The following is a 115,343-nucleotide window of genomic DNA, read 5'->3' as shown; positions in this document are numbered from 1 at the left end:
TCGCCCGCCGCCTCCGCGTCGTCCCCCTCCGGACGGCCACAGACACCGTCCCGCCCGGCATCCGCCGCATCGCCCGACAGGAACACCGCCATGAACATCCAGGTCACCATCGACGGCCAACCCGTCGACGCCACCCTGAACGACCACGCCGTAGCCCGCGACCTCGCCTCCCTGCTCCCGCTCAGCCTCGATCTGGAGGACTTCCACCGGACGGAGCGGATCGCCTATCCGCCGCGCAGGCTGGGCGTCTCCGGCGCCCCGGCCCCGGCCGCGCCGAAGGCCGGCGACCTCGCCTACTACGCGCCCTGGGGCAACCTGGCCCTGTTCTACCGCGACGGCGACTCCGCCTCCGCCGACCTGATCATCCTCGGCCACATCGACGACCGCGACAACGAACGGCTCGCCAACGCCGAACGCATCACCATCGAAGCAGCCCCCTGACCCCGCCGGCGGCCCACCGGAAGCAGCCACCGCTCGAGGAGAGACCACACATATGCCTTCCACATCCGGGACCACCCCCGGCAAGCTCCCCTTCGTCGTCCGGGTGCTCGCCGCCGGCACGTTCCTGATGGGCACCACCGAGTTCGTCATAGCCGGCCTGTTGCCCGAACTGTCCACCGGCCTCGGGGTGAGCACCTCCCAGGCAGGGCTGCTGATCACCGCCTTCGCCGTCGGAATGATCATCGGGGCGCCGACCATGGCGATGGCCACCCTGCACCTGCCGCAGCGCCGGACGTTGATTCTGGCTCTGTCCGTCTTCAGCCTCGGCCATGTGGTGGCGGCCCTCAGCACCTCCTTCACCGTCGTTCTCGCCGCCCGCGTCGTCACCGCGCTGGCCACCGGGGCGTTCTGGTCCGTCGGTTTCGTCGTCGCCACCGCCGCTGCGGGCCCGCAGCAGGCCACCCGCGCCACCGGCGTCATGATCGGCGGGTTGACGCTGGCCAACGTCGTCGGCGTGCCCATCGGGTCCTTCGCCGGTCAGTTCATCGGCTGGCGCGGCCCGTTCTGGGCGCTGGCCGCCCTCTCCGCGCTCGCCGCCGTCTTCATCGGCCGCTTCATCCCCACCCAGGAACAGCGCGCGACCGTCTCGCTGCGCGCCGAGTTCGGCGCCCTGCGCCAGGGCCGGCTGTGGCTGGCGCTGAGCGCCGCCATGCTGATCATGGGCGGTGTCCTGGCGACCTACAGCTACGTCACCCCGCTGCTGACCGATCACGCCGGGATCCCGCCGGGTGCCGTCCCGTTCGTCCTCGTCGCCTTCGGCGTGGGTGCCCTGGGCGGCACCACCACCGGCGGCCGTCTGGGCGAGCGCCGTCCGATGGGCACCACCATCACTGCCGCCGCGGCCACCGCCCTGGTCCTTTTCCTGATGATCCCGCTGTCCACCAACGCGGTCACGGCCACTGTCCTGGTCTTCCTCATGGGCCTGACCGGTTTCGCGGTGAACCCCGTCGTCACGGCGCTCGCCATGCGCTTCGCCGGCGACGCTCCCACTCTCACGTCCGCGCTGACCACCTCCGCCTTCAACGTCGGCGTGGCCGGCGGCTCCTTCCTCGCGGGTGCGGCCCTGGGCTCCTCCCTCGGCGTGACCGGCCCGCCCCTGGTCGGCACCGTCATCGCCGCCCTCACCCTGCTCCCGCTCATCGCCCTCGCCGTCCGCGGCACCTCCGCCAGGAGCCGAATCGTGGCCCCGCGCACTGCCCCCGCCCGCGCACTGGATGACGTACCCGTGCGGACACCGTCGCATCGCTGAGCCCGGCCGGCCTCCGCCACGAGTCAAAACGATGTCCGCGCCGCAGCGAACGAGAGGATCGACCATGAATCCCACCTACGACTTCACCGGCCAGGTGGCCCTTGTCACCGGAGCCGGCGCCGGTATGGGTCTGGCGGCCGCCCGCGCCTTCGCCGAGTCCGGGGCCGCCGTCGCCCTCACCGACATCGACGAAGCCGCCCTCGACGCGGCCGCGAAGGAACTCACCGACGCCGGCCACCACGTCCTCGCCCTGACGTGCGACGTCAGCGACGAGGACCAGGTCGCCGCCGCGGTCGACCGCACGGTGGAGACCTTCGGCCGCCTCGACATGGCCTACAACAACGCGGGCATCCAGATCCCGCCCAGCGACGCCGCCGAGGAGCCGGCCGAACACTTCGACCGCGTCAGCGCCATCAACCTCCGCGGCGTGTGGGCCTGTATGAAGCACGAGCTACGGCACATGCGTGCCCAGGGCAGCGGCGCCATCGTCAACTGCTCCTCCCTCGGCGGCCTGGTCGGTCTCCCCCGCCGCGCCTCCTACCACGCCTCCAAACATGGAGTCATCGGCCTGACCTCCAGCGCGGCCCTGGAGTACGCCCCGCGCGGCATCCGCATCAACGCCGTATGCCCCGGCACCATCGACACCCCGATGGTCAGCGAGATGATCGCCAGGGGGGAGCTCGATCGCGCCGAGGCCGAGGCCAACCAGCCCATCAACCGGCTCGGGACCGCCGAGGAGATCGCCCAGGCCGTCATGTGGCTGTGCAGCCCCGGTGCCGGCTTCGTCGTCGGCGTCGCCCTCCCCGTCGACGGCGGCTACGTCGCCCGATAGCAAGGATGTGTGAAGCGCCATGAAGTTCGTCGAGCAGCAGCCCAGCAGCAAGGCCCCGTCGGACTGGTTCACCGGTGACGTGTGGTGGGACGTCATCCACGCCGGCCAGGAACCGTCCCGGATGCGCGTCAACATGGTCCGCTTCTCACCGGGCGCGCGCACCGACTGGCACTCCCATGTGCTGGGCCAGACCCTGCACGTCGTCTCCGGCGTCGCCCTGATCGGCACCCGCGACGGCACGATATTCGAGGCCCGCCCGGGCGAGACGGTCACCTGCCCGCCGGGCGAGGAGCACTGGCACGGCGCGGCCCCCGACCGGTTCATGGAGCACCTCGCCCTGTGGGAGGCCAAGGGCGACGGCAGCACCGAAACCACCTGGTCCGAGCCGGTCACCGACCAGCAGTACAACGGGCCGCGCACCCGCGAACTGCCGCACGCCACCCCTTGATTCCGCCCGTGACCCGCTGAGGACGATCGTGCCATGAAGCCCCACATCGATGCCGCAACCGAAAGACTCATCCATCTCCGGGCGGCAGGCGTGAGCCTGGTGCTGGACCTGCGGGGCAACGGCCTGCCCACCGTGGTCCACTGGGGCGCCGATCCAGGCGACCTCACCGACGAGGAGCTGTCACAGCTGGCCGACGCCGTCACCATGCCGAACATGCGGGGATTCGACGACGTCGTACCACGGGTCGCGTTGCTGCCCGAGCACGGCACCGGATGGCCCGGACAGCCCGGTCTGACCGGGCACCGCCAAGGCGCCGACTGGTCCCCCCTGTTCACCCTCGACTCGGTGGAGGCCGAGGGCGCCTCGGTACGGATCCGGGCCACCGACCGGACCGCCCGCCTCGGTCTCGTCCTGGAAGCCGGGCTCACCGCCTCCGGGCTGGTGCGGATGCGAGCCGCCGTACGCAACGACGACTCCGTACTGCCGTACACGCTCGACGGTTTGATGCTCGCGCTGCCGGTCCCCGATGCCGCCACCGAACTGCTCGACCTCACCGGCCGCTGGTGTCGTGAACGCGCCCCGCAGCGCCATCCGTTCCATGCCGGCACCTGGCTGCGCGAGACCCGCAGCGGGCGCACCGGCCCCGACGCCGCCCTGGTCCTGACGGCCGGCACACCGGGCTTCGGCTTCGGCAGCGGCGAGGTGTGGGGACTGCACATCGCCTGGAGCGGCAACCACAGGATCCTGGCCGAACGGCTGCCCACCGGCCGCCCGGCCCTCGCCGCCGGCGAACTGCTGCTTCCGGGCGAGGTGATCCTCGGCCCCGGCGAGGAGTACACCGGCCCGTGGCTCTACGGCTGCCACAGCGACCAGGGACTGGACGGACTGTCCGCCCGCTTCCACGACCACCTCCGCGCCCGCCCCGGACATCCGTCCCGGCCCCGCCCGGTGGTGCTCAACACCTGGGAAGCCGTCTACTTCGACCACGACCTCGACAAGCTCACCCACCTCGCCGACCTCGGCGCGGAGGTCGGTGCGGAACGCTTCGTCCTGGACGACGGCTGGTTCCGCCACCGCCGCGACGACCGTGCCGGGCTCGGCGACTGGTACGTCGATGAAGCCGTCTGGCCCAGCGGCCTGGGCCCGCTGATCGACCATGTCCGCGCGCTCGGGATGGAGTTCGGCCTGTGGGTCGAACCGGAAATGGTCAACCCCGACTCCGACCTGGCCCGCGCCCACCCCGAATGGATCCTGGCCACCGGCGGCCGCACCCCAGCCGACCGCCGCTCCCAGCAGGTCCTGGACCTCACCCACACCGAGGCGTACACGTACATCCTGGAGCGGCTCGACGACCTGCTCACCGAGTACGACATCGCCTACCTCAAGTGGGACCACAACCGTGAGCTGGTCGACGCCGGCCACTCGCCCGACGGCGAACCCGCCGTCCACGCACAGACCCTCGCCGTCTACGCCCTGCTCGACGAACTGCGCGCACGCCACCCGCGCCTGGAGATCGAATCCTGCTCCAGCGGCGGCGGACGGGTCGACCTCGCCATCCTGGAGCGCACCGACCGCGTCTGGGCCAGCGACTGCAACGACGCCCTGGAACGCCAGTCGATCAACCGCTGGACCGGTCTGCTGCTACCGCCCGAACTCGTCGGCTCCCACATCGGTGCCGCCCGCTCCCACACCACCGGCCGCACCCACGACCTCGCCTTCCGGGCCGGCACCGCGCTCTTCGGTCACCTCGGCATCGAATGGGACCTGACCCGCGCGAAGGAGAGCGAACGCGCCGAACTCACCCGCTGGGTCTCCCTCCACAAGCAGCTCCGCGACCTGCTGCACACCGGCCGCGTCGTCCGCGTCGACCATCCCGACCCGGCCCTGTCGGCCCACGGTGTCGTCTCCCGCGACCGGACCGAAGCCGTCTTCGCCCTCACCGCCCTGGCCACCCCGGTCGCCGCCCACCCCGGCACGCTACGGCTGCCCGGCCTCGACCCGAACGCCACCTACCACCTGCGCCCGCTGCCCCCCGGCGACCAAGCCCCCGGCATGGAACGCGGATCCCCCGTCTGGTGCACCGAGGACGGCATCACCCTGCCCGGCAAGGTCCTGGAACGCGTAGGCATCCAGATCCCCGGCCTCCACCCCGAACAGCTCATCCTGCTCCACCTCACGATGTGCGACGCAGGGCCGGTGCGCCGCAACTGAAACCGCGCCAGAGACAGCGGCAGACCACCCGAACCCGCAGGTCAGGCGCCCTTCGCCACAGGTTCCAGCACCGCCACGCACTCCACGTGATGCGTCATCGGAAAGAGGTCGAACACCCGGAGCGTCCGCACCCGGTACCCCCCGTCCCGGAAGTACCCCAAGTCCCGCGCCAGCGCGGCCGGATCGCAGGCGACGTAAGCGATGCGGCGGGCGTCCAGGGACGACAGGTGCTCGACGGTCTTGCGGCCGGCCCCCGCGCGCGGCGGGTCCAGCACGATCAGGTCGACCTCCGTGATCCCGGTGCGCGGCAGCACGGCCTCCACCTTGCCCTGCTCGATCCGCACCCGGTCGAAGGCGGCGAGGTTGTGCCGGGCGTCCTCGACCGCGCGCTTGCCCGACTCGATGCCGAGGACCGCGCCCTTGTCGCCGAGGCGGTCGGCCAACGCCCCCGCGAACAGCCCCACACCGCAGTACAGGTCGAGCGCCATCTCGCCCTTGCGCGGCAGCAGGCCCTGCATGACCGCCTTCACCAGCGTGTCGGCAGCCTGCGGGTGGACCTGCCAGAAGCCGCCGCTGCCCACCCGGTGGGTGCGGCCGTCGGCCCGCTCGCGCACGAAGGCGCGGCCGTGGACGCGGTGGATGCCGCCGTCGTGCTCCTCGACGCGCATGACGGAGACGGGCTTGTCGAGTTCCACGAGGGGCAGGCGGGCGCCCGGCCGGGGCTCCAGGATGACCATGCGGTCCTGGGAACCGGTCGCCGCGATCGCCTCCACGGACGCCATCCCGGACCAGTCCCGGTCCTCGATGCCCAGCTCGCTCACGCCCGGCGCGGCGATCATGCAGTGCTCGATCGGCTCCACCTCGTGCGAACGGTGGCGGCGCAGACCGGCGTTGCCGTCGGCGTCCACCGCGTACTGCACGCGGGTGCGCCAGGCAGGCACCTCGCCCGCCGGCAGCTTGTCGCCCTCGGCCGGCATCACCGTGCCGTCCCAGCCGGCCTCCTCCGGGGTGAGACCCGCGAGCCGCTTCAGCTGCTCGGCGACGACCTCACCCTTGAGACGCCGCTGGGCGCCGGGCTTGGCGTGCTGCCAGTCACAGCCTCCACAGCGGCCGGGACCGGCATAGGGGCAGGGCGCCTCGATGCGGTCCTTGGACGCCTCCAGAACCGACACCGCGTCCGCACGCAGGAAACGCGCCCCCTCCTCGCCCTCCGTCACCCGGGCCACGACCCGCTCCCCGGGAAGTGTGTGCCGGACGAACAGCACCTGGCCGTCCTCCGTGCGGGCGATGCAGTGCCCGCCGTGCGCGACGGGGCCGACCTCGACTTCGAACTCCAGCCCCACCAGCGATTTCTTCGGTTCTGCCTGCATGGCGGGGTGACTCCACAACGTCAAGGGGAAAGGGGAACGCGGCCGGCCACGAGACGACCGGACACGAATCGGCCGGACACAAAAGCAAAGCGGCCGAGACGACAGCCAACCAGTCTACTTCGGCGCCGGCGTCTCCTTCGCCCGCTGCTCGGCCGGACCGCGCCGCACCGAGCCGGGCGCGTTCCACTCCTGCCGCCTGCGAGCACGGTTCTTCGCCGCCTCCGAGGACTGGAGCTGGTAGGGCACCGAGGTCACCATGACCCCCGGCGTGAACAGCAGCCGCCCCTTGAGCCGGAGCGCGCTCTGGTTGTGCAGCAGATGCTCGTACCAGTGGCCGACCACGTACTCGGGGATGATCACGGACACCGCGTCACGCGGCGACTCCTTTCGCAGCCCCTTCACGTAGTCGATGATCGGCCGCGTGATCTCGCGGTACGGCGAGTCCAGGACCTTCAGCGGTACGTCGATCCCGCGCCGTTCCCACTCGGCGCGCAGTGCCTTGGTCTCGGCCGGGTCGACGTTGACGCTCAACGCCTCCAGCGAGTCCGAGCGCATCAACTTGGCGTACGCGAGCGCCCGCAGCGCCGGGCGGTGGATCTTGGAGATCAGGACGACGGAGTGGACGCGGGACGGCCGCAGGCTGTCGTCGCTCGGGCCCTCGGGCGCCGCGAGTTCCTCGGAGACCCGGTCGTAGTGCTTCCGGATCGCCGTCATCGTCGCGTAGAAGATGCACATCCCGAGCAGCGCCACCCAGGCGCCGTGAGTGAACTTGGTGACCAGGACGACGACCAGGACGAGTCCGGTGAAGAAGGCGCCGAAGGCGTTGATCGCGCGGGAGCGAATCATGTGGCTGCGCTTCGCGGCGTCCTTCTCGGTGGCCAGGTGGCGGTTCCAGTGCCGGACCATGCCGGTCTGGCTGAGCGTGAAGGACACGAACACGCCGACGATGTAGAGCTGGATCAGCCGGGTCGAGTCGGCGCCGTAGATCCACACCAGGAGTCCGGCCGCTCCGGCCAGCAGCACGATGCCGTTGGAGAAGGCGAGGCGGTCGCCGCGGGTGTGCAGTTGGCGGGGCAGGTAGCGGTCCTGGGCGAGGATCGAACCGAGCAGCGGGAAGCCGTTGTAGGCGGTGTTCGCGGCGAGGAACAGCACCAGTGCGGTGGCCGCGGCCAGCACGATGAACAGGAAGCTGCCCTTGCCGAAGACGGCCTCGGCGACCTGGGAGATCACCGGGTTCTGCACGTAGTCGGAGCCGAGCGCGACGCCGTTGTGGATCAGGTCGACGGCCGGGTTCTCGGCCATGCGGACCTTGGTGACCATGGCGAGCGCGATGATCCCGCAGAACATGGTGACGGCGAGCAGGCCCATCATCGCGAGCGTGGTCGCCGCGTTCTTCGACTTGGGCTTGCGGAAGGCCGGTACGCCGTTGGAGATGGCTTCGACGCCGGTGAGCGCGGCGCAGCCGGAGGAGAAGGCGCGCAGCAACAGGAAGACAAGGGCGAATCCGGCCAGGCCCTGGTGCTCGGCCTTGATGTGGTAGTCCGCCGTCGGTGCCCGCATGGTGTCGCCCAGAACCAGACCGCGGAACGCGCCCCACGCGATCATGATGAAGACGCCCGTGACGAAGACGTACGTCGGAATCGCGAAGAGCGAGCCGGACTCCTTCATGCCGCGCAGGTTCATCAGCGTCAGCAGGATGATCACGGCGATCGCGCAGAGCACCTTGTGCTCGACCACGAAGGGGACCGCGGAGCCGAGGTTCTCGATGCCGGAGGCGATGGAGACGGCGACCGTGAGGACGTAGTCGACGAGCAGGGCGCTGGCGACCGTGAGGCCCGCCTTGGGACCGAGGTTGGTGTTGGCCACCTCGTAGTCGCCGCCGCCGCTCGGGTACGCGTGCACGTTCTGCCGGTAGGAGGCGACCACGGTGAACATCAGCACGACGACCGCGAGCGCGATCCAGGGGCTGAAGTGGTAGGCCGACACGCCCGCGATGGACAGGACCAGCAGCACCTCGCCGGGCGCGTACGCCACTGAGGACAGCGGGTCGGAGGCGAAGACAGGGAGGGCGATGCGCTTCGGCAGGAGCGTTTCGCCGAGCCGATCACTGCGCAGTGCGCGCCCGATCAGGATCCGCTTGGGCACGTCGGTCAGTTTGGACACAACAGTGAAGCGTAAGCGTTCGAACGGGCGAGCAACCACCCGGCACCCCGCATCTGCTCTCCGGGTGAAATCCGGACCCGCTCCGGCTACGGATTCCGCAGGTGAGCGGAGCGGCATGCCTATATGACAAGACCTCGCCCCCTTACTGTCCCCGGAGGTTCCATGGACACGACCGCAGAGCTGATCGGCGCCGCGGCCACCCTCATCGGCCTCGGCATCCTGACGCTCGCGAGCGTCCGCAGCATCAGCCGCCGCTGACGGACACGAAGTCAGGGCAACCGTGCACAGGGGTGCCGTCGTCCTACCGCCCGTGTGTAGCTTGGGCGTCGGTCTGAGACCCTGATGTGGCTGAGCAGTACTTATTGACACCGGAAGGACGGTCGTGCACATCGTCATCATGGGCTGCGGGAGAGTGGGTTCCGCTCTCGCCCAGACCCTGGAGCAACAGGGGCACACGGTCGCCGTGATCGACCAGGACCCCACCGCCTTCCGACGACTGGGCTCCGGTTTCGGCGGTCGCCGTGTCACCGGGGTCGGCTTCGATCAGGACACCCTGCGTGAGGCGGGCATCGAGGAGGCCGGCGCCTTCGCAGCGGTCTCCAGCGGCGACAACTCCAACATCATCGCCGCGCGCGTGGCCCGCGAGATGTTCGGCATCGAGAACGTCGCGGCCCGGATCTACGACCCCCGGCGCGCCGAGGTCTACCAGCGCCTGGGCATCCCGACGGTGGCGACGGTCCGCTGGACCGCGGACCAGATGCTGCGCCGGCTGCTGCCGTCGGGCGCGGAGCCGCTGTGGCGTGATCCCACCGGCGGGGTCCAGCTGGCCGAGGTGCACGCCTCGACCGCCTGGGTGGGCCACAAGATCAGCAAGATGCAGGAGGAGACGGGCGTCCGGGTGGCGTTCCTGACCCGCCTCGGCGAGGCGATCCTGCCCACCTCGCAGACGGTGCTGCAGGAGGGCGACCTGGTGCACGTGATGATGCGCACGGACGACATGGAGAAGGTCGAGGCGTCCTTCGCCGAGGGCCCCGAAGAGGAGAGCGGTCACTGATGAGGGTCGCCATTGCCGGCGCCGGTGCGGTCGGCCGCTCGATCGCGGGCGAACTGCTGGAGAACGGCCACGAGGTCCTTCTCATCGACAAGGCGCCGACCGCCATCTCGGTCGAGCGCGTCCCGCAGGCGGAGTGGCTGCTCGCCGACGCCTGCGAGATCACTTCCCTGGACGAGGCCGCGCTCCAGCGCTGCAACGTGGTGATCGCCGCGACGGGCGACGACAAGGTCAACCTGGTCGTCTCTCTGCTGGCGAAGACGGAGTACGGCGTCCCGCGGGTCGTCGCCCGGGTGAACAACCCGAAGAACGAGTGGCTGTTCAACGAGTCCTGGGGCGTGGACGTCGCCGTCTCCACCCCGCGCCTGATGTCCGCCCTGGTCGAGGAGGCGGTGAGCGTCGGCGACCTGGTCCGCCTGCTCCGCTTCAGCCACGGCGACGCGAACCTGGTCGAGCTGACCCTGCCGGAGGAGTCGGCCCTGGCCGGCACGACGGTCGGCGACGTGGAGTGGCCCGAGGACACCTCCCTGGTCACCATCATCCGCGGCACCCGCGTCCTCACCCCGTCGCGGGAGGACTCCCTCGAGGCGGGCGACGAACTCCTGTTCGTGGCCGCCCAGGCCCGCGAGGAGCAACTCGAGGACCTGCTGTCGGTGCGCCGCGAGGACGCGACGGGCTGAGGTCTTCGAGGGATACGACGACGGAAGTACCGGGTACTAGGCCTCGCGCCGGTGCCGCCCGGCCGCGGCCTCCGTGTCCCCACGCTCCGCGGCCTGCGCCGCCTTGCGCTCCTCCTCGGCCTTCTCCTCCGCCTCCATCTCCGCGAACACGTCGATCGGAGCCGGCGCCTTCGCGAGGAAGACCCAGGTCAGCCATACGGCCAGCAGGAAGGGCGGGATCTTGAGGGCGACCAGCACCCAGCCGAGCTGCGCGGTGTCGGCCCACCAGTACAGCGGGAAGAGAATCGCGCACTTGGCGAGCAGGATCCCGCCCCAGGCGTAACTGGCCTTGGAGTACGCCTTCTTGCGGCCCGGGTTGCGGGTCCGCCAGGAGAGGTTCTCCTTGAAGACCGGGCCGAGGATGAGCCCCATCAGCGGCACACCCGCGAGCGTCGTGATGACGTACGCCAGGCCGAGGCCCAGCGTGTACAGCATGCCCGGCAGATAGAAGTTCTTGGCGTTGCCCGTCATCATCGCGAAGACGACACCGAAGGCGACGCCGAAGACACCGCTGAAGGCGTGCTTGACGGTGTCCCGCATCACCAGGCGGACCACGACCAGCAGCAGCGACACCGCGAGCGCGGCGATCGCCGACAGGTGCAGATCCTTGTTGATCGTGAAGATCGTGACGAAGAGCAGGCCCGGCAGAACCGTCTCGACCATGCCCCGGACGCCGCCGAACGCCTCGAACAGGGCCGCCTCGGTCACCGCCCGCGCGTCATCGGTCTGAGTGTCTTCGGTCGGCTTGTCGAGAGACGTCACCGGCTACTCCCGTCCCACGGGTCGGAGTTCGTATTTCGGATTGAACAGCACCCGGCGTCCCCGGCTCATCGAGATCCGCCCGGATGCGATCAGCTTGCGCCCCGGCTCTATCCCGACGATGGAGCGCCTGCCGAGCCACACCACGTCCAGGGCGGCGGACCCGTCGAACAGCTCGGCCTCCAGGGCCGGGACGCCCGCGCGCGGTCGCAGGGTGACCGTGCGCAAGGTACCAGTAACGGTCACGATCTGGCGGTCGTGACAGTCGCCTATACGGGTGCAGCCGGCGGTCTCGGTGTCCTCCCGCAGCTCCTCGGACTCCAGGTCCTCCTGCGACGAGGAGAGCCTGTCGAGCATGCGCCGGAACCGGCCCACCGGCTTCTCGGAACGCGGAACAGCACTCATATCCGAAAGCCTACCGGGGTGCGCCGACAGCGTTGTACCCGCAGCACTAGCGTTCGAACCGGTATCCCATGCCCGGCTCCGTGACGAAGTGCTTGGGGTGCGAGGGGTCCGCCTCCAGCTTCCGTCTCAGCTGGGCCATGTACACCCGCAGGTAGTTCGTCTCCGTCCCGTAGGACGGCCCCCAGACCTCCTGGAGGAGCTGCTTCTGGCCGACCAGCCGGCCGGTGTTGCGGACCAGTACCTCGAGCAGGTGCCACTCGGTGGGGGTGAGACGTACGTCTCTGCCGTGCTTTTGGACCTTCTTCGCGGCCAGGTCGACGGTGAACTCGTCGGTCTCCACCAGGACGTCCTCCTCGTCGCCCCCGGTGGGCTCCGCGCGGCGCACGGCGGCCCGGAGGCGGGCCAGCAGCTCGTCCATGCCGAAGGGCTTGGTGACGTAGTCGTCGGCGCCCGCGTCCAGCGCCTCGACCTTCTCGTCGGAGGAGTGCCGGGCGGACAGCACGAGAATCGGCACCCGGGTCCAGCCGCGCAGCCCCTTGATCACCTCGACGCCGTCCATGTCGGGCAGGCCCAGGTCGAGGACGACCACGTCGGGGTGGCGGGCGGCGGCGAGCCGGAGCGCGGTGGCGCCGTCGTGCGCCGCGTCGACCTCGTACTTGCGCGCCTTGAGGTTGATCACGAGGGCGCGCACGATCTGCGGCTCGTCGTCGATGACCAACACTCTGGTCATGTGGCCTGCCTTTCGGGTTCTGCTTCTGCTTCTACTTCTGCGAAGGGTGTTTCGAGGAGCTCCGCGTGCGCGTCCGCCGCGCACAGCGTCAGCACCATGGTGAGGCCTCCGCCGGGCGTGTCCTCGGCGTTGAGGGTGCCGTTCATGGCCTCCGCGAAGCCCCGGGCCACCGCGAGCCCGAGTCCCACCCCCGCACCGCGCGGGGCGTCACCGTAGCGCTGGAAGGGCTCGAAGATGCGCTCTTTGGCCGCGTCCGGCACTCCGGGACCGCGGTCGACGACCCGTACCTCGACGCGGTCGGCGATGGCGCTGGCGGACACCCGGACGGGGGTGCCGGGCGGGCTGTACTTGACGGCGTTCTCGACCAGGTTGGCCACCGCCCGCTCCAGGAGCCCGGGATCGACGGCGACCATCGGCAGGGTCTCCGGGACGTCCAGCTCCACGCTTGTGTCGGGCACCCCGCCGAGGGCCATCGGCACCACCTCGTCGACGTCGATCTCCCGGATGATCGCGGTGACCGTGCCGGTCTGGAGGCGGGACATGTCGAGCAGGTTGCCCACGAGATGGTCGAGCCGGTCGGCGCCCTCCTCGATGCCCTCCAGGAGCTCGGCCCGGTCCTCCTCGGACCACGCCACGTCGTCGGACCTGAGCGACGAGACGGCCGCCTTGATGCCGGCCAGGGGCGTGCGCAGATCATGCGACACGGCGGCCAGGAGCGCCGTACGGATGCGATTGCCCTCGGCGAGCGTGCGGGCCCGGTCAGCCTCCTCCTGGAGTCTGCGACGGTCCAGGGCGACGGCGGCCTGGGCGGCGAAGGCGGCCAGCACCCGGCGGTCCTCGGCGGGCAGCACCCGGCCGGTGAGCGCGAGTGCCATGTGGTCCCCCACCGGCATGTCGACGTCGGCGTCCTCGGGCCGCTCCACGGGCGGTCCGAGCCCCGCCCGCCCCGCGCAGGTCCACGGCTCGACGTCGCTCGCCCGTTCCAGCAGGGCCGCCGACTCCATGCCGAAGGTCTCCCGGACGCGCTCCAGGAGCTCCTCCAGACGGGTCTCGCCGCGCAGCACGTTCCCGGCGAGGAAGGACAGGATCTCCGACTCGGCGCGCAGCCGGGCGGCCTGGTGGGTGCGGCGGGCGGCGAGGTCGACCACGGAGGCCACCGAGATGCCGACGCCCACGAAGATCACGATGGCGACGATGTTCTTCGGGTCGGCGATGGTCCAGCGGTGCAGGGGCGGTGTGTAGAAGTAGTTCAGCAGCAGCGAGCCGACCGCGGCCGAGGCGAGTGCCGGGAAGAGTCCGCCCAGCAGGGCCGCGGCCACCACGACCGCCAGGAACAGCAGCATGTCGTTGGCGAGGCCGAGGTCGACGGTGGTGAGGAGGATCGTCAGGAGCGCGGGGCCCGCCAGGCCGACCAGCCAGCCCCACAGGATCCGGGCCCGTCCGAGCCGCGCGCCCCGGGCCACGGGCAGTCCACGCCCCTTGGCGACCTCGTCGTGGGTGACGATGTGCACGTCCAGGTCGGGCCCGGACTCCCGCGCCACGGTCGCGCCGACACCGGGTCCGAAGACGTACTGCCAGGTCTTGCGGCGGGAGGAGCCGAGGACGATCTGGGTGGCGTTGACGCCTCGGGCGAAGTCGAGCAGCGCGGCCGGTATGTCGTCGCCGACGACATGGTGAAAGGTTCCTCCAAGGTCTTCGACGAGGGTCCTCTGAACGGCGAGTTCCTTGGGCGAGGCGGAGGTCAGCCCGTCGCTGCGGGCTATGTAGACGGCGAGGACCTCGCCGCCGGCGCCCTTCTCGGCCAGCCGCGCGGCCCGCCGGATCAGCGTCCGGCCCTCCGGTCCGCCGGTCAGCCCGACCACGATCCGTTCCCTGGAACCCCAGATCTTCGAGACCCGGTGCTCGCTGCGGTACTGCTTGAGGTACTCGTCGACCCGGTCGGCCACCCACAGCAGCGCGAGCTCCCGCAGGGCGGTGAGGTTGCCGGGGCGGAAGTAGTTCGACAGGGCCGCGTCGACCTTGTCCGGCTGGTAGATGTTGCCGTGTGCCATCCGCCGCCGCAGTGCCTGCGGCGACATGTCGACAAGCTCGATCTGTTCGGCCCGCCGTACGAACTCGTCGGGCACCGTCTCCTGCTGCCGCACGCCGGTGATCGACTCGACGACGTCGCCGAGCGACTCCAGATGCTGGATGTTCACGGTCGAGACCACGTCGATCCCGGCCGCCAGCAGTTCCTCGACGTCCTGCCAGCGCTTGGCGTTGCGCGAGCCCGGAATGTTGGTGTGGGCGAGTTCGTCCACCAGGGCGACGGCGGGGGCCCGGCGCAGGACGGCGTCGACGTCCATCTCGGTGAAGACGGCGTCCCGGTACTCCAGCTCCCTGCGCGGGATCTCTTCAAGGCCGTGCAGCATCACCTCGGTGCGCGGCCGCTCATGATGCTCCACGAAGCCCACGGCACAGTCGGTCCCCCGCTCGACCCTGCGGTGCGCCTCGGACAGCATCGCGTACGTCTTGCCGACGCCCGGTGCCGCACCGAGATAGATCCGAAGCCTGCCGCGTCCCATGGGGCCCATTGTCTTCCGCTCACTACTGCCTACGCAGCGCCGACCTTACGGCCAACAATCCCGACAAAGGGGACCGGAACCGACGTGGGGGCCCGCCTTTGACGCAACTCTGACGCGGCCCGCAGCCAGAAGCCCGGCCGACCGGCACCGGAGCCTGCATCCACCGGCCTGCCGCAGCCGCACCTTCTCCGCTGCGGGCCTGCCCGGGTCCCCGATCAGTTCGGCCAGCCACATCACGGCGTCTTCGCTCGCGCCAGCCGCCTGGAGGCCCAGCAGCAGCTACGGCTCACCGCTGCGCGGAGGGTGCAGGCAGCCAGGACGTGACGCCAGAGCGTCAGCGCGCCCGCCCTGGCCCGCGAGCTCCCGGGCCAGGAAGCGCCGCTCGTTCCAGTACAACCGGCGGTGCGTCATGGCTGTCTCCAGCACCCACGGCACCACGGTGGCCCTGCCGCCCCAGGAGCAACAAGAGTCCGCGCAGCACGTCGGAGACCCCCGCCGCGGGGAGAGCGACGAGCTTGCCGTCAGTGCGGGATGGGTCTCCACGGCGCAGCCGTTGCCCTACACGCCCCGGCGCTCCTCCCCACCGAACGCTCCACCGAGTGCCGGGCTCCGCCCCCCGGCACGACGCGCGCGCTCAGTGCCCCACGATCTCCCCGTCCCCCAGCTCCAGCACCCGGTCCGCCAGGTCCAGCAGGGTCGCGTCGTGGGTGGCGACCAGCGCGGTGACGTTCTCGCTGCGTACGACGGCTCGCAGCAGCTCCATGACGGCGTGCCCGGTCTCCGCGTCCAGTTGGCCGGTCGGCTCGTCGGCGACGAGGAGCGAGGGGTTGTTGGCGAGGGCGCGGGCGATGGCGACGCGCTGCTGCTGGCCGCCGGAGAGTTCACCGGGGCGCTGCTTCGCGTGCTCCGCGAGGCCGACCAGGGCCAGCAGCAGCTCGACGCGCTCCTCACGCGCGCGTGCGTCCACCCGGCGCAGTCGCATCGGGACGCCGACGTTCTCCGCGGCGGTGAGGATCGGGATGAGCCCGAAGGACTGGAAGACGAAGCCGATACGGTCCCGGCGCAGCGCCAGCAGCCCGTCCTCGTCCAGCCCGGCGATGTCGACCCCGTCGAGCTCGACCCGCCCCCGGTCGGGCCGGTCGAGCCCCCCGACGATGTTGAGGAGCGTGGTCTTCCCGGATCCCGAACGCCCCTTGAGGGCGACGAGTTCACCGCGCGGCACCTCGAAGGAGACCCCGCGCAGCGCGTGCACCGCGGCGGCCCCCTCGCCGAACGACCTGTGGATGTCCTCGACCCGCACCATGGTCTCCGTGACCACCTGAGTCATTGCGCTCTCCCCCGTGAAACCCGTAAAACCCGCGAACCCCGTGAACTCGTGGAACCGGGCGCCAGTATCACCGCCCGGCGCCCGGCCTTCAACGGTTCAGCTCGGGTTGTCCCCGTGCGTGAGGGTCTCCCAGGCCACGAAGAGGTTGTTGCTGCCGGCCGGCCGGTTCCGCTCGGTCAGCGTCTGCGTATTGGTCATGCCCATGCCAAGCCTGTGGTGCAACGCGTTGTACCCGACCTCGGTGACCGGCCCGAGCCCGAGTTTCAGCGACCCGCCGCACAGCCAGCCCGGCACAGCTGTCCCCAACTCGTACCTGGCCTGGAACCCCAGCGCCTGCCGCAGCCGCTCGCCCACATCCGTGCCGTACAGGTCCTGGCCCTGGACACGGCTCGTCTCGGCGACGTGCGAGATCGCGGAGATGCCGTACCCGGTGTGCGTGAGGTCCCGGCAGGTCTCCTGGGTGAGCCCGGTGACGAAGGTGGACTGCCCCTGCCAGTAGTTGACGATCTTGTCCCGGGTGTCGAGGTTCTGACTCGGCACGGTCTTCGGCAGCTCTCCGTCGGAGTCCAGGTAGACGTAGGCCGCGGTGCGGGTGCGGAACTTCGCCATGGCTTTGTCGTACGACGACCTGTCCTCGAGGAAGACGGAGATGCCGACGGCCGCCTCCATCATCGACAGCTCCCAGTTCCCGTTGGACTTCGAGCCGTTGATGATCTCCGGCAGATAGACGTTGCGGAGCATGGTCGCGAAGCGTCCGGAGTTCGCCCAACTCCCGGTGTACGTGTACTTGATGATCTCGGCCGCCCTGGGCCACGAGGAGCCGGCCCAGCCGGTCTGCAGGGGCGCGTTGCTGTTGGTGTGATCCGTGATCACCGCAGACCAGGCGTCCATGAGCTGGATGGCCTTCTTGGCGTACCGCTCGTCCCGGGTGATGTACCAGGCGAGGGCATCGGTGTAGGCGGCGATCGCGTCCTCGCGCTCGTCGGTGCAGCCGTGGTTGGGGTTCGAGTACGACCCGCACTCGACGACCGCCCGCGGCTTGGGCGTGCGGTTCAGATCGGCGTACTTGCTCGCCAGCATCGCGTCGAAGGCGCCCTTCCAGGGCTGGGCGCCGGCGTTGACCTTGCTGCGGGCGAAGTCCAACTGCCCTTGGGAGACCGTGACTCCGGGATGGGCGAAAGCGGCGGGGGCGGCGTCGGCGGGTCGTGCGAGGACACCCAGCGCGAACGCGGCGACGACCATCAGCCGTACGGAATGACGCATAGCGGCTCCGTTCTCGTATGTGAACGTGAAGCGCCCCTATGAACATAGGCGTTGGCGGATGACCGTAGGTACAGACCAATACGGCGTCAAGGTCCCGCGCACGGAAAAGGGCCGCACCCCTCACGGGGTACGGCCCTCGACGTCGTACGACTAGCGGACCTCGGTGATCTCCGGTCCGCGCTGCAGCTGGCCCATCCCGCCGGAGAAGCGGGAGCCCTCGTCCTGCTGCTGGACGCCCTCGGGGACCATCTGGGCGTCGTTGGGCAGCTTCAGGACGATCGGGTCGCGGGGCGCCATCGGGCCCTCGCCGCGGACCACGACCGTGTCCCGGAAGATCTGCTCGAGCAGCCCGGCCGCCTGCGGCTGCACCGCGCCCTGGCCCGAGATCACCCCGCGCAGGAACCAGCGCGGACCGTCCACACCCACGAACCGCACGACCTGGAAGCCGCCCGTGCCGTCGGGCAGCTGCACCGGCACCTGGGCACGCAGCTCCCAGCCCAGCGGACCCTCGACCTCGTCGACGATGCCGCCCTGCTGGGTGATACCGGAGCCGATCTCCTCACGCACCTCGCCCCAGATGCCCTCGCGCTTGGGAGCCGCGAAGGCCTGCAGCTGGATGGCGCTGTCGCGCAGCACGACGGTGGCCGCGACGATGGCGTCGCCCGCGACCTCGACCCGCAGCTCCATGCCGTCGACACCCGGCACGAACAGACCGCCCAGGTCCACGCGCCCCTCGGCGGGATCACGTACCTCGGTGTCGTCCCAGGGCCCGTCGGGGCGCGGCTCCGGCTCCAGCCGCACGCGCTCGCGCTCTACGTCGTCCGCCTCAGTGTCGACGCTGTCGACGACCTGCTCGGCCTCGCCGGCCGCGTCCTCGGCGGCACCCTTCTTCTTGCGACGTCCGAACACGTCACTGTCCTTCCCGGTCGGATACGACCGATGCGTATCGATTCCCACCCGTTGTGCCGCCCACGGCGGCCTCAGCGCTTGTATCGCCCCCGTCGCCCACGGCGGCGTGACCGCCGGTGGACCCGAAGCCCCCCTCGGCCCGCGCCGAGTCGGGAAGCTCCGCGACCTCCTGGAAGCGGACCCTCTCGACCTGCTGGACGACGAGTTGGGCAATCCGGTCGAAGCGCTCGAACCGCACCGACTCGTGCGGATCGAGATTCACCACGATCACCTTGATCTCCCCACGGTACCCGGCATCAACCGTCCCCGGGGCATTCACGAGAGCGACACCGCAGCGGGCGGCGAGACCGGATCGAGGGTGCACGAAGGCCGCGTACCCCTCCGGCAGCGCCACAGACACCCCGGTGGACAGCACGGCCCGCTCTCCGGGCTTCAGTTCACGGCTCTCGGTGGTCCGCAGATCGGCTCCCGCGTCTCCGGGGTGCGCGTACGCCGGAAGTGGTACGTCGGGGTCGACGCGCCGGATCAGCACGTTCAGGGGGTCACGGCTCACGGGTTCACCTCGAAGGCACGGGCACGCCGTACCTGGTCCGGGTCGTCCATGGCGGCCCGGATCTCCTCCGGGCGGCCGTTGTCGATGAAGTGGTCGACCTTGACCTCGACGAACAGGGCGTCGGCACGGACCGCCACGGGCCCGTCGGGTCCGCCGATCCGGCCGGTCGCGGTCGAGTAGATCTTCCGCCCGGCCACCGCCGTCACCTCGGCCTCCAGATACAGCACCGTGTCCACGGGCACCGGCCGCACGAAGTCGGTCTCCAGACGCCCGGTCACGGCGATGGTGCGCAGTAGCCAGTTGAGCGAGCCCAGGGTCTCGTCGAGGGCGGTCGCGAGCACCCCGCCGTGCGCGAGCCCGGGAGCGCCCTGATGGGCGGGGCGCACCGTGAACTCGGCGGTGACCGAGACCCCTTCGCCGGCCCGTGCCTCCAGGTGCAGCCCGTGGGACTGCTCGCCGCCACAGCCGAAACACTGGCCGTAGTGCGCACCGAGCAGCTCACCGGGCGCGGGAGCATCCTGGTGTCGCACAGGTTGCGCCGCGTCGGCGGGAGGCTTGAGAGCCGGGGAAATACCACTCACAGGCGCAGACCTTACCCGCCCGCCCGTCTCCCACCTCCACCCTGCCTGACAGCGCTTCGCGCCGACTCCCCCTGACATCGGACCTGTCAGGACACCGTGCCAAGCTTGGTTCCATGCAGCCCTCCGCCGCCCCGTACGACGAACGTCTCACCGCCCCCCGCTCCTGGTGGCTGATCTCCTTCCTGGTCGGGGTCGCCTTTGCGCTGATCCTGCTTCCCTTCGGGACGCTTCCGCTGCTCGGCGGCCTGGTAGGCGGCACCGCCGTGGCGGCGATCCTCGCGAGCTCCTACGGCTCGCTGCGCATCCGCGTCGTCGGTGACTCCCTCATCGCGGGCGAGGCGAAGATCCCGGTGGCGGCGCTGGGCGAGGCGGAGATCCTGGACCCGGAGGAGGCCCGGGCCTGGCGGACCCACAAGGCCGACACCCGTGCCTTCCTGCTGCTGCGCTCCTACATTCCCAGGGCGTTGAAGGTGGAGGTCACCGACCCGGACGACCCGACGCCGTATCTGTATCTGTCGACGCGGGAGCCGGAGCGGCTGGCCGAGGCGCTGAAGGCCGCCCGGACGGCCGCCGCCTAGAACATTCGTGCAGGGCTTCACCTCGTCCGTACGGACGGCGGAGCCCGAAGTCTCACGGAAGTCTTACGTCTCCAGCTGAAGCGGATTCGCAGGCGTCTCCAGGGCCGGGAGCTGGGGCAGTTCGCCCCACGGCACCTGCATCTTGCGCAGATCCTTCCGGATCCGCTCGGCGAGCTTTCTGGTGTCCCGGCGGTTCATGACCGCCCCGACGGCCGCGCCGACCAGGAACGGCATCAGGTTCGGCAGGTCGCGGATCGTCCGCTTCATGATCTGCTGCCGCAGCTGCTGTTTCATCTGGCTGTTGAGCGCGCCGCTCACGGTCGACGGCTTCTTGGCGTCGATCCCGCGCTCCCCTGACCAGGAGTTCAGATACGCGGTGCTGCGCTCCTTGAGGTTCCCGGGCGGCCGTACGCCGTAGACCTCGTGGAGTTCGGCGATCAGCTTCAGCTCGATCGCGGCCACTCCGGTGATCTCGGCGGCCAGTTCGGTCGGCATCGCCGGCGGCACGGGAAGCATCGCCGCCGCTCCGACCCCGGCTCCGACCGTCGCCGTGGCGCTCGCGGCACCCGTGACAAGCTTGTCCGCGAGTTCTTCGGGGCCGAGGCCGGGGAACTGGCGGCGGAGGGTCGCGAGGTCCCGTACGGGTACACGCGGGGCGATCTCGATGATCCGGTCGGCCAGGTACGCCAGACCCGCCCTGGCCCGGCTACCGCCCTTGCGGACCCCTTCCCGGGCCTTGTCCCGGACCGCCGCCGCCCGTCGTCTGGCGACGGGCGCGGGCGTCCTGGTCATATCGGTCGGCGCCGGGAGGTCAGCCCGGTCGGCCACCGGTTCGAGCGAGGCCCCCGTTTCGGGAGAGCCCCGCTCGTCGTCACGCGCGCGGTGAGGGCCGTCGGACGGCCCCTGGTCCGCTCCCCGCCTGAGAGAGCGGCGCTTCCAAGGAGGGGTCGAGCCAGTCATGCCCGACCCGCCCTCAGTCGCAGTCGCGGCAGATCGGCTGGCCGTTCTTCTCTCGGGCCAGCTGGCTGCGGTGGTGCACCAGGAAGCAGCTCATGCAGGTGAACTCGTCCTGCTGCTTGGGCAGTACCCGGACGGCCAGCTCTTCGTTCGAAAGGTCCGCGCCGGGCAGTTCCAGGCCTTCGGCGGCCTCGAACTCGTCGACGTCCACTGCGGAGGTCGACTTGTCGTTCCTGCGCGCCTTGAGCTCTTCAAGGCTGTCCGAGTCGACGTCGTCGTCGGTCTTGCGTGGGGTGTCGTAATCCGTAGCCATGTCGCTCTCCCCCTCTGGGTGTCTGCGGTGTCTCCAGCGCACGTAACGCGTGAGAGGCCGGACTTGTGCCCGACCCGAGGCGGAGATTTTGCCTCACATCAAGGTCTGTTACTCAATCGACACCCAACCGGACTCCTCTTGAGTGATCGGGTTGGATGGCGATCGGGACCGTACACGGTCCGAATCCCGCACTTCAAAGGCGTCTCACCGTGTACTTCCCGTGATCAGGACCCCTGAAAACCCGGATTATCCCGGCTTTCCGACAGGGTGCATGATCACGGAGAGTAGATGGCCGGAAAATCTCCCTTGTGATCGATCACACATGGGGTGGTCCATCAGGTGCGCAGAAAATTCCGCGCAAAGCGAACATCCCTGTGTATCGATCTCAGTGCGGGGGCCATGGTCTCAGACCGGAAGGGTGACTCGCATCACGAGCCCACCCCCTTCACGCGGCTGAGCGGTGATGTGCCCGCCGTGCGCCCGCGCCACGGACCGCACGATGGACAGACCGAGCCCGACGCCCTTGTCGCTGCCGGTGCGGTCGGCGCCCCGCAGCCGCTTGAACGGCTCGAAGAGATTGTCGACCTCGTACGCCGGCACGACGGGGCCCGTGTTGGACACCGTGAGCACCGCGTGGCCGTGCTGGACCTCCGTGGTCACCTCGACCCAGCCGTCCTCGGGCACGTTGTAGCGCACGGCGTTCTGCACCAGGTTCAGGGCGATCCGCTCCAGGAGGACGCCGTTGCCCTGGACGACCGCCGTCTTCCGGTCACCGCGGATCGCCACGCCCTTGGCCTCCGCCTCGCCGTACACCTGGTCGACCGCCTGCTCGGCGACCTCGGCGAGGTCCACGGGCTTGCGCTCGACGATCTGGTTGTCGCTGCGGGCGAGCAGCAGCAGGCCCTCCACGAGCTGTTCACTGCGCTCATTGGTGGCCAGCAGCGTCTTGCCCAGCTGTTGCAGCTCCACGGGTGCCCCCGGATCGGACAGATGCACTTCCAGGAGCGTGCGGTTGATCGCCAGCGGGGTTCTCAGCTCGTGCGAGGCGTTGCCGACGAAGCGCTGCTGGGCCGTGAAGGCCCGCTCCAGGCGCTCCAGCATGTCGTCGAAGGTGTCGGCCAGTTCCTTGATCTCGTCGTCCGGGCCGTCCAGCTCGATACGGCGGGAGAGGTCCGAACCCGCCACCGAGCGCGCGGTGCGCAGGATCCGGCCGAGCGGCGACAGGACGCGGCCCGCCATCGCGTAGCCGAAGGCGAAGGCGATGATCGCGAGGCCCAGGAGGGCCAGCAGTGAGCGGCTGAGGAGGTTGTCCAGGGCGTGCTGGCGCTGGTCGTTGACGCACTGGTTCAGCGCGTGGTTGAGCTCGTCCGCGGGCAGCTCACTGCCCGACAGCTTGCAGACGTCGCTGGTCACCCCGCCAGAGACGATCTTGAAGGGCAGGTTGCTCCCCACGTTCAACGCGTTCGCGGCGAGCAGGTAGATGATCGACAGCAGCAGAATGCCGGCGATCAGGAACATGCCGCCGTACAGCAGCGTGAGCCTTATGCGGATGGTCGGACGCAGCCACGGCAGCGGCGGCGCCGGCCGCCTGGGGTCCCAGGTGGGCTTCGGGGGGGCCTGGGGAGGAGCGGGAGTCGAGGCCACGGGTTATCAGATCCGGTAGCCGGAGCCGGGGACGGTGACGATCACCGCGGGCTCGCCCAGCTTGCGGCGCAGGGTCATGACGGTCACCCGCACCACGTTGGTGAAGGGGTCGGTGTTCTCGTCCCACGCCTTCTCCAGGAGCTGCTCCGCGGAGACGACGGCGCCCTCGGAGCGCATCAGCACCTCCAGGACGGCGAACTCCTTCGGGGCGAGCTGGACCTCCTTGCCGTCGCGGAAGACCTCGCGGCGGTTGGGGTCGAGCTTGATCCCGGCGCGCTCCAGGACCGGCGGCAGCGGCACGCTGGTGCGCCGGCCGAGGGCACGCACGCGTGCCGTCAGCTCGCTGAACGCGAAGGGCTTGGGCAGATAGTCGTCGGCGCCGATCTCCAGGCCCTCGACGCGGTCGCTGACGTCGCCGGACGCCGTGAGCATCAGCACGCGCGTGGGCATGCCGAGTTCCACGATCTTGCGGCAGACGTCGTCGCCGTGGACGAGGGGGAGGTCGCGGTCGAGGACCACCACGTCGTAGTCGTTGACTCCGATGCGTTCCAGGGCGGCCGCACCGTCGTACACGACGTCGACGGCCATGGCCTCCCGGCGCAGTCCGGTGGCCACCGCATCGGCGAGCAGTTGCTCGTCCTCGACGACGAGTACGCGCACGTCGCTTGTCCTTCCTGTGTCCACCCGCGTAGCGCGTTTCGGGAACGCGCGGGCAGGGGTCCGGGTGAGTGTTGGCCTCCATCCTGCCCTTTTCGGCCATAAGTCGGCTGTAAGCCGGGTGAGCGGCAGCTGAAAGACGGGTGTGAGAGCGGGAATGCGGGATTTTCTCGCGAGGTTGAGGTTTCCGTCGGAAGGAGCGGGGGGAGGACGGCTTTACACCCCGCGATCACGCTCTGCATGTGCCGTACCACCATGCGGCACGACGCGATCCGCTTCCGCAGAGCGGGCGTGGGTGTCCGGCACCGTCGCCGCCCGGCAGGGCAGCGCTGGGCACCTACAGGAGACGTGATCGCCCCTTCCGAACGGCACACCCCCGTGCCACCGACCCACGACCCAGGACGAGGGGGCGCAGCATGGACGCATTCACCGCAGGACTTCTGCAGCGCATAAGGGCGACCGAGACCGATCTGACACGGGCTCGCAACGAGGGCGACGACTTCCTCGTCGAGGTGGAGCAGGGCGAGCTCGACGACCTGCGCCGCCTCGCCGCCGAACACGGTGTGGAGGTCAGCGCCTAGCGTCTGATCGGCTTCGCGGCACGACAGCGGACCCCCGGCGAATCCAGCGCCGGGGGTCCGCTGCGTCCGGGTCCGGAGGCGTTCACCTCGTGTTCGTCCGGAGTCGGTCCGTCAGTCGTGCCAGGCGCCGAAGCCCTCCAGGAGCTCCTGGAGGGGCTCGAAGACCCCGGGGGTACCGGCGACGGTGAGGCCGGGGTTCGGGCGTTCTCCGGGGCGGCCACCGGTCAGGGCGCCCGCTTCCCGGGCGACGAGGTCGCCCGCACCGTAGTCCCAGGCGTTCAGGCCTCGCTCGTAGTAGCCGTCCAGGCGGCCTGCGGCCAGGTCGCACAGGTCGACCGCCGCCGAGCCGCCGCGGCGGATGTCGCGGAGCAGGGGGATCAGCTTCTGGGCCACCTCGGCCTGGTGGGTGCGGACCTTGGTGACGTAGTTGAAGCCCGTCGACACCAGGGCCTGGTCCAGGGGCGGCGCCGGGCGGCACGTCAGCCTGCGCTCACCCTCCCACGCGCCGGTGGCCCAGGCGCCCTCGCCCCGGACCGCGTGGTACGTCTCGCCGCGCATCGGCGCCGCGACGACTCCCACGACGGTCTCGCCGTCCTGCTCGGCCGCGATGGAGACGGACCAAGTCGGCAGCCCGTAAAGGTAGTTGACCGTGCCGTCGAGGGGGTCGATCACCCAGCGGATCCCGCTCGTGCCCTCGGTGGAGGCGCCCTCCTCGCCGAGGAAGCCGTCGTCCGGGCGGTGCTCGGAGATCAGGTCCGTGATCAGCTTCTCCGCCGCGATGTCCATCTCGGTCACCACGTCGATGGGACTGGACTTGGTCCTGGCGACCGCGAGGTCGGCCGGGCGGCCGTCCCGCAGCAGGGCGCCGGCGCGACGGGCCGCCTCCTGGGCGAGCCGGAGCAGTTGCGCGTGCAGGGGGTCGGTCACGGGGCTCCTCACGCGTACGGGCTGTCGACGCCCGCGGCTGCGGGCTTGGCGGCACGGGCCGGGCAGCAGCCGACCGGACAGACGTTGTGGTCGGCCCCGAGCGCGCCGAGGGCGCAGGGCGTGACCTTCTGCCCGCGCTCCACCCCGGCCCGCTCCAGGACCAGGTCGCGGATGGCGGCGGCGAACCGCGGGTCGGCGCCGACGGTCGCCGAGCGGCGCATCGGCAGGCCCAGCTCCTCGGCCTTGGCCTTCGCCTCCGTGTCGAGGTCGTAGAGGACCTCCATGTGGTCGGAGACGAAGCCGATGGGGGCGATCACCACGGCCGGGACGCCGGATCCGTGGCGCTCCTCCAGGTGGTCGCAGATGTCGGGCTCCAGCCACGGGATGTGCGGGGCGCCGGAGCGCGACTGGTAGACGAGCTGCCAGGGGTGGTCGACGCCGGTGCGCTCACGGACGGCGTCCGCGATCAGCCGGGCGACCTCCAGGTGCTGCGCGACGTACGCGCCGCCCTCGCCATGGCCCTCGACCGGACCGGAGGTGTCCGCGGACGCGTTCGGGATCGAATGGGTCGAGAAGGCGATGTGGGCGCCGTCGCGGACGCCCTCGGGGAGCTCGGCGAGGGACTCGATCACCCCGTCGACCATGGGCTCCACGAAACCCGGGTGGTTGAAGTAGTGCCGCAGCTTGTCGATCTTCGGCAGCTCCAGGCCCTCGGCCTCAAGGGCCGCCAGCGACTCGGCGAGGTTCTCGCGGTACTGGCGGCAGCCCGAGTAGGAGGCGTAGGCACTGGTGGCGAGGACCAGGATGCGGCGGTGGCCGTCGGCGATCATCTCGCGCAGGGTGTCGGTGAGGTAGGGCGCCCAGTTGCGGTTGCCCCAGTAGATCGGCAGGCCCAGGCCGTGGTCCGCGAAGTCCTTGCGCAGGGCGTCCAGCAGGGCGCGGTTCTGGTCGTTGATGGGGCTGACCCCGCCGAACAGGAAGTAGTGCCGGCCGACTTCCTTCAGGCGTTCCTTGGGGATGCCACGCCCGCGCGTCACGTTCTCCAGGAACGGGACCACGTCGTCGGGGCCCTCGGGGCCTCCGAACGAGAGCAGGAGCAGGGCGTCGTAGGGGGTGGCATCGAGCGCGTCTCGCATGGGTCGATCCTGTCATCCGGTGCTGACAGCCGGGAAACGGCGGGGTGACCACGCGGGTTCCCGGCCCGTCCGACGGGGTGCGTTAGGGTCACCTCACTCGTAAGCTGTATGAGGCGTATTCGCGCCTTACCGCTGCCCGAGCCGCTGCTCACCGGCCGACCGGAGAACCCCTGTGCCCAGCCCCTACCGCGCCCTGTTCGCCGCTCCCGGCTCCAAGGGTTTCGCCGCCGCTGGCTTCGTCGGCCGGATGCCGCTGTCGATGATGGGCATCGGCGTGGTCACGATGATCTCCCAGCTCACCGGCAGGTACGGCCTCGCGGGCACGCTGTCGGCCACTATCGCGCTGGCCGCCGCGGCGATCGGCCCGCAGGTCTCCCGGCTGGTGGACCTGCACGGCCAGCGGCGGGTGCTGCGCCCGGCGACGCTCGTGGCGCTGGTGGCGTCCGCCGGGATGCTGCTCGCCGCGCACTTCCGCTGGCCGGACTGGGTGCTGTTCGTGTGCGCCGTCGGCATCGGCTCGGTGCCGAGTCTCGGCGCGATGATCCGCGCGCGGTGGGCGGCCCTGTACCGCGGCACCCCGCAGCTGCACACCGCGTACTCCTTCGAGTCCGTCGTCGACGAGGTCTGCTTCATCTTCGGGCCGATCATCTCCATCGGGCTGTCCACGGCCTGGTTCCCGGAGGCGGGTCCGCTGCTCGCCGCCTGCTTCCTGGCGGTCGGCGTCTTCTGGCTGACCGCGCAGCGGGCCACCGAACCGGCCCCGCACCCCCGCGAGCACGACGGCGGCCGTACGGCACTGCGCGCGCCGGGCCTGCAGGTCCTGGTGGCCACCTTCGTGGCGACCGGGGCGATCTTCGGGGCGGTGGACGTGGTCACCGTGGCCTTCGCCGACGAGCAGGGCCACAAGGGCGCCGCGAGCCTCGTGCTCGCCCTCTACGCGGCGGGATCCTGCGTCGCGGGCCTCGTGTTCGGGCTGCTGCACTTCGGGGGACGGCCCGAACCTCGCTGGCTGCTGGGCATATGCGCGATGGCCGTGAGTATGATCCCCCTCCTACTGGTCGGAAACTTGCCGTTTCTGGCCGTGGCGTTGTTCGTTTCGGGCCTGTCCATCGCTCCCACGATGATCACGACGATGTCCCTGATCGAGCAGCACGTACCACGCGCGCAACTGACCGAGGGCATGACCTGGATCAGTACCGGGCTCGCGGTCGGGGTCGCGCTCGGCTCCTCCGTGGCCGGCTGGGTGATCGACGCGGCCGGTGCGCGCGCCGGGTACGGGGTTCCGGCGGTGTCCGGGGCCGTCGCGGTCGCGGTCGGTTTCCTGGGGTACCGCCGGCTCAGCAGGCCGGCTCCACGTCGGGGAGGCAGCGTTGAGCACGGCAGCGAGCGCGAAGAACGGCACGTGGCGTAACTGGGGCGGCAATGTGGCCGCGCGTCCCGCCCGGGAGGTCACGCCCGCCTCGGTCGACGAGCTGGCGGCTGCCGTACGGAAGGCCGCCGAGGACGGTCTCAAGGTGAAGGCGGTCGGCACCGGGCACTCCTTCACCTCGATAGCCGCGACCGACGGTGTGTTGATCCGCCCTCAACTCTTGACCGGCATCCGCAACATTGACCGGGACGCCATGACCGTCACGGTGGAGGCCGGTACGCCGCTCAAGAGGCTCAACATGGCTCTCGCACGCGAGGGCCTGTCGCTGACCAACATGGGCGACATCATGGAGCAGACGGTCTCCGGGGCCACCAGCACCGGCACGCACGGCACGGGCCGCGATTCGGGCTCGATCGCCGCCCAGATCAGGGGACTTGAGCTGGTCACGGCCGACGGCTCGGTCCTCAGCTGCTCCGAGAAGGAGAATCCCGAGGTCTTCGCGGCCGCCCGGATCGGCCTGGGCGCGCTCGGCATCGTCACCGCGATCACGTTCGCCGTCGAGCCGGTCTTCCTGCTCACGGCCCGCGAGGAGCCCATGAGCTTCGACAAGGTCACCAGCACCTTCGACGAACTCTGGGCCGAGAACGAGCACTTCGAGTTCTACTGGTTCCCGCACACCGGCAGCACCAACACCAAGCGCAACAATCGCAGCGCGGGCCCCGAGAAACCGGTGCCGCAGCTCCAGGGCTGGATCGAGGACGAGTTCCTCTCCAACGGTGTGTTCCAGGTGGCCCAGTGGGTCGGCCGCGCGGTGCCGGGCACGATCCCCTCGATCGCGCGGATCTCCAGTAAGGCGCTGTCCGCCCGGACGTACACCGACATCCCGTACAAGGTCTTCACATCGCCCCGCCGGGTGCGGTTCGTGGAGATGGAGTACGCCGTCCCGCGCGAGGCCGTCGTCGAGACACTGCGCGAACTGAGGACGATGGTGGAGCGTTCCGGGCTGAAGGTCAGCTTCCCCGTGGAGGTGCGCACCGCGCCCGCCGACGACATCACGCTGTCCACCGCCTCGGGCCGCGACAGCGCGTACATCGCGGTCCACATGGTCAAGGGGACGCCGTACCAGGCGTACTTCACGGCTGCCGAGCGGATCTTCACGGCGCACGAGGGGCGCCCGCACTGGGGCAAGGTGCACACGCGCGACGCGGAGTACTTCGCCGGGGTCTACCCGCGCTTCGGCGAGTTCACCGCGCTCCGGGACCGGCTCGACCCCGACCGTCGCTTTCAGAACGACTACTTGCGGCGGGTGTTGGGCTCCTAGCGGGACGGTCGGGGGACGCACACGGGAAGCCAATAGTTCCGTTTCAGGCGATTCCGTGAATTACGCCACGTCCAAGATCCCGAAGACCGCTCAACGAACGGCCGGGCGCCGTTTCTTGAACGAAGTTGAGTGGCGCGCCAATCCACGCAGGTGGCCCAAATGGAGTACTGTGGCGAGCCCTGGGTACGGTCTCCCGCCAGGGCGTCCGTGAATCTCAAAGGGCGCCGGGAGGGGGCTAGTTGCACAGGGTGACGGAGTTGGTCACTCAGCGTTGCGAATAAGTAACCGTGCCATAACGGCGATCCAGGGCTGGTGCCCGACACGCCGGGCAACTCGGCAAGGTTGTGGCAGGCTGCACCCGGGCAGGTCACACTCGACTAGCGGAAGCAGCGACGCACGTGACGTCGGCAGGCACCACCCGGGAGGTCCCCATGCCCGAACTGCGTGTCGTGGCCGTCTCGAATGACGGCACACGGCTGGTGCTGAAGGCTGCCGACTCAACGGAGTACACGCTTCCGATCGACGAGCGGCTGCGCGCAGCGGTGCGCGGCGACCGTCCGCGCCTCGGTCAGATCGAGATCGAGGTCGAAAGCCATCTCCGTCCCCGCGACATCCAGGCGCGTATACGCGCAGGTGCCACCGCGGAAGAGGTAGCCCAGCTCGCAGGTATCCCCGTAGACCGTGTACGGCGCTTCGAGGGCCCTGTGCTCGCCGAGCGCGCCTTCATGGCCGAACGAGCCCGCAAGACTCCGGTCCGCCGGCCCGGCGAGAACGCCGGACCGCAGCTCGGCGAGGCCGTCCAGGAGCGGCTGTTGCTGCGCGGCGCAGAGAAGGACACCGTCCAGTGGGACTCGTGGCGTCGTGACGACGGCACCTGGGAGGTTCTGCTGGTCTACTGCGTCGCGGGCGAACCCCACTCGGCGAGCTGGACATACGATCCGCCCCGGCGGCTCGTCCAGGCCGTCGACGAGGAGGCACGCTCGCTGATCGGCGAGTCCGAGGACCTCGGCGCGCCGGAGCCCAGCTTTCCGTTCGTGCCGCGTATCGCACGGCTGCCGCGCGACCGTCCGCTGGACCGCGCCCTCGACCGGCCGAGCCTGCCCCCGGCCGAGCCCGTCGAGGAGACCGTCGCTGAACGGGACTCGCTGACCAGCCTGTTGGAGGCCGTACCGAGTTTCCGGGGCGACATGGTCGTACCGGAGCGGCCGTCCGAGACGGCGACCGCCGAGGAAACGCCCGATCCGGAGCCCGAGGTGGAGGAGCCGCCCGCTCCCGCGGCCTCGGCCGGTTCCGCCTACGCGGATGTCCTCATGCCGCGTTCGGTGGCCAGCCACCGCGACCGCCTCATCGGCGCGACCGACCGCCAGGCCGAGGCGGACGGCGTCCGTCCGGGTCGCAGAGCGGCGGTCCCGAGCTGGGACGAGATCGTGTTCGGGACGCGGAGGAAGAAGCAGGAGTAGTCGGTCGTACGAGGAAGAGGGCCGCGCTCACCGAGTGCGGCCCTTTCTCGCGTCCGGACAGGGGCGTCTACTGGGGATCCGGTCCCACGGCGACCGGGCGCTCCGGGTCCGAGGACCACTCCGACCAGGAACCGACGTACAGCGCCGCCGGGATGCCCGCGACCGCCAGGGCCAGGACCTCGTGGGCGCCGGACACGCCCGAGCCGCAGTAGACGCCGACCTCGGTGTCGTCGCCGGCGCCGAGGGCCTTGAAGCGGGCGTTCAGCTCCTCCGCGGGCAGGAAACGGCCGTCCGGGCCGACGTTGTCCGTGGTGGGCGCGGACCGGGCGCCCGGGATGTGGCCGCCGACACGGTCGATCGGCTCCACCTCACCGCGGTACCGCTCCCCCGCGCGCGCGTCCAGCAGCACCCCCGCGCGGGCCAGCGCCGCGGCCGCGTCGGCGTCGAGGAGACCGGCCGCCGCGGGCACCGGCTCGAAGTCGCCCTCGGCAAGCGCCGGACCCGGCACGGAGGACTGCAGCGGCCCCTGCCAGGACGGCAACCCGCCGTCGAGGACTCGCACGTCCGGGTGACCCGTCCAGCGCAGCAGCCACCACGCGCGGGCGGCCGCCCAGCCCTGTCCGCCGTCGTACACGACCACCGGCGTGCCCGAGGAGACACCCGCCCGGCGCATCGCGGCGCCGAACTCGGCGAGCTCGGGCAGCGGGTGCCGCCCGCCGGTGCCGGCCGGGCCGGCCAACTCCCGGTCCAGGTCAACGTAGACCGCGCCCGGGATGTGCCCGGCCGCGTACTCGGTCCGGCCGTCGAAGGGCGGTTCACCGGCCGCCTTGGCCACGCTCAGCTGCCAGCGGACGTCGAGCAGGACGGGCGGGTTCGGGCCCACCAGGTCGCTCGCGAGTTCGGATGCGGAGATGATGGCGTTCATGGCCACCATCCTTGCGCACAGGGTGGCCGCGTCGTCCATGTCCGGCTACTGTGCTCCGCCGGACAGGCCCGATCACGAGGCGTACGGGACCGGGCACATGCTGTACAGCCGATCGACACCCGTCGGCCATCGCGTGGCAACGGTCAGGCAGCCGCGCGGCAGGCACCCTCCTGGCACAGGAGGCCTCGCGGCGGCGTGCCCGGAGCGCGCGGCACCGCGGGTGGTGCGAGCATCGGCACGGAGGTCCGGACCACGGACACGACACGGCCACCGCGAGGGGCCGAGGAGAGAGTGACGATGACCGAGGCAAGGGGGTCGGCCGCCCCGCCCGCTCGGCACACGCCCGGTACGCCCTGCTGGGTGAGTCTGATGGTGCACGGGATGGCCGCGACCCAGGAGTTCTACGGATCGCTGTTCGGCTGGGAGTTCGTGCCGGGCCCGCAGCAGCTCGGGCCCTATGTCCGGGCCCTCCTGGACGGCCAGGAGGTCGCCGGGATCGGCCAGCTGCCGCCCGACCGCCACCTTCCGGTGGCCTGGACGCCCTACCTCGCCTCGGACGACATCGACCTGACAGCCGAAACGGTACGGCTGTGCGGCGGCACGGTGGGAGTGGGACCGCTGGACGCCGGGGACGCCGGGCGGCTGGTGATCGGCTCCGACCCTGCCGGCGCCGTCTTCGGGGTGTGGCAGGCGGCGGCGCACCTCGGCACGTCCGTCGCGGGCGTACCGGGCACTCCCGCCTGGCACGAGCTGCTCACCTTCGAGACGGTGAGCGTCGCCAAGTTCTACGAGACGGTCTTCGGCTACGAGGAGGAGCCGGTGGTCTCCGCCGACTTCGACTACGTCACCCTCCACGCCGGCGGCCGTCCGGTCGCCGGCCTTCACGGCGTCGGCCACACCCTTCCCCGCGACCGGGGGCCGCACTGGATGACCTACTTCGAGGTGGCCGACGCGACCGCTTCCACCCGCCTCCTCACCGACCTCGGCGGCCACGTCCTGCGCCCACCGCACGACAGCCCGCACGGCCGTGTGGCCACGGTGGCGGACCCGGAGGGGGCGCGGTTCGCGCTGATCGAGGACCCGCACTGAAACAAGACGTGACCAGGTCGGCCCCGAGGACGTCAGGTCAGAAGCGCGCCCCGGCCGACGGGACCGGCAGCACGTCCGGGGAAAGCGCGGCCGCGCGGGCCGTTCCCGCGGTCATACGGCGGCGGTGGTGGCGGCGGCACAGGACCTCGTAGCCGATGTCGTCGGCCTGGTTGACGTCCCCTACGACGACCTGGGCACCCTCGACGACCATCTCGCCGTTGACCGTACGGGCGTTGTGCGTGGCCCGGGCGCCGCACCAGCACAGCGCCTCCACCTGGAGGACCTCGACCCGGTCGGCCAGCTCCACCAGGCGCTGGGAGCCCGGGAACAGCTTGGAGCGGAAGTCGGTCGTGATGCCGAAGGCGTAGACGTCGAGGTCCAGGTCGTCGACCACGCGGGCCAGTTGGTCGATCTGCTCCGGCGTGAGGAACTGCGCCTCGTCCGCGATCACGTAGTCCGCGCGGCCGCCCTGGGAGAGGTGGTCGACGAGGTAGGCGTAGAGGTCCTGGCCATCCTCGACCTCGACCGCATCCGTGACCAGACCGAGCCGCGAGGACAGCTTGCCCTCACCGGCCCGGTCGTCCCGGGTGAAGATGATGCCCGTCAGACCACGCGCCGAACGGTTGTGCTCGATCTGGAGAGCCAGTGTGGACTTCCCGCAGTCCATCGTTCCGGAGAAGAACACCAGCTCGGGCATGGGAGGTCGAGCACCTTTCGGTTTCTGCTGTGGACAGGGCCGGATCGGTTTCAGGAGCGTACTTCGAGCAGCGGGACGAGCTGCTCGGCGGGGGTCATCGAACCGTGGTTCCCGACCATCGACGACTCCTTCGGCTCCCGCTCGGAGGCGATGAGGAGCACGTCGTCGCGGGCGGCGGCGACCACGTCGCCGATCCGGTCGTACACCCGCTCGTCGCACTGGCCCGGCGGCCCGAACCAGCCCGCGGCGATCGCCTCGTCGCGTGAGGCGACCCAGAACTGCTCGCCGAGGACCTCGCGCCAGCAGGTCAGGACGTCACCCGCGGCGCCCGGCACGGCGTAGACATGGCGGGCGCGGCCCTCGCCGCCCAACAGGGCGACCCCCGCGCGCAGTTCCCAGTCCTCGTCGAAGTCGATGCGGTGCTGCTCGTCGAAGGGGATGTCGATCATGCCGTGGTCGGCGGTGACGTACAGCGCGCTGTTCGGGGGCAGTTGCTCCGCGAGACGCTGGACCAGACGGTCGACGTACATCAGCTGGCCGCGCCAGGTGTCGGAGTCGACGCCGAAGCGGTGGCCCGCGCCATCGACCTCGGAGTAGTACGTGTAGACCAACGAGCGGTCGCCGAGGGCGAGTTGCTCGGCCGCGAGGTCCATGCGGTCCTCGCCGGACAGCCGCCCGTGGAACGTGCCGCCGCTGAGCGCCACCTTGGTCAGCGGAGTGTTCTGGAAGGTGGGCGAGGAGACCTGGGCCGTGTGCACGCCTGCCTGGTCGGCGAGTTGGAAGACGGTGGGGTACGGCTGCCAGACCTGCGGCTTGGTCCACGGCTGCCAGCGCAGCTGGTTCATCAGCTCGCCGGTGGCCGGGTTGCGCACGGTGTAGCCGGGCAGGCCGTGGGCGCCCGGCGGCCGGCCGGTGCCGACGGAGGCGAGGGAGGTCGCGGTGGTCGCCGGGTAGCCGGTGGTCAGGGGGCGGCCGGTGCCGCCGCGCGAGCCGGCCAGCAGGGAGGTCATGAAGGGCGCCTCGTCCGGGTGCGCCTTCAGCTGCTCCCAGCCGAGGCCGTCGATCAGGAACACGCAGTTCCGGTCGGCGGGGGTGAGCTCGGAAATCGCGGCGGTCGTGCCCGGTACGGCCATGCCGGCGGCGAGGGTGGGCAGCAGGTCGGCGAGGGAGCCGGTGCCGTACTCGGGGACGGGCGCGGTGTCGAGGGCTAGGGGCTCCGGGTGGTCCCAGGCGGCGGGCTGCGCCATTAGCGAGCTACGTCCGCGGTCGCCTCGGAGATGGCCTGGGCGAAGGCGAGCGCCTGACGCACGGTGTCCGGACCGTCCCCTGCCTCGCTGACGCGCAGGCTGAGGTCGTCCGCCGTGGAGCTGCCGGTGTAGCCGTGGTCCGCCTCGCAGTTGGGGTCGCCGCAGGCGGCGGGCTCCAGGTCGATGCGGGAGACGGCGCCCCAGCCGATGGTCAGCACGACCTCGCGGGGCAGGGTGCCCGGCTGGTACTGCTCCGGGTTGGCGACGACCCGGCTGACCACGACCGACGAGATCCGGTCGAGCTTCACGGACTCCGTGGAGGTGGTGGCATACGGCGTGGGGGACGTGCTGTCCGCGGCCTGCTCGTCGGTGTGGCTGACGATGAAGCGGTTGCCGGTGAGGACGAGCACGGTCACGTGCCGTCGCACCTCGTTCTGGTCGAACGTCGTCTCCTGGTGGACCAGGTACGACCGGATGGGCTCGCCGCCCAGCGCGGACTCCACCGCCTCGGCCACGAGGGCCGGGTAGTAGCCGCTGCGCTCGATCGCCGCTCGCAGCCCCTGGGTCGTCGTACTGGTCTTGGCCATGACGTCCATCCTACGGTGGCGCACTGACTGCGAGGCACCGCTCGCCGCTGCTCAGTAGGCGGGAAGTGTCCGCGGGCCGAGGTCGTCGCGGGCGGGCGGCGGCGCGAGCCGCACGGAGGCGCCGAGAACGCTCAGGCCGCGCGGGGCGACGACGACCGGCTCCAGGGTGATCGCGACGACCTCGGGATGGTCGTCGACCAGCCGGGACACCCGCAGCATGAGTTCCTCCAGTGCCGGTGTGTCGACCGGGGTGGAACCCCGCCAGCCGAAGAGGAGCGGTGCGGTCCGGATCGAGCGGACGAGGGTCGCCGCCTCCCGGTCGGTGACCGGAATCAGCCGGTGCGCGGTGTCGCCGAGCAGCTGAGAGGCGGCCCCGGCGAGTCCGAAGGACAGCACGGCGCCGGCGGCGGGGTCGATGACGGCCCGGATCACCGTGTCCACCCCGCGCGGGGCCATCCCCTGCACCACGGGCCGCAGTTCGTCGGGGGTGCCGAACAACTCGGTCAGCTCGGCGTACGCGCGCCGCAGCTGCTCCTCGTCCGCGAGATCGAGGCGTACGCCGCCGAGGTCGGCGCGGTGGCGCAGGTGCGGGGCGGTGGCCTTGAGGGCGACCGGGTAGCCGAGGGTCGCGGCGGCCCGGACGGCCGCGTCGGCGGTGGTGGCGGGCAGGGCGCGGTGGACCTGGATGCCGTACGTGCCGAGCAGCTCGCAGGTCTCCTCGCTGCCGAGGGTGAGGCCCTGCCCGCGGGTGAGCAGGCCGTCGATCAGGGCGGCAGCGCCCTTCTCGTCGATGGCCGCGTCGATGGACTCGGGCACCTTGCCGGGTTCGGCGGCCTCCCGGCGCCACTGGGCGTACTGCACGGCGTCGGCGAGGGCCCGCACCGCGCGCTCGGCGGCGGGGTAGGCGGGGATGAGGCGCTCGCTGGTCTCGGCGACGGGCGGTTCCGCGGGGGCCGGCGTGGCGCGCAGCCGGTCCAGGGCGCGGAAGGGGTGGTCGGCGCGGATCGTCGGCGGGCCCGGGGCGGCCTGGGGCGCGGTGCTGGTCGCCGCGGACAGGGCCTCCGCGAGGCCTCCGAGCTCGACGTGGACCACGAGGACCGGCTTGCCGGGGACCTGCTCCGCCGCGGACCTGAGCGCCTCGGCGAGCGCGGCGTCGCCTGCGGATCCCTCACCGACTGCCGGGATGGCCGTCACGATCACCGCGTCGCACGCGTCGTTCGCCAACGCGCGCGCGAGGGCCGCGTGGAAGTCCTCCGGTGCGGCCGCCGTGGTGAGGTCCAGCGGGGTCGACGGCCGGAGCCCTTCGGCCGCGCACGCGTCATAGGTGAGCAGGCCGAGCGACTCGGAGTTGCCGAGGATCGCGACCTTGGGGCCGGTGGGCAGCGGCTGGCGGGCGAGCAGCAGGCCGGTGTCCACCAGTTCGGTGATGGTGTCGACCCGGATCACGCCGGCCTGCCTCAGCAGCGCGGAGACCGTGGTGTGCGGCAGGCGCGTCGCGCGGACGGCGTGGCCCTGCGGGGCGGTGCCCGCGCCCTGCACCACGACCAGGGGTTTCGCGGCCGCCGTACGTCTGGCGAGGCGGGTGAACTTGCGGGGGTTGCCGATGGACTCCAGGTACATGAGGACGACGTCGGTGTCCGGGTCGTCGTACCAGTACTGCAGGACGTCGTTGCCGGACACGTCCGCGCGGTTACCGGAGGAGACGAAGGTGGAGACGCCGGTCTCGCCGGTCACGCCGGCGCCGCGCCGGTGCAGCCGGGAGAGCAGGGCGATGCCGATGGCGCCGGACTGGGCGAACAGGCCGATCCGGCCGGGGCGGGGCGCCTCGGGAGCCAGCGAGGCGTTCAGCCGGACCTCCGGAGAGGTGTTGATGATCCCGAACGCGTTCGGGCCGATGATCCGCATGCCGTACGCGCGCGCGTGCCGCACGAGTTCACGCTGGCGCTCGCGCCCCTCGGGGCCGCTTTCGGCGTACCCGGCGGAGAGCACGACGAGTCCCTGCACGCCGTGCTCTCCGCACTCGGCGACGACCTCGGGGACGTGCTCGGCCGGGACGGCGACGACCGCGAGGTCGACGGGGCCTTCGATGTCGCGCACCGAGCGGTACGCGGGGATGCCGTCGAGCTCCTTCTGCTCGTCGGGGAACGCCTTGTTCACGGCGTACAGGCGGCCTTTGAACCCGTAGTCCCGGATGTTGCCGAGGACGCTGCGGCCCACCCCGCCGGGGGTGCGGCCGACACCGACGACGGCGACCGAGCCCGGGGTGAGCAGCCGCTGCACGGACCGCGACTCGGCGCGCTGCTCGCGCGCGTACTGCACGGCGAGCGAGCGGTCGGTGGGCTCCAGGTCGAACTCCAGGCGTACGACGCCGTCCTCGAAGCTGCGCTTCTGGGTGTACCCGGCGTCGGTGAACACCTTGATCATCTTGACGTTGGCGGGCAGCACCTCGGCGGCGAAGCGCCGGATGCCGCGCTCACGCGCGACCGCCCCGATGTGTTCGAGGAGGGCGGAGGCCACACCGCGCCCCTGGTGGGCGTCCTGGACCAGGAAGGCGACCTCGGCCTCGTCGGCGGGGGCGGAGGCGGGCATGCCCTCGGCGCCGATGCGGTCGTAGCGTACGGTGGCGATGAACTCGCCGCCGACCGTGGCGGCGAGCCCCACCCGGTCCACAAAGTCGTGGTGCGTGAAGCGGTGGACGTCCTTGGCGGACAGGCGAGGGTAGGGCGCGAAGAAGCGGTAGTACTTCGACTCGTCCGAGACCTGCTCGTAGAAGCTGACCAGGCGATCGGCGTCGTCGACGGTGATGGGCCTGATGCGCGCGGTGCCGCCGTCGCGCAGCACCACGTCGGCCTCCCAGTGGGCGGGGTACTCGTGCCGGTCCGACGCGCTCTGCATGGGCCCCAGAGTACGGCTCGCGTACGACAACGGCGCGAGGCAGTCTGTGGAGAACGCGCGAGAACGTACAAGGACGGAAGTCGGGCCGAGGCCGCGGTCCGACCACTCCCCCCGGAGGGACTTCAGGTCCTGTCCGGAGGCGCTTCACGTGTGGGAAACTGGTCTAGACAACCCTGAACACCGAAGGGCAGCATCACATGGCTGAGCGCCGCGTCAACGTCGGCTGGGCCGAGGGCCTTCACGCCCGCCCCGCTTCCATCTTCGTCCGGGCCACCACGGCCGCAGGTATCCCGGTGACGATCGCCAAGGCCGACGGCAACCCCGTCAACGCGGCCTCCATGCTGGCCGTTCTCGGCCTGGGTGCGCAGGGCGGCGAGGAGATCGTCCTCGCTTCCGACGCCGAGGGTGCGGACGCGGCCCTCGACCGCCTCGCGAAGCTGGTCGCCGAGGGGCTCGAGGAGCTTCCCGAGACCGTCTGAGGGAAGGTGCCTTAAAAGCATCGAGGGGCTCGTCCGAATTACCGGGCGGGCCCTTCGCATTTCCCTTTTTCGGGCAGCAGGAATACTCCCCTTCGAATTACCCTCTCTTTGTATACGGCGCCCGTGTTAATGCTGCAGGCCTGTCACGTTTACAGGATGTTGCGAGGTCCTCACACGGTCCGCGCGGTCCTGCCCGGAGGTGAACCTCAGCCGGTGAACGGCGCCCGAGCGCTCGGTGTGCAGTGCCGTGATCGCCCGCGCGCGCTCGCCGTCCCCGCGCGCCACCGCGTCCACGATCGCGCCGTGCTCGGCCCAGGACTCCGCGGGGTTGGCCGGCGCGTCCACGACGTACATCCAGGCGATCTTGTGCCGCAGCTGGGTCAGCATCGAGGTCAGCGCGGGACTGCCGGAGGCCTGGGCGAGCGTCTCGTGGAACCAGCCCCCCAGGGAGCGCAGATCCTCGCTGTTGCCCCTCCTGGCCCGTTCCTGGCCCAGCCGGACCAGGCCGCGCAGCACCTTCAGATGGGCCTCGGTGCGGCGCTGGGCGGCCCGGGAGGCGCCGAGCGGCTCGAGGAGCATCCGCATCTCCAGGAGGTCGGCGCCCTCCTGCTCGGTCGGCTCTGCCACGCACGCGCCCGCGTGCCGCCGCGTCACCACGAAGCCCTCGGCCTCCAGCGTGCGCAGGGCTTCCCGGACCGGGACACGGGAGACTCCGTAGCGGCGGGCGAGCAGTTCCTCGGTGAGTCGGCTGCCGCGCTCGTAGACACCGGCGACGATGTCGTCCCGGATCGCCGTGCATACCGAGTGCGCCGGAATACGCATGTCCGACCTCCGTCTTAATCCCCGTGAAACGTCGCCGATTGACGTGTGTTCAGTGACTCTATTGCAATGAACGGGAATTTCCGACGGCGGACCGGAATCCGAGGATATTTTTTGGACAACGGGGCGGCGGAAACGACGAAACCCCGGCTCGGGGGAGCCGGGGCCTCGCGGAGATCGCGCGGTGGGTCGTCAGACGTTCACGCCGTGCGAGCGCAGGTAGGCGACGGGGTCGATGTCCGAGCCGTACTCGGCGGTGGTGCGCGCCTCGAAGTGCAGGTGCGGCCCGGTGACGTTGCCGGTCGCGCCGGACAGTCCGATCTGCTGGCCCGGGGTGACCGACTGGCCGACCGAGACGCCGATGGACGACAGGTGGCCGTACTGGGTGTACGTGCCGTCGGCCATCCTGATCACGATCTCGTTGCCGTACGACCCGCCCCAGCCGGCCTCCACGACGGTGCCGCGGCCGACCGCGTGCACGGAAGTGCCGCTCGCGGCGTGGAAGTCGACACCGGTGTGGCTGCCGGACGACCACAGGGAGCCGCCGGTCTTGTAGCCGGTCGAGACGTAGGAGCCGGAGATCGGGACGACGAAGCGGTTGAGGCGCTCGCGCTCGGCCTCGCGGGCTGCGCGCTCCTTGGCCTCGCGTATCTCCTTGGCGCGCGCCTCGGCCTTGCGCTTGGCCTCCGCCGCCGCCTTCTTCTGCGCGGCGGCCTGCGCCTGGGCGGCGGCCTGGGCGTCGAGCTGGTCGGCGAGGGACTCACCGGCGCTGACGACGGGCATGAGGCCGGTCTGCTCGACGGAGTTGTCGGCGGCGAATGCGGGGGCGGCGATGGTGCCGATGACGCCGGTGGTGGCGAGGGCCGCGACGCCCGCCGCGCGGGCGGTGGTGCGCTTCATGCGGCTGGGACGACGGTGCTTCCCGGTGGCGCAGGTGAACGCCATGTGGTGGCTGGTCCTTTCCTTCCTTCTCGCCTACCGGGTTAGCTGACGGGTTCGGAGCAGGAAGGTCTCCTACGGACTCCCTCGCGGCTCGCGCGGGCGTCCGATTCACCCCAGGGACGCGTGATGTGGGTCCCCGGCTCCCCTGGCTCGCGCCATGCGGGGACTCGGCGATGACTGTCCGGTGCCGCGGGCGCGGCGCAGTGCCTGACGGACAGCCCAGAGGACGCTAAGCGGGGCCACTTTCAATCCCCAAACGGATCACGGGTTTTGTAGCGCATCCCACAGGGCAGACAGGCAACCTCCTGCCCAATTCGGACATCTGAGGGCCCTGGTGGCGCTTGCGTCACCAGGGCCCCCGAGGTCGGGTGCCTCTACTCGGCCGTCACGACCTTGACTTCGCCGATGCCGAGGGCCTCGACGGGCTCCTTGATGGCGGCCGCGTCGCCGACCAGGACCGTCACCAGCCGGTCCACCGGGAAGGCGTTCACGACGGCCGCGGTGGCCTCGACGGTGCCGGTCGCGGCGAGCTGCTGGTACAGGGCCGCCTGGTAGTCGTCCGGCAGGTGCTGCTCGACCTGGTCGGCCAGCGTGCTCGCCACGGCCGCCGCGGTCTCGTACTTGAGCGGCGCCACACCGACGAGGTTCTGTACGGCGACATCGCGCTCGGCGTCGGTGAGGCCGCCTTCGGCGAGCGTGCGCAGCACCTTCCACAGGTCGTCCAGGGCGGGACCGGTGTTCGGGGTGTCGACGGAGCCGCTGATGGCGAGCATCGCGGCGCCCGAACCGTCCGGGGCGGACCTGAGGACCTGCCCGAACGAGCGCACACCGTAGGTGTAGCCCTTCTCCTCGCGCAGGACACGGTCCAAGCGGGAGGTGAGGGTGCCGCCGAGGCAGTACGTGCCGAGCACCTGCGCGGGCCACACGCGTGCGTGCCGGTCGGCGCCGATGCGGCCGATCAGCAGCTGCGTCTGGACGGCGCCCGGGCGGTCCACGATGACGACCCGGCCGGTGTCGTCGGCGGTCACCGGCGGCACCGGCCGCGGCCGGCCCGTGGAGCCGGTCCAGGAACCGAGGGTGTCGCCGAGCAGGGCGTCCAGGTCGATGCCGGTGAGGTCGCCGACCACCACGGCGGTCGCGGTGGCGGGGCGCACATGCTTCTCGTAGAAGCCGCGCACGGCCGCGGAGTCGATGTTCTCGACCGTCTCCTCGGTGCCCTGGCGCGGGCGCGACATGCGCGAGTCGGTCGGGAAGAGCTCCCGGGAGAGCTCCTTGGCGGCGCGGCGGGACGGGTTGGCCAGCTCGTGCGGGATCTCGTCCAGGCGGTTGCGGACGAGCCGCTCGACCTCGCTGTCCGCGAACGCGGGCGCCCTGAGGGCGTCGGCGAGCAGACCGAGCGCCTTGGCGAGGCGCGAGACAGGCACTTCGAGGCTGAGGCGGACGCCCGGGTGGTCCGCGTGCGCGTCGAGGGTGGCGCCGCAGCGCTCCAACTCGGCGGCGAACTCCTCGGCGGAGTGCTTGTCGGTGCCCTCGGAGAAGGCACGCGCCATAATCGTGGCGACGCCGTCCAGGCCGGCCGGCTCGGCGTCCAGGGGTGCGTCCAGGAGCACCTCGACGGCGACGACCTGCTGGCCGGGGCGGTGGCAGCGCAGGAGCGTGAGGCCGTTGTCGAGCGTCCCGCGCTCGGGGGCGGGGAAGGCCCAGACCTTGGGCTCGCCCGCCTGCGGCTGCGGGTGGAAATCCATCGCGGCGAGCTCGGTCACTTGGCCGCCTCCTCGTTCTCGTCGGTGGCTTCCACGGTGGCCGCGGACTCCGGGTCTTCGGCGCCCTCGGCGTCCTCGGCGCTCTGGGCGATCTCGGCCGGGGCGGTGGGCTCGTAGACGAGCACCGCGCGGTTGTCGGGGCGCAGCTTGGCCTTGGCGACCGCCTGGACCTCCTCGGCGCTCACCTCCAGGACGCGCTGTACGGCGGACAGGGCGAGCTGCGGGTCGCCGAACAGGACGGCGTAGCGGCACAGTTCGTCGGCGCGGCCCGCGACGGTGCCGAGCCGGTCCAGCCACTCGCGCTCCAACTGGGCCTGGGCGCGCTCCATTTCCTCGGCCGTGGGGCCCTCCTCGGCGAACCGGGCGAGCTCCTCGTCGATGGCGGCCTCGATGACCGGTACCTCGACGTCCCCGGAGGTCTTCACGTCGAGCCAGCCCAGGGAGGGCGCACCGGCCAGGCGCAGCAGGCCGAAGCCGGCCGCGACGGCCGTACGGTCGCGCCGTACGAGCCGGTTGTAGAGGCGGGAGGACTCGCCGCCGCCGAGGACGGTGAGGGCGAGGTCGGCCGCGTCGCACGCGCGTGTGCCGTCGTGCGGAAGCCGGTAGGCCGCCATCAGGGCGCGTGCCGGGACCTCTTCCTCGACGACCTCGCGCAGCTGCTCGCCGATCGTCTCGGGCAGGGAACCGTCGCGGGGCGCGGGCTTGCCGTCATGCGACGGGATGGAGCCGAAGTACTTCTCGATCCAGGCCAGCGTCTGCTCCGGGTCGATGTCGCCGACGACCGACAGAACCGCGTTGCCCGGCGCGTAGTACGTGCGGAAGAACGCGCGCGCGTCCTCCAGCGTGGCCGCGTCCAGGTCGGCCATCGACCCGATCGGGGTGTGGTGGTAGGGGTGGCCCTCCGGGTAGGCGAGGGCGGTGAGCTTCTCGAAGGCCGTGCCGTACGGCACGTTGTCGTAGCGCTGCCGTCGCTCGTTCTTGACGACGTCCCGCTGGTTCTCCATTGACTCGTCGTCGAGGGCGGCGAGCAGGGAGCCCATGCGGTCGGCCTCCAGCCAGAGGGCGAGCTCCAGCTGGTGGGTGGGCATGGTCTCGAAGTAGTTGGTCCGCTCAAAGCTGGTGGTGCCGTTGAGCGAGCCGCCGGCGCCCTGGACGAGCTCGAAGTGTCCGTTGCCCTGAACCTGCTTCGAGCCCTGGAACATCAAGTGCTCGAAAAGGTGAGCCAGGCCGGTACGTCCCTTGACCTCGTGGCGTGAGCCGACGTCGTACCAGAGGCACACCGCCGCGACCGGGGTCAGGTGGTCCTCGGAGAGCACCACGCGCAGGCCGTTGGCCAGGCGGTGCTCGGTCGCTGTCAGGCCCCCGGTGCCTGCCTGGTCTGTGGCCGTGTGACCCATGGGCATGTACGTCCCTTCGATCGCGGTCGCGGTCGTGGAAACCGCGGTTGTCCTGCCGGTCCTGCCACTGTATGCAAGCGTGCGGACCCTCGGCGAAGTTCCCGCAGCGCGTACGCCCACAGCGGATCGCGTAGCCTGCGGGCAATCGTGAGGGAGGCGCTGTGCCGGCGCCGGGCCTGGCGCCTCAGCCGGGTCCTGGCCCGGACTGTCAGTGCCGCGGTCCACAATGGTCCGCGTCAGTCCCGTTCACGCTTCAGCAAGAGTGAGCCAAAGGGCCGTGAGCGACCCGTAGGCGAGCGACCAGAAAAGAGGAGCCGGCAGCGATGGCCCGCCGCAGCACGAAGACCCCGCCGCCCGACGACTCGTACGAGGAGCGGATCCTCGACATCGACGTCGTGGACGAGATGAAGGGCTCGTACCTCGAGTACGCGTACTCGGTCATCTACTCCCGCGCGCTCCCGGACGCCCGCGACGGACTCAAGCCGGTGCACCGGCGCATCGTCTACCAGATGAACGAGATGGGCCTGCGCCCCGACCGCGGCTATGTGAAGTGTGCCCGCGTGGTCGGCGAGGTCATGGGTAAGTTGCACCCGCACGGCGACGCGTCGATCTACGACGCCCTCGTGCGCATGGCCCAGCCCTTCTCGATGAGCGTCCCGCTGGTCGACGGGCACGGCAACTTCGGTTCGCTGGGCAACGACGACCCGCCGGCCGCCATGCGGTACACCGAGTGCCGCGCCGCCGAGGCCGCGAGCCTGATGACGGAGTCCATCGACGAGGACACCGTCGACTTCGCGCCCAACTACGACGGCCAGGAGCAGGAGCCGGGCGCGCTGCCCGCCGCCTTCCCGAACCTCCTGGTGAACGGCTCCTCGGGCATCGCGGTCGGCATGGCCACCAACATGGCGCCGCACAACCTCGCCGAGGTCATCGCGGCGGCCCGCCACCTGATCCGCTACCCGAACGCGGACCTGGACGCCCTGATGCGGCACGTCCCGGGCCCCGACCTGCCCACCGGTGGCCGGATCGTGGGGCTCTCCGGCATCCGGGACGCCTACGAGACGGGCCGCGGCACCTTCAAGATCCGCGCGACGGTGTCGGTGGAGACGGTCACGGCCCGCCGCAAGGGCCTGGTCGTCACCGAGCTGCCCTTCACGGTCGGCCCGGAGAAGGTGATCGCCAAGATCAAGGACCTGGTCGGCTCGAAGAAGCTCCAGGGCATCGCCGACGTCAAGGACCTCACCGACCGCGCGCACGGCCTGCGTCTGGTCATCGAGATCAAGAACGGCTTCGTGCCGGAGGCGGTCCTCGAGCAGCTCTACAAGCTGACGCCGATGGAGGAGTCCTTCGGTGTCAACAACGTCGCGCTGGTGGACGGTCAGCCCCTCACGCTCGGCCTCAAGGAGCTCCTCGAGGTCTATCTGGACCACCGCTTCGAAGTGGTGCGCCGCCGCAGCGAGTTCCGGCGCACCAAGCGCCGCGACCGGCTGCACCTGGTCGAGGGTCTGCTCACCGCCCTGGTCGACATCGACGAGGTCATCCGCATCATCCGCTCCAGCGACAACTCCGCGCAGGCGAAGGAGCGCCTGATCGAGCGCTTCTCGCTGAGCGAGATCCAGACGCAGTACATCCTGGACACGCCCCTGCGGCGCCTGACGAGGTTCGACCGCATCGAGCTGGAGTCGGAGAAGGACCGCCTCAACACCGAGATCGCGGAGCTGACCCGGATCCTGGAGTCGGACGCCGAGCTGCGCAAGCTGGTCTCCGCCGAACTGGCCGCGGTCGCCAAGAAGTACGGCACCGAGCGGCGTACGGTCCTGCTGGAGGCCGGAGCGACGGCCCCCGTGACCGCCGTACCGCTCCAGGTGGCGGACGACCCGTGCCGGGTACTGCTGTCCTCGACGGGCCTGCTGGCCCGTACGTCGAACGGCGAGCCGTTCCCGGAGGACGCCGACGCCAGGCGCAGCAAGCACGACGTGATCGTCTCGGCTGTACCGGCCACCGCGCGCGGCGAGATCGGGGCGGTCACGTCGTCCGGCCGCCTGTTGCGGCTGAACGTCATCGACCTTCCGCAGCTCCCGGACACCGCCGCGGCACCCAACCTCGCGGGCGGGGCCCCGCTGTCGGAGTTCCTCTCCCTGGAGGACGACGAGACGCTGGTCTGCCTGACCACGCTCGACGAGTCCTCCCCCGGTCTGGCGCTCGGCACCGAACAGGGCGTCGTCAAGCGTGTGGTCCCCGACTACCCGTCCAACAAGGGCGAGTTGGAGGTCATCACGCTCAAGGAGGGCGACCGGATCGTCGGCGCGATCGAACTGCGCACCGGCGAGGAGGACCTCGTGTTCATCACCGACGACGCCCAGCTCCTGCGCTATCAGGCCTCGCAGGTCCGCCCGCAGGGGCGCCCGGCGGGCGGTATGACGGGCATCAAGCTCACCGAGGGCGCGAAGGTCATCTCCTTCACCGCGGTGGATCCGGCGGTGGACGCGGTCGTCTTCACGGTCGCGGGCTCGCGCGGCACGCTCGACGACTCGGTCCAGACAACGGCCAAGCTGACCCCGTTCGACCAGTACCCGCGCAAGGGCCGCGCCACGGGCGGTGTGCGCTGCCAGCGGTTCCTGAAGGGCGAGGACTGCCTGTCCCTGGCCTGGGCGGGCGCCGTCCCGGCCCGCGCCGCGCAGAAGAACGGCACACCGGCCGACCTCCCGGAGATCGACCCGCGCCGCGACGGCTCGGGCGTGTCGTTGGCGAAGACGGTGTCGGTGGTGGCGGGACCGGTCTAGTAGTCGGGGTCCTGCTCGTCGGGATCCTGTACGTAGCGAAGGACGCCCCACATGCCGGCCTCGTCGGCGTGCGGGGCGTCCGCGTCTGCCCTGCACGCCTCCAGCTCCTTGCGCAGGGCGGGAGCGTCGATGCCGGAGCCGATGAGGACGAGCTGGGTGAGGCGTGCGTCAGCGGGCGCCCAGGCCTCCGGGTAGAAGCGCAGGAAGCGCCCCACGGCATGCACGGCGTAACGGTTGCGGACGTCGTACGGCCCGAAGTCGACGTATCCCTTGATCCGGTAGAGGCCCTCGGGCCTGCTGTCGAGGAACGCCATCAGCCGGCGAGGGTCGAGGGGTTCGTCGCAGGCGAAGGAGAGGCTGTCGTAGCCGGAGTGCAGATGTCCGGCGTGATCGTCACCGTGGTCGTCATGCAGGTCGTCGAAGGAGAGCTGTCCGATGCGCTCCTCGGCGGGGCGGCAGTCGAAGAGGAACTCGGGGTCGATGCGACCGTAGGTGGCCGGAACGACAGCCGCGCGGTCGACAAGTCGATGCACCAGAGCGAGCACGTGTTCGGCGTCTGCCGCCCGGTCGAGCTTGTTGACGACGACGAGGTCGGCGAGGGCGAGATGCCGGTCGATCTCGGGATGCCGGGCGCGGGTGTCGTCGAACTCGGCCGCGTCGACGACCTCGACGAGGCCGCCGTAGACGATGCCGGGTTGTTCGCTGGCGAGCACCATGCGGACGAGTTCCTGCGGCTCGGCGAGCCCGCTGGCCTCGATGACGATGACGTCGATGCCGGTGTCGGGCTGGGCCAGCCGGGACAGGTACTGGTCGAGTTCGCCGACGTCGACGGCGCAGCACAGGCAGCCGTTCCCGAGGGAGACGGTGGAGTCGCCGAGCGCGCCGGCGACGGCCATGGCGTCGATCTCGATGGCACCGAAGTCGTTGACGATGGCTCCGATACGGCTGCCGCCGCTGCGGTGGAGGAGATGATTGAGGAGGGTGGTCTTGCCGGAACCCAGGAATCCGGCAAGGACGACGACCGGGATCTGCCGGTGGCTCCCGCTCGGCTGACTCAACGTGCGACCTCTTTCGCGCTGCCGCGTGCACCGGATCGCGAGCCCGGCGCACGTACGAGGTTTGAATGCCGGACCAGGATACGAGCCGGAATAATCACCGCGAAGTGAACGATTGTTAGCAGCTCTTGCGGGGCAGACGTTGGGGAAGGCGCCGGTTCGTGCGACCCTCACTTCCCTCCGTGCGCCTCCTCTCCGCCTCCCCCGCCGATCAGAGCCGCTCGGCACCCTGGGAGACGGCAAGCGCCGCCCACCGCTCGCCGGTCCCCATCAGTCGACCCGCACCCCGACGACCGGCGGACGGCCGCCTGAATCGGGGGTTGACATGGCCACACTGAATGCAGGTGTACGGAGGATCGTTTCGGCTGCCAAGGCGACGGTGACGGCCGTCACCGACTCCATCAGCACACGGAGTACGCGCCACCGCAGGAGGGCCGTTCTCGCCCAACAGCACCGGCTCCACTTCGACCTGATCTGCAAGGCCATGGACGATCCCGCCCTAGCCGCTGTTCTCGACACCTACGAGACCCAGATCCCGCTCGAGAAACAGCGCCAGTTCCTCTTCGCCAACGCGCTCTACATCAACGCCATGTACTTCCACCGCATCGGAGCCATGAACCGCGCGGAGCTGTACGGCCACCTGCGGGTGATGTGTCAGAACGAGGTCTTCCGTGAGTACTGGGAGGCGACCCGCCACCACCGGAAGAGCCTGCCCGAGAACTCGGAGGAGTCCACCCTGGGCCTGATGCTGGACGATCTGATCCAGGAGCTCGCGGATTCCGACACGGACGAGTGGTGGGTCGTGGGCCAGCCGCCCGAGGAGTCCCCTTGACTCTCGGACGGCACGACCGTCGCGCAACCGTCAAGCGTCGGGGATGTCCTGTTTGGCACGGACGAGGGTTTCCCGAGAGATGATCACAATGCGCTCATAGTCGGCTCGTGCGGCGTCCGACGGGAGCTCGGGGTCGAGTTCCACAGTCGCTTCGCGCCCGATCACAGCGAAGTCACCGCTGCTGAGCTCGAAAATGTCGGGGCATGTCTGCCCGGTGGCACTGCCGCGCTCTCGAGGAGAGGCCCCGACACGTCGCACGATCTTCACGGAGGTGTACCGCCTTGTGACTCAGAGGGATGGATGTGCCCTCCGAAGTCGTCCGCGGTGGTTCGTCGGCAGTGCGTCGGAGTGCGCTCTCCGCGCGCGAGGTGTTCGCCGGAGCTGCCCCGGCCAGGCCCAGGGCCAGGCAAAGATATCGACTCCGGTGCACACGATGCGCGAGTTATCACTCTGCGAGTGAGTGAAAATTCCGCGAGAGCCTTGACCGGGGCGCGCACGGAAGCGGGCTCGCCCGTCGCGGGAACGCGGGCCTCCCTGCGGTGGATCGTGTCCAGGGTGTCCAGCGCCCGACTGGGCGCACCGGCGTGCAGTGGCCCGACAGCGCCCCCCTTCCGTCTGACTTCAGGCGCCGGACGACAACCTGCCTCGGCACGAGGCCGTATCCGCGACTCCTCAGGCGTGCGGCATGGGGAAGGTGTTCAGCCGTTCGGCACGATGACGCGGAAGAGGTGCATGCCCGTCGCCCCGGCCCGCGGTGTCCCCCGATCCGCGGACAGCACGTCGCGCCCCGCCGCCGCACCTCGCGCGCACAGCGTCTCGAACGTGTCGCACGGTCGCCGGCCCGGCGGTCGAGGTACAGCTGTTGATGGCAGAGGAGTTCGGCGACGCAGGGCCGGGGCTCCCCATACCGCCGTGTTCGCGGGACCATCACCGGGGAGCCTGCCCGGCGTTCGGCGTCGCAGATCGCGGCTATGCCATGACTGGCACCGCCACCGGCGCCCCCGGCCCCACATACCGCGCCACAGGCCGGATGATCTTCGAGTCCGCGGCCTGCTCCAGGATGTTGGCGCTCCACCCCACCACCCGCGCCGCCGCGAACGTCGGCGTGAACATCTCGCGGGGCAGGCCGCACAGTTCCATGACCACGCCCGCGTAGAACTCGACGTTGGTGTGCAGCTCCCGCCCCGGCTTGAGCTCGTCCAGGATCGCCTCGACATGGCGTTCCACCTCGACAGCGAAGTCCACACGTGGACCGCCGAACCGCTGGGCGACCTCCCGGAGCATCCGGGAACGCGGGTCCTCCGTGCGGTAGATCGCGTGACCGAAGCCCATGATCCGCTCCCCGGAGAGCACACGCTCACGGATCCAGGAGTCGATGCGGTCGGGCGTGCCGATCGCATCGAGCGTGTCCAGAGCCCGACTGGGCGCACCTCCGTGCAGCGGCCCGGACAACGCCCCTACGGCCCCCACGAGACACGCCGCCGCATCCGCTCCCGTCGACGCGATGACCCGCGCCGTGAAGGTTGATGCATTGAAGCCGTGATCAATGGTTGAGATCAAGTACTGCTCGACCGCCCGCGCCCGTTGAGGCTCCGGCTCCGAACCCGTCAACATGTAGAGGTAGTTCGCCGCGTACGAGAGATCCTCGCGCGGCTCCACTGGCTCCAGCCCCTTGCCCAGCCGGTGCAACGCGGTGAGCAGCGTCGGCACGGCCGCAGCGGCCACGAGGGTGTCCCGTCGCCGCTCGTCCGGGTCGATGTCGTACACCGGCCGGAACCCTTTCGCTGCTCCGAGCAGCGACAACGCGGTGCGCATGCCCGCCAGCGGGCCGGACCGCCCACTCGCCGCCGCGATCGCCGGCAACGCCGCCCGCACCTCGTCGGGCAGCCGCCGCAGTGCCGCGGTCTCGGCACGGAAGACCACGGCCCGTCCGGCGTCCGGCAGTTCGCCGTGGACCAGGAGATGCCAGACGTCCTCGAAACCGCGGGTCTGCGCGAGTTCGACAGCCGAGTACTGGCGGTAGTGATAGAACCCCTCGCGTCCTCGGACATCTCCGACCTCGGTGTCAGTGACGACGACTCCGGCGAGTCCTCGCGGTACGTCGACGAGCGTGGTTGACCTGTTGACCGACATGATTCCTCCCTGGACTTGATTCGACTGTCCATGGTTGACTCAGTTGGTGTCAATATTGATTGAATCAATACACACCAATCAACCCACTCGGTTGCGGATACGGTGACCTCTTATGCGCGATCAAGACCCCCTCCCCGGCCCCGCCGAACGCCGGCTCAGCACCAAGGAAGCCGCCGAACTGCTGGGCGTGAAGCCCGAGACCGTCTACGCCTATGTGAGCCGAGGCCAGCTCAACAGCCGACGCGCTCCCGGCGGCCGGGGCAGCACCTTCGACGCCAAGGAGGTGGAGACCCTTTCCCGGCGCAACCGCCGGGAGAGTGGCGGGAGTCCGGGCTCCGGCGGCGAACTGTCCGTGCGCACCCGCATCACGTTCATCGACCGGGACCGCTACTACTTCCGGGGCGTCGACGCCACCGAACTGGCCGCGCATCACTCCTACGAAGAGATCGCGGAATGGCTGTGGACCGGCCATCTACGCCCCGGAGTCACCTTCACCGCGCCTGAAGCCGCCGTCGAGGTGGCCCGCCGCACGGTCGACGCACTGCCCGAACACACAGGCCCCACCGACCGGTTGCGGGTGGCTGCGATCGCCGCCGCGGTCTCGGATCCACTGCGTTTCGACCTGTCCGAAGAAGCCGTGCTCGGCACCGCACGGACTCTCATCCCGACCCTCGTCGCCGCCCTCCCGCCGGTGCTGCGCGACCGCCGCCGGGACGACGGCCCACTGGCCCACCGTCTGTGGACGCGCCTCAGCGGACGCAAGCCCGACGAAGCGTCCCTGCGCGCCCTGGACACCGCACTGGGTCTGCTCGTCGACCACGACCTCGCCGCCTCGACCCTCGCGGTACGCGTCGCCGCCTCGGCCCACGCGCACGCGTACGCGGCCGTCTCCGCCGGACTCGGTGTGCTGGAGGGCCCCTTGCACGGTGCTGCCAGCGGGCTCGCCCACAAGCTGCTGCTCGATGTGCTCGACCGGGGCGACGCAGCCCCCGTCATCGCGGAGGAACTGCGGGCCGGACGCCGGATCCCGGGCCTCGGTCACCGGCTCTACCCCGGCGAAGACCCACGCGCGCGAGCCCTGTTCGCCCTCCTGGAGGAGATCCCGCGCGCAGAACCCGCACTCCTCGCGGCCCGCGACATCGTGGCCACCACCGCCCGCCACGCTCCCCTGCACGCCAACGTGGACCTGGCCCTCGCCGCACTCACCGCCTCCTCCGGGATGCCCGCCACGGCCGGCGAGACCATCTTCGCCGTCGCTCGCACGGCGGGCTGGATCGCCCACGCACTGGAGGAGTACGGGGAGCGCCCCCTGCGCATGCGCCTGAGCGGCACTTATGTGGGCCCTAAGCCGCCCCAACCACTGCCGGAGCAGTGACGAGCACTGCCGGCAGCACGGCCGGAAGCCGCCGCGCCCCAAGTCAGGTTAGGCTCACCTCTGTGAGTACCTGCTCAACGGTCTCGCACGACCTCGGCGAGCCCGTTTCCGGAACCGCGGCCACCGCGCGGACCTGGCTGTTGCTGGAACAGTCCGGTCCCTGGGGCGCCAAAGCGCTCACTTCGAGCCACCTGGACCCTGCGCTGGGGCGTGCCCTGGAGGCCGCAGCGAAGGGCACAGGCGTGCGCATCGCGCTCATCCGCCGTCCCGGACGGCACGCCGACAGCGGAAAACCCACCACCCGGCAGGTGTACGTCGCCCACACCGTGCCCGGCAACGTGTGGCTGCGCAGCGCGACGACCCGCGATCCGCGGGACCTGCTCGACCTGGACTTCGCGGCGCTCGGCAGGGGCGAGCACGCCGGCTTCGACTCCGTGCTCGGTGGGCGCCCCCACACCGGCGATCCCCTCGCGCTCGTCTGCACCAACGGCAAGCGGGACCGCTGCTGCGCGCTCCTCGGCCGCCCGCTCGCCGCGGAGCTGGCCGCCTCGGGTGTCGAGGGCGCCTGGGAGGTCACCCATCTGGGTGGTCACCGGTTCTCCCCGACACTGCTCGTTCTGCCGTACGGCTATGCCTACGGCCGCGCCGAGGCCCATGCCGTCAAGGAAGTCCTCCACAGCGCCCAGGAGGGCCGCATCGTGGTCGAGGGGTGCCGCGGCAGTTCCGCCTGGGAGCGGCCAGGACAAGCGGCCGAGTTGGCCGTGCGCACGGCGGTGCGCGAATACGCGGCGGAGGCGCTGACAGTCGTACGAACGGACGGCGCCGCCCCGCACTGGGAGGTGACCGTCGCACACGCCGACGGCCGCCACTGGCTCGTCCTCGTGGCTCAGACCGCGTCCCTGCCGCCCCGTCCGGAGAGCTGCGGTGTGTCGGCGCTCGGCTCACCCGCGCGGATGGACGTCGTGGCGGTGCACGAGCTGAGGTCATCGGCAGCGCTGGCGAGCTGACCGGACCAGCAGGCCCGTCAACGCATTGATCAAGAAATCCATGTCACACCCCCTGCGGTGGATCGGGCACCTCCACGTACCGTCTTGGGTATGAGCCGCACTCCCCCCGCCCGCCGCCTGCGCCTCGGGCTGCCCCGCCGGGTGTTCTCGCAGGTGCTCCTGATGCAGTTGGCGATCGCCGCGGGAGTCGCGGTGCTCGCGACCGGTCTGTTCCTCGCGCCTCTGAGCAACCAGCTCGACGACCAGGCGATGCGCCGGGCGCTCGCCATCGCCCAGGCCACCGCCGCCGAGTCGCAGATCGCCGAGGAGGTCACGGACACGCCTCCGCTGCCCACCGGCCCCGTCCAGCGGGAGGCCGAGAGGATCCGCAGGGCGACCGGGGCCGAGTACGTCGTGGTGATGGACTGGCGGGGCGTCCGCTGGTCGCACCCCACGCGCAGCGAGGTCGGCAGGATCGTCTCGACCGACCCGGGCCAGGCCCTGGCCGGCAAGGAGATCATGCAGATCGACAGTGGCACCCTGGGCCGCACCGCCCGCGGCAAGGTGCCCCTGTACGACAGCGAACACAAGATCGTCGGGGCGGTCTCCGTCGGCATCGCCTACGACAGCGTGCGTGCCCGGCTGATCCACGCGATACCGGGGTTGTTCGCCTACGCCGGCGGGGCCCTCGCCGTCGGCGCGCTGGCAGCCTGGCTGATCTCCCGGCGAGTCCAGCGGCAGACTCGTGACCTGGCCTTCTCCGATATCTCCGCCCTCCTGTCCGAGCGCGAGGCCATGCTGCACGGCATCCGGGAAGGGGTCGTCGCCCTGGATCGCACCGGGCGCATCCGCCTGCTCAACGACGAGGCCCGCCGCCTGCTGAGCATCGGGGACGAGGCCGTCGGCCGGCCCCCCGACGAGGCCCTGGGGGACGGCCGTACCGCCGACGTCCTGGCCGGACGGGTGACGGGCACCGATCTGATCACCGTCCGCGGTCAGCGGGTGCTGGTCGCCAACCGCATGCCCACCGACGACGGCGGTGCCGTCGCCACCCTGCGCGACCGCACGGAACTGGAGCAGCTCGGCCGGGAACTCGACTCGACCCACGGTCTGATCGACGCCCTGCGCGCCCAGGACCACGAGCACGCCAACCGGATGCACACGCTCCTCGGGCTGCTGGAGCTGGAGATGTACGACGACGCCGTGGAGTTCGTCGGAGAGGTCGTCGGCGACCACCGGGCCACCGCGGAGCAGGTCACCGAGAAGATCGAGGATCCGCTGCTCGCCGCACTGCTGGTGGGCAAGGCGACCGTCGCGGCGGAGCGTGGTGTGGCCCTGTGGGTCTCCGACCGGACCCGGCTGCCGGACCGGCTGGTCGATCCGAGCGGGCTGGTCACGATCGTCGGCAACCTCGTGGACAACGCCCTGGACGCCGTCGCCGGCGCCCCGCACGCGCGCGTGGAGGTCGAACTGCGCACAGAGGGCCGTACCGCCGTCCTCAGGGTGCGGGACACCGGGCCCGGAATCCCGGTGGCACAACGGGAACTGGTCTTCACCGAGGGCTGGTCGACCAAGGAGCCCCCTGCGCACCGGGGGCGCGGCCTCGGCCTCTCCCTGGTACGCAAGCTCGCCGAACGTCAGGGCGGCAGCGCGGCCGTCGCAGAGGCCGACGGCGGAGGCGCGGAGTTCACCGTCGTGCTGCCCGAGGCACTGGCCGAGCCGCAACCGGCGCTCACCGCGGCGCCCGTCCGGCAGACCGCCACCGCCACCGCCACCGAGGAGGAGTCGTGATGATCGAGGTGCTGGTCGTGGACGACGACACCCGCGTGGCACGCGTCAACGCCGCCTACGTCGAGAAGGTGCCCGGCTTCCACGTGGCCGGCGAGGCGCACAGCGCAGCGGAGGCGCTGCGGCAGCTGGAGGCGCTGCCCCACGTCGACTTGGTCCTCATGGACCACTACCTGCCCGACGAGACGGGTCTGGCGGTCGTCCAGGAGATGCGCCGACGCGGCCACCAGACCGACGTCATCATGGTGACGGCGGCGCGGGACGTGACGACCGTACAGGCGGCGATGCGGCACGGCGCGCTGCAGTACCTGGTCAAGCCCTTCGCCTTCGCGGGTCTCAGGGCCAGGCTGGAGGCGTACGCCGAGCTGCGCCGCACCCTGGACGGCGGAGGCGAGGCGGAACAGGCGGAGGTCGACCGCATCTTCGGCGCGCTGTCCACGCCCGGGGAGCCCGAGCTGCCCAAGGGGCACTCCCCCACCACGGTGGAACTCGTCCGCAGATCCCTGATGAACGCCGAGGGGCCGCTGTCGGCCCAGGAGATCGCCGACCGGACCGGGGTGAGCCGGCAGACCGCCCAGCGCTATCTGAAGCTCCTGGAGCGCACGGGGCGGGCCAGACTCACCCTCAAGTACGGCGACGCGGGCCGCCCGGAACACCGTTACGTGTGGGCGACCCGCGCGTGAGGAGGCTCAGCCGGCGTTCTGCGCGGCCTTCTCGACGAACTCCGTCGTGTACGTCTTGTCGAGGTCGACGTCGGCGTTCTGGATGTTGGGGTTGAAGGCCTTGAGGACCTTCTCGACGGTCTCGGGACCGTTCTCGGGCATCACGCCGTCCTTGGTGAACATCGGCAGCGTGTTCTTGATGGCCACCGCGTACAGCAGCTTGTTGCCCTGCGAGTAGTCGGCGGGCATCTTGTCGGCGATCTGGGTCGCGCTGTGAGTGGACATCCACTTGAGCGTCTTGACGAATGCATTGGCCAACTTCTGGACGGTCTCCGTGTGACCGTTGACCCAGTCCGTCTGCATGTACAGGCTTGACGACGGATACGGTCCGCCGAGTGCCTCGTCCGAGCCCTGGGGCGTGCGCATGTCCAGAAGGATCTTGCCGGCCTTCTTGTCCAGGATCGTCGCGACGGTCGGGTCGGTCGTCATGCCTCCGTCGATCGAGCCCTGCTGGAGCGCCGAGATGAAGGTCGGACCCGCGCCGACGGCGACCGGCGTGAACTCGCTGACCTTCACGCCGTTCTTGACGGCGAGGTACTTGGTGAGGAAGTCGGTCGAGGAGCCGAGGCCCGTGACGCCGAGCTTCTTGCCCTTGAAGTCCTTGGCCGAGGTGATGTCACCCGCCGCCTTGTTGGAGACGATCTCCACCTCACCGGGCGCGTGCGAGAACTGCACGACCGACTCCACGTCCTTGCCCTTGACCTGCAGGTCGAGCGTGTGGTCGTAGAAGCCGACGGCACCCTGGACCTGGCCGGAGACGAGCGCGGTCTCGGCCTGGACGCCGGCGGGCTCGCTCAGCAGCTCCACGTCGAGTCCCTCGGAGTCGAAGTAGCCGAGCCGCTGGGTGAGCATCGCCGGAAGGTAGATGACCTTGTCGAGGCCACCGACCATGATCTTGACCTTGGTCCCCTTGCCGTCGCCCTTGCTGCCGGCGTCGGCCGACGCCGTACTGGCAGCGTCGTTGGCACAGGCGGTGAGCGAGGAGAGGGCGAGCAGGCCGGCGGAGGCCAGGGAGGCGTATCTGGCGGTCTTGCGCATGGGGTTCACGTCCTTGTGAGGGGCGGTGCGGGGAGGGCTGAGCCGGGGATGGGCTGAGCTGAGGATGGGAGGCGCCGTAGAAGGCCTCAGCTGTCGGAACTCGCCGGCTTCCAGCGGAAGATGCGGCGCTCGGCAAAGGTGAGCAGCCCTTCGGCGAGAAGTGCGACGACGGCGAGAATGACCATCGCGGCGTACACACCGGCCGCGTTGAAGGTGCCCTGGGACTGCGCGACGAGCAGGCCGATGCCCTTGGTCGCACCGATGTACTCACCGACGATCGCGCCGATGAGGGCAAAGCCGAAGCTGACGTGCAGGCTGGTGAAGATCCACGAGGTCGCGGACGGGATGACGACCTGGAGCGTCACTCTGCGGTCGCTCGCGCCGAGGATGCGGGCGTTGGCGACCAGGTTGCGGTCGACCTCGCGGGCGCCCTGGAAGGCGTTGAAGAAGACCGGGAAGAAGACCAGGACGACGGCCGAGGCCACCTTGGAGGCCGGTCCGAGTCCGAACCAGATCACGAAGATGGGTGCAAGGACAATCCTCGGTATCGAGTTGAGCACCTTGATGTATGGACCAAGCACGTCGGCGAGCAAGGTGATCCGCCCCAGCGCAATACCGAAGACCACACCGGCCACCACGCCGACGACCCAGCCCAGCAGCGCCTCGTACAGCGTGTACCAGATCTGTTCGCCCAACGAACCGAGCGCGGTCCCATGTGTCACCCAGGTCCAGATCTGATCCCAGATCTTCGAGGGCATGGAGAAGTTGAAGGGATCGATGACCTCGGCCCGGGAGAGCAGCTCCCACAGACCGAGAACGGCCACCAGGAGCAGCACGCGGGACACGGCGACAACGATCCGGCGTCTGCGGACGGCACGCGCGCGTGAGTGTGCGCGGTCCGTCTTGTTGCCGGGCTCGGTCACGGCCGACGCGACCTGGGCCTCGGGCATGACGTCAGGCGACATGGGCGGCGCCCCTCTCGCGGGTGATGCGAACCTCTTCGCCGAGGGACTCCCAGATCTCGCGGTAGATCTCGATGAACCGCGGCTCCAGGCGCACCGACTCGACCTTGCGCGGGCGTGGCAGGTCGATGTCGAAGATCTGCTTGACGGTGGCGGGCCCGGCCGTCATCACGACGACCTTGTCGGCCAGGGCGATGGACTCCTCCAGGTCGTGGGTGACGAAGACGACGGAGGCGCCCGTGCCCTCCCACAGTTCGAGGAGTTCGTCGGACATCAGAGCCCGCGTCTGCACGTCGAGCGCGGAGAACGGCTCGTCCATGAGCAGGATCTCGGGGTCGTTGACGAAGGTCGCGGCGAGCGCCACGCGCTTGCGCTGGCCCCCGGAGAGCTGATGGGGGTAGCGGTCCTCGAAGGCCGCGAGTCCGACCCGGGCCAGCCACTCCCGGGCACTCCGCTTGGCCTCCGTCTTGGGCACACCGCGGAAACGGGGGCCTGCCATGACATTGGCCAGGACCGTGCGCCAGGGGAAGGTGGCGTCCTGCTGGAAGACGAAACCGACCTTGTCCCCGACTCCGCGGACCGGCTCCCCGACGACCAGCACCTCCCCCTCGGAGGGCTCCTCCAACCCGCTGACCAGCGTCAACGTGGTCGACTTGCCACAGCCCGTGGGCCCGACGACCGCCACGAACTCCCCACGTCCCACGGTGAGGTCAAGTCCCCTGACGGCCGTGTGCAGACCCCCCGACGGGGTCCGGAATGTTTTGCTCGCGCCCCGCAGCTCGATGGCGGGGCTGGTGTCTGCGCTCATGGCCGGGGACGGTAGATGTGGCCTGCGCCACGGCATCAGTCTTCTGGGCACATGCCGTTCTTTTGCTTGCAACGGCCTGTTGTGCTCGTTTTGCGCGCGCTACAACAGCGAAGCCGAAACACGGGCGTGACGCCCGCCAGGCCTTGAGGGAAAGAGGCCCGATGATTGACGTCCTGGTCGTGGACGACGACTTCCGTGTCGCCGAGATCAACGCCAAGTACGTGGGAAAGGTGCCCGGATTCCGGGTGGCTGCTCGCGCCCACAGCGCTGCCCAGGCGCTGGCCAGCGTGCAGCGCGGGACCATCGATCTGATCCTGCTCGACCACTACCTGCCCGACCAGACGGGCCTCGAACTCGTCCACCGCATGCGGGAACAGGGCCACGGCACCGACGTCATCATGATCACAGCAGCCGGGGACGTGACGACCGTCCAGGCCGCCATGCGCCTGGGCGCCCTCCACTACCTGGTCAAACCTTTCACCTTCGCGGCCCTGCGCACCCGGCTGGACTCCTACGCGGCCCTGCGCCGCACCGTCGACCGGGTCGGCGGCCGCGGCATCGCCGGTCAGGAACAGGTCGACAGGATCTTCAGCGCCCTGCGCACCACCCCGGCTCCGCCGTCCCCCGGCCTGCCCAGCGGCCACTCGGAGCCGACGACGGACCTCATCTGCCGCGTCCTGCACCACGCCGACCACCCGCTGTCGGCCCACGAGGTCGCCGCCGAGACGGGCCTGAGCCGCTCCACCGCCCAGCGCTACCTCCGCCATCTCGAACAGGCCGGCCGCCTCCGCCTGACCCTCAGATACGGCGACACGGGGCGGCCGGAGCACCGGTACGCGTGGGTGGCGCCATAGCCGTACGCCGCGAAAGGCCTCGACTGCAGAAGCCGTACGACGAAGCCCGATGCCGTACGACGACGAGGGCGCCGCCCGATCACGGGCGCCGCTCCTACACGGCCCCCGCTCCCGTGAGCGACCGCACCTCGGTCTCCGCGTGCTTGGCCTCGTCGGCGACCTCCGCCGAGGTGACCGTGCCGAGCCAGCCCGCGACGAAGCCCAACGGGATGGAGACCAGACCGGGGTTCTGCAGCGGGAAGTACTGGAAGTCGACGCCGGGGAAGAGCGATTCGGGGCTGCCGGACACCACGGGCGACAGCAGCACCAGGGCCACGGCCGGCAGGAGTCCGCCGTAGACGGACCAGACGGCGCCCCGGGTGGTGAACCCGCGCCAGAACAGCGAGTAGAGCAGCACCGGCAGATTCGCGGACGCCGCGACGGCGAAGGCGAGGCCCACCAGGAAAGCGACGTTGAGGTCACGTGCCAGCAGGCCGAGAGCGATCGCGATCACGCCGATCCCGACGGCGGCGGTCCTGGCCACGGCCACCTCGCTGCGCGGCTTGGCCCGCCTACGCCGCAGTGAGGCATACAGGTCATGGGCCACGGAGGCCGAGGAGGCGAGCGTGATGCCGGCGACGACGGCGAGGATCGTGGCGAAGGCGATGGCGGCGACGATCGCGAACAGAACCGTTCCTCCCGTGGAGCCGGCGCCACCGCCCAGATCGAGGGCCAGGAGGGGAACCGCGGTGTTCCCCGCGGCGTTCGATCCCCGTACCGCCTCGGGCCCCACGATGGCCGCGGCACCGAACCCGAGGACGATCGTCATCAGGTAGAAGCTGCCGATGAGCCCGATCGACCAGACCACCGAGCGCCGTGCGGCGCGTGCCGTGGGCACGGTGTAGAAGCGGGACAGGATGTGGGGCAGACCTGCAGTACCGAGCACGAGGGCGAGTCCCAGGCTGATGAAGTCGAGGCGGGCGGTCCAGTCCCCGCCGTACTTCAGACCGGGTGCCAGGAACGACTGACCGTGGCCGCTGCGCTCCGCCGCCGTGAGCAGGAGTTGGTCGAAGTCGCCGTGGAACCGCACCAGTACGAGCACGGTCAGCGCGATGGTCCCGCAGAGCAGCAGGACCGCCTTGACGATCTGGATCCAGGTGGTCGCCCGCATCCCTCCCAGGGACACGTAGATCACCATGAGCGCCCCGACGGCGATGACGGTCCAGGACTGAGCCGCCTCGCTGGTGCCCCCGAGCAGCAACGCGACCAGGCTGCCCGCGCCCACCATCTGCGCCACCAGATACAGAACGGACACGGTGACCGAGGAAGTTCCCGCCGCGATCCGCACCGGCCGCTCGCTCATCCGCGCGGCGACCACGTCGGCGAGCGTGAACCGCCCGCAGTTGCGCACCAGTTCGGCGACGAGGAACAGCACCACCAGCCAGGCCACGAGAAAGCCCACCGAGTAGAGCATCCCGTCGTACCCGAAGAGCGCGATGAGCCCGGAGATACCTAGGAAGGACGCGGCCGACATGTAGTCGCCCGCGATGGCAAAACCATTCTCCATCGGCGAGAACAACCGCCCACCCGCGTAGAACTCCTCCGCCGAACCGTGCCGGTGGCGGCTCACCCACGTCGTGATCCCCAGCGTGACCGCGACGAACGCGCTGAACAGCAGCAGCGCCAGGGTCTGGTGGTCCCCTGTCACGACGACGCACCGCCCCGTGCCGTGCGCGTCAGTTCCTGGGTGTCCCACCGCAGTTCGAGCGCGGCCCGGTCCCGGCGCAGCCTCGCATGCCGGGCATAGGCCCAGGTCAGCAGGAAGGTGGTGAGGAACTGCCCGAGTCCCGCGAGCATCGCCACGTTCACCGCGCCGGCGACCGGCCGCGCCATCAGTCCCGGCGCGCTCGTCGCTGTCACGACATAGGCCACGTACCACGCGAAGAACCCGATGCCCGCAGGCACCACGAACCTCCGGTACCGGCTGCGCACTTCCTGGAAGGCCGCGCTGCGCTGCACTTCGAGGTAGACGTCGGCCGCCGCGGCGTCCCGGTCCTCGCGCTCCGCGCGTGCCGTCGCAACCGGGCCCACGGATGTACCGTCGCCGCCTGTCTCGCCCCAGCCGGAGGCGAGCGCGTCATACCAAGGATCGTCGTACCGCACACCGGCGGACGCCTCCGCGCGGGCCACATCGTGGCTGTCGTGGTTCTCGGCCGAACTCTCGGCATCACCCCCGCTTCCGCGGGGACGAGCGTTGCTTGACTGCATGCCCAAGGATGGACAGAACGGGAAGATCCCCGACTCTTCTTCCCCACGCCCTTCACCCCATTAGGTGATTCCTCCCATCGGTGGCCGTACAAGCCCGTTCGCATAGGCGTAACGCACCGCCTGCGCACGGTCCTTGATTCCCGTCTTGGCGAAGAGGTTGTTGATGTGGGTCTTCACCGTGGCGGTGGAGACATGCAGTTTCCGGGCGATCTCCTGGTTGCTCAGTCCCTCTGCGATCAGCGCCAGCACTTCGACTTCCCGGGCGGTGAGCCCGTCGGGAGCCTCCGCGGCCGCCGGCTGGGGCGGCTCGGGGTCCGACAGCCGCTCCAGCAGCCGACGCTGGATGCTCGGCGACAGTCCGGCGTCCCCGGAGAGGACGCTCCGCACAGCCCGCACGATCTCGTCACCTCCCGCGTCCTTGGTGAGATAACCGCGTGCCCCCGCCTTGAGCGCGGGAAACAGCGACTCGTCGTCCGCGAAGGTCGTCAGCACCACGACCTGCGTCCCAGGGTGCTCGGCGCGGATCCTCCGGGTCGCCTCCACCCCGTCGCAGCGAGGCATGCGCAGGTCCATCAGCACCACGTCCGGGGCGAGTTCCGCGACGAGCTCCACCGCCTCCTCGCCGTCCCCGGCCGCGCCCACCACTTCGATCCCGGGCAGCAGTCCGAGCAGCATCACGATGCCTTCGCGCACCACGGTCTGGTCGTCCGCGACCACCACCCGCGCGGGCTTCGGCTCCGCCCCCTCCGTCATACCGGCACCTTCAACGTCACCATGAACCCTTCGTCGTCCGGCCCGGCGTCCAGCGAACCGCCCAGCAGTTCGGCGCGCTCCCGCATCCCCAGCAGACCGTACCCGCCTCCGGTGGCGGTGAGTTCACCCGGCGAACCACCCGAGTCCCGCACGACCAGCGTCACCCGGTCCTCGCCGTACTCCAGCCACACCCGGATCTTGGCCCCCGGCGCATGCTTGCGGACATTGGTCAGGGCCTCCTGCGCGACCCTCCGCACGGCCTGCGACGCCTCGGCCGGCAACGGTCTGCGCTCACCCGAAATGGTGGTCTCGGCTCCGTCGGCCGTCCCGACGAGCTGGGTCAGGAACTCCTCCAGCGGAGTCATGTCCCCCCGCAGAGCCGACAGCGCCTGCCGGGTCTCCGCGAGACCGTCGCGGGCCATGCCCCGGGCCGCCACCACCCTTTCGAGGATCTGGTCCCGGTCCGCGCCGCCCTCGATCAGCAGCCGGGCCGCCTCCAGGTGCACGAGCTGGGCCGAGAGACTGTGGGCCAGCACGTCGTGGATCTCCCGGGCGATACGGGCCCGCTCCGCGAGTGCCGCCGACTCCGCCTCGGCCGCCCGCGCGGCCCGCTCCTGGTTGAGCAGCCGCTGCGCGTTGCCGCGGGCCTCCGCGTCCAGCCGTAGAACGTAGCCGGCCAGGGCGAGCCCCGCCGTCGTGGCCAGGGTGGTCAGCCACACGTCGTCGTTGACGGCGGCGTAGAGGGCGAGGGCGATCGCGGTCACGGGCAGGGCGGCGGCGATGGGCAGCCGTTCCAGAGCGGTGATGGCGCAGCCGCACCACAGGACGAGGGCGACGACCCCGAAGTCGGCGGCCTGGGCGGCGACCGCGATCGCCAGGAGAACGCCGTACAGCGCGAGGGAAGGCCAGAGCCGGTGCTTCAGGGTGGTGCGGAAGACTGCCCAGGCGACGACTGCGGACAGGAGGATTCCCGCCACTGCTCCGAGCACGCCCCAGCCCCGTACATGGCTGCTGTTGAAAGCGCCCCAGAGGAGCATGGCGAGTACGAGCGACCGCGTGACCCAGCCGAGCAGGCGCCGAGGACGCGTGGACGCCTCACGCCCGAGCGCCTCCCGGGAGGGCCAGCGGGTCCAGGCGTTGTCCGTCACACGCGTTCCTTCCCCGTGGGCGGGAACATGGGCTCACCGTACGCCGGGGCGGTTGCGGCGGCAGAGCGCAGGGAGTGCGCTCGCCCGACGAGGATCCCGGAGCGCACGAGCAGGGTGGCCGCCAGGGCGAGCAGCAGTGCCGAAGAGTGCTGGTGGACACCGAGCGCCGCGCCGAGCGCGAACAGTCCGACGCGCAGCCCGATGCCGACGGCCCAGACGGCCCCGCTCGCCTTGGTGCTCCTGCTCCACACCGCGCCGTCCGGCTCCGTCCATATCCGGCTCGTCCAGGCCCAGCCGGCCCCGATGGCGAGGCCGGTGAGCAGCTCGGCGGTGAGCAGGGCGACCGATGCCGTGCGGTGATGGGCGTCCACCAGCCCCGGCTCGCGAAGTGCCACGACGGCGAGGACGGCGGGCAACAGCCACCAGCGCCGCCCGGTGTCGATCCGGCTCGCCCGGAACTGCCGGGCGATCACCACGACCACAGCGACCACGATCAGCAACGCGTCGACGAGCCCGGACATCACAGCCTCCGTGAGCGAGGAAGGGTCTGTCGGCAGCGGACGCCGCCGACACCTTCGAAGCTACGGAAATCCGCAGGTCGGGAGATCGGAGCAGGGGTGGATCACGGGTGGATTCCCATCGCCCGGAACCGTCCACCCACGGGTGGAGAGGCCAGGCCACAGCCCTGAGCGCCGGCAGTGTCAGCACCCAACCTGAAGCCTCCGACAGCGGGACCATTCCACCGAAGTCGCCGATACTCAACCGCGAAAGCCCTGGGTGCAGCCGAGGCCGGTTGCAGACCCGGCCCCGGCCGCCGGGCCCGACACAGCGACTACGCGTCGATACGCGACCGATCAAGGGTCGCCGCCGACCCGGAGATGAACTCCTTCCGCGGCGCCACGTCATTGCCCATCAGCAGATCGAAGACCTGCTCCGCGGCCTCCAGGTCGGCGAGGTTGATCCGCCGCAGAGTCCGGTGCCGCGGATCCATCGTCGTCTCGGCCAGCTGGTCGGCGTCCATCTCGCCCAGACCCTTGTACCGCTGGATGGAGTCCTTGTAGCGGACCCCCTTGCTCTGGAACTCCAGCAGCTTCTCGCGCAGCTCACGGTCCGAGTACGTGTAGACGTACTTGTCCTGCCCCTTCTTCGGCTGGACGAGCTCGATGCGGTGCAGCGGCGGCACCGCGGCGAACACCCGGCCCGCCTCGACCATGGGCCGCATGTAGCGCTGGAACAGCGTCAGCAGCAGGCATCGGATGTGCGAGCCGTCGACGTCGGCGTCGGTCATCATGATGATCTTGCCGTAGCGGGCGGCGTCGATGTCGAAGGTCCGGCCGGAGCCTGCTCCTATGACCTGGATGATCGCACCGCACTCGACGTTCTTGAGCATGTCCGTGACGGACGACTTCTGGACGTTGAGGATCTTGCCGCGGATGGGCAGCAGCGCCTGGAACTCGGAGTTCCGGGCGAGCTTCGCCGTGCCGAGCGCGGAGTCACCCTCGACGATGAACAGTTCGCTGCGGTCGACGTCGTCGCTTCGGCAGTCGGCGAGCTTGGCGGGCAGCGAGGAGGACTCCAGGGCCGTCTTCCGGCGCTGTGCGTCCTTGTGCTGACGGGCCGCGATACGCGTGCGCGCGGCGGCGACCGCCTTCTCCATGACGACCCGGGCCTGGGCCGCGGCGTCCCGCTTCGTGGACGTCAGGAACGCCTTGAGCTCCTTGGAGATCACGGTGCTCACGATGCGGCGGGCCGCCGAGGTACCGAGGACCTCCTTGGTCTGGCCCTCGAACTGCGGCTCGGCGAGGCGGACGGTGACGACCGCCGTCAGGCCCTCGAGGGCGTCGTCCTTCACGATGTCGTCCTCGGCGACGCGCAACAGTTTCTTGGCGCGCAGCACCTCGTTCATCGTCTTGGCGACGGCTTGTTCGAAGCCGGCGACGTGGGTGCCGCCCTTGGGCGTGGCGATGATGTTGACGAACGACTTCAGGGTCGTGTCGTAGCCCGTCCCCCAACGCATCGCGACATCCACACCGAGCTCTCGGGTGACCTCGGTGGGCGTCATCTGACCGTGGTCGTCGAGGACCGGGACGGTCTCCTTGAACGTGCCCTGGCCGGAGAAGCGGAGGACGTCGTTGACCGGCTTGTCGGAGGCCAGGTACTCGCAGAACTCGCTGATGCCGCCGTCGAAGCGGAAGGACTCCTCACCCTTGCTGCCGCCCTCGCCCAGGCCGTACTCGTCGCGGACGACGATGGTCAGGCCCGGCACCAGGAACGCGGTCTGACGAGCGCGCTGGTGGAGGTTCTCCAGGGAGAGCTTGGCGTCCTTGAGGAAGATCTGCCGGTCGGCCCAGTACCGCACGCGCGTGCCGGTCCGGGTCTTGGGGATCCTCTTGGTCTTGCGCAGGCCGCTCGCGGCCTCGAACTTGGCATCGGCGCCGTTCGCCGCGAAGGCACCCGGCACGCCGCGCCGGAAGCTGATCGCGTGGGTGTGGCCACCACGGTCCACCTCGACGTCCAGCCGGGCGGACAGGGCGTTCACCACGGAGGCGCCCACGCCGTGCAGACCGCCGGAGGCGGCGTACGAGCCGCCGCCGAACTTGCCGCCGGCGTGCAGCTTGGTCATGACGACCTCGACACCGGACAGGCCGGTCTTGGGCTCGACGTCGACAGGGATGCCCCGGCCGCTGTCCCGGACCTCCACGGAGGCGTCGTCGTGGAGGATCACCTCGATGTGGTCGCAGTACCCGCCCAGGGCTTCGTCGACGGAGTTGTCGATGATCTCCCACAGACAGTGCATCAGGCCACGACTGTCGGTCGAGCCGATGTACATACCCGGGCGCTTGCGTACGGCCTCGAGCCCCTCGAGGACGAGCAGGTGCCGCGCGGTGTAGTTGGAACCGTCCCGGTCTGCTCCTGCCAGCAGAGCTGTGGACGGCACGGACGTTTCGGCGGTCACGCGGTTCGCTCCTCGCTGAATTTCAGTTGGGGCCCTTCTGGGTAAGGGCGCGGCATCGGTCGCCGCCATGAGGGTACCGAGGCCTGGTAGAGCCGTTGTAACGCCACCCTCGTGTGGAAACACAGAGTAGTCCAGGGTCGCATACCTGTTCGATCCCTCGATGGGGTGAAGTACATATCACGTTCCCTTACAGGCATGAACCATTTAGGCTCCGGGCACGTCCTCATGAACAACCGGCAACCCAGCCGGAAGGACCAACCTTGACCGACAGTGCGAAACCGTAAGACACACAGACACGCAATACGGCACATTCGCCGCCAAACCGGCAGCAGCCGGCCGCCCGGAAAATTTCTCTCTGGGTGAAGCCCCGAGCGGGAACGTTTTGGGGCTGGTTGGATGTTGACCCTGGTACGACAGCTCGTCGAGCTAGAGAAGAGGCGACGTGACTACTGTTCTGACCCCCGCGAGCCCGCTGACGGCCGCTGACCGCTGCGACCGCTGCGGCGCCCAGGCGTACGTGCGCGTCGTCCTGCTCAGCGGCGGAGAACTGCTCTTCTGCGCCCACCACGGTCGCAAGTTCGAGCCGGAACTCAAGAAGATCGCCGCTGAGATACAGGACGAGACGGAGCGGCTCACGTCTGTTCCGGCATCCGTCTCAGAAGAAGAGCGCTGACACTTCGCGTCCACGACGAGCCAGCTCCGGCACAGGCCGGCATGAGGGCGGCTGCCCCTGTTCCCAGGGACAGCCGCCCTTGCTCGTGGTTCTGCGGGGGCGCTCAGCGCCCCGAGGCTTTGTCACGCGGTGCCGTGGCGTCCGTCGGCCGCGTTGCGCCCGTCCCAGTCCAGCGTCCGCATGACTTCGGACACACGCGTATAGACACCGGGCTGGCCCGCTCGCCCACAGCCACTGCCCCAGGAAACCAGCCCGACCAGCTTGCCCCGGGCGACCAGCGGTCCCCCGCTGTCCCCCTGGCAGGCGTCACGACCACCTCGCTCCTCCCCGGCGCACAGCATGCTGTCGGCGAGGAATGTGCCGTCGCCACCACCCGGATAGGCCTCCCCACAGCGCGCGTCGGACATCACGTGCACGTATGCCGCCCGCAGACGGCGGACGTAGTCACCCCCGCCCGTGACGTCGCCCCAGCCGTAGACCGTGGCACGGGTTCCCGGCTCGTACGCCGGGTCGCCGGCGGCCGACATGGCGATGACCGCGTCCTGCGGCAGCGGCTCGGCGAGTGTGAGGACGGCGAAGTCCCCCGCGTTGCTCTGTGGGTCGTAGCCCGGATTCACCCAGACCTCACGTATGGCGATCTCCGCCCCCTGGTCGGAGAGCAGATCCGTCCGGCCCGCGATGACACGGAAGTCACTCACCTGCTCCGGCGGCGCCCCCAGGACGTCCTCGCCCATACAGTGGGCCGCCGTGAGCACCGTGGTCGGGGCGACGGCGACACCGCCGCAGAACTGCCCGGCGCGCGTACCTCCGAACCGGTCACGGCTGGACAGGGCGACCGTCCAGGGCGCCTTGGACACATCAACCGGGAATCCCCCGACGACGATGCTGTCGGCGGCCACGGGGGCGGCCGACGCCAGCGGTATGGCCGCCGCCACGGCCGCCAGAATCAGCGGCCGGGCCAACGCCCGGGCAATGGGGTGACGCATGCATGCTCCTCACTCCGGGGTGGTGATCGGAAACCCAGAGTCATGCAGGGAGCCTGCGCGCGCAGCACGAAGGCCCGGCCCCTGACGAGGGACCGGGCCTTGTGTGTCGTACGACTGCGACCTAGTCGAGGTAGTCGCGCAGCACCTGCGAACGCGACGGGTGACGCAGCTTCGACATGGTCTTGGACTCGATCTGGCGGATGCGCTCGCGCGTGACGCCGTACACCTTGCCGATCTCGTCGAGGGTCTTCGGCTGACCGTCGGTGAGACCGAAGCGCATCGAGACGACGCCCGCCTCGCGCTCGGACAGGGTGTCGAGGACCGAGTGCAGCTGCTCCTGGAGGAGCGTGAAGCTGACCGCGTCGGCCGGGACGACGGCCTCGGAGTCCTCGATGAGGTCACCGAACTCGCTGTCGCCGTCCTCGCCCAGCGGGGTGTGCAGCGAGATGGGCTCACGGCCGTACTTCTGGACCTCGATGACCTTCTCGGGGGTCATGTCGAGTTCCTTGGCCAGCTCCTCCGGGGTGGGCTCGCGGCCCAGGTCCTGGAGCATCTGGCGCTGCACGCGCGCGAGCTTGTTGATGACCTCGACCATGTGCACCGGGATACGGATGGTGCGGGCCTGGTCGGCCATCGCGCGGGTGATCGCCTGACGGATCCACCAGGTGGCGTACGTGGAGAACTTGTAGCCCTTGGTGTAGTCGAACTTCTCGACCGCGCGGATCAGACCGAGGTTGCCCTCCTGGATGAGGTCCAGGAAGAGCATGCCGCGGCCGGTGTAGCGCTTGGCCAGGGAGACCACCAGACGGAGGTTGGCCTCCAGGAGGTGGTTCTTGGCGCGGCGGCCGTCCTCGGCGATGATCTCCAGCTCGCGCTTGAGCTTCGGGGCGAGCTTGTCGGCGTTGGCCAGTTTGTCCTCGGCGAACAGACCGGCCTCGATGCGCTTGGCGAGCTCGACCTCCTGCTCGGCGTTGAGCAGCGGGACCTTGCCGATCTGCTTGAGGTAGTCCTTGACCGGGTCGGCGGTGGCACCGGCCACGGCGACCTGCTGGGCCGGCGCGTCGTCCTCGTCGTCGTCGGAGAGGACGAAGCCCTTGTTCTCGGCCCCCTCCTCTTCCTCTTCACCGGGCTTGATCTCTTCGAGGACCTCGTCCTCGGCGACCTCGGCGTCGTCCTTGCCGCCGGTCGTCTTCTTGGCCGCCGTCTTCTTGGCGACCGTCTTCTTCGCGACCGCCTTCTTCGCGGTCGTCGTCTTCTTGGCTGCGACCTTCTTCACGGGCGCCTCGTCCTCGACGGAGGCTTCGGCGGCAGGCGCCGCCGGGGTGGCGGTGGCGGTGGGCTTCTTCGTAGCCACCGTCTTCGCCGCGACCGTCTTGGTGGCGGTGCGCTTGGCCGGACTCTTCGCTGCGACGCTCTTTCGGGTGCGCTTGGGCTCCGCGGCACTGACCATCAGCGTCACACCCTCTTCCTCGAGGATCTGGTTGAGGCTGCGCAGTACGTTCTTCCACTGAGTGGCCGGAATCTGGTCAGCTTCGAAGGCCCGACGCACGTCGTCGCCGGCGATCTGCCCCTCAGCCTTTCCCCGCTCAATGAGAGCCATGACAGAGACGGACTCGGCGATCTCCGGCGGGAGCGTACGGGATGTGCTGGCCGACACGAACAACCTCTCGGAACGTTGGAAAACGGCTTCCGGCCCCGTCCACGGCGGACAGGAGCCGACCACCGGCCTGGGAGTGGCCGACGGCGCGGGCGGGGGGCCGGGAAGATGCACAGCGCCTGAAACGGCGTCCGTATTCCCTCCGCGGCTGTCACCTCTTAGGTCATCGCGCTGCTCCCGCGAGCGTTACGCCCAATCTGCGTGGCCCGAGTCACACCCCGTAAGCAACCAAAAACGGTCAGACATGGACAGACGAGGTCACCGGCCAGTCCCGACCAGCAGCGCCCGGGGTGCCGTCACCGCGCCGCGCCGGTCGGACCCCGCAGGATCCCTGGGGGACCTGCGGGGTCCGACGGAGACGGTTCGGCGGCCGAACGACGCCACTGGAGGGGGAGGGCATCCTCGGCCGCATTGCCCGAGGTGTGCGGTCAGTGCTCGCGCGGCGCGGGCACCACGCGCTCCACCTCGGGATGGACGGCGAGCAGTTGGCGCATGGCCGCTTCGGCCGCCGCCCCGTCGCCCGAGGCGAGGGCGTCGGCGATCCGGCCGTGATGGGCGAGCGACGGCTCGTTCGGTCGGTCACAGCCGGTGACCGGGCCGCCGGAGACCTGAAGGGCAGCGGAGACGATCCCCGAAAGATGCTCCAGCATGCGGTTGCCCGCGAGCTGGATGAGCAGGGAGTGGAACTCGGCGTCGGCACGGGAGAAGGTGAGCGCGTCACCCTGACTCATGGCGTGTCCCATGATCTCGACCATGTCGCCGAGGCGCTGCTGGACATCCGCACGGCCGTGGCCCGCGGCCAGGCGCGCTGCGAGCGGCTCGATCGTCCAGCGTAGCTCGCTCAGCTCACGGCGCTGGTCGTCGCGCTGCGGCCCGAAAGCCCGCCACTCGATGATGTCCGGGTCCAGGAGGTTCCAGTCGCTGACGGGACGCACGCGCGTGCCGACGTTCGGGCGGGCGCTGACCAGGCCCTTGGCCTCCAGGACACGGAGCGACTCACGGACGACGGTACGGGAGACCTCGAAACGCTGGCCGATCTCCTCGGGGACCAACGGCCGGTCGGCCCCCAGGTCACCGGCGACGATCATCTGGCCAAGCTGCTGGACGAGTTGGCCGTGCAGTCCGCGCCCGCGGCTGCCTGCGGCCCGTCGGCCCACGCGGCCCAGTTCCGGGTCCGAGCCGTCCCAGATGGAGGCTCCGACGCGGCCTGCGGCCGGGGCCTCGGCATAGGGGTAGCGGTCGAGTTCGCCCGGGCCGGCCAGACCGGAATCGGCGGAGCGGGCGGCGGTCATCATGGTGTGCGCAAGGGTACTCACGGATCCTTTGTCGGCGTTGCCTCCAACTCCCTTGAGGTCTTTGGTGAAAAGCACACGAAAGGGTGATCGCTCACGCCGTCGCAATTGACGCCTTATCGGAAAGAAATGCGCTTTCGTCGGGAAATTGTGCGCAGGTCGGGACCGGAAGCGCGCGGAAGGCCGTCATCGGACCCTGCTCCGCAGGGCTGTGAGCAGATATGCGCACAGCAGGGCGGTCAGCGACAACGTGAGCGCGCCGCCCACGGGTTGGGCGACCACACGCACCGCTCCGGCCAGATAGCGCTCTCCACCGAAGGGCCACTGCAGCAGAAGAACCTCGCGCAGCCGCGCGGGAAGTCCGGCCGCCGCTCGCACGGACCCCCCGTCCAGCGCTTTCCGCACGAGAGGTACGACGAGAATGGGCACGGAAACCACCGCCGCGAGCCCGGCCGTCGTGGACCGGAAGATGCCGGCGGCCAGAACACCCGCCCAGGCGCACCCGACCACGAGCCCGAACCAACTCGCGCTCAGCGACAACCAGTCGGCGGGAACTTCCGTGAGCTCCCGTCCGTAGACGAGATAGAGCACTTCGGCGTCGCAGCCCACCACAAAAAAGGCAAGCGCAAGTGCGGTGACGGCGGCGACGACGAGTTTCGCGGTGAGCAGCCCCAGTCGGCGGGGGACGGTGCCGCGGTCCGCGGCCAGGGCGGGGTGGCGGAACTCATCACCGAACGCGAGCGCGCCGAGCAGCCCGGCCCCGAGCGCCGCCGGGGGCAGGGGCAGCTCCCTCGGCCATGCGGCCAGCAGGCGCGCCTGTGGAGTGTGACCGACCCGTGCCAGGACTACGGCGGTGAGGGCGGATGTGACGAGTACGGCGGCGCCGGTGAGGAAGCCGATGCCGATCCCAGCCGCGCGGCGCAGTTCGTAGCGCAGGGGGCGCAAGGGACTGGGGGCGGATCTGACGGAGATCGGGGGCGGGAGGGGGGCGGGGGCCCTGGAGGCTGTGGCGGGGCTCAGCGCGGCGTGACCACTTCCCTCAGCCGGGCCGCTGTGGGTGTCCCGGCTGCTGTGGGGCATCTGGCCGCCGTGCGCTTCCGGGTCTGCGGGCATCACCCGGGCACCGCGCACGTGTGAGCCGCTCGGTGATGCGAAGTCGTCGTGCGCAGCTGGACCGCCTCGCATTTCCGGCCCGGCCACCCCGAGAGCCCGGTCACCGAGGAGCTCGCCGGTCTCCGGCCCCGTGGCCCCCGCCAGCGGGTCCTGGGCGGCTTCTGCGGCCTCGCCGGGAAACGGACCCGCACCGGGTCCCATGTCCCCGATCTCGTCGGCGAGTTGGTGGACCAGAACGCCGTGGCGGAAAGCCGTCTCGCCGACGTCGGCACATGTACTGCCGTACACGGACAGACGGTTGCCGCCTTCCTGGACGACTTCGACGGAGCGGTGCGCCGTACGGGCCTCCTTGGCGAGCAGCGCGGCGAGGCGGGCGGCGTGGGGAGTACGGACGGCGACACGGGGGCGGAGTCTGGTGCGGGCGAACTCCGTGACCTCCTGGTCCGCGACGAGTCGGCCTTGTTCGAGGGTGACGACGTGATCTGCGGCGCGCGCGGCCTCTTTGGGCTCGGACGTGGTGAACAGGACCGAGCCCCCCTGGGCGGCGTGCGCTCGCAGCATGCCGTGCAGCCAGTGGCTCTCGCGCGTGGAGAGCCCCTCGGTGGGGTCGTCCAGGACGAGTGTGTGGGGGTCCGGCAACAGGGCGCAGGCCAGGCCCAGGCGGCGGTCCATGCCGCGCGACAGGGTGCCGAGCCGCTCGTCGCGCAGGCTGACGAGGCCCACCACTTCGAGCATTTCGTCGGCGCGCCGGACCGGGACGCCGGCCGCGGCGCACAGCATGCGCAGATGACCGCGGACCGTGCGCGCGGGATGGCCGGGCACATCGCCCATGAGCACGCCGACCTCGCGCGAGGGATGCGCGATGCGATGCAGCGGGCGACCCCTGAAGTAGGTGAGGCCACGGCCCTGTTCGAGTTCGAGCATCAGTCTGAGCGCCGTCGTCTTGCCCGCACCCGTCGCTCCGAGAAGCGCGGTGACACGGCCCGCACGGGCTTCGAAGGACACATCGTCGACCGCGGGCGGGAGGTCCTTGCGGGAGTTGCTGGTCAGTCCGAAGGCCTGGATCACCCGAAGCAAGATAGCGCGTTATGTCCGGTTTTCGGCGCCGTCACACTTCGGGGCGCAGCATCGGAGGGTTGAGAAGAGTGGCGCCGCCGGCCCGGAAGAGCTGGGCAGGGCGGCCGCCCTGTCGCGTAGTAGTGCCACCGGTGGGGACCAGGAAGCCCGGTGTGCCCGTCACCTTGCGGTGGAAGTTGCGCGGGTCCAGAGCCACGCCCCACACCGCCTCGTAGACGCGGCGCAGCTCGCCCACGGTGAATTCGGGTGGGCAGAACGCGGTGGCCAACGACGAGTACTCGATCTTCGAGCGGGCGCGCTCCACTCCGTCCGACAGAATCTGCGCATGGTCGAAGGCGAGCGGCGCGACCGGTTCCCCGTCCCGACCGTAACCGCCCTGCTGCAACAGCTCCTCGACTGGCGCCCACCGCGCGTTGCTGGCGTCGCCGCCGGCCCGTGGGGCAGGCAGGTCGGGGGCGAGGGCGAGGTGGGCGACGCTCACCACACGCATCCGGGGATCGCGCTTGGGATCGCCGTAGGTCGCGAGCTGTTCCAGGTGCGCTCCGTTGTCCTGGACGGGGACGGCGGGGTCATGGGCACGCAGCCCGGTCTCCTCGGCCAGCTCACGGGCCGCGGCCTGCGCCAGATCCTCGTCGGCCCGTACGAAACCGCCGGGAAGTGCCCAGCGCCCCTGGAACGGCGGCTCGCCCCTGCGCACCGCGAGCGCACACAGGGCGTGGCGGCGCACGGTCAGTACGACCAGGTCCACGGTGACGGCGAAGGGCGGAAAGGCTGACGGGTCGTAGGGCATGCGGCGATCATAGTCGTCTGCCTGACGATAAACACTCCCTTCGCCAACCGCACCAGTAGATGATCCACTCTGGCTCCGAACAGGTCCGCTCCCCTGCACCCGGCCCTTGCCGGAGGGAGTGTCGTCCGAGGTCAGGACCTCAGTTGCAGCCCCCCGGCGGCCTCCTCGACCATGGCGAGCCCGAGTCTGCTGACCCTTACCGAGAACGGGGCCCCCGCGACCCTCAGTCCCGTCAGACCGATCTCACCGAGAGGCGCACTGCGCACGGGGCGCAGTGTGACCGTCCCCGCCGGGGCGTCGGGACGGATCCCCGCGAGGGCGCTCAGCAGCAGGACTCCTGCGGCCGCTGCCGTGGCCGCAGGACGGCAGGCCGCCGGGTGGGGAAGGGGAGCGCTCCCGTCGGTGCGCTGCTCACCCGCGTACATCTCGGGGAGCCGGTGGCCGAAGGTCTCAGCCGCCGCCAGCAGACCCCGCAGGAGCGAGCCGGCCTCCTTTTCGTACCCGGCGGCGGCCAGGCCCGAGACGGCGATCGACGTCTCGTGGACGCGTACCGCACCGGTGCGATGGCCGAACGGGTTGTATCCCGCCTCCTTGGTACCCAGTCCGCGCAGCCCCCAGCCCGAGTCCATGACCGGGCTTCCGAGCAGCCGGGCGAGCTGCTCGGTCTGCGCCCTGTCGAGCAGGCCGGGTGCCTGTTCACCCCCGCCCAGCAGGCCGGTGTCCAGGAGATGGACGGCCGCGGCACCGAGCTGCGGCACGAGACGTCCGTCGGGGGCACGTGCGGTCGCCGGCCGGCCACCGCCGCGGTCCTCGACCCAGAACTCCTCACGGAAAGCCGAGCGCAGCTCGCGGGCCCACTGCCGCAGCGCCGCCCCGCCGGGTCTGTGGAAAGTGTCGAGCAGATCGGCACCGAGGACGGCCGCGCGATGCGCATGCGCCTGGGTCTCGCAACGGACGGGACCGCCCGGTTGCGGATCGCACAGATACGTCCCCTCCCCCACGGCCGCCCGCAGCCAGCGCAGACAACGCTCGGCTGCTGGGAGCAGTTCTTCTGTCTCCTGTTGGGAGAGCCCCCACCGGGAGGCCTCCGCGAGAAGGGCGGGGAAGAGCAGGGTGGCCTCAGTGCCCGTACAACCAGCCGGAAGATGTGCGCCAGCGTCCCGGCGCGGTCCGGGGATCATGCCGGACTGCGCTGTCTGCCCCCGGAGTTGGGTGCGCGCGAGGGTGCGCAGGGTCCCGGCGGCGAGCCGGGTGCCGAGCGGCAGTGTCATACGGGCTGCGACGAGCGCGTCGGCCGGGGCCAGGCCGCAGCGCCAGGGGGCTCCGGCCGCGAGGTGGGTGTCGGTGGGGTGTGCCGGGTCGCGCACCAGCAAGGACTGCAGATCGTCAATGCTCGTGTCCAGGAGCGGCCGGATCGCGGGGTGGTCTCCCGTCGCGCGAGCGGAAGCCAGGGGGCTGGTCGCCGCGCGCCCCACGGCCCGGACGCGGCCTGCCCCGTCCAGGCGTACCCGCAACTCAAGGCCGGCCGTGCCTCCGGGGGGCAGGTCGAACTCCCAGCGCAAAAGGCCTGCCGACGCCAGCGCGTCGGAGGGCGGTGGGTCGGCCGTGACCGACGCCGCGCCGGCGGCGCAGGACCAGCGCAAGCCGGAGTCGTGGACGCTCGCGGGCAATTCGGGTCCCGCTCGGCCGGACGCGATCGCGCCCAGGTCCGCCAGATCCGTACCGAGTGCCACCTCCACCGGCAGTCGCAGGGGGCGGACGGCGGCGCTGTGCAGCGTGATGCGCTCCGTCCCGTCCGCGTGGCGTGTGCGTTCGACGACGACGTCCGGGTCCGGGCCTCCGCCCGGGGAGACACGAGCGGTGGCCACGAAACGTGCGCGATCCGCCCCGGTCGTCCGCGCTTGGACCGGGAGAGGCTCACGGCCGGCGATACGGATCTGGCACCGGGAGAGCGTGCGTCGGCCCGCGCGGTAGAAGCCTTCCAGCCCGTGACCGTTCAACTGCCCTCGATCCGTCGAGATGGCGAGGCCCGGAAGCGCCACGCAGATGATGACCGAGTGCGCCGGAGGAAGTTCAGCTGGGCCTCTGGGACCCGAAGAATGGTTCTGCGGCGGCGCGGACGGGGCGGGTGAGGGCGGGCGAGAGGGACGGCTCGGGGTCGGAGGCGGAGCCCAGTCCTGCCCCGCAGGCGTCGACGAGCGCCGCGCAGGCGCCACCGACGGAGACCGCTCCCGGTCCCGTGACAGCGAGGAACCGGTGTCCTCCTGGTCCTGGTCCGGAGTCGAGTTCCAGCGCTGCTCAACGGCCACCGAGGTGCGCTGGGTGCCGCTCGGGAACCTCGGCTCAGACATATCGGTGGCCGCGGCCCGCGGCGGCGGACCGGCGCTTGCTTTCCCTACCGGCGTCGGCGGGACGAGGGCGGAACGGCCGTCGTCGGTGGAGGGCGGAGTCGGCTGATGCAAGGGGCGCTTCCTCTGCACTCTGCGCGGCTCGGGCGATTTCGGCGCCCGGTGCGTGGCTCCTGCAGGACATGTGTGCTGCGGCGATACGGCCGGATCGGGCGTTCCGCCACTCAGGTGAACGGGACGGGCCTGTTCGGGGTCACGCCCACGAGCACGGAAGCCGATCGAATGGCGGCGACCCGGAGCCGCCACCCGGCGGCACAGGCGGGACCACCCGCGTGCGACACACTTCCAGCGGTCGCTCATCCCTCCTCCTCGGTGGTACCTCCGGGCCGTGTGCCCTCGGGACGGCGCATGTCGTCCTTGCCCGTGGTGCGGCGGACGGCACCGGGACGCGTACCGCGGGCCGGTCGAGAGCGCGGCCGGGATTCCTCCGCGCAGGGCTGTCGCCCCTCCGCTTCCGGGGCATGCGGACGGGCGTCGGGGCGAGTGCCGGGACGCACCCGCTTACGTCGGCGGGAGGCCGTGGCGGATGCTGGCGCCGGCAGAGAGCGGTCGGAACCGGACGGGCACGGCGGCAGCGCGTCTTCGGCATGGGACGGGCCCGCCGACGAGGTGGCATTGCGCTTGCCGGGCACAGGCTTGTCACCCATGAACCCGTCGGAGCCGGGCGGGGTTGCCACCTGCCCAGGCACGGGCGTGTTCGGCCGCACCAGGTCGTCGGCCGTGTCCACATCGTCCACATCGTCGGACGGAGCGATCTCCGCCCGCGCGCGTGCCTCACGCCCCTCGCGTTCCGCGCGCAGGCAGCGGCGAATGGATTCCGGGTCCAGTCCCTCGTTGCAGGCTTGGTGCAGGAGCCGGGCGAAGAGGTAGCTGGGATCCGCACCCAGGGCCATGGCCAGCGCTTCCCTGGCCTCGATCTCGTCACCCGCGGCCCACGCGACCCATCCGGCGAGGGTGAGCGGCGCCGCCGCGTGCTCGCCGTAGGGTCCGACGCACCGGCGGGCCAATGCGCGCCACAGACGCAGTGCCGGTCCGGTCTCCTCGGCCTCCATCCACTCTGCCGCGCGGTCCCGGGTCGTGCGGTCCTGCAGGCCGAGGATGAGTTCCGCCGCTTCTTCGTGCCCCAGCAGTTCGTCGTCTCGCAGATCGGCCTGGAGCGCGCCCGACACGGGCGCTGCCTCGGCGAAGCGTGCCATGGTGCGCCTGGCCAGGCGCACCGTCTCCTCTGCCACCTCCGCGCGGCCCGTCAGGTCGAGCATCCTGGGGACCAGGGCCATGCCTGCGGTGTCCAGAGCGACTTCCTGTTCCAACGCGGCCGCGGTCTCCCAGGGCTGCAGCCGGGCCCGCAACTCGCGCAGTGTGCCGCGCACCTGTAGTCCCGCGTAGGTGGCCGCCGCGGCGAGCACCGAGGTGCCGGGCAGACCCATCGGAAGTCCCTCCACGGGGCAGCATTCCTCGCTCGGGCAACAGTAGGACCAGTAGCGGCCGTCAGAGATGCACAGCGCCTCGATCACAGGGACGTCGAGCCGACCGCACTCCGTGCGCAGCAGGGCGGCGAGCGGGGCGAGACGCTCCGTGATCTGCCTGCCGGTCTCACCGGCCGCAGGTTCCTGGCAGAGGTAGGCGACCATCTGCTCGGGGCGGGCACCCCGCCGTTCGCTGCCGGTGATCAGTCCGTGGGCCAACTGCCGGGCCACGGCCGCCCAGTCGTCCTTGTTGGCGGGAATGCCGAGCCGGGCTCGCCCACCGAACCTGCCGCGGCCGCCCCGGTCGTGCAGGGCGACCAGAACGATGCTGTCCTCGGGCCGGTACCCGAGCAGGTAGGGCAGGGCGTCGGCCAGTTCGCCCGGGGTCCTCAGGGTGACCTGGTGTTCGGCGCCGTGTGCGTCGAATCCGACGCGGTCGCTGATCCCCGAGCCGTCGTTGTTGCGTCCGCCGCTGTTCCGTCCGCCGTTGTTGCCGTTTCCAGCGGGTCCGGTCGTTTCGCTGTGATTCGTCATGCGCAGACGATCTCGCGGATCACGACGTTCCGTTTGACCCTGTGGATAAGTCCGATCAGGGCCACGACAAAGCCATTCCTCGTCCACAGCCAGGCCGCCGCGAGGCTCCGATGTCGGAGGCGTCCTGTTGTATGGAGGCATGACGCACACGAGCAAGACGGAGCTGCGCGAGGCTGCCGACGGGATCCTCGTCCGGCTCGTCGGGGACAGCACCGGATCGGCGCGACTGCGCGAGGACCAGTGGCGGGCGATCGAGGCGCTGGTCGCCGACAAGCGCCGGGCCCTGGTCGTGCAGCGCACGGGGTGGGGCAAGTCCGCGGTGTATTTCGTGGCGACGGCCCTGCTGCGCGAGCGCGGTGCCGGGCCGACCGTGATCGTCTCTCCGCTGCTCGCGCTCATGCGCAACCAGGTCGAGGCAGCCGCCCGAGCCGGCATCCACGCCCGGACCATCAACTCCTCCAACCCCGAGGAGTGGGAGACCATCCGTGCCGAAGTCACCGCGGGCACGGTGGACGTGCTGCTCGTGAGCCCCGAGCGGCTCAACAACCCGGACTTCCGCGACAACGTCCTGCCGGAACTGTCTGCCGCCACCGGCCTTCTCGTCGTCGACGAGGCGCACTGCATCTCCGACTGGGGCCATGACTTCCGCCCCGACTACCGCCGTCTGCGCACCATGCTCACCGATCTGCCTCCCGGGGTGCCTGTGCTGGCCACCACCGCCACGGCCAATGCCCGGGTCACCGCCGACGTGGCGGAGCAGTTGGGCACCGGCACCGGCTCGGACGCACTGGTCCTGCGCGGCCCGCTCGACCGCGAGAGCCTCAGCCTCGGCGTGCTCCAGCTCCCCGACGCCGCCCACCGGCTGGCCTGGCTCGCCGATCACCTGGACGACCTGCCTGGTTCCGGAATCATCTACACGCTGACGGTCGCCGCCGCTGAGGAGATCACCGCCTTCCTGCGGCAATGCGGGCACACCGTCGCCTCGTACACAGGAAAGACGGAGAACGCCGAACGCCAGCAGGCCGAGGAAGCCCTCCTCGCGAACAAGGTCAAGGCACTGGTGGCCACCTCCGCGCTCGGCATGGGGTTCGACAAACCCGACCTCGGCTTCGTCGTCCACGTCGGTTCGCCGTCCTCCCCCATCGCGTACTACCAGCAGGTCGGTCGCGCCGGACGCGGCGTCGAGCACGCCGAGGTGCTGCTTCTGCCCGGCCGCGAGGACGAGGCGATCTGGTCCTACTTCGCCTCCGTCGCGTTCCCACCCGAAGAATCCGTACGGCGCACCCTCGACGCCCTCGCCCGAGCGGACCGGCCGCTGTCACTGCCCGCGCTCGAACCCCTGGTGGAGCTCAACCGCACCCGCTTGGAGATCATGCTCAAGGTGCTGGACGTGGACGGTGCGGTCCACCGGGTCAAGGGCGGCTGGATCGCCACCGGAGCGCCCTGGTCGTACGACACCGAGCGCTACGCCTGGGTCGCCAAGCAGCGCGCCACCGAGCAGCAGGCCATGCGCGACTACGCCACCACCACGGGCTGCCGTATGGAGTTCCTGAGGCGGCAGCTGGACGACGAGCAGGCGGCCTCCTGCGGCCGCTGCGACAACTGCGCCGGGCCCCGCTTCACCGCCGACATCTCCTCGGCCGCCCTGGACACCGCGGGCGGCTCGCTCGCCCGCGCCGGCGTCGTGGTGGAGCCCCGCCGAATGTGGCCCACAGGCCTCCCTGCCATCGGCGTCGACCTCAAGGGCCGTATTCCGCCCGGCGAACAGGCCTTGCCGGGCCGGGCGCTCGGGCGGATGTCGGACATCGGCTGGGGCAACCGTCTCCGCCCGCTGCTCGCACCCCGGACTCCGGACGCTCCCGCTCCCGACGACGTGGCGAACGCCGTCGTGACCGTGCTGGCCGACTGGGCCAAGTCGCCCGACGGTTGGGCGTCCGGCGCCCCGGACGCACCGGCCCGCCCTGTCGGAGTGGTCACCGTTCCCTCGCGCAGCCGGCCCCAGTTGGTCACATCCCTCGGGAGCCGTATCTCCGCCGTCGGCCGTATCCCGTTCCTGGGATCCCTCGCATACACGGACCACTCCGACGACCTCGTGCTGCCCCGTTCGAACAGCGCCCAGCGCCTGCGGGTCCTGCACGGAGCGCTCACCGTGCCTCCGCCCCTGCGAGAGGCGCTGCAGACAGCCGGAGGCCCCGTCCTGCTCGTCGACGACATGATCGAGACCGGCTGGACCCTCGCGGTCGCCGCCCGGCTGCTGTTGCGGTCGGGTGCCCAGGGGGTGTTGCCTCTGGTACTGGCCGTCCGCGGCTGAGCAGACACCGGAGGCGACAGCGCCGCGCGCGCATACCGGTGCGGGCCTCGAGCGGCCGGGCTCGGTGGTCCCTGGCATCGCCGGTAAAACACTGGGTAGGGATATAAGCCACCAACCGTCAGATTCGGGTCGGCGGACCCAATTGCTCGTTGCCGCAACCAAGTTCGACAGGAAGAATTGAGGTCCGCTCCCCGCACGGCTCCTCCGTTGACCGGTAGGGCACTGCTGCGGTGCGCGCTCCCCCGAATCCGACCCCGCCCGCCGTATGGGCGCGTAGCCGAAGGGAGGACCGTGACCTTCGGATTCGCTCCGTCCTCCGCGGCGTCCACGTCGTCAGCCGACTTGTCCGCCGCATCCGCCAACCCTATGGCCCGTCTGCTCGAACCCGCCGAGTGGGCCGAGGCCGGCATCCCCCTGCTGCGCAATCCGCGCGAGGTCGTCAGCGGGCTGCACTCCCGGCACCGTCCCCAACCGGCGACCGCGATCGTGGCGGTCCTCGACCCGGACGAACGGCTGCGGGCGAGCGCCTCGTTCACGCGCCGTCCGGCACCGGCCGACGGCTGGATGTTCCGGAACACGCTGCTTGCCCAACTGCGCCGGGTGATCCCGCACGACCTGCGGCGCCGCACGCCCGTGCGCACCGCTGTGCTGCTCTACTGCCGTGAGGGCGACGCGCGTTGGACGGAGGAGGACGGCGCGTGGATGTGGGGCCTGCGTGACGCCTGCACTTTGCACGGGCTGCGCTGCGGGGCGTACATCACGCTGACGGGCGACGGCTGGCAGGTGCTCGGCGAGGGACGCGGCGGACGCCGGCCGAACGCGGACTCCGCGCCGGAGCCGTTCGCCACGTCCGAGTCGCCGCCCCTGCTGCCACGCACCGGCGGCGCCGCCTCGGAGGTCCTGCGCCGCGTGGCGGCTCGCTGAGGACTGAGCGCCGAGACTGGCCCGGTCACCGCTCTACGGCCGTACGTCCAGGACGTACGGCCCACGACGTCGTGGCGCACCGGGCGGACGCGTTCCTGGCACCGGCATGGCCCGGTTCGCGAAACGACTTCCGCTCGGCCGCGTGCATGCCGAAGGACTCACTGTGCAGGTGCCGCGCAGGCGGCACCTTTCATCACCCCCGGCGTCCCACCGGACGTACCGGAACCGGATCAGACGCCGGCACCCAGTACCGAGTTGATCTGCTGCGGGTCGCCGCAGACGATCAGCAGGGCGCCGGCCCGGGCGTGGGCCAGAGGCAGGGCCTCGGCGGCAGCGTCGGCGGAACCGCCGTTGACGGCGACCACGACCACCGGACGGGACGCGGCACGCGAGACCGCCGTGGCGTCCGCGTAGAACACGTCGTCACCGGCGTCGTGCTGCGCCCAGTAGGCGGCTTCACCGAAGGACAGCTCATGGGCGGCCCACGGATGGTGTTCGCCAGTGGTGATCACCAGCACTTCACCGGGGGCGCGGCCCGACTCCAGCAGGAGGTCCACGGCTTCCTCGGCAGCGTCGAGCGCACCGGCGGCCGAGGCCGGGATGAGCTGGATCTGCGGGGCGGCCGAAGCTGAAGCCGGGGCTGGAGTCGCAGCGGCAGTGGCAGGGGCAGCGGGGCCCGGCACTCCGGGCTTGACCACGGCGACGTCGTGCGGCATCCGCTGCACCGGCGGCGCGGGCCGCAGCGGGCCGGGGCGACCGGGGCGCGGCGGAGCCGCGGGGCGTGGACCGGGTACGGGACGAGGGGTCGGCGCGGTGCGGCCGCTGGCCGGAGTGGCGCGGGGACCCTGGGCACTCTCGTGAATCTGAGGCTCCTCGGGAATGAGAGGCATGGGCTGATGTTTATCAAACGTTGGTGCGGCTCGCGTCAGCGGGGGCACATCAGTGCGAGCGGAATCGTCAGAAGTCGAAGCCGAGCTGGCCCTCGATCTCCGGAACGCTTCCATCCGCCCAGCTGCGGGCCTTCTTGAGGTGCCGCCACTGAGGCAGCGCATCAAGATACGCCCACGACAACCGGTGGTACGGGGTGGGGCCCCGAACCTCCAGCGCGGCCTTGTGCACGGGCGACGGATACCCGGCGTTGGCCGCGAAACCGAAGTCTGCATGGTCGATACCCAGTTCGGCCATCATTTTGTCGCGCTGAACCTTGGCGATCACCGAGGCCGCCGCGACCGCCACACAGGATTGGTCGCCCTTGATCACGGTCCGGACATTCCAGGGCGCTCCGAGATAGTTGTGCTTCCCGTCGAGGATCACCGCGTCCGGCCGGACCGGGAGTGCCTCCAGGGCGCGCACGGCGGCGATCCGCAGGGCGGCCGTCATCCCCAGGTCGTCGATCTCTTCATGACTCGCGTGTCCCAGGGCGTACGACGTCACCCATGTCCGCAGTACCTCTGCGAGTTCGGTACGGCGTTTCACGCTGAGCAGCTTGGAGTCGGTGAGGCCTTGGGGCGGTCGACGCAGTCCGGTGACGGCCGCGCAGACGGTGACGGGGCCGGCCCAGGCACCTCGCCCCACCTCGTCGACACCGGCAATGATCTTCGCTCCGGTCGTGGCGCGAAGGGAGCGCTCGACGGTGTGAGTAGGTGGTTCGTACGGCATGGCGCCCTTAGCCTACGCCGCCCGGATCACCTTGCGACACCCGGTTTCCCCGGACGGCGTCCGGGCGTCCACGATCGGCGCTCACCGACTGGTCGACCGCAGCAGCGGCAGCAGGAATTGGTCGATCATCTCTTCGACATCCCGGTCGTTCCATTCGCTACCGCGCATCTTGGAGCGATACATCATCATGGCGGGGATGGCATCGAAGACATAGTCGTTCGCCGCGTCAGGACGCACCTCACCCCGCTCTATTCCTCGGGTGATGATCTCGCGAAGCAGCCTGACGCTCGGCTCCACGACCCCGTTGAAGATCACGGCATGGAAGCGTTCAGCCTGAGCCTGGTCGCATTCGTGAATGACCGAGCGCAGCGCGAAGCCGGGACGCGAGAACATCGCTTCGCGGGCCTGGCGGCACAGTTCGAGCAAGTCCTCGCGCACACCACCGAGGTCGGGCGCCTCCTCGAAACGCGGCAGTCCGGCCCGAAGGGCGTCTGCGACCAGGTCCTCCTTGGAGGGCCAGCGGCGATATACCGCGGCCTTGCCGGTCTGAGCTCCGGCGGCGACACCTTCCATCGTGAGGCCGTTCCAGCCGACCGTGCTGAGCTGCTCCAGCGCGGCGTCGAGGATCGCACGCTCCAGCACGGCGCCGCGCCGACGGAGGGAGGCCGCCTGAGCGGGGGCGGCCGTCCAGCGCGAGGTAACCATCTGAGTGACTCCAGCGAACAGGGAAGCGGTGATTTCGGGGAGGGACTGGACACCGCGCGGCGACACAGGGGGACACGCCACGCGCCAACAAACTTAAGTGAACGCTTGCGTTCACTACGAGGGACTCACTACCGTTGACGCAACAGTGAACGCCACCGTTCACTAACGCGCTTGTGGGGGACCCATAGTGACGACCTCTCAGTTGATCAAGGATCAGAAACCAGGTGTGGCCCGCCGGGAAGGGCGACCCGGCATCGCGCTCGCAGTCATCGCGGCCTGCCAACTCATGGTGGTACTCGACGCGACGATTGTGAACATCGCGCTGCCGCACATTCAAGACGCTCTCAAGTTCAGCACCACCGACCTCACATGGGTCGTCAGCGCCTACACGCTCACCTTCGGTGGCCTGCTCCTTCTGGGCGGCCGCGCGGGTGACATCCTCGGGCGCCGCCGGGTCTTCATGACCGGCATCCTGCTGTTCACCTTCGCCTCGTTGCTCGGCGGACTCGCCCAGGAGCCCTGGCAGCTGCTGGCCGCCCGCGTCCTGCAGGGCGTGGGCGGCGCGATCGCCTCGCCCACCTCGCTGGCGCTGATCACCACCACGTTCCCCGAAGGGCCCGAGCGCAACCGGGCCTTCGGCGTCTTCGCCGCCGTCTCCGCGGGCGGCGGCGCCATAGGCCTGCTGGCGGGAGGCATGCTCACCGAGTGGCTCGACTGGCGGTGGGTGCTCTTCGTCAACGTGCCCATCGGCGTACTGATCGCGGTACTCACCCCGCTGTACATCAGCGAGTCCGAGCGCCACAGCGGTCGCTTCGACATCGCGGGCGCCCTGACCTCCACGGGGGGCATGGCCCTGCTCGTCTACGGTTTCATCCGTGCCGCCGACGAAGGCTGGCGGGACAGCCTGACCATCGGGTCCTTCGGCAGCGCCGTGGTGCTCCTGCTCGCCTTCGCGTTCATCGAGTCGCGCGCCAAGGAGCCGATCACCCCCCTGCGGATGTTCGCCGACCGCAACCGCTCGGGCACGTACGTGATCATGCTGAGTCTCGCTGCCGCGATGTTCGGCATGTTCTTCTACATCGTGCTCTTCGTCCAGAACGTGCTGGACTACACCCCGATCCAGGCCGGTCTCGCCTTCCTGCCCGTGACGGTCGTGATCGCACTGGGGGCAGGCCTGTCTCAGCGGTTCCTGCCGGTGCTCGGCCCCAAGCCGTTCATGCTCACGGGTTCGGCGCTCGCGGTGACCGGGCTCGCCTGGCAGGCCCTCATCAGCTCTGACAGCTCCTACGTCGGTGGAGTCCTCGGACCCATGCTGATCTTCGGCTTCGGCATGGGCCTGAACTTCGTGACGCTGACGATCACCGCGGTCTCCGGCGTCGCCCAGCATGAGGCCGGCGCGGCCTCCGGGCTGCTCAACGCCACGCAGCAGGTAGGCGGTTCGCTCGGTCTGTCCATCCTGACGACCGTGTTCGGGTCGGCCAGCAAGGACGAGGCCGAGAAGCAGCTGCCGCACTTCATGGCCGACGGTTCGGCGGAGCAGAAGGCGGAGTTCGCCAAGACGCACCAACTGCCCGCCCCGTGGGGGCACGAAGTGCTCGCCCAGGGCATCTCGTCGGGCTTCGTGGCGGCTGCCTCGATGGCCGTACTCGCCCTGGCCAGCGCCTGGTTGGTGATCAAGGTCCGCAAGAGTGACCTGGAGGCGCTCGCCGGCACGGCGGGTCCGGGCCTCGGCTGAGGGAGCCCGGCTCACGATGGGCAGCGGATGGCCGGGCCTGGTCCGGGGGATCGACGGCGAGGACGAGAGTCCAGCCATCCGCACGACAAGCACCGTCCACATCAGGGCGGACACCGCCAACCACCCCATGGCCACACCCCCGCGCCTCTCACGTGTCTTCTGCGTGCACCGGTCCATTCGTCGCACGGCAACTGTCACGACAACGGGCGGGTGATTACGCAGAGTTCCCGTCATGTACGGAGAGTTTTCGACGATGCGGCCGAGGGCCAGGTGTGGGGCCCCTAGCCCGGCAGCCGCAGCCACTCCGGCAACGTCTCGGTCCGTTGCACCCACTCGGCGGGCGGCGTCCCGGCCTTCCCCCCGGCGATCACACCACCCACGATGGCGCAGGTCGTGTCCACGTCACCGCCTACTTGGGCGGTTGTCCAGAACGCCTCCTCGTAGTCGCCCAGGGACCGGGCGGCGGACCAGAGCGCGAACGGCACGGTGTCGTGGGCCGTCGTCCGGCGCCCGCAGCCCAGCACGGCCGCGACGGTGGAGGCGTCTCCGTAGTCGAGCATGTCGCGTGCCCGCCGCAGCCCCGCGCCGACGGCACTCTTCGGGACGAGAGCGATGACACCGTCGAGGAACGCACCAGGGCTGGGCGGACCACCGGGGGCGGCGGCCAGCGCGGCGGCCGCGGCGACGGCCATGGCGCCGACGACGGCCTCCCGGTGCTGATGTGTGGGATACGCCGAGATCTCGGCCTGGTGGGTCGCCTGCTCCGGGTCGTCCGCGTAGAAGGCTCCGAGGGGCGGGATGCGCATCGCGGCGCCGTTGCCCCAGGAGCCCTGTCCGTTGAAGAGAGCCGCGGCGAGCTCGCGCCAGTCACCGCCCTCGCGGACCAGCCGCAGCAGACGGTTGACGGCGGGGCCGTAGCCCCGGTCGAAATCGTGGTGTTCGGCGAAGGAATGAGCCAGGGCGTCCTGGTCGATGCGGTGGTGGGCGGCCAGGACCGCCACCACCGAGCACGCCATCTCGGTGTCGTCCGTCCACTGCCAGTGGCCGGGCGGCAGCTCGCGGTTCTTCAGCAGGGGGTAGTTCACCGGTACGAAGAACTGCGAGCCCAGCGCGTCCCCCACGGCCAGGCCACGCAGACTGGCCAGGGCGCGGCTCAGACGCCCCTCGGGTGTGGAGTCAGCGGTCATCGGTCTGCCACTCTAATCGGTGATCCCGTACGGTTCCGGCTCTCGCCAGCGCCCGAAGGGCCGGTCAAGGCCATACTTGCCGTCGTCCCCGAGAACGAGCATCCGCATCTCCGCGTTCCCCGGGTTCGACAGTGACTCGAATTCCGCGACCGTCCAGTGGAACCAGCGCATGCAGAACAGCCGCATGGCGAGGCCGTGCGTCACGATCAGGACGTTCGGCGGATGGTCCGGCGCCTCGAAGCTTCGGAACAGGCTCTCCAGGAAGCCACCCACCCGGTCGTACACGTCGGCCCCGGACTCACCCTGTGCGAACCGGTAGAAGAAGTGCCCATAGGCGTCCCGGTACGCCTTCTGAAGACGTACGTCGTCGCGGTCCTGCCAGTTTCCCCAGTCCTGCTCCCGCAGCCGGGGTTCCTCGCGCACCCGTATGAGCTCGGGGTCCAGGTGGAAGGCGCGGAGCGTCTCGTGGGTACGGCGATAGGGAGAGACGTACACACTGACGCGTTCGCGGCCCAGCACCTCTCGCAGCCGTTTACCGGTCTCCTCCGCCTGCTGCCAGCCCCGCTCCGTCAGGGCCAGGGCGTGGTCGGGCTCGCGTTCATACACGGTGTCATCAACATTGCCCGTTGACTCCCCGTGCCGGACAAGGACGATTCGCCGTGGTCGTGCCATGCCAAGACCCTAGATCGGGTGAGGGCGTATCGAGCACTCGTACGGGCTCCATACGGCGTAGGTCACACATTTCCCGCACCATCGGCCGCGCAGAGGCGCACGTAGGTGAGTCCGGATCTCAAACCGTCCAGGCCGGTTCAAGGTCCAGAATGTCGCCCGTGAGGGCGGCGACGTCGGCGTCGGTCTGGGCGCGCAGCGCGAGCCGTTCCACACGTTCGGTGCGGTACTTGCCGTGCTCGGCCGCCGACCGCCACATCGAGAGCACCAGGAACTCGTGCCCTGGAGCCTCCCCGAACAGACCACGGATCATGCCCGGCGAGCCGGCCATTGCCGGGTTCCAGACCTTTTCCTGCATCAGCGTGAAGTGCTCCGCGCGCTCCTCGTGGACACGGCAGTGGGCGAACCGCAGCAGGTCGGCGTCGGTGAAGCGCGGCTCGAAGCCCGTCTTCACGTCGAAGCGGTAGTCGAACAGCTTGACCTGGACGTCCTTGAACGTGCCTGACTGGGCCGCCGCGAGCCGGTCATGGGAACGGGCCATGAAGGAGTCGTAGAAGGAACGGCTCTCCCAGAAGGAGAAGATGTGCGCCACGCCCTGCCGCCCCCGGCTCCAGCCTCCGCCCTGTCCCCGAAACCCCGGCTCTCCGAGAAGCCCCGCCCACTTTCGCTGCCCCCGCTCGAAGCCGCGGCGGTCCACCACGGTGCAGCGAATCCACTTGACCAGCACCGCGCCATGGTAAGGCCACAGAGCGTGGCGCCGGTCACGCTCGGCGGCAGAGGCGACGCACCAGTGACACACACGCGTGGCAGGATGGACAACCGGTCTTACCTGACTGGCAGTTCGGGACGTGGGCACAGGGGGAAGGGGAAATCCGGTGAGCGGCATCAACAAGGGGATCCGCAAGGTCGAGGTCGCGCTCAAGTGGGATCCGAGTCCGGCGGGGCAGCCGGCCACCGACCTGGACATCGTCGCCGCGACCTACGTGGCGGGCGATCCGTACGGCGATCCCGCCTATGTGGTGCACTTCGACAGCCGTTCCCCCGACGGCACCATCTATCTCAACCGGGACAGCAAGGACGGCAAGGGCTTCGGCTGGGACGAGGTCATGACCCTCGAACTCGACCGCCTGGACGCCCGGTACACGCGCGTGGTCGTCGGCGCCGTCATACAGCAGCGTTCCGCGCCCCGCACCTTCGTCGGCGTGATCAACCCGGGTCTGCGGATCCGTGAGGGCTACACGGTCCTGACCGAGGACGACTTCGGCGGCGTTCTCGGCGCCACGGCCGCGAAGGTCGCGGAGTTCGTACGTCAGGAATCCGGCACCTGGGACTTCCACCCCGGGATCAGCGGCTTCGAGGACGACCCCGCGACATTCACCCGGAGCATGGGCCGGGCATGACGTGTCAGCCGGCGGTCCAGTCCGGGACCGTCGGCAGCACCGTCTCGGCGACGCGGAGCAACGCGAGGTCATCGGGTACGACGTCGTCCTGACGCCATATGGAGACCTCGTAGAAGCCGCCGCCGTCCTTGGTGTCCTTGGCGACCAGCAGGCTGCGGGCGATGCCGCCGGGACCGGTGTCGATCTTGCCGCCACCGAGGTTGAAGTTGAGGGCGATGGTCCGGTCCGAGTAGAGAACCGCCGGGTGCCCGCCTATCGTCCTGTTCTGCGCCGAACTCCCCAGGAAGCCGGCCATCTCGACCACCGGGATGTCGTCGTCGGACGTCGAGAGCTTCACGGAGTAGGTGGACAGCTGGACCTCCGCCTCGGGTGTGACGGTCTTGGTGCCGTCGGCCCAGGTGCCCATGCTCTCGTTGCCGCTGGCGTTCATCGCGTACTCGGTCGGCGTGCCGAGCAGTGTGGGCAGGTCCGCACGGTTCAGCGCCGTGCACAACTGCACACCGGAGACCGGCTTCGACGGCCGGGCGTCGTCCGATGTGTGGCACTCGGCCGGTTCGGGGTCGCTGGACTTCTGCTGAAAGGTCCCTGACAACAAGAGAGCCGCGAGGCCCCCGACCACCACCAGTGCCGCGACAGCCTGACCCCACTCACTCGGGCCCTTCTCGGGCTGCCTCACGCTCTCCGCGGCATCGGCAATCTGCTGCTCAGCCATGTTCCCCGTGTCCCCCACCCTGCCGTTCGCGCCGGTCGTGCGCTGGGGGAGCCTAACGTGTGATCGTCTCATGGAGAAACGGAAAAGCCGAAGGTGGTGCAGCCGATGCCCGACTGCACCGCCCTGGGCTGACTCACCCACTGGCGCAGGCCACTTGTTTCGGAGCTGTCGAATTCCTGGGCGCGAACAACGCAGAAAGGCGAGCCAGTTCGGATTCAAAGGCCGGTCATTCGCCGAGACCACCGCTCCGCAGCTCGCTCTGTGGCTGCGGCGTGCGGATAAGCAGTGGAGACCTGATCGTGGTGATGACAAGGTGAGGCTCATGCCGTCGCCCATATTCGAACAGGTCCTACGGGAACTGCACGCCTCGCTCACACTGCGCAAGCGTCCGGAAGATGTGGCCCGGCTCATCCAGGATCTGTACGCCGCCCAGGGATCCGGCCTCGATGCAGCAACCGAGGCGGCGCTCGCCAAGGCCGCTGCGCACTCCCTGCGAAACCTCTGGCACGGCTATACCTCCATGCAGGAGGAATTCGCCCGTCCCGTTGGAGCACAGCGCCAGCTTGCCCGAGCGGCAAGCCTGTTCACGAGCGTGCCGGACCTTCCGCGCGACGCCGGGGATGATCCCGCCCAAATCGAGGCGGTGATCCGGCGAGCGGGTGAGGAAATCGGCCGCGCATACGGGCAGAACGACTTCGGTTTGGACCGCTTCAACCGGGCCGAGCGCAGAGCGGCCGGCCTTGATGAGATCTCCAAACGCCAGTACAACAAGCGCTTCCGACTACTGCGCCGCATGGAAGCCAAACTGGCCCGGCTCATCCACGAGCAACGCCTCCGCGAAGTGACCATCACCGGCAAAGGCGCGCTTGCCCACGCCCTCCCGTACGAGTTGTTCGCTACAGACCCGGACACGGCAGCCTTCATCGCCTACATCACGGCACGCGGTTACATGCGCAGCGTCTTCACCAACGGCCGGCAGCGTCAGGTCTACGACGAGGTCGCCGAAGCCCTGCTCCAGCGCCTGCGGAAACTCCCCGAGCGGACCTGCTGGTACGCGGTCGCGCATGTGCACCCCACAGCTGAAGTGCTGGGCCACGTATCCGACCAGGACCTCACGCAACTGCTGATTCGGTGGAACGGATTTCTACGCCAGGTCGCAGGTCTACTGGAGGACGCCTGGAACCGGCAACCGCTGGAGCGCAACACGATGATCGTGCGCCGTGGCAACGACTCCTCCACATGGAACCAGGCCGCACAGGCATGGAACACGGCCCGGGCCCACTGGTTCGCGCTGCTGACCGAACTGGGGCAGGACGAGATCCTGGACCGGATTTGCCCTGGCAAGGTGCCCCGCCTGATGGCGGCCGACGTGGCGTACTGGCACCGCGTGAGCGGGGGCGGGCTGCACCCGGACACCTACGTCTGGGCAGAGCTTCCTCTGCCCTGGGAAGTACTCCGGGGTGAGAAGGAATGTCCACGCTCCCTCATCGAAGCAGTCTGCGCCCGGCATCGGGTGGACCCGATAGCCGGCGCCTGGACCGCTCCCAGGCCATCAACTGAGGCTGTCGCCTACCGGCGGACACCCGAGCTGGTACACGGAGTCGCCGTCGCCGACCCACTCATGGCCAGCGCTCTCCGGTCGGCAGGAGTCTTCTCCGGCAAGGACAAGCGTGCTGCCGCTCAAGAGTGGACGTGATCGACGGCAATCCCCACGCGTCCGCCCGTGCAAATCAGTTGACCCACGCGGTGGCCCAAGAAATGATCACGACGGCGGCGAGGAAGCTCTGCGGAGGAGCGCCCGGCTCTGATCCCGGGTGGACGCAGGTTCGAATCCTGCCCTCGCCGCCTCTTCCCGTACTTCCCAAATGACGCCTCGCCGTGCAGATTGCGCAATTTACTGGCGCAGAGCGCTTGTTCTACAGGTGTCGAATTCCTGAGCAGGAAGGTCCATCAGCCCCGCGCACGTGGCGCTGGGCCGTGCGAATTCGTAAGCAGTGGCGGGCTGTGAGTGTGGACGCGATGCGGATGGCTGTGGTCCGTGTCGAGGAGCACGAACTGGTGTGGATCGTCTTCTGGCAGTCCGAGGAATTCATACGGACCCGGGGGCACATGCTGGTCGGCAATGGGCCGTACCTGGTCGATCGCGTCGACGGGGCGCTGCACCAAATCGGCGTCGTCTCCGCGAAAACAGGGGAATGGCAGACCGACTACCGGGCCCGGATACGTGGGCTGCCAGTGCGCACCGCAGTAGACGACCTACATGATGCGCTCTGCGGAGTCGCCGCTACGCGCGGACGCATGCACGCTGTGCGGACGCTTCGCCAGAGGCTGCCGATGTTCTCGCCTGCGGAGGGCATCGAGTACGTGAGCGCGTTGCTGGACGGTAATGCGCCCGCGCGCCTCGTGGCCGTCGCCACCAAGGAACTCGTCGAGCCCCTCAACCCGGTACTTGCGGTGCAGACCGCTCTGAGTGGACCGGTGATCCGAGCCGTGGGGAGGACGACCTCGGCCACGCGGTCACGCATCGTTGAACTGGTGACGCCGCGCTGGTCACGGTACGGCGTAGGGGACCGGCCATTGGCCGGTCCCCTACTTGAGCTGCTGGTCAGCTACATGTGCGGGTTACGCCGGATGGTGCATCCGATGCAATTCCGCTCATTTTCAGCTGCAGCCGCTGGTCGAACCGCAGCCCTCGCAGATGTAGCAGGAACCGGCCCGCTGCATCTTCGTACCGCAGGAGAAGCACAGCGGGGCGTCGGCCTGGATGCCCAGCTGCATCTCCACCAGTTCGGCACTGGTGTGGGCCTGCTGCGGGGCCGGCTTGGCCGCCTCGACCTCGGCCTTCGGCGTGACGACCGCCTTCAGCTCCTGGGCGCGCGGCGCCGACTGGGCCAGACCCTCGACGTCGACCTCCTCCTCGGTCGGCTCGTAGGAGCCGGTCTCGAGGTGGCGCTGACGCTCCTCGGCGGAGTGGATGCCGAGCGCGGAACGCGTCTCGAAGGGCAGGAAGTCCAACGCCAGGCGGCGGAAGATGTAGTCGACGATCGACTGCGCCATCCGCACGTCCGGGTCGTCCGTCATGCCGGCCGGCTCGAAGCGCATGTTGGTGAACTTCGAGACGTACGTCTCGAGCGGCACGCCGTACTGCAGGCCGACGGAGACCGCGATGGAGAAGGCGTCCATCATGCCCGCGAGGGTCGAGCCCTGCTTGGACATCTTCAGGAAGACCTCACCGAGACCGTCGTCCGGGTAGGAGTTGGCGGTCATGTAGCCCTCGGCGCCGCCGACCGTGAAGGAGGTCGTGATGCCGGGACGGCCCTTGGGCAGACGCTTGCGGACCGGACGGTACTCGACGACCTTCTCGACCGCCGCGCGGATGGTCTCCTCGGCCTTCTCCGTGACCTCGGCCTTCTCCTTCTCCTTGGTCTTGGCGGAGAGGGGCTGGCCGACCTTGCAGTTGTCGCGGTAGATGGCGAGCGCCTTGACGCCCATCTTCCAGGCCTCGAAGTAGACCTCTTCGACGTCCTCGACGGTCGCCGTCTCCGGCAGGTTGACCGTCTTGGAGAGCGCGCCGGAGATCCAGGGCTGGATCGCGGCCATCATGCGGACGTGGCCCATCGCGGAGATGGAGCGCTCGCCCATGGCGCAGTCGAAGACCTCGTAGTGCTCGTGCTTGAGGCCGGGGGCGTCGATCACGTTGCCGTTCTCGGCGATGTGGGCGACGATCGCCTCGATCTGCTCCTCCTGGTAGCCCAGGCGACGCAGGGCCTGCGGGACGGTGCCGTTGACGATCTGCATCGAGCCGCCGCCGACCAGCTTCTTGAACTTGACCAGGGCGAGGTCGGGCTCAAGGCCGGTGGTGTCGCAGGACATCGCGAGACCGATGGTGCCGGTCGGGGCGATGACGGACGCCTGGGAGTTACGGAAACCGTTCTTCTCACCGAGACGCAGCACGTCCTGCCAGGCCTCCGTGGCCGCGGCCCAGATCGGCGAGTCCAGGTCGTCCATGCGGACGGCCTTGCCGTTCTCGTCGGAGTGCTGCTTCATGACACGCAGGTGCGGCTGCGCGTTGCGGGCGTAACCGTCGTACGGGCCGACGACCGCGGCGAGTTCGGCGGAACGCTTGTACGACGTGCCGGTCATCAAGGAGGTGATGGACCCGGCGAGAGCGCGGCCGCCGTCGGAGTCGTACGCGTGGCCGGTAGCCATCAGCAGGGCGCCGAGGTTGGCGTAGCCGATGCCGAGCTGGCGGAACGCGCGTGTGTTCTCACCGATCTTCTGCGTCGGGAAGTCCGCGAAGCAGATGGAGATGTCCATCGCGGTGATGACGAGTTCGACGACCTTGGCGAAGCGCTCGACGTCGAAGGACTGGTTGCCCTTGCTGTCGTCCTTGAGGAACTTCATGAGGTTCAGCGAGGCGAGGTTGCAGGACGTGTTGTCCAGGTGCATGTACTCGCTGCAGGGGTTCGAGCCGTTGATACGGCCGGACTCCGGGCAGGTGTGCCAGGCGTTGATGGTGTCGTCGTACTGGATGCCGGGATCGGCACAGGCCCAGGCCGCCTCGGCCATCTTGCGGAAGAGCGACTTGGCGTCGACCTCCTCGATGACCTCACCGGTCATACGGGACGTCAGGCCGAACTTGCCGCCCGTCTCGACGGCCTTCATGAACGTGTCGTTCACACGGACCGAGTTGTTGGCGTTCTGGTACTGGACGGACGTGATGTCGTCGCCGCCCAGGTCCATGTCGAAGCCCGCGTCACGCAGGGCGCGGATCTTCTCCTCTTCCTTCACCTTGGTCTCGATGAAGCCCTCGATGTCGGGGTGGTCGACGTCGAGGATGACCATCTTGGCCGCGCGGCGCGTGGCGCCACCCGACTTGATCGTTCCTGCGGAGGCGTCGGCGCCACGCATGAAGGAGACCGGACCGGAGGCGTTGCCGCCCGAGGACAGCAGCTCCTTGGAGGAGCGGATACGGGAGAGGTTGAGGCCGGCGCCGGAGCCGCCCTTGAAGATCATGCCCTCTTCCTTGTACCAATCGAGGATCGACTCCATGGAGTCGTCGACGGCCAGGATGAAGCAGGCCGAGACCTGCTGCGGCTGGGGCGTACCGACGTTGAACCACACAGGGCTGTTGAAGCTGAAGATCTGGTGCAGGAGGGCGTACGCCAGCTCGTGCTCGAAGATCTCCGCGTCTGCGGGCGAGGCGAAGTACTTGTAGTCCTCGCCGGCCTTCCGGTACGTCTTCACGATGCGGTCGATGAGCTGCTTGAGGCTCACCTCGCGCTGGGGGGTGCCAACGGCACCGCGGAAGTACTTGCTGGTGACGATGTTGACCGCGTTCACCGACCAGAAGTCGGGGAACTCGACGCCACGCTGCTCGAAGTTGACCGAGCCGTCGCGCCAGTTGGTCATGACGACGTCACGGCGCTCCCAGGCCACCTCGTCGTACGGGTGCACGCCGGGGGTGGTGTGGATGCGCTCGATACGCAGGCCCTTGTTCACTGCCGCCTTGGTGCCCTTGGCGCGGGAACTCCGTGCCGGACCGCTCGCCGTCTCTGTCATGCCGCCTCCCTGTACGGGCGAAAACGCCCTGAAGTGCCCCGATGTTCCCGTGGCACGGTGTTCTGTCTGGTATTGCGGGCGCCCACTCGCTACCGCCCGCAACAGGTCTTCGGTCGCCGCCGTCCGGCCGAACCGGGGTCCTGGCCCGGTCCGGCCCGCCGATCAGTCGGCGGCGCGGGCGGGCTCGGGGTGTTGAGCAGTCCCTCCGGGCCCGCGATCGTCTTCCTGGCTCCCCGCGACGGCTTCTTCGCCGTCCACAGCCTCTCCGCGGTCCTCGTCGTCCGCGGCGGGGGGTCCCGTCTCCCTCAGTTCCGCGATGGCCGCATCGAAGTCCTCGAGCGAGTCGAACGCCCGGTAGACGGAGGCGAATCGCAGATACGCGACGAGATCGAGCTCTTGCAACGGGCCGAGTATGGCCAGCCCCACGTCGTGGGTGGTCAGCTCGGCGCTCCCGGTGGCCCGCACCGCCTCCTCGACCCGTTGGCCGAGTTGGGCGAGCGCGTCCTCGGTGACAGGCCGTCCCTGGCATGCCTTGCGCACACCATTGATGACCTTGGTACGACTGAAAGGCTCGGTGACTCCGGACCGCTTGACCACCATCAGCGAGCACGTCTCCACGGTCGTGAAACGACGGGAGCAGTCCGGACACTGGCGGCGCCTGCGGATCGACGTGCCGTCGTCGGTCGTACGACTGTCGACGACGCGGCTGTCGGGGTGCCTGCAGAAGGGGCAGTGCATGATCTCCCAACCCTCCTCACAGCAGACTCAATAGCCTCGCTGAGCCCCATGGGCCCCTCGAAGCAGCCCCCAGCATAGGCGATCGCGGCGGGCGTGGAGACCCGGGGGACCACAACTTCTGGGCTGCTGTAGCAATCCAAGCACTACATGTAGGGATTGGCACGGCATACACGCCGTACACGCAAGTCGCGCCTGTATGGGCATGTGCCATACGACTGCCCCGGCCCCCGGCGAACACCACGCACAGCCGTATCGCTGCGGCGCATGCGGAGATACCGTGGGCGCCACAAGGAGGGGACGTGGGATTCCCGCAGAGATGGGAGCCGGTACCCGGCCGACTGGGCACTGGATGGCAGACTGGGGCAACAACCCGCGAGGTCGCCATCCGGCGGTGAAGAGTACAGCAATGGGCCCTTTTGTTCGGCAGGCGGCGCGTTAGCCATACACCCAGACACATGATCGCGTCAGGTGATTCGCGATTTTTCACTCGAACGTGTGTTTGGCGCAACCTTTCGAAAGCAACTACCGTTGTCCAGCAGGGAGACCATCGAGAGGGGCCGACGTGACCACGACCGCAGACAGTGCCACCATCACTGCCCAGGACCGTTCCCAGGGCCGACTCGAGCCGGTGCATGCGATGAACGAAGCCGTGAACCCCGAGGGACACAAGCGATCCCTCCCGGGCCGACCTCCAGGCATCCGGGCGGACAGCTCGGGGCTCACCGACCGGCAGCGCCGGGTGATCGAGGTCATCAGGGACTCCGTCCAGCGGCGCGGCTACCCGCCGTCCATGCGGGAGATCGGGCAGGCGGTCGGGCTGTCCAGCACCTCATCCGTCGCACATCAGTTGATGGCACTGGAGCGCAAGGGCTTCCTGCGCCGCGACCCGCACCGCCCGCGCGCGTACGAGGTGCGCGGCTCCGACCAGGGCGCCTCGGTGCAGCCCACGGACACCGCGGGCAAGCCCGCCGCGTCATACGTCCCGCTCGTCGGCCGGATCGCCGCCGGTGGCCCGATCCTCGCCGAGGAATCGGTCGAGGACGTGTTCCCCCTCCCCCGCCAACTCGTGGGCGACGGTGAGCTGTTTGTACTGAAGGTCGTCGGTGACTCGATGATCGAGGCCGCGATCTGCGACGGCGACTGGGTCACCGTGCGCCGCCAGCCCGTCGCCGAGAACGGCGACATCGTGGCCGCGATGTTGGAAGGCGAGGCCACCGTCAAGCGCTTCAAGCGCGAGGACGGCCACGTCTGGCTCCTCCCCCACAACTCAGCGTACGAGCCGATCCCCGGCGACGACGCGACCATCCTCGGCAAGGTAGTGGCAGTACTGCGGCGCGTCTGAGCACCGCGGCAGGCCTCGCCGATCCGACCGGGCCCCGGAACCCCTGCGCCGGTTCCGGGGCCCTGCGCTGTCCGGCCCCGGTGACGGGTCGCTCAGCATCGCGTGTGGCCTGACCCGTCACCGGGTCAGGCCACACGCGATCATCCGACTTCCGCCTGTGCCTTCTCGGCCTCTGCCGCGAGCTCCGCCGCTTCCGTCGCCCTCGCCGCGGCGTCGATCACCGTCAGCGACTTCCGTACCTGGTTACGGTCCGTGGTGTACCAGAAGCCGGGCAGTGATGCCTTTAGGTAGCTGCCGTACCGCGCCGTTGCCAGCCTCTGATCCAGTACCGCGACCACACCACGGTCCCCCGAGGCCCGGACGAGACGGCCGGCGCCCTGGGCCATGAGCAGCGCGGCATGCGTGGCGGCGACCGCCATGAAGCCATTGCCCCCGGCGTCCTCCACCGCCTTCTGGCGGGCGCTCATCAGAGGGTCGTCCGGGCGCGGGAACGGGATCTTGTCCATGACGACCAGCTGGCAGCTGGGGCCGGGGACGTCGACGCCCTGCCAGAGCGACAGCGTGCCGAAGAGGCAGGTCCGCGGGTCTGCCGCGAAGTTCTTGATCAGTTCGCCGAGGGTCTCCTCGCCCTGGAGGAGGATCGGGAACTCCGGGATGCGGGAGCGCAACTCCTCGGCGGCCAGCTGGGCAGCCCTCATGGAGGAGAAGAGCCCCAGGGTGCGGCCGCCGGCCGCCTGGATGAGCTCGGTCAGCTCGTCGAGCATGTCCACTCGGTCACCGTCACGCGCGGGGCGCGAGAGGTGCTTGGCGACGTAGAGGATGCCCTGCCTGGGGTAATCGAAGGGCGAACCGACGTCGAGGCCCTTCCACTTCGGCAGGTCTTCGCCCTCGGTTCCTTCCGGGGCGAGCCCCAGGGACGCTCCGACGCCGTTGAAGTCGCCACCCAGCTTCAGGGTCGCCGAGGTCAGGACCACGGAACGGTCCGCGAACAGCTTCTCCCGCAGCAGGCCGGACACCGACATGGGGGCCACGCGCAAGGAGGCGCCGAAGCGGTCGTGACGCTCGTACCAGACGACGTCCCACTCCGAACCGTTCGTGATCCGCTCTGCCACGTCGTGCACCGCCTCCACTGAGGCCAGCGCCTGTTTGCGGACGGCGTCCTCGTCCTGGACCGACTTGTCGCGGGTCGCTCCGATCGCGGAGATGACCGTACGCGCGGCGTCGCGCAGGGCCATGAGCGCGTACCCGAGGTCCTCCGGGATCTCCTCCAGCCTGCCGGGCAGGGCGAGCTCCATCAGCCGCTCGAAGCCCTCCGCCGCGGTCTGGAGCTGATCGGCCGCCTTTTCGTTGACAAGCTTCGCTGCGCGGCGCACCGCGCGGTTGACCTGGCCGGGAGTGAGCTCGCCGGTGGCCACACCGGTGACCCGGGAAACCAGCTCGTGCGCCTCGTCGACGATCAGTACTTCGTGCTGAGGAAGCACGGGGGCGCCTTCGATGGCGTCGATCGCGAGCAGCGCGTGGTTGGTGACGACGACCTCGGCGAGCTTGGCACGCTCGCGGGCCATCTCGGCGAAGCACTCGGCGCCGTAGGCGCACTTCGTCGCTCCCAGACACTCACGGGAGGACACGGAGATCTGCGCCCAGGCGCGGTCGGAGACACCCGGCGTGAGGTCGTCGCGGTCACCCGTCTCGGTGTCCTGCGACCAGTCCCGCAGCCGCAGCAGATCCTGGCCCAGCTTGCTGGTGGGCGCGGCGGCCTCGAACTGGTCGAAGAGCCCCTCCTCCTCGTCCTGCGGGACGCCCTCGTGGAGGCGGTGCAGGCAGAGATAGTTCGACCGGCCCTTGAGCATCGCGAACTCCGGGCGGCGGCGCAGCAGCGGGTGCAGCGCCTCGACCGTGCGCGGCAGGTCGCGCTCGACGAGCTGTCTCTGCAGGGCCAGGGTGGCCGTCGCGACGACGACCCGCTCCCCGTGCGCGAGCGCGGGCACGAGATAGCCGAGCGACTTTCCGGTACCGGTGCCCGCCTGCACCAGCAGGTGGGAGCCGTCGTCGATCGCGTCCGCGACGGATTCGGCCATGGTCACCTGGCCGGGGCGCTCCGTACCGCCGACGGCAGTGACGGCAGCATGCAGGAGTTCGGGGAGTGAGGGCTTCGTCATAGCGCGACCACCCTACGGCCCGGCACTGACAAAGGGGTGATCAAGGCGGGGACGAGGGGCGGGATCAAGACCGGGAACTCCTCGGAAAGCTAGGCGGCGGGGTCGGATCTGCTCGACTCGGTTCGACTTCGGCCGGGTCTGAGCCGCTCGGAGGCGACTTCGGTCGGGAGACGGCCGGAATTGACCGAAGCCTTCCTCGTGTGTCCGGGGGTCGTCGAAAAAGTCTCGCGGCGGGTGGGAACCGCTTCGGCGCGAGCGGTGTACCAAAAGTGATTGCGCGATGACGCGTTGCTACAGCAGATCGCGCAGGGACCGGTCTCGGGTCATGAGGGCCGCCCGCTTGGCGGGCAAGTCGACCTCGGCTGAGAAGCGGAAGCCTGCGCTCAGAAAGGCGGTGACGGACGGGATGTTGCGAAGGTCGGGCTCCCCGATGACACGTGCACAGGCGGGTCGCCTGTCGAGTACGAGATCGGCGACGGCTCTGAGCAGAGTGCTGCCGAGACCGCGCCCTCGATCGGTGACGGCGCCGATGAGGAGATGGATACCGGTGTCGTGCGGTCTGACCGGATAGTGGCGAGCCAGCGGATCCAGGTCTGCCCGGTAGATCTCCCAGTAGCTCATCGGAGTGCCCTCCAGCACCCCGAGGCAGGGAAAGCTGCGCCCGTCACCGGCCAGCTGCGGGCGCAGGTGGTCCTCCGTCACGTTCTGGGGCCCGGCCAGCTCCCAGAACGCGGTGACGGCGGGGTCGTTCATCCAGCGGCAGATGAGGTCAAGGTCCCGCTCGACGCGTACGGGCACGAGTTGGAACACGCCTGCCGGGGTCACGATCGGCCCCCAGTCGGCGACCCCGTCGAGCAGGTCGTCGCCGCCCGGGGTGCGTGAGGCGCGCAGGGCGGTGCTGTCGCTCCAGCTCCGTTGCCCGTGCCCGTGCCCGGCCGCAACATCGGCCGTGGCTGCCTCTGCCCCTGACCGCCCTTCCTCGAAGAGCGCGACAAGTTCGTAGGGCAGGCGCAGGTCCAGCGTGTCCTCGTTGTCGGTGCCCCGGCCTATGCCCCGGGCTGTGCTGTCCTCGCCCGGGTCGGGACAGGCGCCGGTGCCGACGTCGGTCGAGGCGGCGGAAACGGCATCGGCACTCGCGTCGGTGGGAGACACAGGGCGCTCCTCTCAGGAGGTGGGGTGGGTCATGTTCCTCAGGAGTGAAGGGGGTTGGCGATGGTGACGTAGACGGACTGGGTGTCGACCGGGCCGACGAGTTCGTCCAGGCCGTGCACGCGGGTCAGCAGATTGGCCTTGCAGCGCAGGACGGGTGAGTCGAGCAGGCGGCCGGGGAGCGTGGTGCGCAGTCGGGTGGGTCCGCAGGCCACGTCGTCGAGGAAGCGGCGGAAGGCGGCGAGCAGCAGCCGTTCGTCGGCCAGGCGCTGGGAGCCGAACGCACCGATGAGGCCGAGGACGTTGTTGATCGCGAGGTAGTAGGCGAAACGCTCGTCGGTGACCTCATCGGAGACGAAGGTGTCGCTGTGTGTACCGATGCCGGGCAGGCGGGCGTCGAGCTCCGACCGTCGGGACTCGCGGAAGTAGTAGCCCTGGTTGTCGCGGTAGCGGCCGCCGGCGGGCCAGCCGTCGGCGTCCAACAGGACCAAGGTGTTCTGCTGATGCGCTTCCAGAGCGATGCCCGCCTCTCCGTCGAGCCACAGCACCGGCCGGACCACGTGCTCCAAGTAGCGCAGGAACCACTCGGCGGCGACGGCTCCTCCAGGACGGCCGGTGCGGGCGGCGAGCCGGGTGACGACCTCGGCCAGACGGGACCGCCAGACCGGCAGGTCCGTCTCAGAACGGTCTCGGTCCGGCCTGTCCCGGCCAACTCGGTCCTCGGTGGCAGCTGCCTGGGCGCGGGGACAAGGACGGGGTGAGACGAGACCGGCGATGCAGGAAACGTCGTGAGAGGAGCTGAACGGGTTGTGCCGGATCATCACGTCGATTCCGGGCACGGGACGGCCGTTGGGCCCGTCGACGGCGAGCCAGGCGGGGTCGCGGACGATGTCGAAGGCCGGGTGGACCGCCTGCCACTGCTTGGACAGTCCGCTGCGCAGGAGCCGGTGCACCTCGACGCCACGGTGGAGTTCCTTGCGGAGGTTTTCGCGGCGGGAGTTGGTGATGCGCAGGCCCAGCGAGAGCTTGAGCATGGCGGGGGCGCCGGAGCGATGGACGGTGCGTACGGAGGAGGTGGGATGCCAGGGGGAGCCGTGGGCGCCCAGGTCCTGGAGCAGTCCGGCATCGAACAGCGGGGCGGTCTCGGAGCGGTGCCGGACCTCGCGTAGTTGCCAGGGGTGCAGCGGCAGGACCGTGCGGCCGTCGGGCAGCGGAAGGTCGGGGCCGGCCAGGCGTCGGGTGAGCTGGGCGGCGGTGACGGGACGGCCGCGTTCGGTCCACGCCGAGTCGGTGGCGAGGAGAGAGGGGTCGACAGCGAGCCAGTGCAGGAGAAAGGAGCCGCGCAACTCGGGTGAGTACGAGACCGCTTCGGCTTCGGACAGACCTTCGCGGCTCTTCGGGGCCGGATGCACAGGGTGGCCGAGGACGAGTGCCTGTTCGGCGGTGAGGAAGAGGTCGGGGCCCTCGTCGGCGTGCTTGCGGCGCTCGCGGACGAAGGTGGCGGTACGGCGGACGGAGTCGGCTACACGGGCCACGACTTCGGCACCGGCTGCAGAGGCGCGGGGCTCTGTCGTCAGTGACTCCCGGGTGAGCAGCGCCGCGACGGTGACCGCATCGGCCGTCGGGGCCTGCCCAGGGGCGTCGGCGAGATGAGGGAGGCCAAAGCGGTGCCATCCCGTCGGCGACCAGTAGTGGACGGGGACGAGGAGAGAGGTGCCGCTGGCGGGGAGGGGAATGCGGAGCGTGCCGCCGGTGGGGGCGGGCAGGTCGGTCTCGCGAACCCAGCAGCGCAGCAGATTCTCCACGGTGGCGGCTTCGGCCACGGCGTGCGGGTCCGGGTGATTCAGCGGGTCGCTGGTGGCGCCGCGCAGGTGTTCCCGTTCGGGCGGGCCGCCCTGGGACAGGGGGTGGTCGGGGCGGGAGCGGCGCTGCGGAGAAGGGGCTGTCTCGGAATGGTTGAGCGGGTGCGTGGGGGTGCGGTCTTGGGGGGGGGGGGTGGTGTTCAAGTTCGGTGTTCCTCGGAGGTGGTTCTGCCTGGGAGGGGCTGCTGTCTCGTGGGTGGTGGGTGGAGGTTGTGGTGCCGGTACCAAGGGCGACTGGTTGACCGGGGATCTGGTGGCAGGCGAGCGGTCGAATCGCGTGGAGGTGAGTGGTGTTCGGGAGGGATTCGGTGAGCAATCGGCATAATGACGGCGCCTGTTCGAGGGCGTCGGTAAGCGGCTCGCGGCTCGGCCTGTGGCGCGAGGGATGGCGGCGACTATCGGCCCGACCCGGACTCCGGCTTCCGGCCGAGCCCCGACTCCGACTCCGGTCCCAGCTCCGGTCCCGATTCCGGCCCCAACCCCAGCTCCGTGTGCGGCTGTCCCGCTGGCTTCGGGAGGTGTTGTCGCTCCGGTTGAGGGCGGGGCCGCGGCCCCAGTTCCCGGTGTGGCTCCAGCCGACACGCCAGTTCCTGCCGCCCCTTCGGCTCCCGCCGCTACCCCGTCCACTCGCTCCGGCGCCGACGCTGCTGTTGTCACCCGGCACCGCGGCCGTGACCGCGGGCTACAGCTGCCACGGCGTCGGCGAGTCGGTCGAGGACGGCGGTCGCCTGTTCGTCGGTGATCGTCAGAGGTGGGAGCAGACGCACGACGCTCGCGTGGCGCCCACCGAGTTCGACGATCAGGCCGCGCCGGAGGCACTCCCGCTGGACGGCGACGGCCAGCTCAGGAGAGGCAGGGCGAGGGGACGGGATGGAACCCGGCATCACCGCGGTCCCTGCATCATCGGCGCTGCTCAGCCCGACCGAACCCAGCAAACCAGCGGCCCCACGATCCTCATCGGATCCACCGGACCTACCAGTCTCATCGGGCCCGTTGGACCCCCCGGTTCCAGCGACACCCCACCCCTCCCCTTCGCCCTCCACCATCTCTATCCCGATCATCAACCCCCGGCCCCGCACATCACCGATCACAGAAAACTCCCGGCTCAGTCCTCGGAGTTGATCCAGCAGCCGCGCACCGAGCGTTGCCGCGCGTTCTGTCAGGCCGTTCTCGCGGACGTAGGCCATCGTGGCCGTGCCCGCGGCCATGGCGAGTTGGTTGCCTCGGAAGGTGCCGGCGTGGGCGCCGGGTTCCCAGACGTCGAGGTCGTCGCGGTAAACCACCACGGCGAGGGGCAGGCTTCCGCCGATGGCCTTGGACAGGACCATGACGTCGGGGGTGATGCCGCTGTGCTCCACGGCCCAGAAGGCCCCGGTACGGCCGACTCCCGTCTGGACTTCGTCGGCGATGAGCGGGATCGAGCGGTCGGCCGTAATCCGTCGCATGCGTCGCATCCACGCGTCGGGGGCTGGAAGAACGCCGCCCTCGCCCTGGACGGGTTCGAGGATCATCCCCGCGGGCAGCGGTACCCCGGACTTGGGGTCGTCGAGGACGGACTCCGTCCAGCGGGCGGCGAGTTCGGCGCCGTGCGAGCCACCGACCCCGAAGGGACAGCGGTAGTCCTGCGGGTAGGGCAGCCGGGCGACCCGTACGTCGAAGGCGTCGCCGGACGCTTCGAGGGCGCCGGAGGTCATGCCGTGGTAGGCGCCGGCGAAGGCGAGCATGCCGTTGCGGCCGGTCGCGGCGCGCACGAGCTTGAAGGCGGCCTCCACAGCATCCGTGCCGGCCGGGCCGCAGAACTGTACGCGTGCGTGGTCGGCGAGGCCGGGCGGCAGGGTGCGGAACAGTTCGGTGATGAAGGCGTCCTTGACGGGCGTCGCGAGGTCGAGGACGTGGAGGGGTGCGCCCGAGTCGAGGACCTTGCGGATCGCCTCCAGGACGACGGGATGGTTGTGTCCGAGGGCAAGCGTGCCGGCGCCCGAGAGGCAGTCGAGGTAGCGGCGGCCGTCGGCGCCCTCGATGGTGAGACCGCGTGCGCGTACCGGCACGATGGGGAGGGCACGGGCATAGGTGCGTGCCGCCGACTCGCGGGCCGACTGGCGCCGCAGGATTCCCTCGTGCGCGGAGCGGGTCGCCGACGGTTCCTCGACGGCGGTGTGCTCCGCCATGGCCTCCCCGGGTGCGGTCTCGGTCACGGCCATGGTTCTCCCGTCGTCGCGCTGTGCGGGGGCAAGCGGTTCTTTCGCGGACTCACCCGCCCCGACATACGGAACCCCGACACCCTTTGCTCGACATCTCGGCACATCGATGCCCCGACTGTCCGGGAAACTCCGGGGATTGAGGCGCCGGGGACGAACCGTCCGCCGGTAGTGGCCCCCACCGCTACCAACCCCGGACCGTTCACCGGGTTACGGGTTGTCTGAAGATCTTTGGCGTGACGGAACTGTTGCGGTTCCGTCGGAAGTCCCCCATAACGGGCGCATAGTGTGTGATGCCGTTCCAAGGCGCGGTGCCGGAGGCGCAACTCGCGGGAGGTCTGCGGGAAGTCCCCGGTTACGCACCCGGGTTCGTCCACACAGGGGGAGGCAGAGCATGCGATCCGAACCGTTGTCATTGACCGCTCGCGGCGAAGGCGAAAAGGGCACGCGCCGTAGAACCTCTCCTGTGCTCGCCGCCATGGCCCTCGCCTCCGTGCTGGCGCTGACCGCCACCGGCTGTGGTTCGGGCGACTCGGACGCGAACGCGCAGGCCTCCGCCTCGGCCGCGTCCGAGGGCGACGGCAAGATCACGATCCCGGACGACATCAGGGACAGGCTCAAGGAGCACGGGATCGATGTCGACCAGTGGAAGAACGGCGCCTGGAAGAACTGGGACAGGGACGACTGGCTGCGCGAGGCCCAGGACTACATCAACCCGATCATCGAGGGCCTGTGGGACCCGGACCGGATGCGGGAGGCCGAGGATCCCGACCGCGGTGTCCAGGAGAGCGACCTCTCGGGAGACCAGGGTGTGACCGACCCGGAGCCGGCGCCGGTGGACGCGAAGGCCGTATCCCCTACGTATCACGACAACGCGCCCGCGGCGGGCAAGGTGTTCTTCGACTCCCCCGAGGGCACGATGGTCTGTTCGGCGACGGTCGTGGAGGACCCGGCCCACCCCGGCAAGTCCGACCTGGTGTGGACGGCGGGGCATTGTGTGCACGCGGGCAGGAGCGGTGGCTGGTACCGCAACACCGCGTTCGTGCCGTCGTACAACGACCAGGCCTTGTCGGGCGCGGAGTTGGGGAGCGCGACCGAGAAGGATGTCGCTCCGTACGGCGTCTGGTGGGCCGACTGGGCGCAGACCTCGGACCAGTGGATCGCCCAGGGAGGTCCGACCGGCGGGGACGGTGCACCGTACGACTTCGCCGTCATCCATGTGACGCGGGAGGAGGGTGGCAGCGGCAAGTCGCTGGAGGAGACGGTCGGTTCGGCCCTGCCGGTGAACTTCGCCGCGCCGGCGGTGCCGCAGGTGGAGAGCATCACGGCCGACGGGTATCCGGCGGCGGCGCCGTTCGACGGGGAGACGCTGTACCAGTGCCAGGACAGGCCGGGGCGGCTGTCGATCAACGCCTCGGACCCGACGATGTACCGCATCGGCTGCACCATGACCGGTGGTTCGTCCGGCGGCGGCTGGGTCGCGACCGGTGCGGACGGCCGGCCGGCCTTGGTGTCCAACACCTCGATCGGGCCGGTGAACGCGGGCTGGCTGGCCGGGCCCCGGCTGGGTGAGGTGGCCAAGGGCGTGTACGACTCGGTCAGCGAGAAGTTCGCGGGCCAGAGCTGAGCACGTTGGAGGCCCGCCCTTCGGGTGAAGGACGGGCCTCTCAGAGAGCTACGACACTCAGGCCACAACCGGTGCCGGCACATACGGCGCCAGATCCGCAGCCAGCTCCTCGTGCACCCGCACCTTGAGCAGGGTGCCCTCCGCCGTGTGCTCCTCGGAGATCACCTCGCCCTCGTCATGGGCACGGGCGACCAGCTTGCCGTGGGTGTACGGCACGAGCGCCTCGATCTCGACGGACGGCCTGGGCAGTTCGTTGTCGATCAGGGCGAGCAGTTCGGCGATGCCCCGGCCGGTACGGGCCGAGACCGCGAGGGAGCGCTTCTCGTTCCGCATCAGCCGCTGGAGCGTCAGCGGGTCGGCCGCGTCGGCCTTGTTGATCACGACGATCTCGGGCACGTCGGTGGCGCCGACGTCCCTGATCACTTCGCGCACGGCGGCCAGCTGCTCCTCCGGGTTCGGGTGCGAGCCGTCCACCACGTGCAGGATCAGGTCTGACTCGCCGACCTCCTCCATGGTGGAGCGGAACGCCTCGACCAGGTGGTGCGGCAGGTGCCGTACAAAACCGACGGTGTCGGCCAGCGTGTACAGGCGACCGCTCGGGGTCTCCGCGCGACGGACGGTCGGGTCGAGGGTCGCGAACAGGGCGTTCTCGACCAGGACGCCCGCGCCCGTGAGGCGGTTGAGCAGGGACGACTTGCCGGCGTTGGTGTAGCCCGCGATGGCGACCGAGGGCACCTTGTGGCGCTTGCGCTCCTGCCGCTTGATCTCGCGGCCGGTCTTCATGTCCGCGATCTCCCGGCGCATCTTCGCCATCTTCTCGCGGATCCGACGCCGGTCCGTCTCGATCTTGGTCTCACCGGGACCACGGGTGGCGAGGCCGCCGCCCTTGCCGCCGCCCATCTGACGGGACAGCGACTGACCCCAGCCCCGCAGCCTCGGCAGCATGTACTGCATCTGCGCGAGCGCGACCTGCGCCTTGCCCTCCCGGGACTTGGCGTGCTGGGCGAAGATGTCGAGGATCAGCGCCGTACGGTCGATGACCTTGACCTTGACGACGTCCTCGAGGTGGATGAGCTGGCCCGGGCTGAGCTCACCGTCGCAGATGACGGTGTCCGCGCCGGTCTCCAGGACGATGTCCCGCAGCTCGTCGGCCTTGCCGGAACCGATGTAGGTGGCCGCGTCGGGCTTGTCGCGGCGCTGGATCACGCCGTCGAGCACGAGTGCGCCGGCGGTCTCCGCGAGGGCGGCGAGCTCCGCGAGGGAGTTGTCCGCGTCCTGCGCGGTCCCCGTGGTCCAGACGCCGACGAGGACGACCCGCTCCAGACGGAGCTGGCGGTACTCGACCTCGGTGACGTCCTCGAGCTCGGTGGAGAGGCCTGCGACGCGGCGCAGGGCCGCGCGCTCGGAGCGGTCGAACTGCTCGCCGTCCCGCTCTCCGTCGATCTCGTGGCTCCAGGCGACGTCCTCTTCCATCAGGGCATCGGCCCGAAGACCTTCGGCGTATGTGTGCGCGAGGCGCTGCGTGTCCTGGGAAGGGGATGAAGAGGAGGTCATTTGATCCTTACGTCGATGGGGATTCCGATTCGGCGGTCATGTGTCACAACGCACGAGCACCCTGGGAGATTCCCGCGCCCCGTGCCGCGCCGACCCGAAGATGGTCGCACGGCACGGGGCGTCTCGTCACCGCCTTTTCGCCGCTGCCACGGCCTTCCAGCCCGGGTGGCCGGGCATCGGCGGGGTCTTCTTGCCGTAGAGCCAGCCCTGGAGGAAGCCGCCGAGGTCGCGCCCGGAGATCTCGGAGGCGAGGTGCACGAAGTCGGCGGTCGACGCCGCGCCGTCGCGGTGTTCCCGCACCCAGGCCCGTTCCAGTTTCTCGAAGGCTTTGCGGCCGATCTCCTGGCGCAGGGCGTACAGGACCAGGGCGGCGCCGTCGTAGACGTTCGGCCGGAAGATACTGATCTTCTGGCCCGGCTCGGGCGGCTTGGGTGCGGCCGGCGGTCCACCTTCGGCCCGCCAGCGGTTGGAGGCACCGTACGCGGCCTTCATGCGGGCCTCAAGGGTGCGGCCCGCCTTCTCCTCCGCGTACAGGGCCTCGTACCAGGTGGCATGTCCTTCGTTGAGCCACAGGTCCGACCAGGTGCGGGGGCTGACACTGTTGCCGAACCACTGGTGGGCGAGCTCGTGGACCATGATCGACTCGACGTACCACTTGGGGTAGGCGGGCTCGGTGAAGAGGTCCTTCTCGAAGAGGGACAAAGTTTGAGTTTCCAACTCGAAGCCGGTGTCGGCCGCGGCCATCAGAATGCCGTACGTCTCGAAGGGGTACGGCCCGACCTTGCCCTCCATCCAGGCGAGCTGGCCGGGGGTCTTCTTGAGCCAGGGTTCGAGCTTGGCGCGGTCCTTGGTGCGCACGACGTCCCGGACGGGCAGTCCGTGCGGTCCGCTGCGGCGCAGCACGGTGGAGCGGCCGATGGACACCTGAGCGAGTTCGGTGGCCATGGGGTGCCGGGTGCGATACGTCCAGGTGGTCGCCCGGCCGGCGCGGTCCACGTCCGTCGCCAGGCCGTTGGCGACGGCCGTGTAGCCGTCGGGCGCGGTGACCCGGATGGTGAACATCGCCTTGTCGGAGGGGTGGTCGTTGCAGGGGAAGACCAGGTGCGCGGCGTCGGCCTGGTTGGCCATGGCGAGCCCGTCCGCGGTGCGGACCCAGCCGCCGTCCCGGCCGTCGGCGGAGACGGGGTCACTGGTGTGCCGGACGGTGATCCGCATCCAGCTGCCACCGGGCAGCGGTCCGTCGGGCGTGACGACGAGGTCCTCGCCGGCGCTGGTGAAAGCCGCGGACAGACCGTCGACCTCCACCGACTGGACCTCGCCGTGGGCGAAGTCGAGGTTGATGCGGTCGAGTTCGGTCGTCGTCCAGGCGTCGATCGTGGTGACGGCCGTGAGCGGCTTGCTGTTGTCGCCGGGGTAGGTGAAGGAGAGGTCGTACGACGCCACGTCGTAGCCGGGGTTGCCGAGGTGCGGGAAGAGGCGGTCCCCGACCCCGAGCGGTGTGGCCGGGGCGCTCGCGGCCAGCAGGCAGACGGAGACGGCGGAGGCGAGCAGCGCGGCCGCCTTGCGCCGTCGGGCGTTTCCGGTACGGCGACGGGGAGCGTCGGGGCCGAGCCGGTCGGCGGGGGTGGGGTGCGTACGGGTGGGACCGGCGTGTGTGTGGGAGCTGAGCGGCATGCACCACCGCTACCAGCGCGCGCGTGCGCCACGGCGACGACGCGCGATCATCCCACTCGAACGGGGTGCTCGGGTTCCGTAGAGGAGACGCGTGAGGTCTTGAGGCCGGCCACGCGCGCGTGATGTCCTGCGCCCCGTCACGCGTACGTGGGGCCCTGAGGCCCGCCACGAGCGCATGAGGTTTGTGCCCCGCCACGCACGCGTGAAGCCCTGAGGCCCGCCACGCACGCGTGAGGCCCTGTCGACCGACCCTGCATCCGCTCACCAAGACCTGTGGACCGGTCCCTCACGCATGTGAGACCTGTGGACCGGCCGCTCACGCGCGTGCAGACCAGCAAGCCGGTCCCCCACGCGCATCCAGACTTGCGGACCGGCCACCCACCGCGTGCAGACCTACGGCCCACCCCAGTCGGGCACGCCCCCTGAGGCGTCCTTCAGGCCCCGGGCGTCTGCGCCCTGCTCACGTCGTACACCCCGGCCACGTTCCGCATCGCCCGCATCAGCGACGGCAGCCGGGCCGCGTCCGGCAGCTGGACGGTGTAGGTGTGGCGTACTCGCTGCTGGCTGGGGGGTTCGACGGTCGCTGAGACGATCTCGGCGCCTTCGCCGGCCATGGCCTCGGTGAGGTCGGCGAGGAGGTGCGGTCGGCCGAACGATTCCGCGAACAGCGTGACCCGGCACCCGGCGGTCTCGCCCCAGCGCACGCCGACCTCGGTGCGCCCCACGCTCTTCATCCGCTCCACCGCGGTGCACTCGACGCGGTGCACGGTGACCACTCCCCCGCGCACGGCGAAGCCGGTGATCTCGTCGGGCGGTACGGGCGTGCAGCAGCCGGCGAGCCGTACGGTCGCGCCGGGCTGGTCGACGAGGGCGACGGCGGCGCCGGGGCGGTCTGCGGCCGGGTTGTCGGACGCCTGCGACTCGGCGATGCTCCGGCCCACGCTGTCGGGAGTGTCGGCAACCGGCGGCTCTGCGGCGAAGCCCCGGAAGGGGTTCGCATCCCCCCGCCCGGCCTGCACGTCCTCAGCCGTCGCGCCGGCCGTCCCGCCCCGCTCCGCGATCTCCTCCGGCGTCTCGGGCGACGGATGGGTCGCGATCCACCGCTGGATGGCGATCCGCGCCGCGGGCGTGTGCGCGTGCTCCAGCCACTCCTTGGAGGGCTCGGCGGCGGGGTCCTGCCCCATGAGGAGCTGGACGGTGTCGCCGTCCTTCAGAACGGTACTCAGGGTCGCCAGACGGCCGTTGACGCGGGCGCCGAGGCACGCGTGCGCGTCCTCGCCGTACTGCGCGTACGCGGCGTCCACACAGGTCGCGCCCTCGGGCAGGCCCAGGGTGCCGCCATCGGGCCGGAAGACGGTGATCTCGCGGTCCTGGGCGAGGTCCTCACGGAGGGTCGACCAGAAGGTGTCGGCGTCGGGCGCGGCCGCCTGCCAGTCGAGGAGACGGGAGAGCCAGCCGGGCCGGGTGGGGTCCACCCGCTCCTCGTCGGTGCCTGCGCCGGTGGTCGCGCTCGGCGCCTCCGAGGGGTCCGAAGGCGAGGCGTACGGATTGCCGAGCGCGACCACGCCGGCCTCGGCGACCTTGTGCATCTGGTGGGTGCGGATGAGGACTTCGACGACCTGGCCGTCGCCGCGGGCCACAGCGGTGTGCAGCGACTGGTACAGGTTGAACTTCGGTACGGCGATGAAGTCCTTGAACTCCGAGACGACAGGCGTCAGACAGGTGTGCAGTTCGCCCAGGACGCCGTAGCAGTCCGCGTCCTCGCCGACCAGGACCAGCAGGCGGCCGAAGTCCGCGCCGCGCAGCCTGCCGCGCTTGCGGGCCACCCGGTGCACGGAGACGAAGTGCCGTGGCCTGATGACGACGTCGGCCGGGATGCCGGCCTCGCGCAGCACGGAGCGCACCTCGTCGGCGATCTCGGCGAGCGGGTCGTCCGCGCGGGAGGCGTTGTCGACGATCAACTCGCGCGTGTGCTCGTACTCCTCGGGGTGGAGGATCGCGAAGACCAGGTCTTCCAGCTCGGTCTTGAGTGCCTGGACGCCGAGGCGTTCGGCGAGCGGGATGAGAACGTCCCGGGTGACCTTGGCGATGCGGGCCTGTTTCTCGGGACGCATCACGCCGAGCGTGCGCATGTTGTGCAGCCGGTCGGCGAGCTTGATCGACATCACGCGGACGTCGTTGCCGGTGGCGACGAGCATCTTGCGGAAGGTCTCGGGCTCGGCGGCGGCGCCGTAGTCGACCTTCTCCAGCTTGGTGACCCCGTCGACGAGGAAGCGGACCTCCGCGCCGAACTCCTTGCCGACCTGATCGAGCGTCACCTCGGTGTCCTCGACGGTGTCGTGGAGCAGAGAGGCCGTCAAGGTCGTGGTCTCGGCGCCGAGTTCGGCCAGGATCAGGGTCACGGCGAGTGGATGTGTGATGTACGGCTCACCGCTCTTGCGCATCTGGCCGCGATGCGAGGACTCGGCCAGGACCCAGGCGCGGCGGAGCGGTTCGAGGTCGGCGTCGGGGTGGTGGGCACGGTGGGCCTCGGCGACATGGCCGATGGCGTCGGGCAGCCGGTCTCGGGCGGCGGGGCCGAGCAGCGCGGCGCGGCCCAGGCGGCGCAGGTCGATCCGCGCCCGCCAGCGGGCGGCCGCACCTGTTACCGGACCTGGGGTCGCGGGGTTCGTGGCCTCCGCACTCATGGGCACCTCCGGCTGTGGACCGGCGGACGGGGTGCCCCATGGCGGACACGGCTCAGGGGATGGCATCTGTCCCCGTCCGGGCCGGTGCTTGATGCTACCGAGCCCATCACGCCCGGCTGACCGCCTCTCGGCGAGCGTGAAACGGATCACCCAATCGAGCGAAGGCTTCTAGGTTTACGATTTCGCGCCGCCTGACCTGCAGCCGACCGTGGATTTGAATCGCACAGAGGGCCGAAGGCTGTGGTTCCACGCCTTGGGCCGTCCGAGTGCTGTGATTCATATGGTCAACCAACCGCGTTTTCCAGCCAGTCGGCGTCGATCTCACCTTCGGCGACGATCACCGCGGGGCCGGTCATCTCGATCTCGCCGTCGCTCCGCTCGGTGATCACCAGGGTGCCTCCGGGCACGTCGACGGTGTAGGTCGCCGGGGTGCCGGTGGCCACCGGGTCGGCGCCGTCCCTGCGGGCCGTGGCGACGGCGACGGCGCACGCGCCCGTGCCGCAGGACCGGGTCTCACCCGCCCCTCGCTCGTGCACGCGCATGGCGACATGGCGGGGGCCGCGGTCGACGACGAACTCGACGTTGACCCCGCTCGGGTAGGCGGCGGCCGGGCTGAACGGCGGCGGGGAGTACAGGTCACCGGCGTGCGCCAGGTCGTCCACGAAGGCAACGGCGTGCGGATTGCCCATGTTCACGTTGCGGGCGGGCCAGCTGCGGTCGCCGACACTCACCGTGACGTCCCCCTCGGGGAGCAGCGCCTTGCCCATGCCGACGGTGACGTCACCGCCCTTGGCGATGTGCACGGCCTTCACGCCCCCGCGCGTGGCCACCGCGAGGTCGCCCTCGGTGACGTGACCGGCGCGCTGGAGGTAGCGGGCGAAGACGCGTACGCCGTTGCCGCACATCTCGGCGACGGAACCGTCGCCGTTGCGGTAGTCCATGAACCACTCGGCCTCCGCGGCCATGTGCGCGGCCTCGGGGTGCTCGGCGGACCGTACGACGTGGAGCAGACCGTCACCGCCGATGCCTGCCCGGCGGTCGCACAAGGCGGCGACGGCGGCGGGGGGCAGGTCCAGGGTGTTCTCGGGGTCCGGGACGATGACGAAGTCGTTCTCGGTGCCGTGACCCTTGAGGAAGGCGATCCGGGTGCTCATGTCTCGATCGTACGTGCAGGCCGGTGGGGGCTGATCGCGCCCACGCGGCGGTGGCCGCGGATCGACACGGCCCGCGCCCTGAAAGCCTCTAGCGGAGCCTCGCCACGCGCCAGACCGCGAGAACGACCACAACCGCCACCAGCAGCACGTACCCGAGCACGACCCGCCAGTCCGCGCGGCCGCCGGACCCCCGCTGCGGCAGTCCCGGCCACGTGTAACCAACCCGGCGTGCGGCCATCATGCCCCAGCCCGCCGCACAGGAGCAGATCAGCAGGCCCAGCATCGCGATCACCGCTCCGCTGTCGCCGAAGTCGAAGGCCAAAGGGAAGGCGAACATCAGGGAGCCGACCGCTGCCAGCGAGACGATGGGAGCGAGCTGCCAGATCCGCAGACGGCGCTGCGGGCGCAGCTCGACCTCGACCTCTTCCCCGCCCGGGAACATCTCCTCGGGCTCGGGACCGTCGGCGGTCACGCCGCCCTGGGTGTCGTCGGGCCCGTCGGGGCTCAGACGGTCTGCGTCCTGCTCCGGTTCACCGCTCTCGACGGTGAGGGGCTCGGTGCCTTGTGCGGTGTCGCGAGGGCCGGCCTCCATCGCCACGCGCCCTCCCAACTCGGACTCCACTTGGTCGATCGAAGCTCGATGATGGCACGGCGCCGGAGGCCGGGATGACGGCCGGAGCGTCCCGATGCCAGGACGTGATCAGGCTGTGACCGGTCGTTCGACCAACGCCAGCGCGAGCTGCGGAAGTTCTGTGAGATGCGCCGCAGCCCCACTCAACCAGTGCACCCGCGGATCGCGCCTGAACCATGAATCCTGACGGCGCGCGAAGCGTTTCGTGGCACGGATGGTCTCGGCCCGCGCGTCTTCCATCGTGCACTCCCCCGAGAGCGCCGCGAGCACCTGCTGGTACCCGAGCGCACGCGAGGCCGTGCGCCCCTCGCGCAACCCGCGCGCCTCCAGCCCCCGCACCTCGTCCACGAGCCCCGCCTCCCACATCCGGTCGACGCGGCGCGCGATGCGCTCGTCGAGCTCGGGCCGCGCGACGTCGACGCCGATCTGGACGGTGTCGTAGACCGAGTCGTGGCCGGGGAGGTTGGCGGTGAAGGGCTTGCCGGTGATCTCGATCACTTCGAGGGCCCGGACGATACGGCGGCCGTTGCTGGGCAGAATCGCCCGCCCGGCCCCGGGGTCGGCGGCGGCGAGACGGGCGTGCAGCGCGCCGGAACCGCGCAGCACGAGTTCCTCCTCCAGACGGGCCCTGACCTCGGGGTCGGTGCCGGGGAACTCCAGGTTGTCGACGGCCCCGCGGACATAGAGCCCGGAACCGCCGACGAGGATCGGCCAGCGCCCCTCGGCGAGCAGGGCGTCGATCCGGGCGCGGGCCAGCCTCTGGTACTCGGCGACGGACGCCGTGACGGTCACGTCCCAGATGTCCAGGAGATGGTGCGGGACGCCGTCGCGTTCCTCGGGCGTCAGCTTGGCAGTGCCGATGTCCATCCCTCGGTAGAGCTGCATGGAGTCGGCGTTGACGACCTCGCCCCCCAGTCGCTGGGCGAGGAAGACGCCCAGATCGGACTTTCCGGCCGCGGTGGGACCGACGACGGCGATGACGCGGGGGGAGGGGGGTGCGCTGCTCACCGCCCCAGTCTCGCAAACCCAGGAGCACCACCTCGAACGAGTTACGTGACGACGCCGGTCCGGCGTCGTTGCCAGTTGCGTGGTTTCCGCCGCCCTGTCCGCGGAGGCGGCGATCCGGGTGGCGCAATCGCGCGCTCCGGACGACGCGGGGTTTCCCCCGCACGAGTAACGTATGGAGTGGATATGGGCGTTTTCGCACGACTTCTCCGGAGGTCGAAGGCCACGGAGGAGGCGTCAACCGCCGAGACGCAGGCCGACATCCGGACGGCCGAGCCCGCGGCGGAAGAGGCGAAGGGGTCGACCGACGCCAAGGCTGAGGTCGAAACCGGGCCCCAGGCCGAGGGCAGGACCGAGGCCGAGGTCGCCGAGACGGCCGGAGCCGAGGACGCGGACGGAGCGACGGCGACGGAGGCCGACGAGGACGCCGCCGCCGAGGGCGTCGAGATCCCCAAGCAGCAGTCCGCCGACGAGGCGGCCGACCGTGAGGCCGGTGAGGGCGCCCGCACGTAACTGCCCCGCGTGGGAAGGTGAACGATGGGTCTCCTGGACAATGTGAAGGCCAAGCTCAGCCCGGCCAAGGACAAGGTCTCCGGCCTCGCGCAACGGCACGGGGGCACGGTCCAGCACGGCCTCGACAAGGCCGCGAAGGTCGTGGACGAGAAGACCAAGGGCAAGTACAGCGGCAAGATCCAGACCGGCACGGGCAAGGCCAAGGGCGCCATGGACCGACTCGCGCACAAGGACGGCACGGAGGGACCGGGTGACGGTGGCACGCCACCGCCGGCCTCACCGCCACCGGCTTCCTGAACGGCAGCACGGCACACCGGCGGGCGGGCGCCGGG

The 115,343-nt window shown here is 70.1% G+C and carries 95 protein-coding genes, 1 tRNA gene, 1 pseudogene and 1 riboswitch (1 of these 98 running past the window's edge); of the genes and pseudogenes, 33 read left to right on the top strand and 64 right to left on the bottom strand.

From position 1 onward, the window contains the following. From RNB18_RS19235 to RNB18_RS19215, 5 genes are all read left to right on the top strand, one after another. Positions 1–441, top strand: partial view of a cyclophilin-like fold protein gene (locus RNB18_RS19235; RefSeq protein WP_311715308.1) — the 3' portion only. Its footprint begins 84 nt before the window's first position; 441 of the gene's 525 nt are visible here — the last part of the coding sequence; the start codon falls outside the window, past its left edge; its stop codon occupies positions 439–441. 52 nt (positions 442–493) lie between these two features. After that, a complete protein-coding gene (locus RNB18_RS19230; protein WP_311715307.1) occupies positions 494–1,750 on the top strand; it encodes an MFS transporter in 1,257 nt (418 codons plus the stop codon). A gap of 64 nt (positions 1,751–1,814) precedes the next feature. Continuing rightward, positions 1,815–2,582 (top strand): glucose 1-dehydrogenase, encoded by a 768-nt coding sequence (locus RNB18_RS19225; RefSeq protein WP_311715306.1) that lies wholly within the window; start codon positions 1,815–1,817, stop codon positions 2,580–2,582. A gap of 19 nt (positions 2,583–2,601) precedes the next feature. Then, positions 2,602–3,030, top strand: a complete 429-nt coding sequence (locus RNB18_RS19220; RefSeq protein ID WP_311715305.1) for a (R)-mandelonitrile lyase — start codon at positions 2,602–2,604, stop codon at positions 3,028–3,030. 33 nt (positions 3,031–3,063) lie between these two features. Further along, entirely contained in the window at positions 3,064–5,241 is a 2,178-nt protein-coding gene (locus tag RNB18_RS19215) for an alpha-galactosidase (protein ID WP_311715304.1), read from the top strand. 41 nt (positions 5,242–5,282) lie between these two features. Here the strand turns inward: RNB18_RS19215 and RNB18_RS19210 are convergent, their stop codons facing one another. Beyond that, a complete protein-coding gene (locus RNB18_RS19210; RefSeq protein WP_311715303.1) occupies positions 5,283–6,611 on the bottom strand; it encodes a class I SAM-dependent RNA methyltransferase in 1,329 nt (442 codons plus the stop codon). A 114-nt stretch (positions 6,612–6,725) separates the two neighbouring features. Then, complete coding sequence (locus RNB18_RS19205; RefSeq protein ID WP_311715302.1) at positions 6,726–8,774, bottom strand: APC family permease; 2,049 nt, start codon at positions 8,772–8,774, stop codon at positions 6,726–6,728. A 382-nt stretch (positions 8,775–9,156) separates the two neighbouring features. Here RNB18_RS19205 and RNB18_RS19200 point away from each other — a divergent pair, with 382 nt between their 5' ends. Together RNB18_RS19200 and RNB18_RS19195 are read left to right on the top strand one after the other, a co-directional pair. Further along, positions 9,157–9,828, top strand: coding sequence for a potassium channel family protein (locus RNB18_RS19200; protein ID WP_311715301.1), 672 nt, complete (start codon positions 9,157–9,159; stop codon positions 9,826–9,828). Then, a complete protein-coding gene (locus RNB18_RS19195) occupies positions 9,828–10,505 on the top strand; it encodes a potassium channel family protein (RefSeq protein WP_057611264.1) in 678 nt (225 codons plus the stop codon). Before RNB18_RS19200 ends, RNB18_RS19195 begins: the two co-directional genes overlap by 1 nt. A gap of 36 nt (positions 10,506–10,541) precedes the next feature. Here the strand turns inward: RNB18_RS19195 and RNB18_RS19190 are convergent, their stop codons facing one another. The 9 genes from RNB18_RS19190 to RNB18_RS19150 all read right to left on the bottom strand — a co-directional run bounded on the left by RNB18_RS19190 (position 10,542) and on the right by RNB18_RS19150 (position 19,635). After that, positions 10,542–11,306 (bottom strand): DUF3159 domain-containing protein, encoded by a 765-nt coding sequence (locus tag RNB18_RS19190; protein ID WP_266558488.1) that lies wholly within the window; start codon positions 11,304–11,306, stop codon positions 10,542–10,544. 3 nt (positions 11,307–11,309) lie between these two features. Then, a complete protein-coding gene (locus RNB18_RS19185; RefSeq protein WP_037710883.1) occupies positions 11,310–11,708 on the bottom strand; it encodes an OB-fold nucleic acid binding domain-containing protein in 399 nt (132 codons plus the stop codon). Between the two features lie 46 nt (positions 11,709–11,754). Continuing rightward, positions 11,755–12,438 (bottom strand): response regulator, encoded by a 684-nt coding sequence (locus RNB18_RS19180; protein WP_311715300.1) that lies wholly within the window; start codon positions 12,436–12,438, stop codon positions 11,755–11,757. After that, on the bottom strand, positions 12,435–15,002 hold the full coding sequence (locus RNB18_RS19175) for a sensor histidine kinase KdpD (RefSeq protein ID WP_311715299.1): 2,568 nt from the start codon (positions 15,000–15,002) through the stop codon (positions 12,435–12,437). Before RNB18_RS19175 ends, RNB18_RS19180 begins: the two co-directional genes overlap by 4 nt. 634 nt (positions 15,003–15,636) lie before the next feature. Then, the gene (locus RNB18_RS19170; protein WP_311715298.1) at positions 15,637–16,329 is read right to left on the bottom strand and encodes an ABC transporter ATP-binding protein; all 693 of its coding nucleotides are present in this window, start codon (positions 16,327–16,329) and stop codon (positions 15,637–15,639) included. 96 nt (positions 16,330–16,425) lie between these two features. Then, a complete protein-coding gene (locus RNB18_RS19165; RefSeq protein WP_394817648.1) occupies positions 16,426–17,571 on the bottom strand; it encodes an alginate lyase family protein in 1,146 nt (381 codons plus the stop codon). A gap of 171 nt (positions 17,572–17,742) precedes the next feature. Then, a complete protein-coding gene (locus RNB18_RS19160; RefSeq protein WP_057611270.1) occupies positions 17,743–18,501 on the bottom strand; it encodes a DUF3710 domain-containing protein in 759 nt (252 codons plus the stop codon). Between the two features lies 1 nt (position 18,502). Further along, the gene (dut, locus tag RNB18_RS19155) at positions 18,503–19,054 is read right to left on the bottom strand and encodes a dUTP diphosphatase (RefSeq protein WP_311715296.1); all 552 of its coding nucleotides are present in this window, start codon (positions 19,052–19,054) and stop codon (positions 18,503–18,505) included. Beyond that, on the bottom strand, positions 19,051–19,635 hold the full coding sequence (locus RNB18_RS19150; RefSeq protein ID WP_311715295.1) for a PaaI family thioesterase: 585 nt from the start codon (positions 19,633–19,635) through the stop codon (positions 19,051–19,053). Before RNB18_RS19150 ends, dut begins: the two co-directional genes overlap by 4 nt. A gap of 113 nt (positions 19,636–19,748) precedes the next feature. Between RNB18_RS19150 and RNB18_RS19145 the strand changes: the two genes are divergently transcribed. Next, the gene (locus RNB18_RS19145; RefSeq protein ID WP_057611273.1) at positions 19,749–20,213 is read left to right on the top strand and encodes a DUF3093 domain-containing protein; all 465 of its coding nucleotides are present in this window, start codon (positions 19,749–19,751) and stop codon (positions 20,211–20,213) included. 63 nt (positions 20,214–20,276) lie between these two features. On the opposite strand, the gene RNB18_RS19140 is transcribed toward RNB18_RS19145, so the two are convergent. From RNB18_RS19140 to RNB18_RS19125, 4 genes are all read right to left on the bottom strand, one after another. Beyond that, a complete protein-coding gene (locus RNB18_RS19140; RefSeq protein ID WP_311715294.1) occupies positions 20,277–21,173 on the bottom strand; it encodes a hypothetical protein in 897 nt (298 codons plus the stop codon). A 13-nt stretch (positions 21,174–21,186) separates the two neighbouring features. Beyond that, positions 21,187–21,483 (bottom strand): DUF4193 domain-containing protein, encoded by a 297-nt coding sequence (locus RNB18_RS19135; RefSeq protein WP_005481602.1) that lies wholly within the window; start codon positions 21,481–21,483, stop codon positions 21,187–21,189. Between the two features lie 405 nt (positions 21,484–21,888). After that, positions 21,889–23,127 carry a sensor histidine kinase gene (locus RNB18_RS19130; RefSeq protein ID WP_311715293.1) on the bottom strand — a complete coding sequence of 413 codons (1,239 nt, stop codon included), beginning with the start codon at positions 23,125–23,127 and terminating at the stop codon, positions 21,889–21,891. A gap of 6 nt (positions 23,128–23,133) precedes the next feature. Further along, positions 23,134–23,787 (bottom strand): response regulator transcription factor, encoded by a 654-nt coding sequence (locus RNB18_RS19125; RefSeq protein ID WP_030605557.1) that lies wholly within the window; start codon positions 23,785–23,787, stop codon positions 23,134–23,136. A 413-nt stretch (positions 23,788–24,200) separates the two neighbouring features. Here RNB18_RS19125 and RNB18_RS19120 point away from each other — a divergent pair, with 413 nt between their 5' ends. After that, positions 24,201–24,365, top strand: a complete 165-nt coding sequence (locus tag RNB18_RS19120) for a hypothetical protein (protein WP_020121920.1) — start codon at positions 24,201–24,203, stop codon at positions 24,363–24,365. Between the two features lie 111 nt (positions 24,366–24,476). Here the strand turns inward: RNB18_RS19120 and RNB18_RS19115 are convergent, their stop codons facing one another. Both RNB18_RS19115 and RNB18_RS19110 read right to left on the bottom strand, forming a co-directional pair. Next, positions 24,477–25,292: an inositol monophosphatase family protein gene (locus RNB18_RS19115; protein WP_311715292.1), complete on the bottom strand. Its 816-nt coding sequence runs from the start codon at positions 25,290–25,292 to the stop codon at positions 24,477–24,479. An 8-nt stretch (positions 25,293–25,300) separates the two neighbouring features. Further along, positions 25,301–26,428 (bottom strand): ferrochelatase, encoded by a 1,128-nt coding sequence (locus RNB18_RS19110; protein WP_311715291.1) that lies wholly within the window; start codon positions 26,426–26,428, stop codon positions 25,301–25,303. A gap of 172 nt (positions 26,429–26,600) precedes the next feature. On the opposite strand from RNB18_RS19110, the gene RNB18_RS19105 reads away from it, so the two are divergent. From RNB18_RS19105 to sepH, 3 genes are all read left to right on the top strand, one after another. After that, entirely contained in the window at positions 26,601–27,839 is a 1,239-nt protein-coding gene (locus tag RNB18_RS19105; protein ID WP_311715290.1) for an MFS transporter, read from the top strand. Continuing rightward, positions 27,799–29,118, top strand: coding sequence for a D-arabinono-1,4-lactone oxidase (locus tag RNB18_RS19100; protein WP_311715289.1), 1,320 nt, complete (start codon positions 27,799–27,801; stop codon positions 29,116–29,118). The genes RNB18_RS19105 and RNB18_RS19100 overlap by 41 nt, the downstream gene beginning before the upstream one ends. Before the next feature lie 431 nt (positions 29,119–29,549). Continuing rightward, positions 29,550–30,578 (top strand): septation protein SepH, encoded by a 1,029-nt coding sequence (gene sepH, locus RNB18_RS19095; protein ID WP_311715288.1) that lies wholly within the window; start codon positions 29,550–29,552, stop codon positions 30,576–30,578. Positions 30,579–30,645: 67 nt separating this feature from the next. On the opposite strand, the gene RNB18_RS19090 is transcribed toward sepH, so the two are convergent. Next, positions 30,646–31,503 carry a sulfurtransferase gene (locus RNB18_RS19090; protein WP_311715287.1) on the bottom strand — a complete coding sequence of 286 codons (858 nt, stop codon included), beginning with the start codon at positions 31,501–31,503 and terminating at the stop codon, positions 30,646–30,648. A 297-nt stretch (positions 31,504–31,800) separates the two neighbouring features. Here RNB18_RS19090 and RNB18_RS19085 point away from each other — a divergent pair, with 297 nt between their 5' ends. Continuing rightward, complete coding sequence (locus RNB18_RS19085) at positions 31,801–32,592, top strand: VOC family protein (RefSeq protein WP_311715286.1); 792 nt, start codon at positions 31,801–31,803, stop codon at positions 32,590–32,592. Positions 32,593–32,629: 37 nt separating this feature from the next. Here the strand turns inward: RNB18_RS19085 and RNB18_RS19080 are convergent, their stop codons facing one another. From RNB18_RS19080 to RNB18_RS19065, 4 genes are read right to left on the bottom strand one after another with little or no spacing between them, the layout of a single operon-like run. Further along, the gene (locus tag RNB18_RS19080; RefSeq protein ID WP_057611284.1) at positions 32,630–33,289 is read right to left on the bottom strand and encodes a thymidine kinase; all 660 of its coding nucleotides are present in this window, start codon (positions 33,287–33,289) and stop codon (positions 32,630–32,632) included. A 50-nt stretch (positions 33,290–33,339) separates the two neighbouring features. Continuing rightward, positions 33,340–34,536, bottom strand: a complete 1,197-nt coding sequence (locus RNB18_RS19075) for an alkaline phosphatase family protein (RefSeq protein WP_311715285.1) — start codon at positions 34,534–34,536, stop codon at positions 33,340–33,342. Next, positions 34,536–35,132 (bottom strand): DUF5998 family protein, encoded by a 597-nt coding sequence (locus RNB18_RS19070; RefSeq protein WP_311715620.1) that lies wholly within the window; start codon positions 35,130–35,132, stop codon positions 34,536–34,538. Before RNB18_RS19070 ends, RNB18_RS19075 begins: the two co-directional genes overlap by 1 nt. 42 nt (positions 35,133–35,174) lie before the next feature. Then, entirely contained in the window at positions 35,175–38,018 is a 2,844-nt protein-coding gene (locus tag RNB18_RS19065) for a bifunctional acetate--CoA ligase family protein/GNAT family N-acetyltransferase (protein ID WP_311715284.1), read from the bottom strand. A 197-nt stretch (positions 38,019–38,215) separates the two neighbouring features. Here RNB18_RS19065 and RNB18_RS19060 point away from each other — a divergent pair, with 197 nt between their 5' ends. Then, positions 38,216–38,497, top strand: coding sequence for an HPr family phosphocarrier protein (locus RNB18_RS19060; protein ID WP_019072943.1), 282 nt, complete (start codon positions 38,216–38,218; stop codon positions 38,495–38,497). Between the two features lie 126 nt (positions 38,498–38,623). On the opposite strand, the gene RNB18_RS19055 is transcribed toward RNB18_RS19060, so the two are convergent. The 4 genes from RNB18_RS19055 to RNB18_RS19040 form a co-directional block, all read right to left on the bottom strand. Further along, the gene (locus RNB18_RS19055; protein ID WP_311715283.1) at positions 38,624–39,319 is read right to left on the bottom strand and encodes a GntR family transcriptional regulator; all 696 of its coding nucleotides are present in this window, start codon (positions 39,317–39,319) and stop codon (positions 38,624–38,626) included. Positions 39,320–39,508: 189 nt separating this feature from the next. Beyond that, a complete protein-coding gene (locus tag RNB18_RS19050) occupies positions 39,509–40,261 on the bottom strand; it encodes a M23 family metallopeptidase (RefSeq protein WP_311715282.1) in 753 nt (250 codons plus the stop codon). A gap of 13 nt (positions 40,262–40,274) precedes the next feature. After that, positions 40,275–40,441, bottom strand: a riboswitch (cyclic di-AMP (ydaO/yuaA leader). 191 nt (positions 40,442–40,632) lie between these two features. Further along, positions 40,633–42,021, bottom strand: a complete 1,389-nt coding sequence (locus RNB18_RS19045; protein ID WP_311715281.1) for a M16 family metallopeptidase — start codon at positions 42,019–42,021, stop codon at positions 40,633–40,635. Further along, the gene (locus tag RNB18_RS19040) at positions 42,018–43,418 is read right to left on the bottom strand and encodes a M16 family metallopeptidase (RefSeq protein ID WP_311715619.1); all 1,401 of its coding nucleotides are present in this window, start codon (positions 43,416–43,418) and stop codon (positions 42,018–42,020) included. Before RNB18_RS19040 ends, RNB18_RS19045 begins: the two co-directional genes overlap by 4 nt. Positions 43,419–43,741: 323 nt before the next feature. Here RNB18_RS19040 and RNB18_RS19035 point away from each other — a divergent pair, with 323 nt between their 5' ends. Further along, entirely contained in the window at positions 43,742–46,201 is a 2,460-nt protein-coding gene (locus tag RNB18_RS19035) for a DNA gyrase/topoisomerase IV subunit A (protein WP_266529465.1), read from the top strand. Here the strand turns inward: RNB18_RS19035 and RNB18_RS19030 are convergent. Then, positions 46,198–47,259, bottom strand: coding sequence for a CobW family GTP-binding protein (locus RNB18_RS19030; RefSeq protein ID WP_311715280.1), 1,062 nt, complete (start codon positions 47,257–47,259; stop codon positions 46,198–46,200). The two genes, RNB18_RS19035 and RNB18_RS19030, sit on opposite strands and share 4 nt — an antisense overlap. Before the next feature lie 322 nt (positions 47,260–47,581). Between RNB18_RS19030 and RNB18_RS19025 the strand changes: the two genes are divergently transcribed. Continuing rightward, positions 47,582–48,088 carry a DUF6082 family protein gene (locus tag RNB18_RS19025; RefSeq protein ID WP_311715279.1) on the top strand — a complete coding sequence of 169 codons (507 nt, stop codon included), beginning with the start codon at positions 47,582–47,584 and terminating at the stop codon, positions 48,086–48,088. A 30-nt stretch (positions 48,089–48,118) separates the two neighbouring features. Here the strand turns inward: RNB18_RS19025 and RNB18_RS19020 are convergent, their stop codons facing one another. Next, a complete protein-coding gene (locus RNB18_RS19020) occupies positions 48,119–48,355 on the bottom strand; it encodes a hypothetical protein (protein ID WP_311715278.1) in 237 nt (78 codons plus the stop codon). Between the two features lie 702 nt (positions 48,356–49,057). Next, complete coding sequence (locus RNB18_RS19015; protein ID WP_311715277.1) at positions 49,058–50,221, bottom strand: citrate synthase/methylcitrate synthase; 1,164 nt, start codon at positions 50,219–50,221, stop codon at positions 49,058–49,060. Between the two features lie 112 nt (positions 50,222–50,333). Between RNB18_RS19015 and RNB18_RS19010 the strand changes: the two genes are divergently transcribed. From RNB18_RS19010 to RNB18_RS18995, 4 genes are all read left to right on the top strand, one after another. Next, a complete protein-coding gene (locus RNB18_RS19010) occupies positions 50,334–51,596 on the top strand; it encodes a citrate synthase (RefSeq protein WP_311715276.1) in 1,263 nt (420 codons plus the stop codon). A 62-nt stretch (positions 51,597–51,658) separates the two neighbouring features. Continuing rightward, the gene (locus RNB18_RS19005; RefSeq protein ID WP_311715275.1) at positions 51,659–52,603 is read left to right on the top strand and encodes a sucrase ferredoxin; all 945 of its coding nucleotides are present in this window, start codon (positions 51,659–51,661) and stop codon (positions 52,601–52,603) included. A gap of 90 nt (positions 52,604–52,693) precedes the next feature. Further along, positions 52,694–54,373, top strand: coding sequence for a sensor histidine kinase (locus RNB18_RS19000; protein ID WP_311715274.1), 1,680 nt, complete (start codon positions 52,694–52,696; stop codon positions 54,371–54,373). Next, positions 54,373–55,053: a response regulator gene (locus RNB18_RS18995; protein ID WP_311715273.1), complete on the top strand. Its 681-nt coding sequence runs from the start codon at positions 54,373–54,375 to the stop codon at positions 55,051–55,053. The genes RNB18_RS19000 and RNB18_RS18995 overlap by 1 nt, the downstream gene beginning before the upstream one ends. A 6-nt stretch (positions 55,054–55,059) precedes the next feature. Here RNB18_RS18995 and RNB18_RS18990 read toward each other — a convergent pair whose 3' ends face one another. From RNB18_RS18990 to RNB18_RS18980, 3 genes are all read right to left on the bottom strand, one after another. Next, positions 55,060–56,130: an ABC transporter substrate-binding protein gene (locus RNB18_RS18990; protein WP_311715272.1), complete on the bottom strand. Its 1,071-nt coding sequence runs from the start codon at positions 56,128–56,130 to the stop codon at positions 55,060–55,062. An 86-nt stretch (positions 56,131–56,216) separates the two neighbouring features. Beyond that, positions 56,217–57,095: an ABC transporter permease gene (locus RNB18_RS18985; RefSeq protein WP_311715271.1), complete on the bottom strand. Its 879-nt coding sequence runs from the start codon at positions 57,093–57,095 to the stop codon at positions 56,217–56,219. After that, a complete protein-coding gene (locus RNB18_RS18980) occupies positions 57,085–57,900 on the bottom strand; it encodes an ABC transporter ATP-binding protein (protein WP_062035957.1) in 816 nt (271 codons plus the stop codon). The genes RNB18_RS18985 and RNB18_RS18980 overlap by 11 nt, the downstream gene beginning before the upstream one ends. Before the next feature lie 161 nt (positions 57,901–58,061). Between RNB18_RS18980 and RNB18_RS18975 the strand changes: the two genes are divergently transcribed. Continuing rightward, on the top strand, positions 58,062–58,754 hold the full coding sequence (locus tag RNB18_RS18975; RefSeq protein ID WP_057611304.1) for a response regulator: 693 nt from the start codon (positions 58,062–58,064) through the stop codon (positions 58,752–58,754). Between the two features lie 94 nt (positions 58,755–58,848). On the opposite strand, the gene RNB18_RS18970 is transcribed toward RNB18_RS18975, so the two are convergent. From RNB18_RS18970 to RNB18_RS18945, 6 genes are all read right to left on the bottom strand, one after another. Beyond that, the gene (locus RNB18_RS18970) at positions 58,849–60,441 is read right to left on the bottom strand and encodes a solute symporter family protein (RefSeq protein ID WP_311715270.1); all 1,593 of its coding nucleotides are present in this window, start codon (positions 60,439–60,441) and stop codon (positions 58,849–58,851) included. Continuing rightward, positions 60,438–61,001 (bottom strand): DUF485 domain-containing protein, encoded by a 564-nt coding sequence (locus RNB18_RS18965; RefSeq protein ID WP_311715269.1) that lies wholly within the window; start codon positions 60,999–61,001, stop codon positions 60,438–60,440. Before RNB18_RS18965 ends, RNB18_RS18970 begins: the two co-directional genes overlap by 4 nt. A 60-nt stretch (positions 61,002–61,061) precedes the next feature. Next, positions 61,062–61,754, bottom strand: a complete 693-nt coding sequence (locus RNB18_RS18960) for a response regulator transcription factor (protein ID WP_311715268.1) — start codon at positions 61,752–61,754, stop codon at positions 61,062–61,064. Then, positions 61,751–62,902 carry a sensor histidine kinase gene (locus RNB18_RS18955; protein WP_311715267.1) on the bottom strand — a complete coding sequence of 384 codons (1,152 nt, stop codon included), beginning with the start codon at positions 62,900–62,902 and terminating at the stop codon, positions 61,751–61,753. The genes RNB18_RS18960 and RNB18_RS18955 overlap by 4 nt, the downstream gene beginning before the upstream one ends. After that, on the bottom strand, positions 62,899–63,423 hold the full coding sequence (locus tag RNB18_RS18950; RefSeq protein WP_311715266.1) for a DUF1453 domain-containing protein: 525 nt from the start codon (positions 63,421–63,423) through the stop codon (positions 62,899–62,901). Before RNB18_RS18950 ends, RNB18_RS18955 begins: the two co-directional genes overlap by 4 nt. A gap of 311 nt (positions 63,424–63,734) precedes the next feature. Continuing rightward, entirely contained in the window at positions 63,735–65,858 is a 2,124-nt protein-coding gene (locus tag RNB18_RS18945; RefSeq protein ID WP_311715265.1) for a DNA gyrase/topoisomerase IV subunit B, read from the bottom strand. 442 nt (positions 65,859–66,300) lie between these two features. Between RNB18_RS18945 and RNB18_RS18940 the strand changes: the two genes are divergently transcribed. Continuing rightward, entirely contained in the window at positions 66,301–66,531 is a 231-nt protein-coding gene (locus RNB18_RS18940) for a DUF7455 domain-containing protein (protein WP_057611313.1), read from the top strand. A gap of 122 nt (positions 66,532–66,653) precedes the next feature. Here RNB18_RS18940 and RNB18_RS18935 read toward each other — a convergent pair whose 3' ends face one another. The 7 genes from RNB18_RS18935 to RNB18_RS18905 all read right to left on the bottom strand — a co-directional run bounded on the left by RNB18_RS18935 (position 66,654) and on the right by RNB18_RS18905 (position 77,854). Continuing rightward, entirely contained in the window at positions 66,654–67,517 is an 864-nt protein-coding gene (locus RNB18_RS18935; RefSeq protein ID WP_311715264.1) for a serine protease, read from the bottom strand. Between the two features lie 121 nt (positions 67,518–67,638). After that, complete coding sequence (locus RNB18_RS18930) at positions 67,639–69,174, bottom strand: RNA polymerase sigma factor (protein ID WP_311715263.1); 1,536 nt, start codon at positions 69,172–69,174, stop codon at positions 67,639–67,641. Positions 69,175–69,602: 428 nt separating this feature from the next. Then, positions 69,603–70,490, bottom strand: coding sequence for a FadR/GntR family transcriptional regulator (locus RNB18_RS18925; protein ID WP_311715262.1), 888 nt, complete (start codon positions 70,488–70,490; stop codon positions 69,603–69,605). Positions 70,491–70,652: 162 nt separating this feature from the next. After that, positions 70,653–72,647, bottom strand: a complete 1,995-nt coding sequence (locus RNB18_RS18920; protein ID WP_311715261.1) for an ABC transporter ATP-binding protein — start codon at positions 72,645–72,647, stop codon at positions 70,653–70,655. A gap of 40 nt (positions 72,648–72,687) precedes the next feature. Continuing rightward, positions 72,688–73,446, bottom strand: a complete 759-nt coding sequence (locus RNB18_RS18915; protein WP_030326766.1) for an NUDIX hydrolase — start codon at positions 73,444–73,446, stop codon at positions 72,688–72,690. 131 nt (positions 73,447–73,577) lie between these two features. Then, entirely contained in the window at positions 73,578–75,488 is a 1,911-nt protein-coding gene (locus RNB18_RS18910; RefSeq protein ID WP_311715260.1) for a glycogen debranching N-terminal domain-containing protein, read from the bottom strand. Positions 75,489–76,150: 662 nt separating this feature from the next. Next, a complete protein-coding gene (locus tag RNB18_RS18905) occupies positions 76,151–77,854 on the bottom strand; it encodes a DUF4192 domain-containing protein (RefSeq protein WP_311715259.1) in 1,704 nt (567 codons plus the stop codon). A 139-nt stretch (positions 77,855–77,993) separates the two neighbouring features. Between RNB18_RS18905 and RNB18_RS18900 the strand changes: the two genes are divergently transcribed. Continuing rightward, on the top strand, positions 77,994–80,165 hold the full coding sequence (locus RNB18_RS18900; protein ID WP_311715258.1) for a RecQ family ATP-dependent DNA helicase: 2,172 nt from the start codon (positions 77,994–77,996) through the stop codon (positions 80,163–80,165). Positions 80,166–80,456: 291 nt separating this feature from the next. Then, complete coding sequence (locus RNB18_RS18895) at positions 80,457–81,089, top strand: hypothetical protein (protein ID WP_311715257.1); 633 nt, start codon at positions 80,457–80,459, stop codon at positions 81,087–81,089. Positions 81,090–81,319: 230 nt separating this feature from the next. Here RNB18_RS18895 and RNB18_RS18890 read toward each other — a convergent pair whose 3' ends face one another. The 3 genes from RNB18_RS18890 to RNB18_RS18880 all read right to left on the bottom strand — a co-directional run bounded on the left by RNB18_RS18890 (position 81,320) and on the right by RNB18_RS18880 (position 83,453). Further along, positions 81,320–81,979, bottom strand: a complete 660-nt coding sequence (locus RNB18_RS18890) for a hypothetical protein (RefSeq protein WP_311715256.1) — start codon at positions 81,977–81,979, stop codon at positions 81,320–81,322. A 67-nt stretch (positions 81,980–82,046) separates the two neighbouring features. Beyond that, the gene (locus RNB18_RS18885; protein WP_311715255.1) at positions 82,047–82,748 is read right to left on the bottom strand and encodes a ribonuclease HII; all 702 of its coding nucleotides are present in this window, start codon (positions 82,746–82,748) and stop codon (positions 82,047–82,049) included. 81 nt (positions 82,749–82,829) lie between these two features. Continuing rightward, positions 82,830–83,453: a TetR/AcrR family transcriptional regulator gene (locus RNB18_RS18880; RefSeq protein WP_311715254.1), complete on the bottom strand. Its 624-nt coding sequence runs from the start codon at positions 83,451–83,453 to the stop codon at positions 82,830–82,832. A gap of 187 nt (positions 83,454–83,640) precedes the next feature. Here RNB18_RS18880 and RNB18_RS18875 point away from each other — a divergent pair, with 187 nt between their 5' ends. After that, positions 83,641–85,188, top strand: a complete 1,548-nt coding sequence (locus tag RNB18_RS18875; protein WP_311715253.1) for an MFS transporter — start codon at positions 83,641–83,643, stop codon at positions 85,186–85,188. Positions 85,189–85,469: 281 nt separating this feature from the next. Here RNB18_RS18875 and RNB18_RS18870 read toward each other — a convergent pair whose 3' ends face one another. From RNB18_RS18870 to RNB18_RS18860, 3 genes are all read right to left on the bottom strand, one after another. Then, complete coding sequence (locus RNB18_RS18870) at positions 85,470–86,375, bottom strand: ADP-ribosylglycohydrolase family protein (RefSeq protein ID WP_311715252.1); 906 nt, start codon at positions 86,373–86,375, stop codon at positions 85,470–85,472. A gap of 12 nt (positions 86,376–86,387) precedes the next feature. Then, positions 86,388–87,047, bottom strand: coding sequence for a histidine phosphatase family protein (locus RNB18_RS18865; protein WP_311715251.1), 660 nt, complete (start codon positions 87,045–87,047; stop codon positions 86,388–86,390). A gap of 118 nt (positions 87,048–87,165) precedes the next feature. After that, positions 87,166–87,771 carry a YdbC family protein gene (locus RNB18_RS18860; RefSeq protein ID WP_059207239.1) on the bottom strand — a complete coding sequence of 202 codons (606 nt, stop codon included), beginning with the start codon at positions 87,769–87,771 and terminating at the stop codon, positions 87,166–87,168. A gap of 148 nt (positions 87,772–87,919) precedes the next feature. Between RNB18_RS18860 and RNB18_RS18855 the strand changes: the two genes are divergently transcribed. Continuing rightward, positions 87,920–88,444, top strand: a complete 525-nt coding sequence (locus RNB18_RS18855; protein ID WP_311715250.1) for a TerD family protein — start codon at positions 87,920–87,922, stop codon at positions 88,442–88,444. Between the two features lie 4 nt (positions 88,445–88,448). Here the strand turns inward: RNB18_RS18855 and RNB18_RS18850 are convergent, their stop codons facing one another. Then, positions 88,449–89,156, bottom strand: coding sequence for a DUF6215 domain-containing protein (locus RNB18_RS18850; protein WP_311715249.1), 708 nt, complete (start codon positions 89,154–89,156; stop codon positions 88,449–88,451). Between the two features lie 322 nt (positions 89,157–89,478). Here RNB18_RS18850 and RNB18_RS18845 point away from each other — a divergent pair, with 322 nt between their 5' ends. From RNB18_RS18845 to RNB18_RS53705, 3 genes and pseudogenes are all read left to right on the top strand, one after another. Then, positions 89,479–90,852, top strand: coding sequence for a hypothetical protein (locus RNB18_RS18845; RefSeq protein ID WP_311715248.1), 1,374 nt, complete (start codon positions 89,479–89,481; stop codon positions 90,850–90,852). Positions 90,853–90,928: 76 nt separating this feature from the next. Beyond that, positions 90,929–91,001: transfer RNA gene (locus tag RNB18_RS18840), tRNA-Gln, on the top strand. A 174-nt stretch (positions 91,002–91,175) separates the two neighbouring features. Continuing rightward, positions 91,176–91,352, top strand: a pseudogene (locus tag RNB18_RS53705) (YrhB domain-containing protein); the annotation flags it as partial. A 465-nt stretch (positions 91,353–91,817) separates the two neighbouring features. On the opposite strand, the gene RNB18_RS18830 reads toward RNB18_RS53705, so the two are convergent. Beyond that, entirely contained in the window at positions 91,818–94,718 is a 2,901-nt protein-coding gene (locus RNB18_RS18830) for a vitamin B12-dependent ribonucleotide reductase (RefSeq protein WP_311715247.1), read from the bottom strand. Between the two features lie 162 nt (positions 94,719–94,880). Continuing rightward, the gene (gene nrdR / locus RNB18_RS18825; protein WP_311715246.1) at positions 94,881–95,456 is read right to left on the bottom strand and encodes a transcriptional regulator NrdR; all 576 of its coding nucleotides are present in this window, start codon (positions 95,454–95,456) and stop codon (positions 94,881–94,883) included. Between the two features lie 562 nt (positions 95,457–96,018). Here nrdR and lexA point away from each other — a divergent pair. Next, positions 96,019–96,798 (top strand): transcriptional repressor LexA, encoded by a 780-nt coding sequence (gene lexA / locus RNB18_RS18820; RefSeq protein ID WP_057613273.1) that lies wholly within the window; start codon positions 96,019–96,021, stop codon positions 96,796–96,798. A gap of 140 nt (positions 96,799–96,938) precedes the next feature. On the opposite strand, the gene RNB18_RS18815 is transcribed toward lexA, so the two are convergent. The 4 genes from RNB18_RS18815 to RNB18_RS18800 all read right to left on the bottom strand — a co-directional run bounded on the left by RNB18_RS18815 (position 96,939) and on the right by RNB18_RS18800 (position 104,169). Next, complete coding sequence (locus RNB18_RS18815) at positions 96,939–98,957, bottom strand: ATP-dependent DNA helicase (protein WP_311715245.1); 2,019 nt, start codon at positions 98,955–98,957, stop codon at positions 96,939–96,941. A 291-nt stretch (positions 98,958–99,248) separates the two neighbouring features. Continuing rightward, entirely contained in the window at positions 99,249–100,109 is an 861-nt protein-coding gene (locus RNB18_RS18810; RefSeq protein WP_311715244.1) for a GNAT family N-acetyltransferase, read from the bottom strand. A 38-nt stretch (positions 100,110–100,147) separates the two neighbouring features. Continuing rightward, positions 100,148–102,112: an IucA/IucC family protein gene (locus tag RNB18_RS18805; RefSeq protein ID WP_394817642.1), complete on the bottom strand. Its 1,965-nt coding sequence runs from the start codon at positions 102,110–102,112 to the stop codon at positions 100,148–100,150. A 509-nt stretch (positions 102,113–102,621) separates the two neighbouring features. Beyond that, positions 102,622–104,169, bottom strand: a complete 1,548-nt coding sequence (locus RNB18_RS18800; RefSeq protein ID WP_394817641.1) for a diaminobutyrate--2-oxoglutarate transaminase family protein — start codon at positions 104,167–104,169, stop codon at positions 102,622–102,624. A gap of 391 nt (positions 104,170–104,560) precedes the next feature. Here RNB18_RS18800 and RNB18_RS18795 point away from each other — a divergent pair, with 391 nt between their 5' ends. Next, positions 104,561–105,793: a trypsin-like serine peptidase gene (locus RNB18_RS18795; protein ID WP_311715243.1), complete on the top strand. Its 1,233-nt coding sequence runs from the start codon at positions 104,561–104,563 to the stop codon at positions 105,791–105,793. A gap of 57 nt (positions 105,794–105,850) precedes the next feature. Here the strand turns inward: RNB18_RS18795 and hflX are convergent, their stop codons facing one another. The 6 genes from hflX to miaA form a co-directional block, all read right to left on the bottom strand. Then, entirely contained in the window at positions 105,851–107,347 is a 1,497-nt protein-coding gene (gene hflX, locus RNB18_RS18790; protein ID WP_311715242.1) for a GTPase HflX, read from the bottom strand. A 126-nt stretch (positions 107,348–107,473) separates the two neighbouring features. Then, positions 107,474–109,021, bottom strand: a complete 1,548-nt coding sequence (locus tag RNB18_RS18785) for a M1 family metallopeptidase (RefSeq protein ID WP_311715241.1) — start codon at positions 109,019–109,021, stop codon at positions 107,474–107,476. 434 nt (positions 109,022–109,455) lie between these two features. Beyond that, complete coding sequence (locus RNB18_RS18780) at positions 109,456–111,708, bottom strand: RelA/SpoT family protein (protein ID WP_311715240.1); 2,253 nt, start codon at positions 111,706–111,708, stop codon at positions 109,456–109,458. A 284-nt stretch (positions 111,709–111,992) separates the two neighbouring features. After that, positions 111,993–112,862: a diaminopimelate epimerase gene (dapF, locus tag RNB18_RS18775; RefSeq protein WP_311715239.1), complete on the bottom strand. Its 870-nt coding sequence runs from the start codon at positions 112,860–112,862 to the stop codon at positions 111,993–111,995. A gap of 88 nt (positions 112,863–112,950) precedes the next feature. Further along, a complete protein-coding gene (locus RNB18_RS18770) occupies positions 112,951–113,454 on the bottom strand; it encodes a hypothetical protein (RefSeq protein ID WP_311715616.1) in 504 nt (167 codons plus the stop codon). Between the two features lie 108 nt (positions 113,455–113,562). After that, complete coding sequence (gene miaA / locus RNB18_RS18765) at positions 113,563–114,501, bottom strand: tRNA (adenosine(37)-N6)-dimethylallyltransferase MiaA (RefSeq protein WP_311715238.1); 939 nt, start codon at positions 114,499–114,501, stop codon at positions 113,563–113,565. A 183-nt stretch (positions 114,502–114,684) separates the two neighbouring features. Between miaA and RNB18_RS18760 the strand changes: the two genes are divergently transcribed. Then, positions 114,685–115,011, top strand: coding sequence for a hypothetical protein (locus RNB18_RS18760; protein ID WP_311715237.1), 327 nt, complete (start codon positions 114,685–114,687; stop codon positions 115,009–115,011). 24 nt (positions 115,012–115,035) lie between these two features. Next, positions 115,036–115,308 (top strand): antitoxin, encoded by a 273-nt coding sequence (locus RNB18_RS18755; protein WP_311715236.1) that lies wholly within the window; start codon positions 115,036–115,038, stop codon positions 115,306–115,308. Positions 115,309–115,343: the final 35 nt, after the last annotated feature.

The sequence above is a fragment of the Streptomyces doebereineriae genome, from assembly GCF_031845645.1.
Lineage (GTDB): Bacteria > Actinomycetota > Actinomycetes > Streptomycetales > Streptomycetaceae > Streptomyces > Streptomyces canus.
The sequence above is the reverse complement of the archived record's forward strand: the minus strand, read 5'-3'. Positions and strand labels throughout refer to the sequence as shown.

Coding starts and splice junctions, on each gene's coding strand:
- RNB18_RS19230 (WP_311715307.1), top strand. CDS start 494: ATGCCTTCCACATCCGGGACCACCCCCGGCAAGCTCCCCTTCGTCGTC.
- RNB18_RS19225 (WP_311715306.1), top strand. CDS start 1,815: ATGAATCCCACCTACGACTTCACCGGCCAGGTGGCCCTTGTCACCGGA.
- RNB18_RS19220 (WP_311715305.1), top strand. CDS start 2,602: ATGAAGTTCGTCGAGCAGCAGCCCAGCAGCAAGGCCCCGTCGGACTGG.
- RNB18_RS19215 (WP_311715304.1), top strand. CDS start 3,064: ATGAAGCCCCACATCGATGCCGCAACCGAAAGACTCATCCATCTCCGG.
- RNB18_RS19210 (WP_311715303.1), bottom strand. CDS start 6,611: ATGCAGGCAGAACCGAAGAAATCGCTGGTGGGGCTGGAGTTCGAAGTC.
- RNB18_RS19195 (WP_057611264.1), top strand. CDS start 9,828: ATGAGGGTCGCCATTGCCGGCGCCGGTGCGGTCGGCCGCTCGATCGCG.
- RNB18_RS19185 (WP_037710883.1), bottom strand. CDS start 11,708: ATGAGTGCTGTTCCGCGTTCCGAGAAGCCGGTGGGCCGGTTCCGGCGC.
- RNB18_RS19180 (WP_311715300.1), bottom strand. CDS start 12,438: ATGACCAGAGTGTTGGTCATCGACGACGAGCCGCAGATCGTGCGCGCC.
- RNB18_RS19175 (WP_311715299.1), bottom strand. CDS start 15,002: ATGGGACGCGGCAGGCTTCGGATCTATCTCGGTGCGGCACCGGGCGTC.
- RNB18_RS19170 (WP_311715298.1), bottom strand. CDS start 16,329: ATGACTCAGGTGGTCACGGAGACCATGGTGCGGGTCGAGGACATCCAC.
- RNB18_RS19165 (WP_394817648.1), bottom strand. CDS start 17,571: ATGGTCGTCGCCGCGTTCGCGCTGGGTGTCCTCGCACGACCCGCCGAC.
- RNB18_RS19145 (WP_057611273.1), top strand. CDS start 19,749: ATGCAGCCCTCCGCCGCCCCGTACGACGAACGTCTCACCGCCCCCCGC.
- RNB18_RS19140 (WP_311715294.1), bottom strand. CDS start 21,173: ATGACTGGCTCGACCCCTCCTTGGAAGCGCCGCTCTCTCAGGCGGGGA.
- RNB18_RS19135 (WP_005481602.1), bottom strand. CDS start 21,483: ATGGCTACGGATTACGACACCCCACGCAAGACCGACGACGACGTCGAC.
- RNB18_RS19120 (WP_020121920.1), top strand. CDS start 24,201: ATGGACGCATTCACCGCAGGACTTCTGCAGCGCATAAGGGCGACCGAG.
- RNB18_RS19110 (WP_311715291.1), bottom strand. CDS start 26,428: ATGCGAGACGCGCTCGATGCCACCCCCTACGACGCCCTGCTCCTGCTC.
- sepH (WP_311715288.1), top strand. CDS start 29,550: ATGCCCGAACTGCGTGTCGTGGCCGTCTCGAATGACGGCACACGGCTG.
- RNB18_RS19090 (WP_311715287.1), bottom strand. CDS start 31,503: ATGAACGCCATCATCTCCGCATCCGAACTCGCGAGCGACCTGGTGGGC.
- RNB18_RS19085 (WP_311715286.1), top strand. CDS start 31,801: ATGACCGAGGCAAGGGGGTCGGCCGCCCCGCCCGCTCGGCACACGCCC.
- RNB18_RS19080 (WP_057611284.1), bottom strand. CDS start 33,289: ATGCCCGAGCTGGTGTTCTTCTCCGGAACGATGGACTGCGGGAAGTCC.
- RNB18_RS19075 (WP_311715285.1), bottom strand. CDS start 34,536: ATGGCGCAGCCCGCCGCCTGGGACCACCCGGAGCCCCTAGCCCTCGAC.
- RNB18_RS19070 (WP_311715620.1), bottom strand. CDS start 35,132: ATGGACGTCATGGCCAAGACCAGTACGACGACCCAGGGGCTGCGAGCG.
- RNB18_RS19065 (WP_311715284.1), bottom strand. CDS start 38,018: ATGCAGAGCGCGTCGGACCGGCACGAGTACCCCGCCCACTGGGAGGCC.
- RNB18_RS19060 (WP_019072943.1), top strand. CDS start 38,216: ATGGCTGAGCGCCGCGTCAACGTCGGCTGGGCCGAGGGCCTTCACGCC.
- RNB18_RS19055 (WP_311715283.1), bottom strand. CDS start 39,319: ATGCGTATTCCGGCGCACTCGGTATGCACGGCGATCCGGGACGACATC.
- RNB18_RS19050 (WP_311715282.1), bottom strand. CDS start 40,261: ATGGCGTTCACCTGCGCCACCGGGAAGCACCGTCGTCCCAGCCGCATG.
- RNB18_RS19040 (WP_311715619.1), bottom strand. CDS start 43,418: ATGGGTCACACGGCCACAGACCAGGCAGGCACCGGGGGCCTGACAGCG.
- RNB18_RS19035 (WP_266529465.1), top strand. CDS start 43,742: ATGGCCCGCCGCAGCACGAAGACCCCGCCGCCCGACGACTCGTACGAG.
- RNB18_RS19025 (WP_311715279.1), top strand. CDS start 47,582: ATGGCCACACTGAATGCAGGTGTACGGAGGATCGTTTCGGCTGCCAAG.
- RNB18_RS19015 (WP_311715277.1), bottom strand. CDS start 50,221: ATGTCGGTCAACAGGTCAACCACGCTCGTCGACGTACCGCGAGGACTC.
- RNB18_RS19010 (WP_311715276.1), top strand. CDS start 50,334: ATGCGCGATCAAGACCCCCTCCCCGGCCCCGCCGAACGCCGGCTCAGC.
- RNB18_RS19000 (WP_311715274.1), top strand. CDS start 52,694: ATGAGCCGCACTCCCCCCGCCCGCCGCCTGCGCCTCGGGCTGCCCCGC.
- RNB18_RS18995 (WP_311715273.1), top strand. CDS start 54,373: ATGATCGAGGTGCTGGTCGTGGACGACGACACCCGCGTGGCACGCGTC.
- RNB18_RS18990 (WP_311715272.1), bottom strand. CDS start 56,130: ATGCGCAAGACCGCCAGATACGCCTCCCTGGCCTCCGCCGGCCTGCTC.
- RNB18_RS18985 (WP_311715271.1), bottom strand. CDS start 57,095: ATGTCGCCTGACGTCATGCCCGAGGCCCAGGTCGCGTCGGCCGTGACC.
- RNB18_RS18980 (WP_062035957.1), bottom strand. CDS start 57,900: ATGAGCGCAGACACCAGCCCCGCCATCGAGCTGCGGGGCGCGAGCAAA.
- RNB18_RS18975 (WP_057611304.1), top strand. CDS start 58,062: ATGATTGACGTCCTGGTCGTGGACGACGACTTCCGTGTCGCCGAGATC.
- RNB18_RS18965 (WP_311715269.1), bottom strand. CDS start 61,001: ATGCAGTCAAGCAACGCTCGTCCCCGCGGAAGCGGGGGTGATGCCGAG.
- RNB18_RS18960 (WP_311715268.1), bottom strand. CDS start 61,754: ATGACGGAGGGGGCGGAGCCGAAGCCCGCGCGGGTGGTGGTCGCGGAC.
- RNB18_RS18950 (WP_311715266.1), bottom strand. CDS start 63,423: ATGTCCGGGCTCGTCGACGCGTTGCTGATCGTGGTCGCTGTGGTCGTG.
- RNB18_RS18935 (WP_311715264.1), bottom strand. CDS start 67,517: ATGCGTCACCCCATTGCCCGGGCGTTGGCCCGGCCGCTGATTCTGGCG.
- RNB18_RS18915 (WP_030326766.1), bottom strand. CDS start 73,446: ATGCCCTACGACCCGTCAGCCTTTCCGCCCTTCGCCGTCACCGTGGAC.
- RNB18_RS18905 (WP_311715259.1), bottom strand. CDS start 77,854: ATGACGAATCACAGCGAAACGACCGGACCCGCTGGAAACGGCAACAAC.
- RNB18_RS18900 (WP_311715258.1), top strand. CDS start 77,994: ATGACGCACACGAGCAAGACGGAGCTGCGCGAGGCTGCCGACGGGATC.
- RNB18_RS18890 (WP_311715256.1), bottom strand. CDS start 81,979: ATGCCTCTCATTCCCGAGGAGCCTCAGATTCACGAGAGTGCCCAGGGT.
- RNB18_RS18885 (WP_311715255.1), bottom strand. CDS start 82,748: ATGCCGTACGAACCACCTACTCACACCGTCGAGCGCTCCCTTCGCGCC.
- RNB18_RS18880 (WP_311715254.1), bottom strand. CDS start 83,453: ATGGTTACCTCGCGCTGGACGGCCGCCCCCGCTCAGGCGGCCTCCCTC.
- RNB18_RS18870 (WP_311715252.1), bottom strand. CDS start 86,375: ATGACCGCTGACTCCACACCCGAGGGGCGTCTGAGCCGCGCCCTGGCC.
- RNB18_RS18865 (WP_311715251.1), bottom strand. CDS start 87,047: ATGGCACGACCACGGCGAATCGTCCTTGTCCGGCACGGGGAGTCAACG.
- RNB18_RS18850 (WP_311715249.1), bottom strand. CDS start 89,156: ATGGCTGAGCAGCAGATTGCCGATGCCGCGGAGAGCGTGAGGCAGCCC.
- RNB18_RS18845 (WP_311715248.1), top strand. CDS start 89,479: ATGCCGTCGCCCATATTCGAACAGGTCCTACGGGAACTGCACGCCTCG.
- RNB18_RS18830 (WP_311715247.1), bottom strand. CDS start 94,718: ATGACAGAGACGGCGAGCGGTCCGGCACGGAGTTCCCGCGCCAAGGGC.
- nrdR (WP_311715246.1), bottom strand. CDS start 95,456: ATGCACTGCCCCTTCTGCAGGCACCCCGACAGCCGCGTCGTCGACAGT.
- RNB18_RS18815 (WP_311715245.1), bottom strand. CDS start 98,957: ATGACGAAGCCCTCACTCCCCGAACTCCTGCATGCTGCCGTCACTGCC.
- RNB18_RS18800 (WP_394817641.1), bottom strand. CDS start 104,169: ATGGCCGTGACCGAGACCGCACCCGGGGAGGCCATGGCGGAGCACACC.
- RNB18_RS18795 (WP_311715243.1), top strand. CDS start 104,561: ATGCGATCCGAACCGTTGTCATTGACCGCTCGCGGCGAAGGCGAAAAG.
- hflX (WP_311715242.1), bottom strand. CDS start 107,347: ATGACCTCCTCTTCATCCCCTTCCCAGGACACGCAGCGCCTCGCGCAC.
- RNB18_RS18785 (WP_311715241.1), bottom strand. CDS start 109,021: ATGCCGCTCAGCTCCCACACACACGCCGGTCCCACCCGTACGCACCCC.
- RNB18_RS18780 (WP_311715240.1), bottom strand. CDS start 111,708: ATGAGTGCGGAGGCCACGAACCCCGCGACCCCAGGTCCGGTAACAGGT.
- dapF (WP_311715239.1), bottom strand. CDS start 112,862: ATGAGCACCCGGATCGCCTTCCTCAAGGGTCACGGCACCGAGAACGAC.
- RNB18_RS18770 (WP_311715616.1), bottom strand. CDS start 113,454: ATGGAGGCCGGCCCTCGCGACACCGCACAAGGCACCGAGCCCCTCACC.
- RNB18_RS18760 (WP_311715237.1), top strand. CDS start 114,685: ATGGGCGTTTTCGCACGACTTCTCCGGAGGTCGAAGGCCACGGAGGAG.
- RNB18_RS18755 (WP_311715236.1), top strand. CDS start 115,036: ATGGGTCTCCTGGACAATGTGAAGGCCAAGCTCAGCCCGGCCAAGGAC.